98 protein-coding genes and 1 other RNA gene (1 of these 99 running past the window's edge) are annotated in these 105,344 nt (G+C 70.9%); 46 read left to right on the top strand and 53 right to left on the bottom strand.

Features of this window, described 5'->3' with window-relative positions:
• From MKK70_RS05785 to MKK70_RS05770, 4 genes are all read right to left on the bottom strand, one after another.
• Positions 1-2,259 (bottom strand): spermidine synthase (locus tag MKK70_RS05785; RefSeq protein WP_243946289.1); only part of this gene is annotated, 2,259 nt, incomplete at its 3' end.
• A gap of 161 nt (positions 2,260-2,420) precedes the next feature.
• A complete protein-coding gene (gene guaA, locus MKK70_RS05780; protein WP_147728849.1) occupies positions 2,421-3,977 on the bottom strand; it encodes a glutamine-hydrolyzing GMP synthase in 1,557 nt (518 codons plus the stop codon).
• 137 nt (positions 3,978-4,114) lie between these two features.
• Positions 4,115-5,113, bottom strand: coding sequence for an alpha/beta hydrolase (locus MKK70_RS05775; RefSeq protein ID WP_243946287.1), 999 nt, complete (start codon positions 5,111-5,113; stop codon positions 4,115-4,117).
• Between the two features lie 64 nt (positions 5,114-5,177).
• Entirely contained in the window at positions 5,178-6,479 is a 1,302-nt protein-coding gene (locus MKK70_RS05770; protein WP_243946313.1) for an RsmB/NOP family class I SAM-dependent RNA methyltransferase, read from the bottom strand.
• A 202-nt stretch (positions 6,480-6,681) separates the two neighbouring features.
• Here MKK70_RS05770 and MKK70_RS05765 point away from each other — a divergent pair, with 202 nt between their 5' ends.
• Positions 6,682-6,852, top strand: a complete 171-nt coding sequence (locus tag MKK70_RS05765) for a hypothetical protein (protein WP_243933395.1) — start codon at positions 6,682-6,684, stop codon at positions 6,850-6,852.
• 36 nt (positions 6,853-6,888) lie between these two features.
• On the opposite strand, the gene panE is transcribed toward MKK70_RS05765, so the two are convergent.
• From panE to MKK70_RS05750, 3 genes are all read right to left on the bottom strand, one after another.
• Complete coding sequence (gene panE, locus MKK70_RS05760; RefSeq protein ID WP_243946285.1) at positions 6,889-7,836, bottom strand: 2-dehydropantoate 2-reductase; 948 nt, start codon at positions 7,834-7,836, stop codon at positions 6,889-6,891.
• 55 nt (positions 7,837-7,891) lie between these two features.
• Positions 7,892-9,385, bottom strand: a complete 1,494-nt coding sequence (guaB, locus tag MKK70_RS05755; RefSeq protein ID WP_147728108.1) for an IMP dehydrogenase — start codon at positions 9,383-9,385, stop codon at positions 7,892-7,894.
• A 183-nt stretch (positions 9,386-9,568) separates the two neighbouring features.
• A complete protein-coding gene (locus MKK70_RS05750) occupies positions 9,569-10,450 on the bottom strand; it encodes a DUF3313 domain-containing protein (RefSeq protein WP_243946283.1) in 882 nt (293 codons plus the stop codon).
• A 265-nt stretch (positions 10,451-10,715) separates the two neighbouring features.
• On the opposite strand from MKK70_RS05750, the gene MKK70_RS05745 reads away from it, so the two are divergent.
• Entirely contained in the window at positions 10,716-12,137 is a 1,422-nt protein-coding gene (locus tag MKK70_RS05745; protein WP_243946281.1) for an MFS transporter, read from the top strand.
• A gap of 41 nt (positions 12,138-12,178) precedes the next feature.
• On the top strand, positions 12,179-12,595 hold the full coding sequence (locus MKK70_RS05740) for an MAPEG family protein (protein WP_243946279.1): 417 nt from the start codon (positions 12,179-12,181) through the stop codon (positions 12,593-12,595).
• A gap of 33 nt (positions 12,596-12,628) precedes the next feature.
• Here the strand turns inward: MKK70_RS05740 and MKK70_RS05735 are convergent, their stop codons facing one another.
• The gene (locus tag MKK70_RS05735; RefSeq protein WP_243946277.1) at positions 12,629-13,141 is read right to left on the bottom strand and encodes a DoxX family protein; all 513 of its coding nucleotides are present in this window, start codon (positions 13,139-13,141) and stop codon (positions 12,629-12,631) included.
• A gap of 78 nt (positions 13,142-13,219) precedes the next feature.
• Entirely contained in the window at positions 13,220-14,494 is a 1,275-nt protein-coding gene (locus MKK70_RS05730; protein ID WP_243946275.1) for a multidrug effflux MFS transporter, read from the bottom strand.
• 191 nt (positions 14,495-14,685) lie between these two features.
• Here MKK70_RS05730 and MKK70_RS05725 point away from each other — a divergent pair, with 191 nt between their 5' ends.
• On the top strand, positions 14,686-14,859 hold the full coding sequence (locus MKK70_RS05725; RefSeq protein WP_147728777.1) for a YqaE/Pmp3 family membrane protein: 174 nt from the start codon (positions 14,686-14,688) through the stop codon (positions 14,857-14,859).
• Positions 14,860-14,938: 79 nt separating this feature from the next.
• On the opposite strand, the gene MKK70_RS05720 is transcribed toward MKK70_RS05725, so the two are convergent.
• The 5 genes from MKK70_RS05720 to MKK70_RS05700 all read right to left on the bottom strand — a co-directional run bounded on the left by MKK70_RS05720 (position 14,939) and on the right by MKK70_RS05700 (position 20,280).
• Positions 14,939-16,432: a L,D-transpeptidase family protein gene (locus MKK70_RS05720; protein ID WP_409568246.1), complete on the bottom strand. Its 1,494-nt coding sequence runs from the start codon at positions 16,430-16,432 to the stop codon at positions 14,939-14,941.
• Between the two features lie 152 nt (positions 16,433-16,584).
• Complete coding sequence (locus MKK70_RS05715) at positions 16,585-17,334, bottom strand: DUF1796 family putative cysteine peptidase (protein WP_243946273.1); 750 nt, start codon at positions 17,332-17,334, stop codon at positions 16,585-16,587.
• Positions 17,331-18,284 carry an acetyl-CoA carboxylase carboxyltransferase subunit alpha gene (locus MKK70_RS05710; protein ID WP_243946311.1) on the bottom strand — a complete coding sequence of 318 codons (954 nt, stop codon included), beginning with the start codon at positions 18,282-18,284 and terminating at the stop codon, positions 17,331-17,333. Before MKK70_RS05710 ends, MKK70_RS05715 begins: the two co-directional genes overlap by 4 nt.
• A 189-nt stretch (positions 18,285-18,473) precedes the next feature.
• Positions 18,474-19,847, bottom strand: a complete 1,374-nt coding sequence (locus tag MKK70_RS05705) for a PleD family two-component system response regulator (RefSeq protein ID WP_147728255.1) — start codon at positions 19,845-19,847, stop codon at positions 18,474-18,476.
• A 61-nt stretch (positions 19,848-19,908) separates the two neighbouring features.
• Entirely contained in the window at positions 19,909-20,280 is a 372-nt protein-coding gene (locus tag MKK70_RS05700; protein ID WP_147728258.1) for a response regulator, read from the bottom strand.
• A 79-nt stretch (positions 20,281-20,359) separates the two neighbouring features.
• Here MKK70_RS05700 and MKK70_RS05695 point away from each other — a divergent pair, with 79 nt between their 5' ends.
• The gene (locus MKK70_RS05695; protein WP_147728254.1) at positions 20,360-20,671 is read left to right on the top strand and encodes a DUF3572 domain-containing protein; all 312 of its coding nucleotides are present in this window, start codon (positions 20,360-20,362) and stop codon (positions 20,669-20,671) included.
• A gap of 14 nt (positions 20,672-20,685) precedes the next feature.
• On the opposite strand, the gene MKK70_RS05690 is transcribed toward MKK70_RS05695, so the two are convergent.
• Together MKK70_RS05690 and MKK70_RS05685 are read right to left on the bottom strand one after the other, a co-directional pair.
• A complete protein-coding gene (locus MKK70_RS05690; protein ID WP_409568249.1) occupies positions 20,686-21,549 on the bottom strand; it encodes a cell envelope integrity EipB family protein in 864 nt (287 codons plus the stop codon).
• A gap of 152 nt (positions 21,550-21,701) precedes the next feature.
• Entirely contained in the window at positions 21,702-23,588 is a 1,887-nt protein-coding gene (locus MKK70_RS05685; RefSeq protein ID WP_147858146.1) for an ABC transporter ATP-binding protein, read from the bottom strand.
• A gap of 202 nt (positions 23,589-23,790) precedes the next feature.
• Between MKK70_RS05685 and MKK70_RS05680 the strand changes: the two genes are divergently transcribed.
• From MKK70_RS05680 to MKK70_RS05670, 3 genes are all read left to right on the top strand, one after another.
• The gene (locus MKK70_RS05680; protein WP_243936363.1) at positions 23,791-24,339 is read left to right on the top strand and encodes a ComEA family DNA-binding protein; all 549 of its coding nucleotides are present in this window, start codon (positions 23,791-23,793) and stop codon (positions 24,337-24,339) included.
• A gap of 147 nt (positions 24,340-24,486) precedes the next feature.
• Entirely contained in the window at positions 24,487-24,702 is a 216-nt protein-coding gene (locus MKK70_RS05675; RefSeq protein ID WP_147728766.1) for a hypothetical protein, read from the top strand.
• The gene (locus tag MKK70_RS05670; RefSeq protein ID WP_243946270.1) at positions 24,699-25,196 is read left to right on the top strand and encodes a DUF3016 domain-containing protein; all 498 of its coding nucleotides are present in this window, start codon (positions 24,699-24,701) and stop codon (positions 25,194-25,196) included. Before MKK70_RS05675 ends, MKK70_RS05670 begins: the two co-directional genes overlap by 4 nt.
• Before the next feature lie 40 nt (positions 25,197-25,236).
• Here the strand turns inward: MKK70_RS05670 and MKK70_RS05665 are convergent, their stop codons facing one another.
• Both MKK70_RS05665 and MKK70_RS05660 read right to left on the bottom strand, forming a co-directional pair.
• Positions 25,237-26,031, bottom strand: a complete 795-nt coding sequence (locus tag MKK70_RS05665) for an enoyl-CoA hydratase (protein WP_243946268.1) — start codon at positions 26,029-26,031, stop codon at positions 25,237-25,239.
• 64 nt (positions 26,032-26,095) lie between these two features.
• Positions 26,096-26,566: an AMP-binding protein gene (locus MKK70_RS05660; RefSeq protein ID WP_243946266.1), complete on the bottom strand. Its 471-nt coding sequence runs from the start codon at positions 26,564-26,566 to the stop codon at positions 26,096-26,098.
• Between the two features lie 350 nt (positions 26,567-26,916).
• On the opposite strand from MKK70_RS05660, the gene MKK70_RS05655 reads away from it, so the two are divergent.
• Positions 26,917-27,348 carry a hypothetical protein gene (locus MKK70_RS05655; protein ID WP_243936403.1) on the top strand — a complete coding sequence of 144 codons (432 nt, stop codon included), beginning with the start codon at positions 26,917-26,919 and terminating at the stop codon, positions 27,346-27,348.
• An 18-nt stretch (positions 27,349-27,366) separates the two neighbouring features.
• On the opposite strand, the gene MKK70_RS05650 is transcribed toward MKK70_RS05655, so the two are convergent.
• From MKK70_RS05650 to MKK70_RS05640, 3 genes are all read right to left on the bottom strand, one after another.
• Complete coding sequence (locus tag MKK70_RS05650; RefSeq protein ID WP_147726939.1) at positions 27,367-28,056, bottom strand: uracil-DNA glycosylase; 690 nt, start codon at positions 28,054-28,056, stop codon at positions 27,367-27,369.
• Positions 28,053-29,585 (bottom strand): bifunctional metallophosphatase/5'-nucleotidase, encoded by a 1,533-nt coding sequence (locus tag MKK70_RS05645; protein WP_243946264.1) that lies wholly within the window; start codon positions 29,583-29,585, stop codon positions 28,053-28,055. The genes MKK70_RS05650 and MKK70_RS05645 overlap by 4 nt, the downstream gene beginning before the upstream one ends.
• Before the next feature lie 114 nt (positions 29,586-29,699).
• A complete protein-coding gene (locus tag MKK70_RS05640) occupies positions 29,700-30,653 on the bottom strand; it encodes a class I SAM-dependent methyltransferase (protein ID WP_243933377.1) in 954 nt (317 codons plus the stop codon).
• A gap of 163 nt (positions 30,654-30,816) precedes the next feature.
• Here MKK70_RS05640 and hemH point away from each other — a divergent pair, with 163 nt between their 5' ends.
• A complete protein-coding gene (hemH, locus tag MKK70_RS05635) occupies positions 30,817-31,902 on the top strand; it encodes a ferrochelatase (protein ID WP_243933409.1) in 1,086 nt (361 codons plus the stop codon).
• 98 nt (positions 31,903-32,000) lie between these two features.
• The gene (locus tag MKK70_RS05630) at positions 32,001-32,156 is read left to right on the top strand and encodes a hypothetical protein (protein ID WP_243933375.1); all 156 of its coding nucleotides are present in this window, start codon (positions 32,001-32,003) and stop codon (positions 32,154-32,156) included.
• 48 nt (positions 32,157-32,204) lie between these two features.
• Here MKK70_RS05630 and MKK70_RS05625 read toward each other — a convergent pair whose 3' ends face one another.
• Positions 32,205-33,455: a GGDEF domain-containing protein gene (locus MKK70_RS05625; protein WP_243946263.1), complete on the bottom strand. Its 1,251-nt coding sequence runs from the start codon at positions 33,453-33,455 to the stop codon at positions 32,205-32,207.
• Positions 33,456-33,640: 185 nt separating this feature from the next.
• Positions 33,641-34,555, bottom strand: a complete 915-nt coding sequence (locus MKK70_RS05620; protein WP_243946261.1) for a peptidylprolyl isomerase — start codon at positions 34,553-34,555, stop codon at positions 33,641-33,643.
• A 325-nt stretch (positions 34,556-34,880) separates the two neighbouring features.
• Here MKK70_RS05620 and MKK70_RS05615 point away from each other — a divergent pair, with 325 nt between their 5' ends.
• The 7 genes from MKK70_RS05615 (at position 34,881) to MKK70_RS05585 (ending at position 43,592) form a co-directional block, all read left to right on the top strand.
• The gene (locus tag MKK70_RS05615) at positions 34,881-35,294 is read left to right on the top strand and encodes a hypothetical protein (protein WP_243946259.1); all 414 of its coding nucleotides are present in this window, start codon (positions 34,881-34,883) and stop codon (positions 35,292-35,294) included.
• A 205-nt stretch (positions 35,295-35,499) separates the two neighbouring features.
• Positions 35,500-38,397: a preprotein translocase subunit SecA gene (secA, locus tag MKK70_RS05610; protein ID WP_243946257.1), complete on the top strand. Its 2,898-nt coding sequence runs from the start codon at positions 35,500-35,502 to the stop codon at positions 38,395-38,397.
• A 201-nt stretch (positions 38,398-38,598) separates the two neighbouring features.
• Entirely contained in the window at positions 38,599-39,264 is a 666-nt protein-coding gene (bioD, locus tag MKK70_RS05605; RefSeq protein WP_243946255.1) for a dethiobiotin synthase, read from the top strand.
• Between the two features lie 181 nt (positions 39,265-39,445).
• Complete coding sequence (locus MKK70_RS05600; RefSeq protein ID WP_243946310.1) at positions 39,446-41,299, top strand: potassium transporter Kup; 1,854 nt, start codon at positions 39,446-39,448, stop codon at positions 41,297-41,299.
• 246 nt (positions 41,300-41,545) lie between these two features.
• Positions 41,546-41,758 carry a CsbD family protein gene (locus MKK70_RS05595; protein WP_147727207.1) on the top strand — a complete coding sequence of 71 codons (213 nt, stop codon included), beginning with the start codon at positions 41,546-41,548 and terminating at the stop codon, positions 41,756-41,758.
• Positions 41,759-41,861: 103 nt separating this feature from the next.
• Positions 41,862-42,245, top strand: coding sequence for a CsbD family protein (locus MKK70_RS05590; RefSeq protein WP_243946309.1), 384 nt, complete (start codon positions 41,862-41,864; stop codon positions 42,243-42,245).
• 162 nt (positions 42,246-42,407) lie between these two features.
• A complete protein-coding gene (locus tag MKK70_RS05585; protein ID WP_243946253.1) occupies positions 42,408-43,592 on the top strand; it encodes a complex I NDUFA9 subunit family protein in 1,185 nt (394 codons plus the stop codon).
• Between the two features lie 4 nt (positions 43,593-43,596).
• Here MKK70_RS05585 and MKK70_RS05580 read toward each other — a convergent pair whose 3' ends face one another.
• The gene (locus MKK70_RS05580) at positions 43,597-44,307 is read right to left on the bottom strand and encodes a sulfate transporter family protein (RefSeq protein ID WP_243946251.1); all 711 of its coding nucleotides are present in this window, start codon (positions 44,305-44,307) and stop codon (positions 43,597-43,599) included.
• Between the two features lie 166 nt (positions 44,308-44,473).
• On the opposite strand from MKK70_RS05580, the gene MKK70_RS05575 reads away from it, so the two are divergent.
• Together MKK70_RS05575 and MKK70_RS05570 are read left to right on the top strand one after the other, a co-directional pair.
• Positions 44,474-45,802: a flavin monoamine oxidase family protein gene (locus tag MKK70_RS05575; protein ID WP_243946249.1), complete on the top strand. Its 1,329-nt coding sequence runs from the start codon at positions 44,474-44,476 to the stop codon at positions 45,800-45,802.
• 95 nt (positions 45,803-45,897) lie between these two features.
• The gene (locus tag MKK70_RS05570) at positions 45,898-46,515 is read left to right on the top strand and encodes a Crp/Fnr family transcriptional regulator (protein WP_243946247.1); all 618 of its coding nucleotides are present in this window, start codon (positions 45,898-45,900) and stop codon (positions 46,513-46,515) included.
• Between the two features lie 46 nt (positions 46,516-46,561).
• Here the strand turns inward: MKK70_RS05570 and MKK70_RS05565 are convergent, their stop codons facing one another.
• The 3 genes from MKK70_RS05565 to MKK70_RS05555 all read right to left on the bottom strand — a co-directional run bounded on the left by MKK70_RS05565 (position 46,562) and on the right by MKK70_RS05555 (position 48,722).
• Positions 46,562-46,993, bottom strand: a complete 432-nt coding sequence (locus MKK70_RS05565; protein ID WP_243946245.1) for a hypothetical protein — start codon at positions 46,991-46,993, stop codon at positions 46,562-46,564.
• Positions 46,994-47,095: 102 nt separating this feature from the next.
• A complete protein-coding gene (locus MKK70_RS05560; protein WP_243946243.1) occupies positions 47,096-47,695 on the bottom strand; it encodes a hypothetical protein in 600 nt (199 codons plus the stop codon).
• A 25-nt stretch (positions 47,696-47,720) separates the two neighbouring features.
• Positions 47,721-48,722: a 2-hydroxyacid dehydrogenase gene (locus MKK70_RS05555; protein WP_243946307.1), complete on the bottom strand. Its 1,002-nt coding sequence runs from the start codon at positions 48,720-48,722 to the stop codon at positions 47,721-47,723.
• A 240-nt stretch (positions 48,723-48,962) separates the two neighbouring features.
• On the opposite strand from MKK70_RS05555, the gene MKK70_RS05550 reads away from it, so the two are divergent.
• Positions 48,963-49,538 carry an SH3 domain-containing protein gene (locus tag MKK70_RS05550; RefSeq protein WP_147727712.1) on the top strand — a complete coding sequence of 192 codons (576 nt, stop codon included), beginning with the start codon at positions 48,963-48,965 and terminating at the stop codon, positions 49,536-49,538.
• A gap of 59 nt (positions 49,539-49,597) precedes the next feature.
• On the opposite strand, the gene irr is transcribed toward MKK70_RS05550, so the two are convergent.
• The gene (gene irr / locus MKK70_RS05545; protein ID WP_147727713.1) at positions 49,598-50,110 is read right to left on the bottom strand and encodes a Fur family transcriptional regulator Irr; all 513 of its coding nucleotides are present in this window, start codon (positions 50,108-50,110) and stop codon (positions 49,598-49,600) included.
• Between the two features lie 264 nt (positions 50,111-50,374).
• On the opposite strand from irr, the gene fabA reads away from it, so the two are divergent.
• The 3 genes from fabA (at position 50,375) to fabI (ending at position 53,520) form a co-directional block, all read left to right on the top strand.
• Positions 50,375-50,902, top strand: a complete 528-nt coding sequence (fabA, locus tag MKK70_RS05540; RefSeq protein ID WP_147727714.1) for a 3-hydroxyacyl-[acyl-carrier-protein] dehydratase FabA — start codon at positions 50,375-50,377, stop codon at positions 50,900-50,902.
• A 140-nt stretch (positions 50,903-51,042) separates the two neighbouring features.
• Entirely contained in the window at positions 51,043-52,269 is a 1,227-nt protein-coding gene (gene fabB / locus MKK70_RS05535) for a beta-ketoacyl-ACP synthase I (RefSeq protein ID WP_243946241.1), read from the top strand.
• 420 nt (positions 52,270-52,689) lie between these two features.
• Entirely contained in the window at positions 52,690-53,520 is an 831-nt protein-coding gene (fabI, locus tag MKK70_RS05530) for an enoyl-ACP reductase FabI (RefSeq protein ID WP_147727716.1), read from the top strand.
• A 96-nt stretch (positions 53,521-53,616) separates the two neighbouring features.
• Here the strand turns inward: fabI and MKK70_RS05525 are convergent, their stop codons facing one another.
• Positions 53,617-53,865 (bottom strand): hypothetical protein, encoded by a 249-nt coding sequence (locus tag MKK70_RS05525; RefSeq protein WP_147841083.1) that lies wholly within the window; start codon positions 53,863-53,865, stop codon positions 53,617-53,619.
• Positions 53,866-53,933: 68 nt separating this feature from the next.
• Between MKK70_RS05525 and MKK70_RS05520 the strand changes: the two genes are divergently transcribed.
• From MKK70_RS05520 to MKK70_RS05510, 3 genes are all read left to right on the top strand, one after another.
• The gene (locus MKK70_RS05520) at positions 53,934-54,161 is read left to right on the top strand and encodes a hypothetical protein (RefSeq protein ID WP_243936341.1); all 228 of its coding nucleotides are present in this window, start codon (positions 53,934-53,936) and stop codon (positions 54,159-54,161) included.
• 77 nt (positions 54,162-54,238) lie between these two features.
• Positions 54,239-54,478: a DUF2188 domain-containing protein gene (locus tag MKK70_RS05515; RefSeq protein WP_147726267.1), complete on the top strand. Its 240-nt coding sequence runs from the start codon at positions 54,239-54,241 to the stop codon at positions 54,476-54,478.
• 24 nt (positions 54,479-54,502) lie between these two features.
• Entirely contained in the window at positions 54,503-56,038 is a 1,536-nt protein-coding gene (locus MKK70_RS05510; RefSeq protein ID WP_243946239.1) for a DUF6880 family protein, read from the top strand.
• 7 nt (positions 56,039-56,045) lie between these two features.
• On the opposite strand, the gene MKK70_RS05505 is transcribed toward MKK70_RS05510, so the two are convergent.
• Positions 56,046-56,405: a DUF427 domain-containing protein gene (locus tag MKK70_RS05505; protein ID WP_147726268.1), complete on the bottom strand. Its 360-nt coding sequence runs from the start codon at positions 56,403-56,405 to the stop codon at positions 56,046-56,048.
• Positions 56,402-57,301, bottom strand: a complete 900-nt coding sequence (locus MKK70_RS05500) for a methyltransferase domain-containing protein (protein ID WP_243946238.1) — start codon at positions 57,299-57,301, stop codon at positions 56,402-56,404. Before MKK70_RS05500 ends, MKK70_RS05505 begins: the two co-directional genes overlap by 4 nt.
• A gap of 166 nt (positions 57,302-57,467) precedes the next feature.
• On the opposite strand from MKK70_RS05500, the gene MKK70_RS05495 reads away from it, so the two are divergent.
• Together MKK70_RS05495 and MKK70_RS05490 are read left to right on the top strand one after the other, a co-directional pair.
• The gene (locus MKK70_RS05495) at positions 57,468-57,692 is read left to right on the top strand and encodes a hypothetical protein (RefSeq protein WP_243946237.1); all 225 of its coding nucleotides are present in this window, start codon (positions 57,468-57,470) and stop codon (positions 57,690-57,692) included.
• Positions 57,693-57,803: 111 nt separating this feature from the next.
• On the top strand, positions 57,804-58,535 hold the full coding sequence (locus tag MKK70_RS05490; protein WP_279603537.1) for a ComF family protein: 732 nt from the start codon (positions 57,804-57,806) through the stop codon (positions 58,533-58,535).
• A gap of 18 nt (positions 58,536-58,553) precedes the next feature.
• Here the strand turns inward: MKK70_RS05490 and MKK70_RS05485 are convergent, their stop codons facing one another.
• A complete protein-coding gene (locus tag MKK70_RS05485) occupies positions 58,554-59,144 on the bottom strand; it encodes a GNAT family N-acetyltransferase (protein ID WP_147841088.1) in 591 nt (196 codons plus the stop codon).
• Between the two features lie 286 nt (positions 59,145-59,430).
• Between MKK70_RS05485 and zapE the strand changes: the two genes are divergently transcribed.
• Positions 59,431-60,660 carry a cell division protein ZapE gene (gene zapE, locus MKK70_RS05480; protein WP_243946236.1) on the top strand — a complete coding sequence of 410 codons (1,230 nt, stop codon included), beginning with the start codon at positions 59,431-59,433 and terminating at the stop codon, positions 60,658-60,660.
• A 189-nt stretch (positions 60,661-60,849) separates the two neighbouring features.
• The gene (locus MKK70_RS05475; RefSeq protein ID WP_243946235.1) at positions 60,850-63,786 is read left to right on the top strand and encodes a response regulator; all 2,937 of its coding nucleotides are present in this window, start codon (positions 60,850-60,852) and stop codon (positions 63,784-63,786) included.
• 201 nt (positions 63,787-63,987) lie between these two features.
• Here MKK70_RS05475 and MKK70_RS05470 read toward each other — a convergent pair whose 3' ends face one another.
• From MKK70_RS05470 to ileS, 7 genes are all read right to left on the bottom strand, one after another.
• A complete protein-coding gene (locus tag MKK70_RS05470; RefSeq protein WP_147726273.1) occupies positions 63,988-64,761 on the bottom strand; it encodes a ferredoxin--NADP reductase in 774 nt (257 codons plus the stop codon).
• A gap of 137 nt (positions 64,762-64,898) precedes the next feature.
• A complete protein-coding gene (locus tag MKK70_RS05465; protein ID WP_243946303.1) occupies positions 64,899-65,831 on the bottom strand; it encodes a ring-cleaving dioxygenase in 933 nt (310 codons plus the stop codon).
• Between the two features lie 104 nt (positions 65,832-65,935).
• On the bottom strand, positions 65,936-67,234 hold the full coding sequence (locus MKK70_RS05460) for a M16 family metallopeptidase (RefSeq protein ID WP_147726274.1): 1,299 nt from the start codon (positions 67,232-67,234) through the stop codon (positions 65,936-65,938).
• A 60-nt stretch (positions 67,235-67,294) separates the two neighbouring features.
• Positions 67,295-68,695: a M16 family metallopeptidase gene (locus MKK70_RS05455; RefSeq protein ID WP_147841090.1), complete on the bottom strand. Its 1,401-nt coding sequence runs from the start codon at positions 68,693-68,695 to the stop codon at positions 67,295-67,297.
• Positions 68,696-68,873: 178 nt separating this feature from the next.
• Positions 68,874-69,545 carry a hypothetical protein gene (locus MKK70_RS05450; RefSeq protein WP_313899077.1) on the bottom strand — a complete coding sequence of 224 codons (672 nt, stop codon included), beginning with the start codon at positions 69,543-69,545 and terminating at the stop codon, positions 68,874-68,876.
• Between the two features lie 158 nt (positions 69,546-69,703).
• A complete protein-coding gene (lspA, locus tag MKK70_RS05445) occupies positions 69,704-70,204 on the bottom strand; it encodes a signal peptidase II (RefSeq protein ID WP_147728180.1) in 501 nt (166 codons plus the stop codon).
• 223 nt (positions 70,205-70,427) lie between these two features.
• Positions 70,428-73,403: an isoleucine--tRNA ligase gene (gene ileS, locus MKK70_RS05440; RefSeq protein ID WP_243946234.1), complete on the bottom strand. Its 2,976-nt coding sequence runs from the start codon at positions 73,401-73,403 to the stop codon at positions 70,428-70,430.
• A gap of 399 nt (positions 73,404-73,802) precedes the next feature.
• Between ileS and MKK70_RS05435 the strand changes: the two genes are divergently transcribed.
• On the top strand, positions 73,803-74,075 hold the full coding sequence (locus tag MKK70_RS05435) for a hypothetical protein (RefSeq protein WP_147728178.1): 273 nt from the start codon (positions 73,803-73,805) through the stop codon (positions 74,073-74,075).
• A gap of 186 nt (positions 74,076-74,261) precedes the next feature.
• Positions 74,262-74,534 carry a hypothetical protein gene (locus MKK70_RS05430; protein WP_147841094.1) on the top strand — a complete coding sequence of 91 codons (273 nt, stop codon included), beginning with the start codon at positions 74,262-74,264 and terminating at the stop codon, positions 74,532-74,534.
• A gap of 32 nt (positions 74,535-74,566) precedes the next feature.
• Here the strand turns inward: MKK70_RS05430 and MKK70_RS05425 are convergent, their stop codons facing one another.
• The 3 genes from MKK70_RS05425 to MKK70_RS05415 all read right to left on the bottom strand — a co-directional run bounded on the left by MKK70_RS05425 (position 74,567) and on the right by MKK70_RS05415 (position 77,415).
• Entirely contained in the window at positions 74,567-75,523 is a 957-nt protein-coding gene (locus tag MKK70_RS05425) for a DMT family transporter (RefSeq protein WP_409568248.1), read from the bottom strand.
• A gap of 128 nt (positions 75,524-75,651) precedes the next feature.
• A complete protein-coding gene (locus tag MKK70_RS05420) occupies positions 75,652-75,873 on the bottom strand; it encodes a hypothetical protein (protein WP_147729136.1) in 222 nt (73 codons plus the stop codon).
• Between the two features lie 234 nt (positions 75,874-76,107).
• Positions 76,108-77,415: a murein L,D-transpeptidase gene (locus MKK70_RS05415; RefSeq protein WP_243946233.1), complete on the bottom strand. Its 1,308-nt coding sequence runs from the start codon at positions 77,413-77,415 to the stop codon at positions 76,108-76,110.
• A 232-nt stretch (positions 77,416-77,647) separates the two neighbouring features.
• On the opposite strand from MKK70_RS05415, the gene MKK70_RS05410 reads away from it, so the two are divergent.
• From MKK70_RS05410 to MKK70_RS05395, 4 genes are all read left to right on the top strand, one after another.
• A complete protein-coding gene (locus MKK70_RS05410; RefSeq protein ID WP_147858157.1) occupies positions 77,648-78,016 on the top strand; it encodes a hypothetical protein in 369 nt (122 codons plus the stop codon).
• A 43-nt stretch (positions 78,017-78,059) separates the two neighbouring features.
• On the top strand, positions 78,060-79,028 hold the full coding sequence (locus MKK70_RS05405) for a DUF1775 domain-containing protein (RefSeq protein ID WP_147858158.1): 969 nt from the start codon (positions 78,060-78,062) through the stop codon (positions 79,026-79,028).
• A 118-nt stretch (positions 79,029-79,146) separates the two neighbouring features.
• Positions 79,147-81,249 carry a TonB-dependent receptor family protein gene (locus MKK70_RS05400; protein WP_243946232.1) on the top strand — a complete coding sequence of 701 codons (2,103 nt, stop codon included), beginning with the start codon at positions 79,147-79,149 and terminating at the stop codon, positions 81,247-81,249.
• Positions 81,250-81,520: 271 nt separating this feature from the next.
• On the top strand, positions 81,521-82,051 hold the full coding sequence (locus tag MKK70_RS05395; RefSeq protein ID WP_147728573.1) for a DUF1465 family protein: 531 nt from the start codon (positions 81,521-81,523) through the stop codon (positions 82,049-82,051).
• A gap of 96 nt (positions 82,052-82,147) precedes the next feature.
• On the opposite strand, the gene rpmE is transcribed toward MKK70_RS05395, so the two are convergent.
• Positions 82,148-82,399, bottom strand: a complete 252-nt coding sequence (gene rpmE / locus MKK70_RS05390; RefSeq protein WP_147728574.1) for a 50S ribosomal protein L31 — start codon at positions 82,397-82,399, stop codon at positions 82,148-82,150.
• Positions 82,400-82,660: 261 nt separating this feature from the next.
• Between rpmE and MKK70_RS05385 the strand changes: the two genes are divergently transcribed.
• Both MKK70_RS05385 and MKK70_RS05380 read left to right on the top strand, forming a co-directional pair.
• The gene (locus MKK70_RS05385; RefSeq protein WP_243946230.1) at positions 82,661-84,505 is read left to right on the top strand and encodes an ABC transporter transmembrane domain-containing protein; all 1,845 of its coding nucleotides are present in this window, start codon (positions 82,661-82,663) and stop codon (positions 84,503-84,505) included.
• A 65-nt stretch (positions 84,506-84,570) separates the two neighbouring features.
• Positions 84,571-85,596: a D-cysteine desulfhydrase family protein gene (locus MKK70_RS05380; protein ID WP_147858161.1), complete on the top strand. Its 1,026-nt coding sequence runs from the start codon at positions 84,571-84,573 to the stop codon at positions 85,594-85,596.
• Between the two features lie 107 nt (positions 85,597-85,703).
• Here the strand turns inward: MKK70_RS05380 and MKK70_RS05375 are convergent, their stop codons facing one another.
• The 6 genes from MKK70_RS05375 to MKK70_RS05350 all read right to left on the bottom strand — a co-directional run bounded on the left by MKK70_RS05375 (position 85,704) and on the right by MKK70_RS05350 (position 90,987).
• Positions 85,704-86,717: a peptidoglycan -binding protein gene (locus tag MKK70_RS05375; protein ID WP_147729081.1), complete on the bottom strand. Its 1,014-nt coding sequence runs from the start codon at positions 86,715-86,717 to the stop codon at positions 85,704-85,706.
• Positions 86,717-87,625 carry a MotA/TolQ/ExbB proton channel family protein gene (locus tag MKK70_RS05370; protein ID WP_243946301.1) on the bottom strand — a complete coding sequence of 303 codons (909 nt, stop codon included), beginning with the start codon at positions 87,623-87,625 and terminating at the stop codon, positions 86,717-86,719. The genes MKK70_RS05375 and MKK70_RS05370 overlap by 1 nt, the downstream gene beginning before the upstream one ends.
• 268 nt (positions 87,626-87,893) lie before the next feature.
• A complete protein-coding gene (locus MKK70_RS05365) occupies positions 87,894-88,712 on the bottom strand; it encodes a TIGR00282 family metallophosphoesterase (RefSeq protein ID WP_147727811.1) in 819 nt (272 codons plus the stop codon).
• A 2-nt stretch (positions 88,713-88,714) separates the two neighbouring features.
• Positions 88,715-89,302, bottom strand: a complete 588-nt coding sequence (locus MKK70_RS05360; RefSeq protein WP_147727810.1) for a 5-formyltetrahydrofolate cyclo-ligase — start codon at positions 89,300-89,302, stop codon at positions 88,715-88,717.
• Positions 89,292-89,448, bottom strand: a non-coding RNA gene (gene ssrS, locus MKK70_RS05355) — 6S RNA. Before ssrS ends, MKK70_RS05360 begins: the two co-directional genes overlap by 11 nt.
• A 63-nt stretch (positions 89,449-89,511) precedes the next feature.
• Positions 89,512-90,987, bottom strand: a complete 1,476-nt coding sequence (locus MKK70_RS05350) for a formyl transferase (RefSeq protein ID WP_313899076.1) — start codon at positions 90,985-90,987, stop codon at positions 89,512-89,514.
• 353 nt (positions 90,988-91,340) lie between these two features.
• On the opposite strand from MKK70_RS05350, the gene MKK70_RS05345 reads away from it, so the two are divergent.
• Both MKK70_RS05345 and MKK70_RS05340 read left to right on the top strand, forming a co-directional pair.
• Entirely contained in the window at positions 91,341-93,443 is a 2,103-nt protein-coding gene (locus MKK70_RS05345) for a GumC family protein (RefSeq protein WP_243946229.1), read from the top strand.
• A 10-nt stretch (positions 93,444-93,453) separates the two neighbouring features.
• Positions 93,454-94,788: a VpsF family polysaccharide biosynthesis protein gene (locus tag MKK70_RS05340; RefSeq protein WP_243946228.1), complete on the top strand. Its 1,335-nt coding sequence runs from the start codon at positions 93,454-93,456 to the stop codon at positions 94,786-94,788.
• Here MKK70_RS05340 and MKK70_RS05335 read toward each other — a convergent pair.
• Together MKK70_RS05335 and MKK70_RS05330 are read right to left on the bottom strand one after the other, a co-directional pair.
• Positions 94,742-95,995 (bottom strand): glycoside hydrolase family 5 protein, encoded by a 1,254-nt coding sequence (locus tag MKK70_RS05335; RefSeq protein WP_243946227.1) that lies wholly within the window; start codon positions 95,993-95,995, stop codon positions 94,742-94,744. The two genes, MKK70_RS05340 and MKK70_RS05335, sit on opposite strands and share 47 nt — an antisense overlap.
• Before the next feature lie 2 nt (positions 95,996-95,997).
• Complete coding sequence (locus MKK70_RS05330; protein WP_243946226.1) at positions 95,998-97,221, bottom strand: DUF1972 domain-containing protein; 1,224 nt, start codon at positions 97,219-97,221, stop codon at positions 95,998-96,000.
• A 223-nt stretch (positions 97,222-97,444) separates the two neighbouring features.
• On the opposite strand from MKK70_RS05330, the gene MKK70_RS05325 reads away from it, so the two are divergent.
• The 3 genes from MKK70_RS05325 to MKK70_RS05315 all read left to right on the top strand — a co-directional run bounded on the left by MKK70_RS05325 (position 97,445) and on the right by MKK70_RS05315 (position 101,113).
• Positions 97,445-98,605 (top strand): glycosyltransferase family 4 protein, encoded by a 1,161-nt coding sequence (locus tag MKK70_RS05325; RefSeq protein ID WP_409568245.1) that lies wholly within the window; start codon positions 97,445-97,447, stop codon positions 98,603-98,605.
• A 388-nt stretch (positions 98,606-98,993) separates the two neighbouring features.
• Positions 98,994-99,989, top strand: coding sequence for a sterol desaturase family protein (locus MKK70_RS05320; RefSeq protein ID WP_147841108.1), 996 nt, complete (start codon positions 98,994-98,996; stop codon positions 99,987-99,989).
• A complete protein-coding gene (locus tag MKK70_RS05315; RefSeq protein ID WP_243946225.1) occupies positions 99,986-101,113 on the top strand; it encodes a GNAT family N-acetyltransferase in 1,128 nt (375 codons plus the stop codon). The genes MKK70_RS05320 and MKK70_RS05315 overlap by 4 nt, the downstream gene beginning before the upstream one ends.
• Before the next feature lie 21 nt (positions 101,114-101,134).
• On the opposite strand, the gene MKK70_RS05310 is transcribed toward MKK70_RS05315, so the two are convergent.
• Positions 101,135-102,445 carry a hypothetical protein gene (locus tag MKK70_RS05310; RefSeq protein WP_243946224.1) on the bottom strand — a complete coding sequence of 437 codons (1,311 nt, stop codon included), beginning with the start codon at positions 102,443-102,445 and terminating at the stop codon, positions 101,135-101,137.
• Positions 102,446-102,698: 253 nt separating this feature from the next.
• Positions 102,699-102,872: a hypothetical protein gene (locus MKK70_RS05305; protein ID WP_243946223.1), complete on the bottom strand. Its 174-nt coding sequence runs from the start codon at positions 102,870-102,872 to the stop codon at positions 102,699-102,701.
• Positions 102,873-102,924: 52 nt separating this feature from the next.
• Here MKK70_RS05305 and glp point away from each other — a divergent pair, with 52 nt between their 5' ends.
• Positions 102,925-104,175, top strand: coding sequence for a gephyrin-like molybdotransferase Glp (gene glp, locus MKK70_RS05300; RefSeq protein WP_243946222.1), 1,251 nt, complete (start codon positions 102,925-102,927; stop codon positions 104,173-104,175).
• Positions 104,176-104,285: 110 nt separating this feature from the next.
• A protein-coding gene (locus tag MKK70_RS05295) for an efflux RND transporter periplasmic adaptor subunit (protein ID WP_243946220.1) crosses the window boundary here: on the top strand, positions 104,286-105,344 show its 5' portion. The gene runs 216 nt beyond the window's last position; the window shows 1,059 of its 1,275 coding nt (coding positions 1-1,059); the start codon lies at positions 104,286-104,288; its stop codon lies off the right edge, out of view.

Raw genomic sequence — 105,344 nt, 5'->3', positions numbered from 1 at the left:
CATGTCGAGGAAGGCCTCCAGCACGTTGGCGTAGTCGTCCGTCCAGGGCCGCCGCGTCATGTCGGGGACGACGGGCGTCCAGCCGAGCCGCGCGGCCTCCCGCCGGATCGCCGCATCGCGCGTCGCGATCACCACCATCGCCGGAGCGCGGAAACGCCGTTCGATCGGCTCGACGATCGGGTCGATGCGCTGGAGAAGCGCGAGGCCCTGTTCCGCCGCGGCACGGGCGAGCGCCGGCCGCAGGTCGAAATGCTGGTTGGAGATGTGGAGCGCCAGCACCCCCTGCGCGTCGAGGCGGTCGCGGTAGAGCGCCACGGCCTCGCCGGTGAGCAGGTGCATCGGGATCGCGTCCGAGGAGAACGCGTCGACGATCAGCACGCGGGCCGGCTCGGTCGCGCGGGCCAGGGTCAGGCGTGCGTCGCCCTGGACGATGCGGGCCGACGGCGCGCAGGCGGAGAGGAAGCGGAACAGGCTCGGATCGCGCGCGATCGCGACGACCACCGGATCGATCTCGTAGAACGTCCAGGCTTCCCCGGCCCGCGCCTGGCAGGCGAGGCTGCCGGCCCCGAGCCCGACCACCGAGACCCGCGGCACCGGCCCGTAGGCGCGGCGGGCGACCTCGAGGACGTCGGCGATGGCGTTGCCGGTGGCGTAGTAGGTCGTCGGCTCCGGCGGCCCGACAACCGGGCTGCCGTCGTCCTCGCGGATGCGCATGGCGCCGTGCAGGGTCGTGCCGTGCGAGAGCAGGCGGAAGCGTCCCTGCGGATCGGTCTCGATGCGGTGGACCCCGAAGAAGCTGCGGCGGCTCTCGATGTCCTGGATCGTCAGATGCGGCATCGCCAGCACCAGCCCGCAGAACAGGGCGGCAAAGCCGAAGGCTGCCTGCGGCGCGCGCCAGTTCAGCAGCAGGACCGTCATCATCACGCCCGCTGCGGCGCGCGGCGCCGCGTCGGGAGCGTAGCGGACGAGGATGGCGAGCCCGACCAGCCCGGCAAGCGTCCCGACAAGGCGACGCATCGCCACGATGCCGACGGGGCGGGCGCGGACGAAGACGCCGGGACGGCAGGCGAGCGCCGCCACCAGCAGGATCGGATATTCGGCGATCGTCGCAAACAGCCGCGGCGCGATCAGGGCCGCGAACAGGCCGCCGAGCATCCCGCCGAGCGAGGTGCAGAGATAGAACTCGGTCAGCCGGCCCGGCTCGGGGCGCAGGCAGAAGACGGCGCGGTGGGCAACGAGGCCGGCGACGAAGCAGAGGCCGAGGCTCAGCGGCAGGTCGACGGCGAAGGGCAGCCGGCCGACCACGGCCGCGCCGAGGACGATCGCGGTCCCCCAAGCCTGCGCGGCGGCCAGGGGACGGTCCGGCCAGGATGCGAGCGGGCGGAAGGCGATGACGAAGGTCAGGAGGTAGAGCGCCAGCGGCAGCACCCACATCAGCGGGATGGCGGCCACATCCATGGTGATGTGCGCCGTCACGGCGACGAGCAGGCCGGAGGGGACGGCCGACAGGCCGATCCAGGCGCCGCGCCGCGCCAGGCTCGGAGCCGCGTGCGCCGTGCCGGTCGTCCGCGCCGGCGCGACGATCCCGTGCGCGCCGCCTCGGCCGACGACCGTGAGCGCGCAGGCCGCGACCGCGGCCGCGGCCGCGGCATAGCCGGCGGACCACAGCCTGGTCTGCTCGGCGAGCCCGAGGATCGGCTCGATCGCCAGCGGATAGGCGATCAGGGCGGAGAACGAGCCGAGATTGGAGGCGCGGTAGAGGAAGTACGGATCCTGTGCCCGATCGTTGCCGGACCGGGCGAACCACGCCTGCAGCAGTGGAGCGCTCGCCGACAGGGCGAAGAACGGCGCGCCGATCGAGGCCAGGAACAGGCCGACGAGCCAGACGGCCTCGTCGCCGCCTTGCGCCGCGGCGTCCAGCGAGACCGTGATCGGCAGGAACGCCGCCCCGGCGAGCAGCACGAGACCGTGCAGCGCGACCGAGGCACGCAGCGACAGCCAGCGCGTCGTCGCATGCGCGTAGGCGTAGCCCGCGAGCAGCAGCCCCTGGAACACCACCGTCCCGACCGACCACACCGCGGGCGTGCCGCCGAGGACGGGAAGGACGCGCTTGGTGAAGATCGGCTGCAGGACGAAGAGCAGGAACGCCGCCAGGAGCAGCGTACCTGCGAATACGAGGGTCTGGACGAGGTCGCGGCCGATCGCTGCCGTCCGGCCGGACGGGTCGACGCCGATCGGTTCGGCTTTGCTGGCGGTCATGGTTCGCAATCCCCCACCCGAGGCGGCGAGGCGCGAAGGTTAGCCGAGCGGCATTAACTGTCCCTCATCGACCAGTCACCATCTTCATGACTCAAGAGAAATAATGTGCGGGTCCGTAGCCCTGATCGGCCGTGCCGCGATGCAAGCAGCAAAAACCCGGGTCATTCCCACTCGATCGTGCCGGGCGGCTTCGAGGTGATGTCGTAGGTGACGCGGTTGATGCCCTTGACCTCGTTGATGATCCGGGTCGCGACCCGGCCGAGGAAGGCCATGTCGAACGGGTAGAAGTCGGCCGTCATGCCGTCGACCGAGGTGACGGCGCGCAGCGCGCAGACGTGGTCGTAGGTGCGCCCGTCGCCCATCACGCCGACGGTCTTGACCGGCAGGATCACCGCGAAGGCCTGCCAGATCGTGTCGTAGAGGCCGGCGCGGCGGATCTCGTCGAGGTAGATCGCGTCGGCCTTGCGCAGGGCCTCCAGCTTCTCCGGCGTGATCGTGCCGGGACAGCGGATCGCGAGCCCGGGCCCCGGGAACGGATGGCGGCCGACGAAGGCGTCGGGCAGGCCGAGCTCGCGCCCGAGCACGCGGACCTCGTCCTTGAACAGCTCGCGCAGCGGCTCGACGAGCTTCATGTTCATGCGCGCCGGCAGGCCGCCGACGTTGTGGTGGCTCTTGATCGTCACCGAGGGGCCGCCGGAGAACGACACGCTCTCGATCACGTCCGGGTAGAGCGTGCCCTGGGCCAGGAACGCCGCGCCGCCGATCTTCTTCGATTCCGCGTCGAACACGTCGATGAACAGGCGGCCGATGGTCTTGCGCTTCTCCTCGGGGTCGCTGACGCCGGTGAGGGCGTCGAGGAACAGGTCCTGCGCCTGCACGTGGACGAGCGGGATGTTGTAATGGTCGCGGAACAGCCGCACGACCTCCTCGGCCTCGCCCATGCGCAGCAGCCCGTGGTCGACGAAGACGCAGGTGAGCTGATCGCCGATCGCCTCGTGCAGCAGCACGGCCGCCACCGACGAATCGACGCCGCCCGAGAGGCCGCAGATCACCTTCTCGGATCCGACCTGCTCGCGGATCTTGGCGATCGCCTCGGCGCGGTAGGCGCCCATGGTCCAATCGCCCGAGCAGCCGGCGATGTCGCGCACGAAGTTGCGGATCAGCAGGGCGCCGTGCGGCGTGTGCGCCACCTCCGGGTGGAACTGCACCGCGTAGTAGTTGCGGGCCTCGTCGGCCACCGCCGCGAAGGGGGCGTTCTTCGAGATCGCCACGGTGGTGAAGCCGTCGGGCAGCTTGGTGACCCGGTCGCCGTGGCTCATCCAGACGGGGTAATGCTCGCCGACGTGCCAGACGCCCTTGAACAGGGGGCATTCCGAGATGATCTCGATCTCGGCGCGGCCGAACTCGGCATGGTGGCCACCCTCGACCTCGCCGCCGAGCTGGGCCGCCATCGTCTGCTGGCCGTAGCAGATGCCGAAGACCGGGACGCCCGAATCGAACACCACCTGCGGGGTTCGCGGCGAGGCGTCGCTCGTCACCGATTCGGGGCCGCCCGACAGGATCACGCCCTTCGGCCGCGTTTCGGCGAAGGCCTCCGCCGCCTTGGTGAACGGCACGATCTCGCAATAGACCCCCTCCTCCCGGACGCGCCGGGCGATGAGCTGGGTCACCTGCGAGCCGAAATCGACGATCAGGATCTTGTCGTGGTCGGTGTTCATGCTTCTCGCGTTAGACGAGGCGATTGCGCCGTGCAACGCAGCCGTCGCATGCGGGCCGCGCGAGCCTGTTCACGACGCGCATGGGCACGGGATTCCCCCTGGGCGCCCGGGCGGAGGCGCGGGCGTCGCGGTGTCCATCACGTCGCCAGGAACCCGCGCACGCGAAGCCAGGCGAGGAACAGGTTCGGCCACGCCGCCACCGGCGTGCCGGGCGGCCCGAGCCCGAAACCGTGGCCGCCGCGCTCGAACAGGTGCATCTCGGCCGGTATCTTCGCCTTGCGCAGGGCGGTGAACATCAGGAGCACGTGGTCGCAGACCGCGATCGGATCGTCCATCGCCTGCGCCATGAACATCGGCGGCGTGTCGGCGCGGACCTGCACGTCGACCGAGTAGGTCCGCATCTCGACCTCGGTGACCTCGTCGCCGACGAGCACGCGGCGGGTGGAGGTGCCGTCGAAAGGCGCCTTCATGGTGATGACGGGATAGAGCAGCCCGGCGAGCGCCGGGCGGTACGGCAGGGCGTCGTGCGCGTCGACCGGCGGGTAGAGGTTCTGGTTGCCGACCGCGGTCTCGCCCATCAGGTGCCCGCCGGCCGAGAAGCCCAGCACCCCGACGCGGGCGGGATCGATGCCGAGCTCGGTCGATTGCGCCCGCACCAGCCGCACCGAGCGCTGCGCGTCCTGCCGCGGTGCATCGGGGCCGTTGTCCCAGCCCTCGCCGGGCAGCCGGTAGATCAGCAGGAACACGGTGATGCCGGCCGCCGTCAGCATCTGGCCGACGGGCACGCCCTCGTTGCCGATGTCGATGAAGCGGTAGCCGCCGCCGGCCGCGACGATCATCGCCGATCCGTTCGGCTTGTCCGGCCGGATCACCAGCAGGCAGGGGCGCTCGACCTTGGTGATGACGCCGCGCACCGTCTCGTCGAAGCGGTAGCCGTTCGGATCCGGACCCTCGCCGCCGCCCGGCGGATCGCCCGGCCAGAGATCGATGACCTGGAGCTGCGCGCCGGGTGCCGTCCGCGGCAGGGCCGGGACCAGCTCGCCCGGCGGGTTGAGCGGGGCTTGGGCATGTGCGGCGCCCTGCCCCGCCATCGCGGCCGCGGTCGCAGCCAGGAGCGTTCTCCGGTCCAGGCCCATCGGTCTCCTGCGGTGTCTTCGGAATCGCTCGGACAACGCCGGCTGGACGGAGCGGTTGCGATCCTCAGCGGGCTCGCGCCAGGGTCGCGACGTAGAACCCGTCCGTGCCGGTTCGCGCCGGGCTCATCTGCAGCCCATGCGCGGTGAAGCGCAGCGTCTCCGCCAAGCCCGGGGCATGGGCCTCGGCGACGTCGCGTGCCGGCACGACCGCGAAGGCCCCGGCGCCGCGCGCGAGGAAGCCGGCCACCGCGTCGTCGTTCTCCGCCGGCAGGAGCGAGCAGGTGACGTAGGTGATGCGGCCGCCGGGCCGCACCAGCCGGCCGGCGCGGTCGAGCACCGTCGCCTGCTCGGCGACCCGCGCGGCAAGGTTGTTCGGGCGCAGGCGCCACTTCGCGTCGGGGTTGCGGCGCCAGGTGCCGGTGCCGGTGCAGGGCGCGTCCACCAGCACGCGGTCGGCCTGTCCGTCGAGGTCGGCGAGCACGTCCGTGCGCACCCGGCCGCCGCGGGGCGTGCGCACCTCCGCGTTCGCGCCGGAGCGCCTCAGGCGCTCGTGGATCGGCGCGAGGCGGCGCGGATCGTCGTCGGTGGCGATCAGGCGACCGCCGTTCCCGGTCAATGCCGCCAGCGCCAGGGTCTTGCCGCCGCCGCCGGCGCAAAGGTCGACGATCGTCTCAGCCTCGCCGGCGCCGGTCAGCATGGCGGCGAGCTGCGAGCCCTCGTCCTGGATCTCGTACCAGCCGTCGAGGAATTCCGGCTCGACATGCAGCGCCGGCCCGCGCCCGTCCGCGCCGATCGGGACGCGCAGGCCCATCGGCGCGTGCGGCGTCGGCGCGGCCGCATGGTGGGCGAGGCCCGGCATCGCCGCCGCGCGGTCGCCCTTGAGGGCGTTGACGCGGATGTCGAGGGGCGCACGCCGGGCGAGCGCCTTCAGCTCCGGCAGGAGATCGGCGCCGAGGATCGCCTCCAGCTGCGGCAGCACCCATTCGGGGACGTCGCCCGCGACGTGTGGCGGCGCGTCGGCTAGGTTTCCCTCGGCCAGGCGCCGTGCCTCGTCGTCGTTGAGCTTCTCCGGCGCGAAACCCTCGCCGCTGAACAGCGCCGCGATCGAGGGGGCGGCGAGACCCTGCTGCAGCCGCAGCGACCCGAGCAGCACCGCGCGCGGGCCGTCGTCGCCCATGATCCAGGCGGCCGAGGACCGCCGCCGCAGGGCGTCGTAGACGAGGCTGGCGATGCCGCCGCGGTCGCCCGATCCAGCGAAGCGGTGGCTCAGGCCCCAATCCTTGAGGGCGTCGGCGGCCGGTCGGCGACGACCGGCGATGTCGGCGAGCACCTCGATGGCGGCGGCGCAGCGGGCGGCTGGAGTCAGGACGGTCTCCTTTGTCGGATGAAGGCGTGTCGCGAGCGCGATAGACCCGCAGCGCCCCGCCTGTCGAAGGAAATCCGCGCGGCCACGATACGGCCACGCTTAACCCGCGCCGCGGACACGATACGGCCGAGCTTCCGGCACGATCGGCGCTCAGACCTGCAGGCTCCGACGGAACCCGCCGTCGCGAAGGCCGGAAGAACCCATGTCGCCCGTGATCCACCTCAGCCTCGCCGGCATCCTGATGCTGGCGGTCGCCGCCTGCTCCACCGCACCGGCCGCTCCCGACCTGACGCCGCCGCCGCGGCGCCCGCTCGATGCCAAGACGCAGCTCGAATACGGCAACCCGCCCCCGCCTCCCGGCCCGCGCTACTGAAGGATCTCCGGACCCCGGCCCGCGCGGGCCGAGATCTCAGGCCGCCTGTTCGCGGGCGCGGCGGCGCTCATAGGTCTTGAGGCCGGTGAAGACCCGCTCGAGATGCGGCAGCGCGGTGTCCGGCGTGGCCGAGCGCCCGCGGGCGATCAGGTCGCCGACGACATGGTCGGCCTCGATCCGGCCCCTGCCCTCGATGTCGCGCAGCATAGAGGCGGTGAGCGGCGAGTCTTCCGTGGTCAGCGTGGTCCGGGCCTGGGCCGCCACCTTCTCGCGCGGCGCGAATCCGTTCGCCGCGGCGATGGCGAGGCATTCGTCGTGCAGGCCGGCTATGAAGTCGCGGCCGCCCTCGGCCCCGACGATGTCGCCGACGGTGCCGCGCATCAGGGTGGTCGCGCCGGCCAGCGTGGCGAGGAACACCCACTTCTCCCACATCTCCAGCACGATCCTGTCGGACAGGCGCGGCTGGAACTTCACGTCCCGCATCAGCGTCTCGATCGCGTCGCAGCGCTTGGATCGGGAGCCGTCGCGCTCGCCGAAGGTCAGCGTGCAGAAGTCGCTCATGTGGCGGATTGCGCCCTCAGGCCCCAGCGTCGCCGCGATGGCGCAGGAGCCGCCGAGCACGCTGGCCGCGCCGAAGCGCGCGTCCAGCGCGTCGAGATGCGCCATCCCGTTGAGGATCGGCAGGATGGCGGTGCCGTCCCCCACCGCCGGCCCGAGGTCGTCGAGGGCGCCGGCGAGGTCGTAGGCCTTGCACGAGAGCAGGACGAGGTCGAAGCCGCCGGCCGCGGGCAGCGCGGCCGCCGTGACGGTCTTGGGCGCGGCGAGATGCAGGTCGCCGAGCTTGCTTTCCACGACGAGCCCGTTCGCCGCGAGCTTGTCCGCCCGCGCCGGGCGGACGAGGAAGGTCACGTCGCGCCCGGCCTCCGCGAGCCGCGCCCCGTAATAGCCGCCGGTCGCCCCGGCCCCGACCACCAGCACCCGCATCGTCGCTCTCCGAAACACCGTTTCCCGCCGGACCCGCCCGTGACGCCGCCCCGCCTCAGGTGCGCGAGGGGTAGTTCGGGCTCTCGCGGGTGATCGTCACGTCATGGACGTGGCTCTCGCGCAGGCCGGCATTGGTGATGCGGATGAACTGCGCGCGCTCCTGGAACTCCGGCACGCTCGGGGCGCCGACATAGCCCATGGCGGCGCGCAGGCCGCCGGCGAGCTGGTGCAGGACGGCCGCCACGGGGCCCTTGTACGGCACCTGCCCCTCGATGCCCTCGGGCACGAGCTTGTGAGTGTCGTTGACCTCGGCCTGGAAGTAGCGGTCGGCCGAGCCGCGGGCCATCGCGCCGACCGAGCCCATGCCGCGGTAGCTCTTGTAGGAGCGGCCCTGGTACAGGAACACCTCGCCGGGGGCCTCGTCCGTGCCGGCGAGCAGCGAGCCGAGCATCGCCACCGAGGCGCCGGCGGCGATCGCCTTGGCGAGGTCGCCGGAATACTTGATGCCGCCGTCGGCGATCACCGGGATGCCGGCGTCGTGAGCGGCCTCGACCGCCTCCATGATCGCGGTGAGCTGCGGCACGCCGACGCCGGCGACGATGCGGGTGGTGCAGATCGAGCCCGGCCCGATGCCGACCTTCACCGCGTCCGCGCCCGCGTCGATCAGCGCCTGCGTGCCCTCGCGGGTCGCGACGTTGCCGGCGATGACCTGCACGGCGTTGGAGAGCTGCTTCACCCGGCGCACGCTGTCGAGCACCTTGATCGAGTGGCCGTGCGCGGTGTCGACCACGATCACGTCGCAGCCGGCATCGATCAGGCGCTCGGCCCGCTCGAAGCCCTGGTCGCCGGTGGTGGTGGCCGCCGCGACCCGCAGCCGGCCCTGCTCGTCCTTGACCGCCTTCGGGTAGGTGACCTGCTTCTCGATGTCCTTGACCGTGATCAGGCCGATGCAGCGGAAGTGGTCGTCGACCACGAGCAGCTTCTCGATCCGGAACTGGTGCAGGAGGTGCTTGGCCTCGTCCTGCGTCACGCCCTCGCGCACCGTGATCAGCCGGTCGCGGGTCATCAGCTCGGAGACGGGCTGGGCCGGATGCGTCGCGAAGCGCACGTCGCGGTTGGTGAGGATGCCGACGAGCTTGCCGCGCGAGCCGTTCGGGCCGCGCTCGACCACCGGGATGCCGGAGATGCGGTTGGCCTTCATCACCTCGAAGGCGTCGGCCAGTGTCTCGTCGGGATGGATGGTGATCGGGTTGAGCACCATGCCCGACTCGTACTTCTTGACGAGGCGGACCTGCTCGGCCTGCTCCGCCGGCTCGAGGTTGCGGTGGATGACGCCGAGGCCGCCGTTCTGGGCCATGGCGATCGCCATCGGCGCCTCGGTGACGGTGTCCATCGCCGAGGCGACGATCGGCAGGTTCAGGCTGATGGTGCGCGTCAGCTGCGTCGCCACGTTGACCTCGGTCGGCATCACCGACGAGGCGGCCGGACGCAGGAGGACGTCGTCGAAGGTCAGGCCCTCGATGATCGAAGCGGAGCTGATACGGGCCATGAGCCAACGGTCCTGAAGGGCTGCCGAGCCGACGCGAGGTCGGGTTCGGCATGGAGCGGGTTGGCACGGGCCAGTATCATGCGGTGGGGTGCCCGCAAAGGCGGCAACCCGGCGCGGCACGGGATAAACCCCGCGTGGGCCGGTTGCGTTCGCCGCATGGCGCCCGCGACCGCCCTCCCCGCCTCAGCGGACGCGCGGCCCCTTGTCGGAATAGTCCGGCGGCAGGCCGATGTAGTCGGTGAGGATCCCATCGAGGCCGGGCGCCCGGCCGAACGCCTCGCAATCGGGGTCGAGGGGCGCCTCGCCGAGCGTGGTCACCCGGATGCGGTTCCAGTTCGGCAGGGTCAGCGGCGCCTTGAACGGGTCCTCGCCGGTGGCGAGGTAGAACCCGAAATCCTGGCCGAAATCGCCGGCGAGATCGTAGGCGTCGCTGATGTGCGAGTAGCGCGGCTGGCTCGTGAACGAGTTGGCCGCTCCGCCCCAGACCATCGCCGCCCGCTGCTCGTGGCGGCGGTCGAGCGCCTCGGCCTCGACGGTGAGGCTTCCGAGACCGATCGGCACCCGCGGGATCGGGATGCGCCCGAGGCCCTCGGCGAAGCCGATGCCGACCTGGCCGGCGACGGTGACGGCGGCGGAGGTGCCGATGGTGGCGCCGGCGCCGATCAGGTCGGTCGGGTCGACGCGGGTCACCTGGGCGCGCACGGTCAGGTCGGCGTTGCGGCTCGACACCACGTCGTAGCGCAGCGACAGCTCGTAGCAGAGCGCGCGGTCGGCGTTGTTGGCGACCAGCCGGCGCTCCGCCTCGCTGATGCCGACCGCACCGGAGACGTTGGCCGGGAATTGCGTCGGGATGATCCGGACGGTCCTGGTCCGGGCGAGCGCGTCGGCGTCGGCGTAGAGGCGCGCCGTGGTCGAGGCCTCGGTGCTGGCCCGGAGCCGGTCGTAGCGGCTGAGCGAGCCGACATCGTTGAGGAGCACGGTGCCGCAGGCGCCGAGGACGAACATCACCGCGGACGCGGCGACGAGCCGCGGCAGCGATCGGGGCAGTGTCGGCGGACGAAGCATCCTGTCACTTTCGCGGGTGTCGCCGCGTCGTCCCGGGCTCCGCCGCCGTGGAGCGGGGCGCCGCGCGGGGACACGGCATCGTTACCGTAAAGCTTAAGGCCGATCCGGCCTGCTCGGAAGGGTTGCGGCGCGGTTCAGCCATGTTCGGAAACAAAGCGTGGCCGATCCGCCACGGATCGACCGGGCGCACATCCCGTGTCAAGCGCTGCGCCGCACGCCCGGCCGTCGCCACGATGCCGGGTGCCCCGAACGCTTGCCCGGCCCGATGCGCGCATCCCAGATCGTCCCCCTCGTCGTCGCCACCGCCCTGTTCATGGAGAACACCGACTCGACGGTGATCGCCACGGCGCTGCCGACCATCGCTCAGAGCCTCGGCGAGGATCCGATCGCCCTGAAGCTCGCACTGACCGCCTATCTCGTCAGCCTGGCGATCTTCATCCCCATCAGCGGCTGGATGGCCGACCGCTACGGATCGCGCACGGTGTTCCGCGCGGCAATCGCGGTGTTCATGGCGGGCTCCGTCGCCTGCGCCGTCTCGAGCGGGCTCGCCGGCTTCGTCGGCGCCCGGTTCCTGCAGGGCTTGGGGGGCGCGATGATGGTGCCCGTCGGCCGCCTGGTGATCCTGCGCAGCGTGCCGAAGGCCGAGCTCGTCTCGGCGCTGGCCTACCTGACGATCCCGGCGCTGATCGGCCCGATCATGGGGCCGCCGCTCGGCGGCCTGATCACCACCTATCTCGACTGGCGCTGGATCTTCTTCATCAACATTCCGATCGGCATCGTCGGGATCGTGCTCGCGACCCTGTTCTTCGAGGACGTGCGCGAGCCCGAGCGCCCGCCGCTCGATCTCGTCGGCTTCGCCATGCTCGGGCCGGGGCTCGCCGCGCTGATGCTGGGGCTGGCCTCGACCGGCCGCCACCTGCTGCCGGCCTGGATGTCCTGGGCGAGCCTCGGCGGCGGCGCGGTGCTGCTCGCGCTCTACTTCCGGCACTCGCGGCGGATGGCGCATCCGATCCTGCGCCTCGACCTCATGCGTCATCCGACCTTCCGCATCGCGGTGGTCGGCGGCAGCCTGTTCCGCATCGGTACCGGCGCGATCCCGTTCCTGCTGCCGCTGATGCTCCAGGTCGGCTTCGGGCTCGATCCGCTGCAATCGGGACTGATCACCTTCGCCGCGGCGGCCGGCGCGATGTTCGTGAAGACGATCGGCCCGCGGATCCTGCGCCGCTACGGCTTCCGTCCGGTGATGGTGGCGAACGCCGTCCTCGCCGCGCTCTTCCTCGCGGTGAACGGCCTCTACACCGCCGACACCCCGCATTGGCTGATGCTCGGGATCCTGTTCCTCGGCGGCTGCCTGCGCTCGATCCAGTTCACCTGCGTGAACGCCATCGCCTACGCCGACCTCGAGAAGTCCGAGATGAGCGCGGGCACGAGCCTCGCCAGCGTCGCGCAGCAGATCTCCTTGAGCCTCGGCGTGACGCTCGGCGCCCTGGCGCTCGAAGGCGCCGCCGAATGGCATGGCCGCAGCGCGATCATGGCGGCGGATTTCGGCCCGGCCTTCTTCGCCGTCGCGCTGATCTCGGCGGTCTCGGTCTTCGCCTTCCGCCAGCTCGCGCCGGATGCCGGCGCCGAGGTCTCGGGCCGGATGATCGCGCGTGCCGCGCCCGCCGCCGCACCGGGCCGGCCATAGGTGCTCGCTCCCCTCCCACGGTCCGCTCGCGGAGGCTGCGCGTGAACGTCTCGATCCTGCAACCGCTGATCGTTCAGATCGGGCTGATCGTGGCGCTCTACGTCTGGCTGTCCGTGGCGCGCCTGCGCGCCGTGAGCCGCGGCGAGGTCGCGTACGACGCCTTCGTCCTCGGTCGCGACGAGCCGCGGCCGATCGCGCGGATCACCCGCAACCTGGCCAACCAGTTCGAGCTGCCGGTGCTGATGGTCGGCTGCGTCGCGGTTCTGGCGGCTTTCGGCGAGGTCGGGCGGTTCGACGTCGCCTGCGCCTGGCTGTTCGTCGCCGGCCGGGTCGTGCACACGGCGGTGCAGACCCTGACCGACGACGTGAAGCTGCGCGGACGCGTCTTCGGGATCAATTTCGTGGCGTTCCTCGGGATCGCCGGGCATCTCGGCCTGATCGCCCTGGGGTCGCGGTAGGCCGCTCGGAGCGCATGCTCCGGCGCGGCCACCTCAGGCGGCCTTGGCCCGGCGCGGCCGGTTCGCGTTGGCGCTCGCCTTCGGGGCGCCCCTGGCGGCGGGCTTCGCTGCGGGCTTCGCCGCCGGGCGGCCGGTCGCGCCGGCGCGCCAGCCCTGCCAGCTCCAGGCGCCGGGTCCGGCGAGCGCGTAGATCAGGAAGCCGCCGGCGAGCCCGAGGTCGGCGAGCAGGAGCGTGCGCTCGGCCGCGGCCGCTGGGCCGGAGAACTGCCAGAAGGCGTGGAGCAGCATCGCCGTGAGGCCGGCGAACCCGGCGAGCGCGACGCCGGTGATCCGCGGCAGCACGCCGACGATCAGCGCGAGCGGCCCGAACACCTGCACGACGACGGCGAGCGTCGCCACCGCGTTCGGGGCCGGCACGCCGGCGCCGGCCAGCGTCAGCGCGAAACCGGAGACGTTGAGGGCGCGGGCGATGCCGGTCGGCAGCAGCGCGGCCGCCAGCAGAAGGCGTGCGGCGAGAAGCAGTCCGTCCTGGGCTCGGGCGATCACGCGTGGTCTCCGGTGGTCTGAGGCGAGGACGGCATCGTCGTCCGCACCGCTGAAGACCGGGTTAAGTCGCCCCCGCGCTCAACCGGAAACCCCGCCGCGGAACAGCTTTCCGCGCTCGGTCCACGCCACCACGAAGAGCGCGGCCGCGCCGAGCCCGGCATAGCCGAAGGCGATCGGAAGGGTCGTGCCGTCGAAGCACTGGCCGATCGCGAAGCCGCAGAGCGCGCCGAGGATCGTCGTGTAGAACCCGAGGAACGAGGAGGCCGTGCCGGCGATCGCGCCGAGCGGCTGCAGGGCGAGCGCGTTGAAGTTCGGCATCGCGAAGCTGATCAGGAACTGGTTGCCGGCGAGCACCGCGAGGAACAGCGCCAGCGGCGGGTGCCCGCCATAGGCGAGCCCGATCGCGACCTGCCCGAGCGCCACCGCGACGAAGGCCGTCAGCCCCGCATGCGACAGCGCCCGCATACCGAGGCGTCCGACGACCCGGGCGTTGACCAGGGTCGCCGCGCCCATGGCGCCCGCGACCAGCCCGAAGGCCAGGGGGAACAGCGCGCCGAGGTGGTAGAGCCCGGTGTCGAACACCTGCTGGGCCGAGCCGACATAGCCCATGATGCAGCCGGTGAGCAGGCCGAGGGCGGTGGCGTAGCCGATCGCGACGCGACAGCCGAGCGTGGTCCGCAGGGCCTGCCCCGTCGCGGCGAAGGAGAGCGGCCGGCGGTATTCCGGATGCAGCGTCTCGGGCATGCGCGCTAGGAACCAGAGCGCGAGCAGCCCCGCGAGCGCGAGCATCGAGACGAAGACGTAGGTCCAGGAGCCGAGCGCGAGCATCGCCCCGCCGATCGCCGGCGCGATCATCGGCACGATCAGGAACACCATCATGGTGAAGGACATCACGCTCGCCATCTCGCGCCCGGCGAAGCGGTCGCGCACGATCGCGGTCGAGAGCACCCGGCCGCCGGCCGCGCCGAGCCCCTGGATCACGCGGGCGGCGAGCAGCCATCCGAACGACGGCGCGACCATCGCGAGCAGGGTTCCGGCGACGTAGACCAGCAGGCTGCCGATCAGCACGGGACGTCGCCCGAGGGCGTCGGAGACCGGGCCGTAGACGATCTGGGCCGAGCCGAAGCCGATCATGTAGACGTAGATCAGCCATTGCAGGTGGTTCGGGTCGAAGACGCCGAAACGGGCCTGGATCGCCGGAAAGGCCGGCAGCAGGTTGTCGATCGAGATCGCGGTGACCGCCATCATCAGCGCGACGATGGCCACGAACTCGACGAAGCCCGGCCCGGTCCAGGGACGCGCGCGCGGGATCGCCTGGCCTTCGGGCGGATGGGGCCGGATCGGTGCTGTCACGGGAACGCCCTTGGCGGCGCGGGAACACCTCCGACGGGAAGGGCCGCACGGGCCGCCTCATCGGGGCGGTTCGCGGCGGGGATGTGGCCGGCGCATGCACGGGACGCCGAGGAGATCCCCCGCCGGCTGCTGGAACGGAAACGGCCTAGCTTCGTTGCATCGCCAACACTCGCTGCATACCCGGAGTTCCCGTGTCGACGCTCGTCCGCATCCTTCTCGCGATCTTCCTGCCGCCGATCGCCGTGCTCGTGACCAACGGTATCGGCCTGCAGTTCCTCCTCAACATCGTCCTGACGCTGATGTTCGGCCTGCCCGGCATGATCCACGCGCTCTGGCTGATGAACCGCGACCGCCCTCTGCTCTGAGCGGCATCGCCGAAACGAAGACAGCCGCCGGTCGCGCGACCGGCGACTGTCTTCGTTCGACCGAGCGCGTCGCGATCGGTCAGGGCTTCTCGGGCTTGTCCGTCCGAAGCGCGGTCGTCGTCACCTTGCGCACCGGGCGCGGCGCGGCGTGAGCCACCTTGACGGTCTGCGCGGCGACCTTCACCGGCTCGGCAACGACCGCGTCCGCCGTCGGCGTCGCGGGTGTCGGCGTCGCGTCCTTGTCGAAGACCTTGCCGAGCAGCGTCCGGTAGGTGCTCGGATCGTCATCAGCGCCGGCGACCGTGATTCGCGCCGGCTTGGCCTTCGCGGCTTCCTTGACGCCATCGTCGCTGGGGTCGGGCTGCTTGGCCATCAGCGTCCGCGTGCCGGGCTTCATCGCGTCGGGCTTGGCCGTGCCGGGCTTGCCCGCATCCGCCTTGCCGCCCTTGGCGAGGGCTGACGCCGCGGCCTTGGTCGGGATCGGCGCCTCGGGCGCGGCGGCGAGCATCACCGGACGGCCCTTGGCGTCGACCTCGATCTCGCGCGGGCCGGCAGCCAGGCTCTCCGGCCGGCTGACGTCGCCGAGGTTGTGTCGGCCGTAATCCTTGGCGCTGTAGGGCAGCTCGGTCTCGGTGCCGCCGAGGTTGGCGAAGGCGGTGGTCTGCTCGGCGCGGAACACCGGGTTGCCGCCACCGTCGTCGTAGACCACCCGCGTCGCCGGCGTGCCCTTGGCGACGAGCTCGGCGATCTCCTGGTTGTCGTGGGTGCGCTTCTCGGCGACGAGCGGATCGACCTTCGGCGTGCACGAGCCGGCGGCGGCATCCGCGCCGCCGAATACGTACTTGGTGCCGCAGACCCCGACCTTCGGCTCGTCGCGCAGGGCTTCGAAATAGTCGGCGCCTTCCTTGAGGTTGCGCCAAAACGGGGCGTTCGGGTCGTTCCGGTACTTGGCCATGTTTTGTGCCGTCATCCGGAACGGATACGACTGGAACTGGAACGCGCGCTGGCCGCCGGCGAAGGCCTCGCGCGCGACCGCGTAGATCTCCGACATCGACGCGTCTGTCATCGCGAAGCACCCGGCCGACGAGCAGGTGCCGTGGACCATCAGGTAGTTGCCGGTGCTGCCGTTCGCCCGGTCGTAGGCGTTCGGGAAACCGGTGTCGAAGGAAAGGTAGTAGGACGAGTTCGGGTTCATCTGGCCCGGGGTGATCGTGTAGAATCCCTCCGGCGCCTGGCGATCGCCCTGCTTGCGCTTGGGCCCGAGCTGGCCCGACCAACGGCAGATCGGGTAGATCTTCAGGAGCGCGTAGCGACCGTCGGTCCCGCGCTTCCACACCTCCATCTCCGCTTCCTTCTTGTAGGCGCGGATCAGGATCGGGTCGCTCTGCTGCATCCCCTTGGTCTGCATCAGGGACAGGGTCTGGGGCGGAATCGGCGTGAGCGAGCGCGTCGAGGCGCCGTTGATCATCCCGTCCTGGCAGCCGCCGAGGGACAGGGCGGCCGCGACGGCCACGGGCGCGATCAGGCGGGACGCTCTGTGGAGACTTGCAACGGCGAACCGGCGCACAGCCATGGGGGAACCTCGTCCTCGAACACACCGCGCGCGGGCCTTGTCGGCAGCCGTCGTGCGTCACTCCCCCACTCTCTAGCTTTGGTAAGCTTACGCCTCCGTTACCGCAAGGATCCGCCCCCCGCCGGCCTCGGCGCCACCGGCCCCGATGTGGATCACGGGGACGGGCGCAGGGTGCGCCGCGACTCCGCCGCGATCAGGTCGACGAGGAACGCGTCGTCGACCGGGTCGGCCAGGCGCAAACCGACTGATGCGGAAGGGGTTTCCACCGTCAGCCAGCGCAGGTCGGGGCGCGTCGGCTCGGCCGCCACGACGCGCCTCGCGGGGCCTCCCGGCACGTGCTGCAGAAAGGTTAAATGGTTCCCCGATCCCCGCTGTGCCAAAACGTCACAGATGCCGTAGGCGACCTCGGGCGGCGTGTGGAGGTGGGTCAACAGCCAGAATCGGTTCTCGGCGACGGGGTTCGACAGGGCGATCCGCAGACGGCGGACCCCTTCGGCGAGGAAGCGGTAGTCGGCCTCGTCCGAGGCCGGATCGTGGTGGTTGAAGACGCATGCGAGCCCGTAGCGCTCGCGATACAGCCGGTGGCGCCCGCGCCAGATGCCCTCGCCCTGCCGCTCGTCCAGGGGGATGGTCTCGAGCTGCGATCGATCCAGGAGCGCGGCGAAGTCTTCGGCGAGGCAGTCGCGAACCATCCCCGGCATGGTGAAGATCCAGTCGAACGGCCCCGACCAGGTACGCAACCCGAGCGTCTTCAGCACGTGCGCCATCTGGCAATGGGCGCCCAAGGAGACGTGGTTGACCGGGCCGGGCTCGCGCTCGCTGCCGAGCAGGCCGCCGAGCCTGCGTCCGAGCCCGCGCAGGAAGCCGGTGCCGTAGGGGCCGCCGGGTTCCGGCCGGCTCACAGGCGCCGGCCGATCTCGAGGAACTTGCGGACGCGGCGGTCGCGGATCTCGTCGGGGGCCACGCCGTCGAACTCGGCCAGCGCGCCGGCCAGGGCGTCGCCCGCCGCGGCGATGGCGCCGGCGCGGTCGCGGTGGGCGCCGCCGGTCGCCTCGGGGACGATGGTGTCGATGATGCCGAGCCGCATCAGGTCCTGCGCGGTGATCTTCATGGCGGTGGCGGCGTCGGGCGCACGGCCCTGGTCGCGCCACAGGATCGAGGCGGCGCCCTCGGGCGAGATCACGCCGTAGATCGCGTGCTCCATCATCAGGACGCGGTTGGCGGTGGCGAGCGCGATGGCGCCGCCCGACCCGCCCTCCCCGATCACCAGCGCGACGTTCGCCACGCCGAGGCCGAGGCAGGCCTCCGTCGAGCGGGCGATGGCCTCGGCTTGGCCGCGCTCCTCGGCCTCGATGCCGGGGAAGGCGCCGGCGGTGTCGACGAAGGCCAGAACCGGCAGCCCGAAGCGGTCGGCGAGCTCCATCAGGCGCACCGCCTTGCGGTAGCCTTCCGGGCGGGCCATCCCGAAATTGTGACGCAGGCGCGTCTCGGTGGTCGCGCCCTTCTCCTGGCCGAGCACGCAGACCGGCCGGCCGCGGAAGCGCCCCATGCCGCCGACGATCGCCGCGTCCTCGCCGAAGCCGCGGTCGCCGGCCATCGGCGTGAAATCCTCGATCAGCCCGGTGCAGTAGTCGACGAAGTGCGGCCGCTGCGGATGCCGGGCGACCTGGGTCTTCTGCCAGGGGGTGAGGTTGGCGTAGATCTCGGCCAGCGCCTGCGCCGCCTTCGCTTCCAGCCGCCCGACCTCCTCGCTGATCGCGACGGCGCCGTCGCGGGCGCCGACGGCGCGGAGTTCCTCGAGCTTCGCCTCAAGCTCGGCCACGGGCTTCTCGAAATCGAGGTAGGAGCGCATCGCCGCCATCGTCGTCACAGTACTCCCATCCGAAGGCCGGTGCGGCTGCGGCGCTGGTGCCGAAGGCCCCGGCCGCGAACGGCGCAGGGTGTTGGCGAAGCGCGGACGGGTGTCAACCGGCGGACCTTCGCCGCAGGGATGCGCGTCCGTTCCAAGCGTGCGCGCCGGATCCGGCGACGATCGGACGGGTCAGGCCGCCTGCGCCTCGACGCGGTTCCGCCCCAGCGCCTTGGCGCGGTAGAGCGCGAGGTCGGCGCGCTTCAGCATCTCGCCGGGGCCGACATCCTCGGGCTGACGGGTCGCCACGCCGATCGACACGGTGACGGGGACGCTGCGGGTGTCCCGATGGATCGAGAACGGCATGCCCTCGATCCGCTCGCGGATGCGCTCGGCGATGGCGTGGGCCTCGGCGAGGCCGGCGTCGGGCAGGATGATGACCACCTCCTCGCCGCCGTAGCGGGCGACGATGTCGATGGTGCGGGTGTGCAGGCGGACGCGGTCGGCGAAGGTGCGCAGCACCTCGTCGCCGGCTTCGTGGCCGTGGGTGTCGTTGATCGCCTTGAAGTGATCGATGTCGAGGATCAGCCCGGCGACCGGGCGCTCGCGCAGCCGCGGATCGGAGAACAGGCCGGCGAGGTGGTTGTCGAGGTAGCGCCGGTTGTGCAGTCCGGTGAGCCCGTCGGTGACGGCCATCTCCATCGACGCCTGCACCGCGCTGCGCAGAACCTCGGAGAATCGCTTGCGGCGGATCTGGGTGCGGACCCGCGCGACCAGCTCGTTGCGATCGATCGGGCGGAGCAGGTAGTCGTGGACACCGAAATCGAGGCCGCGCACGATGCGGGCGCGGTCATGCGCCTCGGCCAGCATGATCAGCGGCACCTGCCGGGTCCGCTCCAGGTTGCGCAGCTGGCTGCACAGGCGCAGCCCGTCGAAGCCCTCGAGGTCGAGGCTGACCAGGACGAGGTCGAAGCCGCCCTCGGCCGCCACGTGGATCGCCGCCTGCGGATCGGTCTCGAGCGTGACCGCGTGGAACTGGCCGAGCGCCGCCGCCATCCGCTCGGCCGAGCCGCGCCGATCCTCGACCAGCAGCAGGCTGGCGTTGAGGCCGGTCTCGGCGGTGGCGAGCGCCAGCGGGTCGCCCATGCCGAACTCGCGCGAGGCGAGCGCGCGGCTGCGCAGCTCGTCGGTCACGGCCTTCAGGCGCACGAGGCTGCGGACGCGGCTGAACAGCGCGGTGTCATCGATCGGCTTGGTCAGGAAATCGTCGGCGCCGGCGTCGAGGCCCTTCAGGCGGTCCGAGGGTTGGTCGAGGGCCGTGACCATCACCACCGGCAGGTGCGCGGTGAGCGGGTTGTTCTTGAGGATGCGGCAGACCTCGAACCCGTCCATGCCGGGCATCATCACGTCGAGGAGGACGAGGTCGCACAGGCCCTTCTCGCAGATCGCGATCGCGTCCGGGCCGTTCATGGCCGCGACGGTGTCGAAGTATTCCAGCGCGAGCTTCGTTTCGAGAAGCTTCACGTTCGGGAAGAGGTCGTCGACGATCAGGACGCGGGCCGACATCGTTCCTCGCACAAGGTTTCAGCGGGCGATCGCAGGCGCCGTCGAGGGCTCGATCCGGACCCTACTTGTCGGCAAGATACGTGCGAACCGTTGCCAAAAACTTCGCGACGGAGATCGGTTTGGACAAATATGCCTCGCAACCGCCCTCGAGAATGCGTTCCTCGTCCCCCTTCATGGCGAAGGCGGTGATGGCGACGACGGGAATGTGCTTGAGGTCGTCGTCCTCCTTGAGCCACTTGGTCACCTCGAGCCCCGAAACCTCGGGAAGCTGGATGTCCATCAGGATCAGGTCGGGATGGTGGGCACGCGCGAGCTCGATCGCCTCGATGCCGTTGGCCGTCTTGAGGGTCGCGTAACCGTGGGCCTCCAACAAGTCGTTGAAGAGCTTCATGTTCAGTTCGTTGTCCTCGACGATCAACACCGTTTTCGTCATCACGCTTCGATCCCGGTGCCGCCGCGCGTCCTTTACGGGACGTTACCCGACCTCACGCCTTTGTAAGCGACAGATGTTGATGAATCGCAAATCACTTCAAGACGATGGGTCGACGCGAGCCACCGCCGCCGACCACAACCTGGCCGTCGACGTGCTCGGCTGGATGGTCGCCGACGAGGACCGCCTGTTCCCGTTCCTCAACGCGACCGGGCTGTCGCCCGAGGACGTCCGCGCGTCGCTGTCCGACCCGGCCTTCCTCGTCGGCGTGCTCGACCATGTCATGGGCGACGAGCCGGTGCTGCTCGCCTGCGCGCAGGGGCTCGACATCAAGCCCGAGCGCATCGCGGCGGCGTGGCGACGGCTCTCGCCGCAACAATCCGACGAGTTCTAAGGGCCGCGTGCCGGCTACGGGGCGCACGGCTTGTCCGGCGCCTTGTCGAGCTCGAGGCGGGTCATGTCGCCGAGGATCGCGAAGTCGCCGTAGTCGAGCTTGAGCGCGCCGCTGACCCCGTTCTCGTAGAGGTCGAAGGTGAGGGTGTAGATCGGCGTGCGCTCGCCCTCCCCTTGCGTGAAGTAGCTCAGCGTCACCGGCCAGTGCGGCACGGCGGCCATCGCACCCTCGTGCAGCGGCTTGTCGCGGTCCGACGCGGCGGCGTTCGCCGGCGCCGACGCACGGCGGCCGATCACGGCCAGGGTGTCGTAGACCTTGCGGCCGTCGTCCGACCCGTCGAACACCTTGGCCGACATCGTGGTCTCGCCAGCCCGCGCGGCCTGGACGAGGCGGCGCATGTGCAGGCTCGGGAACAGCACCGGGCCGGCGGCGGTGAACTGGTCCTTCTTCGGCTCCTTGAGCCGGACCTTGAACGCGTCGCCGCTCGCATCCGCGGTGCCGTCGACGGCCGGGCTCGGCTGTCCGTTCAGCACCGTCACCGTGCGGAAGCGGAAATCGCGGGCCTCGCCGCCCTCGAAGGTGGTGTTGCGCAGGTCCGAGGTCCGGCTGCCGCTCTCGCCGGATTCGAGCACCGTCACCTGGCGGGTCTGCATGGTGTAGCCGCGGCAGGCGTCGCCCTTGAACTCGATCACGATGCGCCCGCGCGCGCTCTCGACCGCCCGGGTCCCGCCGGTGGAGGCGAGCGACAGGTCGTAGACCGCCTTGTGGTTGGCGAGGATCACCGGCTCGGGCTTCCCGGGCTTCGAATCCTCGGGCTTGGCCGCCTCGGGCGCCGGCTTGGCCGAGGCGTCGGGCGTGGCCGGCGCCGCATGGGCCATGCCGCCGAAGCAGGCCGCGCCGGCGAGGAACGCGGCGACGAGGGCGGTGGCGTGGCGTGGCATCGTGGAAACTCCCGAGGCGGTGACGGCCGAAGTTGAGGCGCAGGCTGCAGGTAGTGGGTGCCGGGCCCGGAGCAATGCCGGGCGCCGCATCAGCGGTAGCCGGCCGCCTGAAGCTCGAACAGCTCGGCGTAGCGTCCGCCGAGGGCGACGAGCGCGTCGTGCGTGCCGGCTTCGAGCACCTTTCCGTCCTCCAGCACCAGGATGCGATCGGCCATCCGAACGGTGGAGAAGCGGTGCGAGATCAGCACCGCGGCCCGCCCGGCGCTGAGGTCGCGGAAGCGGCGGAACACGTCGTACTCGGCGCGCGCGTCGAGCGCGGCCGTCGGCTCGTCGAGGATCAGGATCTCGGCGTCGCGCATGTAGGCCCGGGACAGGGCGATCTTCTGCCACTGGCCCCCGGACAGGTCGACGCCGCCGTCGAAGCGCTTGCCGAGGGGCTGGTCGTATCCGGCCGGCAGGCGCGCGATCACCGCGTCGGCGAGGCCACGCACAGCCGCACGGCCGATGCGCTCGGCATCGTCCCGGGCCTCGATCCGCCCGACGGCGACGTTCTCGCCGGCGGTGAGGTCGAAGCGGACGAAATCCTGGAAGATCGCACCGATGCGGCCGCGGAGCGCGTCGAGGTCGTAGGCCTGCAGCGGCAGGCCGTCGAGCAGGATGCGCCCTTCGGTCGGGTCGTAGAGCCGGGTCATCAGCTTGACGATGGTGGTCTTGCCGGCCCCGTTCTCGCCGACGAGCGCCAGGGTCTCGCCCGCCGCGAGGGTGAAGCTCAGGTGCCGCACCGCCCACGCGTCGACGCCGGGATAGCGGAAGCCGACATCCTCGAAGGCGAGGCCCTGCCGGATCGTCGCCGGCAGGGGTGCCGGGGTCTCGGGCGAGCGGATCGACGGCGCGATCGCGAAGAACGAGAACAGGTCCTCGAGGTACTGCGTCTGCCCGGCGATCTGGGTGAACCCGAGCAGCAGGCCCTCGATCAGCCCGCGCAAGCGCTGGAAGGCGCCGGCAAGGAAGGCGAGATCGCCGATCGAGAAGCCGCCCGCCACGGTGCGCCAGACGATGACGGCGTAGGCGGCGTAGTAGGCCAGCGTGCCGAGCGCCGCGAAGGCGCCGCCCCAGCCGGCGCGGCGGATCGCCAGCGCGCGGTTGTCGGCCACCACCTTGTCGGCGAGGCCGGCATAGAGGTCGGTGATGTAGCCGTTCAGGCCGAACAGCTTGACCTCCTTGGCCGATTCGACGCTGGCGCCGAGGTAGCGCAGGTAGTCGATCCGCCGCCGTTCCGGGGTGCGGATCCAGGCGAGGCGGTAACCGGCTCGGGTGAAGTGCGCCTCGTTGAGGAAGGCCGGCACCAGCGCCGCCGCGATCAGCACGATCAGCCACGGGGTGTAGACCGCGACGCCCGCGGCGAACGAGAGCAAAGTCACCAGGGCCTGCCCCTGCCCGAACACCTGGGCGATCAGGCTGGTGCGCCCGGTGACCTGCCGGCGCGCCCGCTCAAGCCGGTCCTGCTGTGCGCTGTCCTCGAACTGCGCGAGGTCGAGGGCCGCCGCATGGCGCATCAGCCGGAGCGAGGCGGCGTTGGAATAGAGGTCGGCGACCAACCCGTCGACCAACGTGCTGAGGCGTCCGATCAGGTCGGAGAGGATCGCCAGGGCAAGTTCGGCCGCGACCAAGGCCGCGAGCCGCGACAGGTGCGGGTCCGAGAGCCACGCATCGACGCTCATCGGCGTCGCCCGCGGCCGGGCATGTTCCGCGACGATCGCGTCGAGGATCAGCTTCGCGAGCCACAGGGTCGCCACCGGCAGCCCGGCGCCGACGAGGCGCAGGGCGAGGCTGGCGGCGAACAGGCGCGGGCTCGCGGCGCGGACCTGCGCGAACAGGGCCGGCAGGTAGCGCAGCGATCCGAAGCGTTCGGAGATGTGTCGCCTGGCGGCGGCGAGCGGAGCGGCCAGGGCGGGGTCGAGGCGGGCGGTCGGCATCCCGGCGGGTATGGGCCGGCGCGGAGCCGGCGTCGATGCCGAAGGCCCCGCAAGCCGTCCGAAGGTCTTCCGCGCCGACGCTTGTTGACGGCCGGCCCGATCGTCTACGCCGTGCTTTGCTCCGGCAGCGCAACGTCTCTATCTTGCCAAGCGTTTGCAAAACTTGCCAAGCGTTTGCCAAACAACACGGATGGGAGGGGCGATGCTGAGCGGTTCGACGATTCTGCGGATCTCGCTTCTGCTGGTCGTCGCGGGCTGCCTCGCCGCCCTGATCCAGTATTTTCTGCCGCACGCACCGTCGCCGGCGCAGGCGCCGCCTGTCGCCGTGCCGCCGGCATCCGTCGCCCCGGCGCCGCGAAAGGTCGGGACGCCGACGCTGGTCCCGTCCCCCGCAGCGCCTCGAGCGGGCATCGCCGCGCCGCCGGTATCGCCGGATCCCGCGCCCACACCCGCTCCGGCACCCCAGCCGACCGCGGAAGCCCCGGTTCTCTCGCAATCCGTGCCGGAGCCGCAACCGACCGGTCAGGCGGAGGTGAACGAGGCCGGCGACAGCGCCGGACCGCGCGCGCTGGCGCTGGTCGACCTCAACACCGCATCGCTGGCGGAGCTGAACGGGTTGCGCGGCGGCGGCAGCATCGGGCGGGCGATCATCCAGCGCCGGCCCTACACGACGATCGACCAGTTGCTGTCGAAGCGCGTGCTCAGCCGCGCGACCTACGACAAGATCAAGGATCAGATCACGATCCGCTGAGATGCCCGCGACCGCGAAGCCGAGCTGTCCTTGTCGGGGGTCGGAGCGGTGCCGCAACTGGCGCAGCCTGCGCCGGTTGCCTATTGTGGACCCTACGGACGGATCGTCTGCGCGGGCGATCCCCGATCAAGGTGCGAGGAGCTGCGCATGTTCACCCAGACCGGCAGCGCGATCCTTCGGGACGACCTCGGCGTCGAGGAGACGACCGAGACCGACAACATCGTGCGGTGGGACGGCGAGCGGCTCTACGTCGAGCACGACGTCTACCACAACGGGCAACTGGTCCACCGCAAGTACCGCCGCAACGTGACCGAGCCGGTCGCCCGCGCGCTGCTCGCCGTGATCAACCGCGCCAAGCAATGAGGCGCGTCGTCCTGGCAGCCCTGACGGGTCTCGCGCTCGGCGGTCCCGCCGTCGCGCAGGTCGGCGTGCGCTACGTCGCGCCGGAGCGCTTCACCGACGCGGAGGACCGTTGGGCGTCCTCCGGCCGGAGCCTGCGGCTGACGCTGGCGGAGATGACGCGGATCTTCCAGGACCTCGGCAGCCGTCGCCTCGGCCCCGACGAGAGCCTCGACATCACCGTCCTCGACATCGATCTCGCCGGGTACGAGCGGCCGGGCTTCGGCACGCCGAGCGGCCTGCGGATCGTCCAGGACTTCACGCCGCCGCGGATCCGGCTCGCCTACGCACTGCGGCGTGGCAAGCGGGTGGTCGCCAGCGGCGAGGATACGGTCACCGACCCCAACTTTATGCTGACGGCCAACCCACGCTTCTCGACCGGCAGCCTGTATTACGAGCGCGCGGTGCTGCGCGACTGGTTCGCGCGCCGCTTCCCGGTTCCGGCCGGCCGCGGCTGACGGACGTTTCGCGCGCCGAACCGCGCGGCTCGACCGCGGCTCACGCCGGCCAGCGCGGCGTGCGCTTCTGAAGGAAGGCGTCGATGCCCTCGTCGGCGTCGGCGAGCATCATGTTCCGGGTCATGACCTCGGCGGCGTAGGCGTAGGCCTCCTCAAGGCCGAGCTCCGCCTGGCGGCCGAAGGCTTCCTTGCCGATCGCCACCACCCGCGCCGACTTGCCCGCGATGCGCATCGCCATCGCCTGCACCGTCGCATCGAGGTCGGCGGTCGGTACCGCACGGTTGACGAGGCCGATGCGCAACGCCTCCGCGGCGTCGATCGGCTCGCCGAGCAGCAGCATCTCCATCGCCGCCTTGCGCGGCACCGCGCGGGAGAGCGCGACCATCGGGGTCGAGCAGAACAGGCCGATGTTGACGCCGGGCGTCGCGAAGCGGGCGTCGTCGGCGCAGACCGCGAGATCGCAGGTCGCGACCAGCTGGCAGCCGGCGGCGGTGGCGATGCCGTGAACCTGCGCGATCACCGGCCGCGGCAGCCGGGTGATCGCCAGCATCAGCCGGGAGCAGGCGCGGAACACCTCGGCAGCGGCCTCGCGCCCGGGATGCGCGCGCATCTCCTTGAGATCGTGACCGGCGCAGAAGGCCGGCCCGGCGCCGCGCAGCACGACGACGCGCACGGCTCGATCCTCGGCGATCGCGTCGAGCGCATCCTGCAAGGCCGCCATCAGCCCGAGGGACAGCGCGTTGCGGGCCGGACCGCGGTTCAGCGTCAGCGTGGCGATGCCTTGAGCATCCGCGCGAAGCAGCAGCGGCGCGTCGGTCTGCGCGGTCGAGGACATGCCCTGGCTCCCGTGTCGATGGCCGGTCGAGCCTATCACGGACGCGTCGGGTTTCGAGGATGGCTCAGGCCCGGCGCGCCGGCAGCGCCTGCGGGGCGAGCGGGGCGTCGTCGTACTCGGCGATCTCGAGGTCGATGCGGGCGAAGTCGGCGCCGCCGTGCCACCACACCAGCGGCTGGACCGAGACGAGGCCCTGGACGCTGCACAGCGTCTCCGCGAGGCCGGCATCGACGAACAGGTGGCGCGGGCCGATCGCGTCGAGGTTCCGGGCGAGCGCGGTCCCGCGCAGGGTGAGGTCGAGCGGCATCACGGTGACGCCGACGGAGCCGAGGCCCTGCCAGATCGCGAGCACGTCGGGCTGGTTGCGCATCAGCAGGGCGACGACGTCGCCCTCCCCCAGCCGCTCGTGCAGGGCCCAGCGGGCGTAGCGGTTGCGGCGCTCGCCCGAGGGTGCGTCGCTCGGTTCGGCGAGGCGCAGCGACGGCGGCACGAAGGCGGGATCTGGCTCTGCGCGGTGGTCGAGGGCGAAGTGCATGCGGCGTCCAGTCCGGCTCATTGCGGAAGATGTCGGACTCCGATCTGCTCGCCACCGGTTAATAGCAGGCTTCGAACCCCCGCGTAGGGCAGGATCAAGTCGAAACAAGTTCCGCGGTTCCGCAAGGCAGACGAGGGACCGGGACGGCCAGTGACGCGGTAGAAACGCCGCTATCGATTGCAACGCAGGTAATGCTTAACCACGAACGTCCTTCGCCTTTGTCCTGCGCGGCCTGAGGCAATCCGTCGGGCCGCTCCCCCTGGGCGGCGTTCACCGTTCGGCGTATCTCGCCCGTCTCAACGACTCGCAAGAAGTCGTCGATGACGATGAGGAAACTTTCGCCCATGCGCATGTTCGCCACGCCGGCCGCCGCGGCCGCCCTCCTGAGCCTCGGTCTCGCCGCGCAGCCCGCCGCGGCGCAGATCCGCAACGCCCCGGCCCCGCGGGCGCTGGAATTCGCAGCCTACATCTTCGCGGCGTCGAACGTCTGCGGCTATCGGATCGGGACCGACACCTTCGAGGCGCTGCTGGTCAAGCAGGGCACCCGATCGGCCGACGTCAGCCCGCGCGGCCCGTTCGGCGGCCGGGTGCAGTCGATGTTCGCGCTGATGTCGAACGACATGGCCCAGCATCGCGAGAAGGCGTGCCTCGCCGTCGCCGGCGAATACGGCCCCGAAGGCACGGTCGCGAAGGACGTGCTGCTGCCGGCCGCAGCCGACGCGCCGCCCGCCGGCGCCGACACGCCCGCGCAACCGGCACCGGCGCCGAAGCCCGCCCAGTAACGCTGCGGGACGGAGCCGTCAGGGAAGGCGCCACGCGATCGGCGCCGACCCGTGCTCGGCGAGCCACGCGTTGGCCCGGCCGAAGGGGTCCGAGCCGGGGAAGTCGCGCGCCCGGTTCAGCGGCGACGGATGGCCGCATTCGAGCACGCCGTGTCGCGATCGGTCGATCAGCGCGGCCCGCGCCCGCGCCTGTGCCCCCCACAGGAGGAACACGGCGGGCTCGGCGCGCGCCGAGACGGCCGCGACCGCCTCGTCGGCGAGCCTCGCCCAGCCGAACCGAAGATGCGCCCCGGCCTGGCCCGCCTCGACGGTGAGTGCGCTGTTGAGGAGCAGCACCCCCTGGTGCGCCCAGGCCGTGAGGTCGCCGCGCGTCGCCTTGCCCGGCTCGACCTCGGCCAGGATCACCTTGAGCGAGGCCGGCAGGCGCCGGGAGCCGACATAGGAGAAGGCGAGCCCGTTGGCGTCGCCCGGCGTCGGATACGGATCCTGCCCGAGGATCACGACCTTCACCGCGGGCAGCGGCGTCAGCGCCAGGGCGGCGAAGATGTTGCCGGGCGCGGGCAAGACCTGCGCGCCGGCTGCGATCCGTTCGTCGACCCGTGCCGCCACGATATCCGCCGCGCCCTCCGTGAAGAACGGCAAGGCGAGCCACGGGGATGCGCTTTGCCGGAACGCGGCGAGCGCTGCGGAGACGGTCGGTTCGGTCATCGGCCGATCAGGATGCGTTCGCCCTCGGTCACGGTGATCGGGGCGTGGCGGGCGACATAATCGATCACCGCGGTGGCGACGAGCCCGCCATCCGTCGCGCCGATCAAGGTCCGCCCCCGAGCCAGCAAGCCGTAGCCGTTTCCCCCCTCGTAGAGGAAGTTGTTGGCGGCGACCCGGTAGGTCCGGGCCGGGTCCAGCGGCGCATCGCCGACGCGGACGGAGACGATCCTGTCGCCCGCCGGCGCATCGGGATCGACGCGGACGGTCAGGCCCGAGACCTGCGCGAAGCGGCCGGCCGGGCGGCCGAGCTCGCGAAATCCCGCCTCCAGCAGCGCGCGGACCTGGGCGCCGGTGATCGCCACCGACACGATGGTGTTGCCGAACGGAAGCTCGGTGAGGATGTCGCGCCGCGTCAGCATCGTGCCGGCCGGGTACAGGCGGTCGCCGCGCACGCCGCCGCCGTTCATCACCGCGATGTCGGCGCCCGTCGCCTCCCGCAGCGCGTCGGCGACGAGGCTCCCGAAGCTCGCCTCGCGGGCGCGCACGGAGACGATGCGGCTGTCGAGCGGATAGGCGGTCTCGCCGACCGGCACGTCGAGCCGGTGCGACAGGTCGCCCTCGAGCTTGCGCACGAGGGTCAGCGTATCCGGATCGGGTGCGACGGTCGCCGAATCGTGGATTCGGAAGCTCGGCCGCCACGTCACGCGCCGCGTGCCGCCCGCCGTCGAGACGCTGGCGTGGATGTCGATGGCGGTGACGTAATGCGCGTCGCTGCTCGACTCCGCGAGCACGCGGCGCCCGTCGTACTGCACCACGAGGTCGTGGTCGTGCCCCGACAAAAGGATGTCGGCATGGCCCGCCGCCAGCATCGCGAGATCGGTCGCGCGCGCGGTGTGGACGATCGCCACGACGAGATCCGCGCCGTCGGCGCGCAGCGCCTCGGCCTGCGCGGCCAGCGTCTCCAGCTCGGGCCCGAAGCGTAGATCGCCGCTCTGGGATTTCTCCGGCGTCGCGGCCAACGCGATGCCGGTGACGCCGACGTGCAGGCCGCCGAGGGTGAGCATATGCCGATCGCGCAGGCTCGGCAACGGCCGGCCGGACCCGTCCCGCAGGTTGGCGGCGAAGCACGGGAAGGCGGCGGCGGCCATGCGCTCGCGGAAGACGGCGGGCCCGAAATCGAATTCGTGGTTGCCGGGGACGAACACGTCCGGCGGGGCGAGGTTCAGCAGGTCGACGATGTGGGCGCCCTTGTCGAACCCCGACATCAGCGAGGGCGACAGGGTGTCGCCGGCATGGGCGTAGAGCACCGGGACACCGCGGTCGCGCTCGGCCTTCACGATCGCATTGAGCCGCGCGAACCCGCCGCGCCCGTCGACCTCGCCCATCAGGTAGACGTCGTTGACGAGGAGCAGCGTCAGCGTCGGCTCGGGCGCCGTTGGCTCGGTCGCGTTCGCGATGGCGGGCAGGCCGGCCGAAAGGCCGGCGCCGATGCCGAGACCGAAGGTCTGGCGGCGATTGGGGCGAGGCATGGCGTTGCGTCTTGGCGGAAAAGCCCAGCCTACCCCCGCCGACGTGACGCGCGCACGACGGTCCTTGGAGCATCTTCGCGCGCGTTGAAGCCCGGCCCGCCCGCAGACGATGTCCTAGCGGGCCGAGAAGGTCTCGCGCACCGCCTTGGCGTTGCGGCGGACCATCGGCCAGATCCAGGCGCCGGAAGCGAGGTAGGCCGCGGCCGGCATCGGCTTCAGCTCCTCGGCGAGGCGCTGGGCGAGGCCGGGCGCGCGGATCGGCACCGGCGGCGCATCGGTCTTGCGGTAGACCACCGTCGTGTCCTCGCGCCAGTAATTGGTGTCGGGCACGAGGCCGGCGCGGCGTGCGGTGAGGTCGAAGGTGTCGCGCACGAAGCCGTGGACGTGGGCGAAGTGGAATCGCTCGTGCGGCGGCTTGCCGGTGGCGGCCATGTTCGGCACCGCGGCGTAGAGCACGCCGTCGGGCTTCAGCCAGCGTGCCAGCCGCTCCATCACGTCGGCCGGGTCGCGCAGGTGCTCCATGACGTGGTGCGTGGTGATCACGTCGAACGTGCCTGGTGCGAACTGGTCGTCGGCGGCGTCGTCCAGCACCTCGACGCCGTGCGTCGCGCGGGCATAGGCGGAATAGTCGCGGCCCGGCTCGACGCCGATCGCCTCGCAGCCGCGAGCCCGGGCGGCGGCCAGGAACTCGCCTGATCCGGAGCCGAAATCGAGCAGGCGGGCGCCCGGCACCAGCTTCGGCGCGAGCAGTTCCGCCCGGAACGCCGCCTCGCGCGCCGAGCGCTTGAGATGGACCCGGGGCGGGCCGCCCGCGAAGGCGAGCTGGTAGTCGGCGCGGTAGGCGTGGGCGTAGTAATCCGCCAGCTCGGCCGGCGTCGGCATCGGATCGGTGCGGATCAGGCCGCATTCGGCGCAGGCGATCGACTTCAGCGTCTTCAGGCGTCGATCGGTCTCCGCCACGGTGACGCTCTCCGTCGAGCCGCACAGATTGCAGGCCGTGGGCGCCCCCGTGTAGGGGTAGCCGGTGAACGGCATGAAGTGGTTCAGGAAGTAGCGGGGAGACTGCATGTCGCGCTCTCGTCGGCCGGACCTTCGCTGGCGGGCTTCGTGCTCTAGTTAGATATCCGATCCCGCACAACAGCACCGCCGTCATGCGGGCGCGCGGCCTCACCGTCGCCGCGCGCCCGGCGGCCCAGGACAGGAAGCGGCCGCCATGGCCGAGAACCTCACCATGAACGAACGCGTCGAACCGGCGTCCCTGTCGGCCGTCTCCACCGTCGAGCCGAGCCGTGCGGCCGGCGCGGGCACCCTTCCGGCCGATCACCCCCCGGTCCGCTGGGGCCGTGTCGGCGTGCTGCTGATGAACCTCGGCACGCCGGAGGGCACGAGCTACTGGCCGATGCGCCGCTACCTCAAGGAGTTCCTGTCCGACCGCCGGGTGATCGAGGTGCCGCGCCTGATCTGGTGGCCGCTGCTCAACCTGATCATCCTGACCAAGCGTCCCGGCCCGAAGGGCAAGGACTACGCGAGCGTGTGGAACAACGAGCGCGACGAGGGCCCGCTCAAGACCATCACCCGCGGCCAGGCCGAGCGCCTGCAGGCGATGATGGGCGACAAGGTCGTGGTCGACTGGGCGATGCGCTACGGCAAGCCCGAGGTCGCCCTGCGGATCCAGGCCCTGCTCGATCAGGGCTGCGACCGCATTTTGCTGGTGCCGCTCTACCCGCAATACGCCGCCGCGACCTCGGCCACCGCCTGCGACCAGGCGTTCAAGGCGCTGATGCAGATGCGCTGGCAGCCGACCGTGCGGGTCTCGGCGCCGTACCACGACGACCCCGTCTACATCCGTGCGATGGCCGATTCGATCCGCGAGGGGCTGGCCAAGCTCGATTTCGAGCCGGAGGTGATCCTCACCTCGTTCCACGGCGTGCCGAAGAGCTACCTGCTCAAGGGCGACCCGTATCACTGCCAGTGCGTGAAGACCGGCCGCCTGATCCGCGAAGAGCTCGGCTTCTCGACCGAGCGGATGCGGACGACCTTCCAGTCGCGCTTCGGCAACGAGGAATGGCTCAAGCCCTACACCGACGAGACCGTGCAGACGCTCGCGAAATCCGGTGTGAAGCGCATGGCGATCGTCGCGCCGGGCTTCACCGCCGACTGCCTGGAGACGCTGGAAGAGCTCGACGGCGAAAACCGGCACTACTTCGAGGACAACGGCGGCGAGCGCTTCGCCTACATCCCCTGCCTCAACGACAGCGACCTCGGCATGAAGGTGATCGAGACCGTGGTGCGGCGGGAGCTGCAGGGCTGGGTCTGATCACCCGTATCGACCCGCACGACATCTTGCGAAGCCCCGGCGCCGGGCTATCATCCAGATCTCGATGCCAGGCGGCCCGGATCAGCAAGGGTGATGAGATGGCGTTCTTCATCGGGATCGCGTGTCCCTGGCTGGTCGTCGCGGTGCTCGACATCCTGGCGTCGCGCCGGCGCACCGACGAGCTGGCTGCACTCGGGATCGTCGGCGCCGCCCGCCCGGCGACCTCCTCCTACCTGACGCCCGACGTGAAGTGAGGCCGCGCTCGGTTCGGCGTCGACCGGGGGGCCGGCGCGCGTCGCCCCCTAGGCGCGCGTGACCGAGAGACCGGCCTCGAAGCCGTGCTCGCGGACGGTCTGCGCCTTCGGGAGCATGTCGCGAAGCTCTCGCACTTGGCTGGAGAGGTCGGCGTCGTTCGCCGGCTGGAACCAGCGATAGGTGCCCTTGCCGGCCCGCTTCGCCTCGTAGAGGGCCTGATCGGCTTCCGGCAGGAGGAGCATCGGGTCGGTGTCCGCGTCGCGCCGGGTCGCGATGCCGATGCTGAGGCCGACCCGGACGACCAACCCCGTCGGCAAGGCGTAGGGTCGTGCCACCTCCGCGATCAGGCGGGTCGCGATCGCCGCGATCGTGCGCTCGTCGTCGGCATGGACCAGGATCGCGAACTCGTCGCCGCCGAGCCGCGCGACGTCGGCGGGATCCGGCACGCAGCCGCGGATCCGTTCGCCGACGGCCGTCAGGAGCGCATCGCCCGCCGGATGCCCGTGCTGGTCGTTCACCGCCTTGAAGCCGTCGAGGTCGAGGAAGAGCACCGAAGCGTTCCGCTCGGCCGCCTTGAGGCGCGTTTTGAAGAAGTTGCGGTTCGGCAGGCCGGTCAGGCTGCAGTGAAGGGCGAGGTGGCTGCTTTCCTGCTGGGCCATCAGCATCTTGAGGTAATCGATGTGGAGTTCCCGGTTGATGCTGATCGTTCCCCATAGATAGAGCGGGGCGATGAGCGCGATCGGCCACAGCCACGGCTCCGGCCCCATCGCAGCGCCGGCCGCATAGGGCACGATGATCAGGACCATCTGCAGCTTGACCATGCGCGGCGAGCCGGGATTGCGCGCGCACATCGCCCCGACGATCCCGGTCGACAGCATGGTGCCGAACACCGCCAGGACGGGATCGCCCAAGCTCATGCAGAGGAAGGCGCCGACGCCGATCTGCGCGCACCACAGTACGCTGCCGGCGACGAAGGCATCGACGACGAGGGTGTCCCTCGGACGGCGGAGCGAGGGATCTCGGAGGATCCGCATTAACCGGCCGATGACGGCGAAACGGAACAGGACCAGGATCGTATCGACGGCCGCCCAGGCGAAGAATGCCGGGATCGGGTTCCGGTACAGCGGGATCGCGATGATGATCAGCCCGACGAGGGAGCCGGAGATCAGCGAGGACATTCGCCGGAACAACGTCCGCCGCAGCCCGTCGCTGATCTCGACGCAGACCGGCGCCGCGGTCTCGGTGAGCCAGATCATGGGTGCCAGGCGGGGCTTCAGCAGAACGTGCTCCGACGGCATCGCGATGATTTTCCTGCCGCCCCGCTCGTTGGGCACTCTTTCACACGATCCTTGCGCAAATGTTGATCCTTAGGCGCAAATTCCGTGCATGAGCGGTCCGCCATCACATCTCAGACGCGGCGAGCCGCGCCGAAGCTCGCGGCTGCCACGCTTCGGCCCGAGCGAACGTCGGGCGGCCGCCGCGGTCAGGGCTTCTTCGGCTCCTCGGCAGCCGGGGCCGGCGCGGCGATCGGCTTGCCGTTCTCGTCGAAGCGCTCGACCTTGGCGTCGGCGCGGAGCTTCAGGATCAGATCCTGCTGCGCCTTGCGGATCAGCGCCTGATCGATCTGCTCCTTCAGCTCGTCGAAGGTCGGCACGGGCTTGTTGCGCTTCTCCTCGACCTTGATCACGTGCCAGCCGAACTGGGACTTGACCGGATCGGAAACCTGCCCGGGCTGCAGCTTGAAGGCAGCGTCGGCGAATTCCTTCACCATCCGGTCCTTCGAGAACCAGCCGAGGTCGCCGCCCTCGGCCTTCGAGCCGGCATCCTTGGTGGTCTCGGCGGCGACCTTGGCGAAGTCCTCGCCGCCCTTGATCCGTGCGGCGATCTTCTTCGCCTCGGCCTCGTTCTCCACGAGGATGTGGCGGGCGTGGATCTCCTCCTCCGGCTTCATCAGCTTGGCGGACTGGTCGTAGAGCGCGTGGGCCGCCTCGGGCGTCGCCGCCTTCTTGGCCTCGCGCTCCAGGTACTCGTCGAGGAGGAGCTTGTCGCGGAAGTAGGCGAGCTTGCGCTTGAAGTCCGGCGTGTCGCCGATCTTGGTGGCGTCCGCCGCCTGCGCGCCGACCTTGAGGTCGAGCATGTAGTCGACCAGCAGGCCCTTCTTCTGCGCATCGTCGACGCCCGGCAGCGACAGGGCCGGATCCTCGGCCGCCACCGCGATGTCGCCGGCGGTGACCGGGATCCCGTTCACCTTGGCGACGACGCTGTCGGGCGAGGGCAGCACCGCGGCGGCGACGGAGGGCTGCGCCGCCGGGGTCGGCGTCTGCGCGGAGGCGGTACCGCCGAGCGCGAGTGCCAGGGCGAGCGCGCTCGCGCCGCGGAGGGTCTGGGTCTTCGACATGGCGTTGGCGTTCCTGGACGGTTTCGCCCCGACCCGTCGCGGCACGGCGCCGGACGGTCTCGCACGGGGCTTCGAGGAAGCGGCATCGCAGCCGCGGGAATCGGCGAGACAGGTGGCTCGCGTCGCACGCAAAGGCAAGGCGCAAGGGATGACGGAAATGAGGTCGCAGGAGCACGGCTCAGATGAGGAAAGGATGCACGCACGTTCCATCGCCGTCGCGTCCGCCCGTCCTCGCCCGTCACGGGGAAAGCATTCCGTTGACTCCGTTTCTTGAGCCTTCGTGAACGCGCGCCGGCACAGGCTTGCCGGATCGACGGAGGGGCGGATGCGCAGGATCTCGCAGATTGGATGGATCGTGCTCGCGGCTTCGACCGCTTTCGCGTTCGCGGCGACGCCGTCCTCCGCCGAGGCACGCGGGTTCCGCCTGCGCCTGGGAATCGGCAGCGCGTCCGCCGCGGCTCCGGTCCCGCCGCGCGCGACCGAGCGCATCGCGAGCGCTGGCGTTCCCCTGCCGATCGCACCGCCTCGCGCAACGGAGCCGGCGTCGCCACGGACGGAGCCAGGGACGCAGGCACGGGAGACGGTGCGCGGGCTGACGCCCATCGCCGTCGCGCCCGTCGCCGTCGCGCCGATCGCGGAGCGTGCGAAGCCGTCGCCGCATCCGGTGCGGGTCGCTGGCCCGTGGTGCCCGTCGGACCGCATCGTCGGCGCCGGCGTGGGGTTCTGCGAAGTCAACTGACGCCGCGGGCGACGGCCGCCCGCGAACGGGCCGCGCGAGGCGGCACCGATTCGGATCCGGGCCGAAGCGCCTCTGCGCAGCCCATCGCGCGCCGGCCTCTTTTAGATGCGGCCCGCGATATTTACCTCTATAAGCCCGGCCAACTCAGCCAAGGCCAGCCGTCTGCGGGAGACCGCCGACGGGCTTTCCCGTTTGCAGGTTCACGATGCTCGGTGCCCTCGCCAAGAAGATTTTCGGCTCGTCGAACGACCGGCGCGTGAAGGGCTATCGTCCCCGCGTCGCGGCGATCAACGAGCTCGAAGCCGAGATCCTGGTGCTGTCGGACGACGCCCTGCGCGCCCGCACCGACATGCTGAAGGCCGAGCTCGCGGCCGGCAAGAGCCTCGACGACATCCTCGTTCCCGCCTTCGCCACCGTGCGCGAGGCGGCCAAGCGCGTGTTCGGCCAGCGCCACTTCGACGTGCAGTTGATCGGCGGCATGGTGCTGCACGAGGGCGGCATCGCCGAGATGAAGACCGGCGAGGGCAAGACGCTGGTGGCGACGCTGCCGGTCTACCTCAACGCGCTGTCGGGCAAGGGCGTCCACGTCGTGACCGTCAACGACTACCTCGCCGCCCGCGACGCGGAGTGGATGGGGCAGGTCTACCGCTTCCTCGGGCTGACCGTCGGCACGATCGTGCACGGCCTCGACGACGAGCAGCGCAAGGAAGCCTACGCCTGCGACATCACCTACGGGACGAACAACGAGTACGGCTTCGACTACCTGCGCGACAACATGAAGTACGAGATGTCCCAGCTGGCGCAGCGGGGGCACAACTTCGCGATCGTCGACGAGGTCGACTCGATCCTGATCGACGAGGCGCGCACGCCGCTGATCATCTCCGGCCCCGTCGACGACCGCTCAGAGCTCTACGTCACCGTCGACGCGCTGATGCCGATGCTGGTGCCCTCGCACTACGACCTCGACGAGAAGCAGCGCACCGTCTCGCTGACCGAGGAGGGCAACGAGTTCATCGAGGACGCGCTGCGCGACGCCGGCATCCTCAAGGACGGCGACCTCTACGACGGCCACAACGTCACCATCGTCCACCACGTGAACCAGGCGCTGCGCGCCCACACGCTGTTCACCCGGGACAAGGACTACATCGTCAAGAACGACGAGGTGGTGATCATCGACGAGTTCACCGGCCGCATGATGCAGGGCCGGCGCTACTCGGAGGGCCTGCACCAGGCTCTCGAGGCGAAGGAGCGGGTGACGATCCAGCCCGAGAACCAGACGCTGGCCTCGATCACCTTCCAGAACTTCTTCCGCCTCTACGACAAGCTCGCGGGCATGACCGGCACGGCCTCGACCGAGGCCGACGAGTTCGCCGAGATCTACAAGCTCGAGGTCGTCGACATCCCGACCAACAAGGAGGTCGAGCGCGTCGACGAGGACGACCAGGTCTACCGCACCGTCGAGGAGAAGTACGCCGGCATCATCGAGGAGATCGAGACGGCGCATGCGCGCCACCAGCCGATCCTGGTCGGCACCGGCTCGATCGAGAAGTCCGAGCTGATCGCCGAGCTGCTCAAGAAGGCCGGCTTCACCCTGCTCGACTATTCCGATCCGAATGCGCTCACCGACGTCTACGCCGCCGCGCGCGAGGGCCGCGTCACCAAGCGCTTCGCGGTGCTGAACGCCCGCTTCCACGAGCAGGAGGCCTACATCGTCGCCGAGGCCGGCGTGCCCGGCGCGATCACCATCGCCACCAACATGGCCGGTCGCGGAACCGACATCAAGCTCGGCGGCAACGTCGAGATGCGCGTCGAGAAGGAGCTCGCCGGCCTCGAGGACGGCCCCGAGCGCGACGCCAAGGTCGCCGCGATCAAGGCCGAGATCGCCGAGAACCGCACCAAGGTGCTGGCGTCGGGCGAGCCGGCCGATCCGGAAGCCGGCCGCAAGAAGGCGCTGCCGGGCGGCCTCTACATCATCGGCACCGAGCGCCACGAATCGCGCCGCATCGACAACCAGCTCCGCGGCCGCTCGGGCCGCCAGGGCGATCCCGGCCGCTCGAAGTTCTTCCTGTCGCTGCAGGACGACCTGATGCGCATCTTCGGCTCCGACCGCATGGACGGGATGCTGCAGAAGCTCGGCCTCGAGCAGGGCGAGGCGATCATCCACCCGTGGATCAACAAGGCGATCGAGAAGGCGCAGCAGAAGGTCGAGGCGCGCAACTTCGACATGCGCAAGAACGTGCTCAAGTACGACAACGTCATGAACGACCAGCGCAAGGTCGTGTTCGAGCAGCGCCGCGACTTCATGGGCCAGGACAGCGTGTCCGAGACCGTCGAGGAGATGCGCCAGGCCACGATCGACGACCTCGTCGCGACCCATATTCCCGAGAACGCCTACGCCGAGCAGTGGGACGTCGCCGGCCTCCGCGAGCGCGTGACGGAGATCCTCAACCTCGACGAGCCGATCGAGGATTGGGCCAAGGAAGAGGGCATCGCCGACGAGGAGATGCGCGAGCGCCTGAAGAAGGCCGCCGACACCGCCTACGCCGCCCGCGCCGAGAAGAACGGTGCCGAGGTGACGACCTACATCGAGAAGCAGGTGCTCCTGCAGACCCTCGATCACCTCTGGCGCGAGCACCTCGTGACGCTCGACCACCTGCGCCAGGTGATCGGCTGGCGCGGCTTCGCCCAGCGCGACCCGCTGAACGAGTACAAGTCCGAGGCCTTCGACCTGTTCAACGGCCTCGTCACGCAGCTGCGCGAGCAGGTCACCAGCCAGCTCTCGCGCGTCGAGATCATGTTCCAGGAGCCGGAAGCCCAGGCGAACCCGTTCGGGCCATCCCCCGGCCTGCCGCAGATGTTCGCCCAGCACCTCGATCCGGTCACCGGCGAGAACGAGATGGACTATGCCGGCCGCGGCACCGGGAGCGACGGCGGCGGCGGGCCGGCCTACGGCTACGCCGCCCAGGGGCTGTCGGCCGACGGGGCCGTGCTGGAGCGCGACCCCGACGACGCGACCACCTGGGGCCGGGTCGGCCGCAACGAGCCCTGCCCCTGCGGCTCGGGCAAGAAGTTCAAGCACTGCCACGGCAGCTTCACGGCCTGAGCGCCTGCTCTCGTCACGGCGCTCCCGTCCGTTGGGTTCTCGTTCAGGGGCGCTCCACCCGCCCCGTCATCCCGGGGCGCTGAAAGGCGGGCCCGGGATGACTTGGGATGGGATGTGCGGGCGACGTTTCGTTCGGCCTCGATCGATGGTCGGCGGACGGTCGCCATCGCGAGAACCGGTGCGCCGCGGGATCCATCATCCATGACGACCGTCTTCATCGCGGGCGCCGGCACCGAGATCGGCAAGACCTACGTCACCGCGGCGATCGTGCGGCGCCTGCGCGCCGACGGACGCGACGTGCGGGCGCTGAAGCCCGTCGCGAGCGGCGTGCCGCCGATGGGCGACCCGGATTTTGCCGGCAGCGATACGGCGCAGCTTCTGGCGGCCCAGGGGATCGCGGTCACGGCCGCCGCCGTCGCGGCCTGCTCGCCGTGGCGCTTCGCGGCGCCGCTCGCCCCCGACCAGGCGGCGGCTCTCGAGGGCCAAGCGCCCGTCCTCGAGGACATCGTCACGTGGTGCCTGGAGCGGATGGAGGCCGCGACGGGCACGCTGATCGTCGAGGGCGTCGGCGGCCTGATGAGCCCGGTGACCCAGGAGGCGACCGGCCTCGGCTGGCTGTGGTCGCTCGCCTGCCCGGCGATCCTCGTCTCGGGCAGCTATCTGGGGGCGATCAGCCACGCCCTGACGGCCTACGAGACCTGCCGGGCGGCCGACATCCCGGTCCTCGCCATCGTCGTCAACGAGAGCACCGGCGCGCCGACGCCGCCCGAGACGGTCGCCGAGGCGATCGCGCGCCACGCCGAGGTGCCGGTGATCGTCATCGCCCGGGATGCGCCCTGCCCGGATGCGCTCGCCGCCCTGATCTGACGTCGGGCCGACACACATTGACGCGATCGTCGGCGGCGATGCACGGTTCCGATGGACGGGCGCCGGGCGCCTGCTAGCGTCGCGCCGCGAAACGACGAGGGCGGGGCGTTCTGTGAGTGAAAGTCATGTCCGTGCGGAGGGGGGCGCCGAGCCCGCCGCCGCACGAAGGTTCCGCCCGGCCCTGCTGCTTGGGGCGCTCGGGGTCGTCTACGGCGACATCGGCACCAGCCCGCTCTACGCCTACAAGGAGGCGGTGCGGGCCGCCAGCGGCGGCGGCAACGCCGACCCCATCGCGGTGGTCGGCGCGGTCTCGCTGATCCTGTGGGCGCTGATCCTGATCGTCTCGCTGAAATACGCGGTGCTGATCCTGCGCGCCGACAATGCCGGCGAGGGCGGCATCGTCGCGATGCTGGCGCTGCTGGGCGCGCGCCATGCGAAGCCGCGCTCGTGGAAGGCGCTGCTGCTCGTCGTCGGGCTGATCGGCGCGGCGCTTCTCTACGGCGACGGCGCGATCACCCCGGCGATCTCGGTGCTCTCGGCGATCGAGGGCCTGAAGGTCGATGCGCCGGCGCTCGGCCGCTACGTCGTGCCGATCACGATCGCGATCCTCGTCGCCCTGTTCCTGGTGCAGAGCAAGGGCGTCGCCTTCATCGGGCGGATCTTCGGGCCGGTAATGCTGCTGTGGTTCGTCGTCCTCACGCTGATGGGGATCGGCGGCATTCTGCACAAGCCGGAGATCCTGCAGGCGGCGAACCCCCTGAAGGCGGTGGAATTCCTGCTCCATGCCGGCTGGCACGTGAGCTTCGCGATGCTGGGCGCGGCCTTCCTCGCGGTCACCGGCGGCGAGGCGATGTATGCAGACCTCGGGCATTTCGGCGCCCGGCCGATCCGCGTGGCGTGGTTCGCCCTGGTGCTGCCGGCCCTGGTGATCAACTATTTCGGCCAGGGCGCGCTGCTGCTGGCCTCGCCGGACGCGATCGAGAACCCGTTCTACCGGCTCGCGCCGGGCTGGGCGCATTACCCGCTGATCGGGCTGGCGACGATGGCGACGGTGATCGCCTCGCAGGCGATCATCTCGGGTGTGTTCTCGCTGACCCAGCAATCGGTCCAGCTCGGCTTCCTGCCGCCGATGCACATCGTCCAGACCGCCTCGGAGGAGCGTGGGCAGATCTACGTGCCGGCAGTGAACTGGCTCCTCGCCGCCGCCACCATCGCCGCCGTCGTGATTTTCGAATCGTCCGACGCGCTCGCCGGCGCCTACGGCATTGCCGTGTCGCTGCTGATGGCGATCACCACGCTGCTCGCCGCGCTGATCGCCCACCGATGGGGCTACAACCTCGTGGCGATCCTGGCGGTGAACGGCTTCTTCCTGCTGATCGACCTCGTCTTCCTTGGGGCCAACAGCGTGAAGCTGTTCGAGGGCGGCTGGTTTCCGCTGGTGCTCGCCGGCTTCGTCGCGCTGATGATGCTGACGTGGCGCAGGGGCAACCAGCTGGTCGAGGAGGCGCGGGTCGGCCTGCGCCAGCCGGAGGACGTGTTCCTGGCCTCGCTCCAGCACCAGGACCTGGTGCGGGTCCGCGGAACCGGCGTGTTCCTGTCGGCGGCGATGCACGGCATCCCGATGCACCTGTCGCGGTTCGTCGAGCGCAGCCACGCCCTGCCGGAGCGGGTGATGATCGTCTCCGCCCAGTACGAGGAGACCCCGACCGTGCCGCGCGAGGAGCGCAGCCACGTCACGATCCTCGCGCCCGACTTCTACCGGGTGACCCTGCGCTACGGCTTCATGGAGGAGGCCTCGATCCCCGATGGGCTGGCCTGCGCCGTCGAGCACCGCCGCCTGCCGCCGCAGATGCTCGACGACCTCACGGTCTTCATCGGCCACGAGACCATCATCCCGAAGAACGACAACCGCGGGATGCAGCCCTGGCGCGAGAGCCTCTACGCCTTCATGCAGCGCAACGCCGAGCGCACCGGCGCCTTCTTCGGCGTGCCGACGCGGCAGGTGGTGGAGGTGGGGACCGAGATCGAGATCTAGAAGCAGCTCCGCGCGCCGGTGCCGAAGCGTCCCGCCGGGCGGCCTCATCCCCCCCGCCGGATCGAGACGTCGGGCCGCGTATCGGGCCCGACCCGAGCGTCGGGCGATCACGCTTTCGCGCGTGGCGGGGGCATTTGGAACCATCATGGGCGCTTGCCGTTCGGACATCCCGACAGCGTTCGGTCACGCTTCGCGGCGTCGTCGCGAGGCCGGGCCGGGATCGCTGAGCACACAGGGAGCGTCCCGATGAGCAGCACCACGGACAAGATCAAGGGCCTCGCCAACGAGGCGGTCGGCAACGTCAAGCAGGGTGTCGGCAACGTCACCGGCAACGAGAAGCTGCAGGCCGAGGGCAAGGCGCAGGAGCTGAAGGGCGAAGCCCAGAAGACCGTCGGCGACGCCAAGGACGGCGTGAAGGGCGCGGCCCAGAAGGCCGCCGACGCCGTCAAGAAGATCTGATCCGTCCAGCGCTCGGCACTGGGGCGGCTGCGAGCCGGCCCCGGTGCCCATCCGCGAAGGCCGGCGCTGCCGGCCTTCGGATCACGATGCGAGGGACGAGATCATGAACCGGGATCGATTCGAAGGCGGCGTGCGCAACCTGCGCGGCCGCGCCAAGACCGCGATGGGTGCAGTCGGCGGGGATGCCGGACGCCAGCTCGACGGTGCCGTCGACCAGGCCGCGGGCGTTGCGCAGAACGCCTACGGCCATGCGCGCGAGACCGCGCGGGACTGGCGTCGCGACGGTGAGCATTTCATCGACGAAGCGAGCGAGCGCGGCCGCGCCATCGCCGACGAGGCCGTGAGCCGCGGACGTCATTACCGCGGCCGGGCGGAGCACCATGGCCGCCACGTCGCGAAGCGCGCCGAGGAGAACAAGGGCGCTACCCTGGCGATCGTCGCAGCCGCTGCATTCGGCCTTGGTTGGCTCCTGCGGAGCGATCGCTGATCCATTCGGCCACGGGCGGTACGCGCCTGCAGGATGCGACGTTCAAGATCGTCGTTTCGTCGCCCGCCCGGCGCGTGCGACCGGTAAAAATGGTCTAAGGAACGGCGGACCGGGGGTGGCGATGCCCCCGAGCCCGCAGGCCCCACAGACCGAGACGAGGCGATGACCGGCTCCAGCATTCCGAACACCGTCCTGCTGACCCCGTCCCTGACGCGGCCCGCTTCGCAGTTGGTCACCATCTTCGGCGGCTCGGGCTTCCTCGGCCGGCACGTGGTTCGGGCGCTGGCCAAGCGCGGCTACCGCATCCGGGTCGCCATCCGCCGTCCCGATCTCGCCATGTTCCTGCAGCCGCTCGGGAAGGTCGGCCAGATCATCGCCGTGCAGGCGAACCTGCGATACCCCGATTCGGTCGTGCGGGCGGTCGAGGGTGCGGACGTGGTGATCAACCTCGTCGGCATCCTTCAGGAAACCGGCGCCCAAAGCTTCTCGCGCCTCCAGGCCGAAGGCCCCGGCTTGATCGCGCGGGCGGCGGCCAAGGTCGGCGCCGCGATGATCCACGTGTCCGCGATCGGCGCCGACCCGAACTCCGAATCGCGCTATGCCCGCACCAAGGCCGAGGGCGAGGCCGCGGTGTTCGCCGCACGTCCCGACGCCGTCGTGTTCCGGCCCTCCCTGGTCTTCGGGCCGGGCGACAGCTTCTTCAACCGCTTCGCCAGCCTCGCCCGGTTCCTGCCGGTGCTGCCGCTGGCCGGGGCCGAGTCGCGCTTCCAGCCCGTCTTCGTCGGCGACGTCGCCGAGGCGATCGCGCTGGCCGCCGACGGACGCGTGCCCGGCGGCAAGGTCTACGAGCTCGGCGGACCCGAGGTCGCGACGCTGGATCACCTCGTGCGCTACATGCTCGACACGACGATGCGCAAGCGCATGGTGGTGTCGCTGCCGCTGCCGATCGCCAAGATCCAGGCCCGTGCCATGGAGATCGCCGACACCCTGACCTTCGGGCTGCTGCCGGCCGACCTTAAGCTCACCCGCGATCAGGTCGTTCTGCTGCAGAGCGACAACGTCGTCTCGGAGGCCGCCAAGGCGGAGGGCCGCAGCTTCGAGGGGCTCGGCATCCAGCCGACCGCCGCCGAGGCGGTGGTGCCAGGCTATCTCTGGCGCTTCCGAGCCGCCGGGCAGTTCGCCAAGGGCCGCGGCACCGAGGAGCAGGCCGAGATACCCGACTCGATCGCGCCGACCCCGATGGGCGAGGGCTCGCAGCACCGTCCGATGCGGGCGTCCGGTCCGGCGATCGGGGCCGACGCCGGCGGCTCGCCCGGCATGGGCCGGCGCTGGGGCAGCCGGAGCTAGGCCGCTACCGGAGCCGTCCCTGCAGGGCGGGGGCCGGCAGGCGGTGCGCCAGCCGCTTGTGGACGTGGACCATCAGCGCGATGCCGAACAGCGGCGTCAGCAGGTTGAGCACCGGGACAACCATCATCCCGGCCAGCAGGCAGCCCGCCGCGATCGTCGTGCCCGAGAACGTCCGGCGCATCGCGCCGGCCTCCGCCAGCGGTCGGTAGCGGGCCGCGGCCATCTCGAAGTACTCGCGCGACAGCAGGTAGGCGTTGGCGGCGAAGAAGGCCGCCAGCCCGATCACCGGCACGAAGAAGATGATCAGCGCAGCAAGGTTCACCAGCAGGGTCAGGCCGGCGAAGCGCAGGGCGTAGAGCATCGCTGCGCCCCACGGCATCGGGCGGCCGGGCGGGTCGTCGGGGAAGTCGGTGCGCTCGACGATCTCGGCGGCGTCGTCGAGGAAGAACCCCGCCACCAGGATCGAGACCGCGGGCATCAGGTAGGCCAGCGCGACGAACAGCCCGAACCCGGCCAGGAAGTAGGCGAGGCTGTCGAGGATGGGGTAGGATTGCGAGATGTGGTGGCTCGCCTGGAACCACTGGATCAACCGCGTCAGCCCGAACCAGGCCAGCGCCAGGATGCCGAGCGTCAACCCGAGCGACTTCCACAGGATCGCACGGAGCGGCGGGGAGAAGGTCTGGCGCAGGGCCGCGAGCGCCGCCTGGATGAGCATGCCGTGATCCCGTCTCCCGCCGCCGATCGGCGCATCGCGGTTGTGGTGTCCCGATCCGTCCGCCGCAAGAGCACCGCTTGCGTCTCGTCTGCCTCGGGCCGGCGGGTTGGCCGAAACGCGCGACGGACCCGGAATGCAAACGACGAGAAGGATCGCGATCCGCGCAATGACCTCGATGCACGAGACGACACCCCCGCATGCCCGGTTCCGGCCGAGCGTCGCGCCCAGGCTCGCCCCGCTGCCCGCGGACCCGGACGTGATCGTGGTCGGCGCGGGCGCTGCCGGGATCGCCGCCGCGCGGACGCTGGTCGCCGCCGGCCTGTCCGTCGCGGTGCTCGAGGCGCGCGACCGCGTCGGCGGGCGCACGGTCGCGACGATGCTGCGCGGCCATGCGGTCGACCTCGGGGCGCACTGGCTTCACGCGGGCCCGATCAACCCCCTCGTCCAATTGGGCTTCGAGCGCGGCGAGCCCCTGCGCCGGGCAGCCCAGGAAGGCCACGTCTGGGTCGGGCGTCGCCCCGGGCGCCCGTCCGAGGTCGCGGCCTCCGCCCGGGCCTTCGACCGCGCCGACCGGGCGATGCATGCAGGCGCCGCCGCGGGCGGGCCGGACCGCGCGGCGGCGAGCGCCCTGCCCCGCGGCCTCGGCCCCTGGGGCGCCCGCGTCGCGCTGGTCCACGGTCTGGTGTCCGGACGGCCGCTGGAGGAGGTCTCGCTCCAGGATTTCCCGAGCATGGAATACGGCGACAACTACTTCGTCGCCGGCGGCTACGGCGGCTACCTCGGGCGGCTGGCCCAGGGGCTGCCGATCGCGCTCGACTGCCCCGTCGCCGGTATCGACTGGACGGGAGCCGGCGTTCGCGTCGCCACCGCGGACGGGCGGACGCTGAAGGCCCGCGCCGTGATCGTGACGGTGCCGATGATGGTGCTGCGCGACAGCGTCGCCTTCTCGCCGGCCCTGCCCGCGCCGATCCGTGCCGCGATCGACGGGTTCCGGGTCGGCATCTACGAGCACGCGGTGCTGCACTGGCCGTCGAGCCCGTTTCGCGGGCGGGACCGTCTCGCAAGCCTCGTCGGCGGACGCTTCAGCCCGCCGGGCCTGCTCACCCGCATCGACGGGACGCCGTTCCACTATTTCGAGCTCGACTCGGTCGGGGCCGCCGAGATCGATGCCGCCGGCGCCGGCGAGGACGGTCTGCGCCGCCGCGTGCGCGCGACGCTGGCCGATCATTTCGGCGCCCGCCGCCTCCACGACCTGTCGATCCCCGCCGTGAGCGAATGGCGCCGCGATCCCTGGTCGCGCGGCTCCTGGGCGTCGGTGCCGCCGGGCCACGCCGGCGCGCGCCGAACGCTGCACGCGGCGGTCGGCGAGCGGATCTGGTTCGCCGGCGAGGCGCTGTCGCGCGAGCAGTGGGGCACGACCGGGGGCGCCTATGCCGAGGGTGTGCGGGCGGCCGACGCCGTGGCGGAGCGTATCCGGATGGGCACAGCCGCGTGACGGGATGAGGCGGCGACGCCGGATCGTCTTGCGGTCGAGCCTGAAACGCGATGCATCAGGGGACGGATGATCGCGATGCGGGAAGAGGCCGTCTGATGAATTGGGTCGAGGGCATCGGCTATCTCGGGACGGCGCTGACCATTTTGGCCTCGGCGATGAGCACGATGATCCCGCTGCGGATCATCTCGCTCGTGGCGAGCGCCGCGGTCATCACCTACGGCCTGCTGATCGGCAGCATGCCGGTGGTGCTGACGGAGGCGATCCAGATCCCGTTCAACGCCTGGCGGCTCTGGCAGATGGTCCGACTGGTGCGCGACGTGGAGAAGGCCGCCGACGGCGACCTCTCCCTCGACTGGCTGAAGCCCTACGGCACCGAGCGGGCCTTCGCGGCGGGGGCATCGCTGTTCGCCAAGGGCGAGGCGGCGACGACGATGTACTACGTCGAGGCCGGCTGCTTCCGCATCCCGGAATACGGGATCGAGGTGCGGACCGGCGGCATCGTCGGCGAGCTCGGCCTGCTCTCGCCGGGCAACCGGCGCACGGCCTCGCTGGTCTGCACCGAGGCCGGCCGGGCGCTGGAAGTGCCCTATTCCGCGGTCAAGCAGCTCTACTACCAGAACCCGGAATTCGGCTTCAGCTTCCTGAAGCTCACCAGCGAAAGGCTGTTCCAGAGCGCCGATGCGCGGGTCGCGGTGAGCGGCGACGTGGCCTGATCCGCGTCCGACCTGAGCGATCTTCGAGGATTCCGCGAAGCCGCCTCTAGGTGCGTCGTCCGAGAAGGCCGTGCAGGACCGCCCGCACGGCCGATTCCGCGGGCGGCGGGGCGGCCCAATCGGGGACCGGCCCCTCGTGAAGGTGCCAGTCGCGGGACTGGAACCGGTCGCCGGCTCCTCCGATCAGGCCGAGCCCGACGCACGGACGATGCTGCCCGGTGCCGATGCGGCCGGCGGCCCAGACGCGCTGCCACCGATCGCGGACCGTCAGGTCGGCATTGCACCAGCCGAGGCGCTCGCGGCCCATCACGGCGAAGATGCGCTCGGGCGACGCTCCCGCCGGGATCCGGACCCAGGCGGAGAAGACGTAGGGTGTTGCCGGATCGAAGCGAGCGGGGTCGAGCAGCTTGGTGAAGGCGCTCAGGCCCGGTTCCCGATGGAGGCCCTTGTGCCGCGTCGTCCCACGCGGAAGCCGCATCGCATCGGCGGAGGGCGCGGGCGCGAGCCAGGCCAGCGGTACGCCGGCATGCTCGGCATAGGCGGCATCGCACAGGGCGACCCAGGATTCGAGGTCGACGTCCTAGGCCTGCTCCCCGGGCGCGAACCGCCGGACGCCGCCTTCCAGCACTCTCGGCCCGGTGCGCCTGAAAGGCGGCACCACCCCGTCGTCATCCGCCTCGTGCACACGAAGCAGCGTCGACGGGCCATGGCGCCACACGGCTTCGGCCAGTGGTGCGAAGGCGGAATCGGGCTCGCCCGGCTCGACCTTCCTCACGAGGATCTTCGCGCCGGTCGCCAGGTCGGCGAGCATCTTGGCCTTCAGGTGCGCCACCCGGCCGTATTCGCGCTCGAGCAGCGCGTCGTGATCGGTACCTTCGACCTGTCGTTGAGTGTTCGACCAGATGTTGTAGGTCTGGCTCCGGCAATAATACACGTCGGTCTCGGTCGCCTCCAGGATCAGGTCTCCGGGGGCGCCGTACCTAGAAAAATCGGTCGTCAGTGCATCGATGAGGTCGTCGAGGGGCGTGTACGCGAAGCGCAACAGGCCCGACGGCTCGGCGCCGCCGTAGCGCTGCACGAAGCCGAACTCGCAATTGCCGCCGAGGCTGCGGAACGCGTGCATCCGACCGGCCAAAGGCGGAACCGGGGTCCCGGTCGCTTCCGTCGAGGCGCTCACCATCCCCATGCCGTGTCCCGATCCCGGCTCAGAGCATGCTGGGCAGGATCCGATCCGGCGGGCGGTGGCCGTCCATGAAGGTCTTGATGTTGATGATGACCTTCTCGCCCATGTCGATCCGGCTCTCGAACGTGGCCGAGCCCATATGCGGCAGCAGCACGACCTTGCCGGACTTGGCGAGCTTGATCAGGCGCGGGCTCACCGCGGGCTCCTGCTCGAACACGTCGAGGCCGGCCGCCGAGATCTCGCCGGCCTCGATCAGGCGGGCGAGCGCGTTCTCGTCGATCACCTCGCCGCGGGCCGTGTTCACGACGATCGCCTCGGGCTTGAGCAGCTTAAGGCGGCGGGCCGAAAGCAGATGGTAGGTGGCGGGCGTGTGCGGGCAATTCACCGACACGATGTCGACGCGCGCCAGCATCTGGTCGAGCGATTCCCAGTAGGTCGCCTCCAGCCCGGCCTCGATCGCGGCCGGGACCCGGCGGCGGTTGTGGTAGTGGATCTGCAGGCCGAACGCCTTGGCGCGGCGGGCGAGCGCCTGCCCGATCCGGCCCATGCCGACGATGCCGAGGCGCTTGCCGGTGATGCGGCGCCCGAGCATCCAGGTCGGCGACCAGCCCGTGGTCCAGTCGTCGTCCGGAATGATGCGCGCGCCCTCAGGCACCCGCCGCGCGACGGCGAGGATCAGCGCCATGGTCATGTCGGCGGTATCCTCGGTCAGGACGCCGGGCGTGTTGGTGACGGTGATGCCGCGCTCCAGCGCCCCGCCCACGTCGATGTGGTCGACGCCGTTGCCGAAATTGGCGATCAATCGCAGGTTCGGCCCGGCCTGGGCGAGGAGGCCGGCGTCGATCTTGTCGGTAACGGTCGGGACCAGCACGTCCGCCTCGCGCATCGCGTCGGCGATCCGATCGGACGAGAGCGGGGCGTCGTCGTGGTTCAGCCGCGCATCGAACAGCTCGCGCATCCGCGTCTCGACCGCGTCCGGCAGGCGTCGCGTCACGACGACGAGCGGCTTGCGCTTCAACGACATCTTCTCTCCCATCACCGGTTCGGGCAGGCCCGACACGAACGCCTCGCGCGGCGTCGACGCATCGTGGACCGGTCCCGTTCCCGGTTTCAAGCTCCGTTAACCGAGCTCCGCCAGACAGGAGCGGACGGCTTCCGGCCTCTCTACCAGAGGCAGGCCGGAACACAATCCGAAGTGCCGCGGCGGCACCAGCCCGCGGCGCGGGCGTTCTGTCGCCGACGCGCGAAGATCAGGAGATGGACGATGCGGCTGGCTCGGCTCTTCTTCGTGGGCGCCGCCCTCCTGGCGTCGCCCACCCTCACCCTGCCGGCTTCGATCGGGACGGCATCGGCCGCAGCGAGCGGCGGTCCCGAATCCGGAATCGGGCCCGTCACCAAGTTGCCGCTGCCGCGCTATGCCAGCCTGAAGACCGATCGCGTCAACCTGCGTGAGGGGCCCTCGAAGGATCACCGCACCCTGTGGGTGTTCCAGCGCGCCGGCATGCCGGTCGAGATCGTCGCCGAGTTCGAGACCTGGCGCCGCATCCGTGATTCGGAGGGGACCGAGGGTTGGGTCCTGCACTCGCTGCTCTCCGGCCGCCGGACCGCGATCGTCACCGCGTCCAAGGGCGCCGACAAGGCCGCGATCCCGCTGCGCGCGCGTGCCGACGACGGTGCCGAGGACGAGGCCCGCCTGGAGGCGGGCGTGATCGGCAGCGTGAAGACCTGCACCGGATCGTGGTGCCGCCTCGTCGTCGCCCTGCCCTCGAAGCACGACGTGGACGGCTACATTCACCAGGACCGCCTCTGGGGCGTCTACCCGAACGAGAAGGTCGACTAGAAAAAAGGGCCCGGTTCGCACCGGGCCCTTTTCTTGAGTCTGGAAGGTTCGGCGGCTGCTCAGCTCTGGCGGCGCGTGCCGGGCCGGCGGCGCAGGCGGACGATCACCTCGACGCCGGCGATCTCCATGCCTTCCGGCGCGTCGGGCAGCGATTCGACGGTGATGCCGCAATCGGGCATGTCCAGCACCTGCCCCTCGTCCTCGAGGAAGAAGTGGTGGTGCTCCGACGGGTTGGTGTCGAAGTAGGCCTTCGACCCGTCGAGGGCGAGCTGACGCAGCAGGCCCGCCTCGGTGAACTGGTGAAGGGTGTTGTAGACCGTCGCCAGCGACACCGGCACCTTGGCGCGCATCGCCTCGTCGTAGAGCATTTCCGCCGTCAGGTGGCGGTCGCCGCGCCCGAACAGCAGCCAGCCGAGCGACAGGCGCTGGCGCGTCGGGCGCAGGCCGGCGCGCCGCAGGCGGTCGCGCAGGTCCGAGAGCGGACAGCCACGGCGGGCGGCACCCGATGCATCCCCCGAGAGGGCCGGGATCCGGGCGTTGAGCGCGGCCTGTAGGGACAGCAGTTCGGACATCGGAGGGACTGAACGCTCGCGAGGGATGAAGAATTTCGCTTCCGTGTATATGGGAACGGTCGCCGGCTCGCAACACGCCGCGGTCGGCCCTCCCCCGCTCCGCGTGACGGCCGCATCGTTCGCACAAGCTTGGAACCGGCTCCGCGCCTATGCTAACGAGGCCGCCGAGTGCGCGGTTCGCCCCGTGTACGGCACGCGTGCCGGCGCCGAAGCCGGCCCGGGCCCGCCGACCGAAGCTCGCGACACGAGGACCGACCCGCCTTCATGACGTCCGACACCGAACAGACCGCCCCCCGCGCCTCGCAGTATTCCTACGAGGACCTGCTCGCCTGCGGGCGCGGCGAACTCTTTGGCGCGGGCAACGCCCAGCTGCCGCTGCCGCCGATGCTGATGTTCGACCGCATCACCGAGATCGGTGCCGAGGGCGGCGCCCACGGCAAGGGCCTGGTGCGCGCCGAGTTCGACATCCGGCCCGACCTCTGGTTCTTCTCCTGCCACTTCAAGGGCGACCCGGTGATGCCGGGCTGCCTCGGGCTCGACGCCCTCTGGCAGCTTGTCGGCTTCCATCTCGGCTGGCTCGGTTCGCCCGGCCGCGGCCGGGCGCTCGGCGTCGGCGAGGTCAAGTTCACGGACCAGGTCCTGCCGACGGTCAAGCAGGTGGTCTACGGCGTCGACCTGCGTCGGGTCCGGACCGGCAAGCTCGTCCTCGGCATCGCTGACGGATGGCTGGAAGCCGACGGCAAGCGGATCTACGAGGCCAAGGACCTGCGCGTCGCGTTGTTCCAGAGCTGAGCGGCGGACCTGATTCCGACGCGTCTCGCGCAACGAGGCGCGTCCTCGCCGGTTGGAAACAGGCCGGCGGCATCCTAGCTGACGAGGAAGCGTGACGCTCGCCCCATCCGGGGGGCGTCGCCGTGGAGACGAGTTCTTTCATGCGCCGTGTCGTCGTCACCGGGATGGGCATCGTCTCATCCATCGGAAACAACACCCAGGAAGTGCTCGCCTCGCTCCGCGAAGGGCGGTCCGGGATCACGCGCGATGGGTCCCACGCCGAGCACGGCTTCCGCAGCCAGGTCTCCGGCCGGCCCGACCTCGACCCTGAGGGCATCGTCGACCGCCGCGCCATGCGCTTCCACGGCGGCGGCAGCGCGTGGAACCACGTCGCGATGGATCAGGCGATCCGCGATTCGGGTCTCGAAGCCGGCGACGTCTCGAACGAGCGTACCGGCATCATCATGGGCTCGGGCGGCCCCTCGACCCGCGTGATCGTCGAATCGGCGGCGATCGCCCGTGAGAAGGGCCCCAAGCGGGTCGGCCCGTTTGCGGTGCCGAAGGCGATGTCCTCGACAGCGTCGGCGACGCTGGCGACTTGGTTCAAGATCAAGGGCGTCAACTACTCGATCGCCTCCGCCTGCGCGACGTCGAACCATTGCATCGGCAACGCCGCCGAGATCATCCAGGGCGGCCGCCAGGACATCATCTTCGCCGGCGGCTGCGAGGATCTCGACTGGACGCTCTCCGTCCTGTTCGACGCGATGGGCGCGATGTCCTCGAAGTTCAACGCGACGCCCGAGCGGGCCTCGCGCGCCTACGACGCGAACCGCGACGGCTTCGTCATCGCGGGCGGCGCCGGCGTGCTCGTGCTCGAGGAATACGAGCACGCCAAGGCGCGCGGCGCGCGGATCTACGGCGAGATCGCCGGCTACGGCGCGACCTCGGACGGGTACGACATGGTGGCGCCGTCCGGCGAGGGCGCGGTGCGCTGCATGCGCCAGGCGATGGAAGGCCTGAAGGGCGCACCGATCGACTACATCAACCCGCACGCCACCTCGACGCCGGTGGGCGACGAGAAGGAGATTGAGGCGATCCGCGAGGTCTTCGGCCGCGGCGAGGCCTGCCCGCCGATCGCGGCGACGAAGTCCCTCACCGGCCACTCGCTCGGCGCCACCGGCGTCCAGGAAGCGATCTACGCCCTGCTGATGATGAACGACGGCTTCATCAGCGCGAGCGCGCACATCGACGAGCTCGATCCCGCCTTCGCCGATATGCCGATCCTGCGCGAGCGCCGGGACGGGGCCAAGCTCGGGCACGTGCTGTCGAACTCGTTCGGTTTCGGCGGCACCAACGCGACCCTGGTGCTGAAGAACGTCGACGCCTGACGCGTCGAGCAAGACCTGCGATCCTCCCCCGGCGGCGACCGAGGCGGCATTCGGGAACGATCCGCGGCGAAAGGGATCGTTAACCACCGGAACCCATGCTCGGGGTTCCGGTTTCGTCGGAAAGCCATGCCTGGGAGCGGCGCGCGCATGACCTTCGTCCTGATCGGATTCGTGCTGGCTGCGGTGATCGTCGGCTCGGCCGGCATCTACGCCAAGCAGGCGCTGATCGACGACGCCAAGGCCCGGACGCGCGGCTATTTCTAGCGCGAACGCCCTCTTCGGCCGTCATCGAGCCCCGCCGGATGGCGGGGCTTTCGTTTTTTCCTCGTTGCCGATTGGACAGCGCCGTCCCCCGCGCCTAAGCGTCGGTCCCTGTCTACTGCGCCCGGAGAGGCGCATCGCTCGGGAGTGACGGATCGGATGACGGGTTTGATGGCGGGCAAGCGCGGCCTGATCATGGGCGTGGCCAACGACCACTCGATCGGCTGGGGCATCGCCAGAACCCTGCATCAGCACGGTGCGAAGCTTGCCTTCACCTATCAGGGCGATGCCCTCGGCAAGCGCGTCACGCCGCTCGCCGCCCGGCTCGATTCCGATATCGTCCTGCCCTGCGACGTGGAAGACCTTGCCTCCGTGGACGCGACCTTCGCGGCCCTGGACGAGCGCTTCGACGGCACCCTCGATTTCGTCGTCCACGCCATCGGCTTTTCCGACAAGGCGCAGCTCAAGGGTCGCTACGTCGACGTGACCACCCGCGAGAACTTCTCGCGGACCATGACGATCTCGTGCTTCTCGTTCACCGAGATCGCGCAGCGGGCGGCCAAGCGCATGCGCGAGGGCGGCTCGCTCCTGACGCTGACCTACGGCGGCTCCACCCGCGTGATGCCGAATTACAACGTGATGGGCGTGGCCAAGGCCGCGCTCGAGGCGTCCGTGCGTTATCTCGCCACCGATCTCGGCCCGGACGGCATCCGGGTGAACGCCCTGTCGGCCGGGCCGATGCGGACGCTGGCCGGCGCCGGAATCGCGGACGCGCGGCTGATGTTCAACCACCAGAGGGCACATGCGCCGCTGCGGCGCACCGTGACGCTCGACGATGTCGGCGGCTCGGCGCTCTACCTGCTGTCCGACCTCTCCGGCGGCGTCACCGGCGAGATCCACTTCGTCGATTCCGGCTACAACATCATCTCGATGCCGCGGCCCGACGTGCTGCAGGCGCAGGACGAGGCCGGCGTCGTCGGCGACGCCTGAGACGCCTTCGTCAGCGTGTCACGGCGATCAGGCCGATCACCAGGCTCGCCAGCAGCAGGATCAGGTGGATTCCGACGCCGTCGGCGAGCCACGCGCTCATTCCGGGATACGGCCCGGGGGCAGCAACCCAGGCTCGCGCACGGGGCGGCGGACCGCGCGGCGCTCGCGCCGCTCGATGACCGCCCGCGGCGGCGGGGCGGACGGGTAGTTCGACGCGAACGGATTCGACGGGACGCCCGATCCGGTGAGCCCCAGCGTGCTTCCGGCGTAGCCCGTGCCCTGCGCCAGGGCCGGAAGCGAACCGGCCGCGAGGATCGCGGCGGCGAGCGTTGTGCGGTAGGGCATCGATATCCTTCGTCCTGTGGCTCTCGTCAGATAGGGCTGCGGCGGCGCGGGCGGGAACGGAAAACGTCATGGAACCGCATCGGATCGAGCGCGACGGCACGACCTACGACGTCACCTTCGAGCGTGCGCCCGAAGGCTGGGTCGCCCGCATCCGCCGGACGAGCGACGGCGCGGTGCACGTCGTCGCCTTCGCCGACGGCGTGGGCTACGCGGCGGACGATCCACGCGGCTCGCTGATCGCCGGTTGCGAGGCGGCGATCGAACGGCTGCCGTGGGGCGTCCCGACCAGGCACTGATCGCCCGGCCGGCGGAACCTGCGCGTCGCCCCCGTGTTCGCGCTGGACAGATCCTGTTCTCAAGACCGGAGTTTTCGATGTCCGAAGTCACCTATCACGTCGTCGAGCATGATGGCGGATACGCCTACAAGGTCGGCGACGTCTTCTCGGAGACCTTTCCGAGCCGCGACGAGGCCCTCCAGGCGGCACAGGCCGCCGCGGCCGAGCAGCAGGTGCCGGGCTCGACCGAGGGCATCCGCTATCAGGACGGTGCCGGCGCGTGGCACGACGAGACCGCGCGCGGCGACGACCGCCCGACCGCGAAGGTCGCGGACTGATCGAGACCCGTCCCGCGTCGAACGATGGCACGCAAGGCGGCCTCGGTGCCGCGGAAGCCGAAGACCGAACCGGAACCGGACGTCGTGCCGGTTCTGGCGAAGCTGCCGAAGGGTGCACGCCGCACGACGCCGTCTCGTGAGACGCTCGCCGCCCTCGCCCCCGATCGGCTCATCGGCCTGATCCTCGCCGAGACTGCCCGCAACGCCGCGTTCAAGAAGCTCGTGAGCGCGGCGCTCGCCTCCCTGCAGGGGCCGGAAGCGGTCGCGGCGATCGTCGACCGGCGGCTGACCGCCCTGGAGGGCGCCCGCGGCTTCATCGACTGGCAGAAGCGCCGGGCGTTCACCACGGATCTCGGCGCGATGGTCACGGTGATCCTCACCGAGCTCGCGCCGCTCGATCGCATGGCGGCTCTCGAACGCCTGGTGCGCTTCCTCGGCGGCGCCGACGCGGTGCTTAACCGCGTGGACGACGGTTCGGGCGCGATCCAGGCGATCTACGAGCGCGCTTCGGATGCCGTGGTCGAGATTGCCGCAGAGCTTGAGCCGGACGAGGCCGGGCGGTTCGCGCTGACGCTGATCCCGCGCTTCGTCGCCGACCCCTACGGGCCGTTCGGCGTGCTGATCCGCGATCTGGTCCCGCGCCTCCCCGCTGCCGCCCTCGCCTCGCTCGATGCGAAGCTCGCCGAGGCGGCGGACACGAAGCATCGGGCCGCGGATGCACCGAACGGGCCCGCGGCCTCGCGAGCCGATCTCCGCCACGGGAACATCCTGCGCGTCCGTCAGGACATCGCCGACCGGCGCGGCGACGTCGCGGCCTACATCGCGCTCGAGCAAGCGATCATGCCCGGCCGTCCCGACGGGACCGAGATCGCAGGGCGCCTGCTCGCGGCCGGGCGGGCCGCCGAGGCGCTGGATTGGATCCGTCGCCCGAAATCATCGCGGAGCGGCGTGATCACCCGCGCGATGCTCGCGACCGGAGATGCGGCGCTCGACGGCCCGGACCGCGAGCGGATCGGGCTGGAGATCCGCATCCTCGATGCGCTCGACCGACGCGAGGAGGCTCAGGCTCTGCGCTGGCAGGGGTTCGAAGCGACGCTCGACGCCGACATGCTCCGCGCGCACATCGCCAAACTTCCGGATTTCGAGGACGAGGAGGTGCTGGAGCGCGCCCTCGACCACGTCGCCCGGCACGACGATGCCCATCGCGCGCTGGCCTTCCTGGTGGCGTGGCCGAGCCTCGACCGCGCGGCGCGCCTCGTCTTCGATCGCCGCGCGGAGTGGCGGAGCGAGGCCTATCGCCTGCTCGGTCTGGCGGCGGAGGCGCTGGAGCCCGATCATCCGGCCGCGGCGACGCTGCTGCTGCGCCGGATGATCGACGACATCCTCCGGGACGGACGCAGCAGCGCCTACCCCTATGCCGCCCGCCACCTCGCCGCCCTCGACGGAATGGCGCCGCGCCTGGCGCCGGGATCGATCGATCCGCCGCCCGAGGCTTACCGCACCGGCCTGCGGACGGCGCATGGACGCAAGCACGGGTTCTGGTCGCTCGTGCCGGTGTGAGGCCGAATCACACCGTCTCGATCGCGTCGACGCGGTCCGGGTAGAAGGCAAGATGCCCTGCGATCTCGGCGACCGCCGGAAACGGCGCCTCGTAGCTCCAGACCGCGTCGGGGCGCGATGCGTCGCCGACCGCGAGGCTGAAGTAGCTCGCATCGCCCTTGTACGGGCAGTGGCTGGTTCGCGCCGACTTCGTGAAACGCGAGAGGTCGGCATCGCTGCGCGGAATGTAGAGAACCGGAGGGTACGACGCTTCCTTGAGGGAAAGCACCCGCTCGCTCTCGGCGACGGCGACGCCGTCGAGCATCACCCGGACGCGGCCCGGATGCGGCGTGATGGTGATCGGATGGTCGGGGCCGGGTTGCTTCATCGCGGAATCCTCTCGGTCGGGTTCAACTCGATGGTGCCGAGGGCGTCGGCGAGCCGTGCCTTCGCGCTGCCGGGCTTCAGCGGGACCTGCTGACTCGCATGCGGCGCCCAGCCGGTGAGCCACAGGATCTCGAAGCTGGCGCGAAGCCGCCCGTCCGCGTCGGCGAAGCGCGACGCGTAGATGTCCGCCATCCGCATCAGCGTCGCCCGCCGCAGGGGCGTGCGGCGGCGCTCGACCAGCGCGTTGGTCAGGCCCATGGCGCGCAGGTCCCGCATCAGGGAAAACGGGTCTGCGTAGCGCACCGTCACGGTCTCGGTGTCGGCGACCGGCAGGGCGAAGCCGGCGCGCTGCAGCAGGGCGCCGGCCTCGCGCACCTCGGCGAACGGCGCGACCCGCGGGCTGACGCCGCCCTCGACCTCGCTCTCGGCCTGGGCGAAGCTCGCCCGCAGCTCGTTCAAGGTGGCGCCGCCGAGCAGGCAGCCGAGGAACAGCCCGTCGGGGCGAAGCGAACGGCGGAGCTGCACCAGCGTCCCGGGAAGATCGTTGACGCCCTGGAGCGCCAGCAGCGACACGGCGAGGTCGAAACCCTCGGGCGCGGCCGGCAGCGCCTCGGGGTCGGCGACCGCCTGCCGGACGCCGGGCACGGCCTGGTCCAGGATCGGCGCGAGGCGCAGGACCGTCGCGTCGGGGTAACGCGCCGACAGGACGCGCGCGGCCGCCGCAGTCGGCGTCGCGAGATCGAGGCTTCGGGTGAAGTCACGCAGCACCGCGCCGAGGCGATCGTCGAGATCCTCCGCGACACGGGCGATCAGGAAATCGGCAAAGTCCGCACGCTGCGCCCGCGCCAGGCGTCGGCGGGCGAGGACGGTGTCGAACAGGGGCGAAGGCGCTGTCATCTGCCCCATCACATGGCGCTCGGATCGCTGTCTTGCCAGCGGCGCGACCGACGGGTGGCGAGGGCCGGACGACGATCACACTTCTGAGAGGGTGGAACGGGAACGGGGCGTCGCCGTTCCTGGTCAGTTCCATCGGCCGCTCGGCCGCGTACCGGAGTCCCATCCCATGATCCGCTTCCTGTCCGGGGCCGCGCTGGCCCTCTCGATCATCGCTTTCGGCTCGGCCGCCGATGCCAAGGGTTGCATCAAGGGCGCCATCGTCGGCGGGATCGCCGGGCACTATGCCGGCCATCATGGGCTCGCCGGTGCTGCGGCCGGCTGCGCCATCGGCCGCCATCGCGCGAATGCCGAGGCCCGCCGCAACGATCAGACCGCGCCGACGACGCGCTGAGGCGCGCTCCCGATCGCGTCGGCGCGGCGGACGGATCGGGCCGTGCAGGCGCCTGAGACGTCGAGCATCGAGATCGGCCGTGCGTCGCAGGGCGCGCGGCCTTTCGCCGTTCTGAGTCGCGCTGTCCGCGCCCTGGTTGGTCTCGTCTACCCGCCGTCCTGCGCCGGCTGCGGCGCGGCGACCGCCGATCCCGGCGCGCTCTGCCCGTCCTGCTGGGCCGGCCTGCGCTTCATCGAGGAGCCGTGCTGCGCGCGGTACGGCACCCCGTTCGCCGTCGATCTCGGAATCGGTCCCCTGCTGTCGCCGCGGGCGATCAGCGAGCCGCCGGTCTTCGCGCGGGTCCGCGCCGTGGCGCTCTACGACGACACCGCCCGCAGCCTCGTCCATCGCCTGAAGTACCAGGACCGCCTCGACCTCGCCAAGGCGATGGCCGCGATGATGGCGGCGTCCGGCGCGGCGCTGATCGCGGAGGCCGACTGCGTCGTGCCGGTGCCGCTGCATCGCTGGCGCCTGTGGCGGCGGCGGTTCAACCAGGCGGCGCTGCTGGCGCGGCCGGTCGCCCGGGCCGGCAGCCTGCCGTTCCTGCCGCGGGCCCTGGCGCGGGTGAAGGCGACGCGCTCGCAGGTCGGGCTGACTCGCGCCGGGCGTGCCGAGAACCTTCAGGGCGCCTTCCGGGTGCCGGCGGCGCATCGGGCCGGCATCCAGGGACGGCGCGTCCTCCTCGTCGACGACGTCACCACCACCTGCGCGACCGCCAACGCCGCCGCCCGCGCCCTGCTGCGCGGCGGGGCCGCTTCGGTCGACCTGCTCACCTTCGCCCTGGTGGCCGACCCGATCGGTTGAGCGGGGGCGCGATCATTCTCACGCGGGCGGCGGGTTTCGCGACTGAAGCGCCGCGATCGTCAGGTCGAACGCCTCGGCGATGCTCTCGTGCCAGAGCGAGAACGGGGTGGGCCGTTCGAGGTGCACGGCGGCCTCGGCCTCCGTCCCGCTGGCCTGCAGGTCGGCGCCGTGCCGGATCGCGAGGCGGCGCATCGGTCCGTTCATGGCCAAGCACCGCACGTGCAAATCGCCGACGCCACGATTGCGCGCCGCTTCCGTGATCCGCGCGAACAGCGCGCCACCGATGCCGCGACGCCGGTAGGCGCGCTCCACCGCGAAGGCCGCCTCGGCCTGCCTGCCGAGATCGAGCGGCGTCGCACCCGGGCCGGACGGTCGCAGCTCCGCGACCCCGCGCAGGGTACCGGACACAAAGGCACCGAAGATCAAACCGTCGGCCGTGACGGCGCGCTCGGCATAGGCACGGATCCCGGCCTCGCCGACGCTTCCCATGAACCGGTTCGCGCGGGTTTCGGGGTCCAGGCGCAGGAAGTAGGCGAGGATCTGCGCGCGGTCGCTCGCGCGCAGGCGTCGGATCGTGTGTCCCGCCGGTTTCGGCTCGGGCAATGCCATGTGCAGGTCTCCGGTATCGGCGCGCTGGGTGCGCGCATCCGGGCGTGCCCTCCCTCAAGGCAGGCAGGGTCTCGCACCGCCAAGCCGATTGTGCAATGCAACAATTCGTCGTCGCATCGCGTCGCCAGGGCTGACATGCATGCAGGGGATGGAACCACTTCTGTTGCATCGCGGTGCGACGCGGGGTTGATCGACCCGCCCGCGCGCGGCAGACGGTTGGGACGGGTCCCGCGTTGCAGCACCGCGCGGATGCCGAGCAGGATCCCGTGGTCGTGAGCCGGAAGCCGTGAGCCCAACCTCGCCGAGCCATGCGCCCTCCGCCGATGCGCGCAGCGGTGCGCTTTCTCCCGGCCCCGTCCACGATCGCTACGAGGCGCTGATCGCCTCCGGCGCGATCGAGCGCGACCCGGCCCAGGCGCGGCTGGTGCGCGCCCTCGACCGCCTGGTCCTCGACCTCGAGCGGAGGCGTCGCGCCAAGAAGGGCAGCGCGCTCGGCTGGCTGTTCTCGCGGAAGGACAGCGTCGGGCCGCCGAAGGGCCTCTACATCTGGGGCTCGGTCGGGCGCGGCAAGACCATGCTCATGGACCTGTTCCACGAGGCCGCCCCCGGGCCGAAGCGCCGCGTCCACTTCCACGGCTTCCTCGCCGACGCGCACGAGCGCATCCACGCCTACCGCCAGGCGCTGAAGCGCGGCGAGGTGAAGGGCGACGACCCGATCGGCCCCGTCGCCGACGCGCTCGCCGACGAGGCGACGCTGCTGTGCTTCGACGAGTTCACGGTCACCGACATCGCCGACGCGATGATCCTCGGCCGCCTGTTCGGCGCGCTGTTCAGGCGCGGCGTGACGGTGGTCGCGACCTCGAACGTCGAGCCGGACCGCCTCTACGAGGGCGGCCTCAACCGCGCGCTGTTCCTGCCCTTCGTCGAGGAGCTGAAGGACCGGGTCGAGGTGCTGCGCCTGGATTCGCGCACGGATTTCCGCCTGGAGAAGCTCGGCGGCGCACCGGTCTACCATGTGCCCGCGGACGCGGAGGCCCGAGCCGCGATCGATGCCGCGTTCAAGGGGCTGACCGGGAAGGCCAAGGGCCGGTCGGCGACGATCACCGTGCACGGCCGCGCCGTGCCGGTGCCGCAGGAGGCGGCCGGCGTCGCCCGGTTCTCCTTCGCCGACCTCTGCGCCCAGCCGCTCGGCGCCTCCGACTACATGGCGATCGCCCGGGCCTTCCACACGGTGATCGTCGAGGACATCCCGGTGATGGGCGAGCAGAACCGCAACGAGTGCAAGCGCTTCATCACCCTGATCGACACCCTGTACGACCGCCACGTGAAGCTCGTCGCCTCGGCCGCGGCGGAAGCGCAGGACCTCTACACGGTCCGCGAGGGCCGCGAGGCCTTCGAGTTCGACCGCACCGTGTCCCGCCTGATCGAGATGCGATCGACCGAATACCTCGCCCTGCCGCATGGACGGGCGGATTCGGAAGCCTCCGGCGCCACGACCGGCCTCGTCGAGACCTGATGCGGCTTCGCGGCCGCCCGAGCTTCGACGGGTAAGGCTTCGACAACCGCCCCGTCCCGTCTATGTCTGCGCAGGTCGCCTCGGCACGTCGCCGGGCCGATCCGAGGCGCCCGAGATGATCACCGATACGAAACACCCGCTCGCCGCGGGTGGTGCTGCGATGCGGGGCGGGTTCGGGATGGTCGTCGCGTGGTGAGCCCCCGATCGATCTCGTTCCTGCGTCGGTCGAACTGGCGCAGCGCACGGCCCTTCGCCGGGCTGCTCGGCTCGCCGGTCGCCTTCGGCCTCCTGATCGTCGCCCTGGTGGCGGGTGGCTGGAACTACGTCGGCGGCGAGGCGAGCCGCGCGGCGGTCGCGGCCGGAAACACCCGGATCTCGGGGCTCGAGCGGCTGCTCTCGGCGGTGAAGGACCTCGAGACCGGCGAGCGCGGCTACGTCCTCGTCGGCGGCGACGTCTACCTCGAGCCCTACCAGAAGGCGCTCGGCGCGATCGACACCGGTCTCGCCGGGCTCGGCAGCCTCGCCCAGGTGCCGCTGCGCCAGGGCGGGACGTCCCTTGCCGCTCTCATCGCGGACAAGCGCGACTTCGCGGCCCGGGTCGTCGCCGCGCGGCGGGACGCGAGCTTCGATGCGGCGACCGAGATCGTCCGCACCGGCGTCGGCAAGCAGCAGATGGACGCGATCCGCGCCGAGACCGCAGGATTGCAGGCCTCGATCGCCCGGCGAATGGAGGCCGATCGCAGCCGCGACGCCGCGCGTTCCTTGCTGCTGTCGATCCTCACGGCAGTCTGCGCGGTCGTGGCGATCGTGCTCCTCGCCCGCCTCGCCCTCGTCCGCCGCCGGGAGGCGATGCGGATGTCGGGCCTGCTCGACGGGGTGCTCGCCAATGCCCCCGTCGGCCTCGGCTTCCTCGACCGCGATCTCAAGATCCGCCACATGAACCGGGCGCTGGCGGTGATGAGCGAGCGCGGCTTCGGCGCCGACCTCGGCGCCCCGATCTGGGCGATGCTGCCGACCCTCGCCGACGCCCTTGGTCCGAAGCTCGCCGCGGCCCTCCACGAAGGGCTGGTGACGCCCGACGTACCGGTCGCCGTCCCGACGCCCTCGGCACCCGGCGGCGTGCGCCGCTTCTCGATGAGCTTCTATCCCCTCCGCGGCACCTCCTCTGAGGTCGAGCCGGCGATCGAGGGCGTCGGCATCGTCGTTCTCGACGAGACCCTGCGCTGGATGGTCGAGGAGCGCATGCGCCGCAGCGAGGAGCGCTTCCGCTCGCTGATCGAGGCGAGCGCGTCGATCGTCTGGACCGCGACGGCCGAGGGTACCCTGCACCCGCGGCAGGCCTCCTGGACGCGCTTCACCGGCCAGGACGACGCGGCCTATGGCGGCGAGGGCTTCCTAGACGCGATCCACGTGGACGACCGGGCGCATACGGCCGAGGCCTGGACCGTGGCGGTCTCGACACTGCAGCCCTACGAGACCGAGCACCGCCTGCGCCGGGCCGACGGCGAGTACCGCCACATGGCGGTGCGCGCCGTGCCGATCCTCGCCGAGGACGGGCGCCTGCGGGAATGGGTCGGCACGCATACCGACATCACCGAGCGCAAGGCGGCCGAGGCCGCCGTCGAGGCGGCTCGTCAGGCGGCGGAGGACGCCAACCGCGCCAAGAGCCAGTTCCTGGCCAACATGAGCCACGAGCTGCGCACGCCGCTTTCCGCGGTGATCGGCTATTCCGAGATGCTGCAGGAGGAGCTGGAAGACCTCGGCGAGCCCTCGCTGATCGCCGACATGAAGAAGATCGAGTCGAACGCCCGCCACCTTCTCGGGCTGATCAACGACGTCCTCGACCTGTCGAAGATCGAGGCCGAGCGCGTGGAGATCTACGCCGAGGACTTCTCCGTCGCCGAGGTCGTGGCCGAGGTCGCCGCCACGGTCGAGGGTCTGATCGCCAAGAAGGAGAACGCTCTCGACCTGACGATCGCCGAGGACGTCGGCACGGCGCATACCGATGTGACCAAGCTGCGCCAGTGCCTGATCAACCTTCTGAGCAACGCGGCGAAGTTCACCGAGAACGGCCGCATCGGCCTTACCGTGACGCGCGATGCGGAGGCCAGGCTCTGCTTCGCGGTCAGCGATACCGGGATCGGGATGACCGACGAGCAGGTCGGGCGGCTGTTCGAGCGCTTCACCCAGGCCGACGCCTCCACGACCCGACGCTTCGGCGGCACCGGGCTCGGCCTCTCGATCACCCGCGCCTTCGCCGAGCTGCTGGGCGGCACCGTCGAGGTCGCGAGCCGGGAGGGCGCAGGCAGCACCTTCACGCTGATCCTGCCGGCGCAGTTCTCCGGCCCCGACGCCGGAGCGGCAAACGGGGAGGATACGGCGGTGGGAAACCGCATCCTCGTCATCGACGACGATGCGGCGACGCGCGACCTGCTCGCGCGCTTCCTCGAGAAGGAGGGCTTCGTGGTCTCCACGGCGGAGGACGGGCGCCAGGGCCTGGAACGGGCCAGGGCCCTGCGTCCCCGCGCGATCCTCCTCGACGTGACCATGCCGCGGATGGACGGCTGGTCGGTGCTGCGCGCGCTCCGGGCCGACCCCGAGCTCGGCGCGACGCCGATCATCATGGTGACGGTGCTCGACGAGCAGAACCTCGCCTTCTCGCTCGGCGCCACCGACTACCTGCACAAGCCGATCGAGTGGGGGCACCTCAAGGCCGTCACCGACCGGTTCCGTCCCGGCAATGCCGAGGGACCGATCCTCGTCGTCGAGGACGATCCCGACGCCCGCGAGCGCGTGACGACCTTCCTGGAACGCGAGGGCTTTCCGGTGCGCTCGGCCGAGCACGGCAAAATCGCGCTGGAGGAGGTGGCGCGGGAGAAGCCCGCCCTCGTTCTCCTCGACCTGATGATGCCGGAGATGGACGGCTTCGGCTTCCTGCGCGCCCTGCGGACGCGGGCGGAGTGGCGCGACATCCCCGTGGTAGTGCTCACCGCCAAGGACATCACGGCCGAGGACCGACGCCGGCTCGCCGGGCAGGCGGACCGGGTGATCAGCAAGGGCTCGGTCAGCCTGTCGGATCTGGCTCAGGAGGTGCGGGGTCTGGTGGGGATTCCGGCGCGAGATTGAGAAGGGCGCAGCTGCCCGAAACGATCGCGCGAGCGATCACGGTGGCCATGCCCTCCCCGTCATCCCGGGGCGCCGAAGGCGAACCCGCGCTCCGGAACCGCAGGTCGTGCTCCAGCTTGCGCCTTCGACGGTTCTGGATCCCGGGCCCCGCTGCGCCGACCCGGGACGACGACGGTGGTTCTCGGCGGGTCCCGGAAGACCCTACTTCTCGACGAAGGCCTTCTCGATCACGTAGTGACCGGCCTCGCCGTGGTTGCCCTCCTCGTAGCCGCCGTTGGTCAGCAGCTCGCGGGTGTCGCGGATCATGTCGGGGCTGCCGCAGAGCATGAAGCGGTCGTTCTCGACCGACATGTTCGGCAGGCCGATATCCTCGAACAGCTTGCCCGAGGTCATCAGGTCGGTGATGCGGCCGCGGTTGCGGAACGGCTCGCGGGTCACGGTCGGGTAGTAGATCAGCTGCGCGCTGATCATCTCGCCGAGGAACTCGTGCTTCGGCAGACTTTCGGTGATGGTCTCGCCGTAGGCGAGCTCCTGCACCTGCCGGCAGCCGTGGACGAGCACGACCTTCTCGAAGCGCTCGTAGGTCTCCGGGTCCTTGATGATCGACATGAAGGGCGCGAGCCCGGTGCCGGTGCCGAGGAGGTAGAGGTTCTTGCCCGGAAGCAGGTTGTCGAGCACCAGCGTGCCGGTGGGCTTCTTGCCGACGATGATCGGGTCGCCGACCTTGAGGTGCTGCAGCTTCGAGGTGAGCGGGCCGGCCTCGACCTTGATCGAGAAGAATTCCAGCTCCTCCTCGTAGTTGGCCGAGACGACGCTGTAGGCGCGCAGCAGCGGCCGGCCTTCAACCTCGATGCCGATCATCGTGAACTCGCCGTTCCGGAAGCGGAAGGCCGGATCGCGGGTCGTGCGGAAGGAGAAGAGCGTGTCGGTCCAGTGGTGGACCGACAGAACGCGCTCCTCGTAGAACTTGCTCATCGACTGAGGTGTCCCGAATCCCGATGGGTTTGGCGGTCTTTTCGCAGGTGCGGAACGCAGGTCAAGACGCGCCGACGACACACAGCCATGCAACCGCAACTGATTGGAATCGCTCTTAATACCCGCGGCGATCCGACCTAGAGCGGCTTCAGCCCGGCCTGAATCTCGGCGCGCCGCGGCTCGAGGAACGGCGGCAGGGCGAGGCCCTGACCGAGCCGGTCGAGCGGCTCGTCGGCGGTGAAGCCGGGGCCGTCGGTGGCGATCTCGAACAGGATGCCGTTCGGCTCGCGGAAATACAGGCTGCGGAAGTAGTAGCGGTCGACCGGACCGCTCGACGGCATCCGCCGCACCTTGAGCCGGTCGGCCCAGGCTGCGTAATCCGCATCGGGGATGCGGAAGGCGACGTGGTGCACCGCGCCGGCGCCCTGGCGGGCGGGGGCGGAGGCGTCGCCGACGAGCTGCACCTCGGCGGCCGACCCGCCCTCCCCCATGGCGAAGACGTGGACCGTTCCCTCAGGCGCCTCGAAGCTGCGGTCATGCCGCATCCCGAGGACGTCCACGAGCACCGAGCCGGTCCGCTCCGGCTGAGCGACGGCGAGGCGGATCGGGCCGAGCCCGCGGATCTGGTGCTCGGGCATCACCGGGCTGCCGACCCAGGGGTGCGCATCGCCCGCGCCGCCGTCGTCGACGAGGCTCAGGCGCTGGCCTTCCGGATCCTCGAAATCCAGGGTCAGGCGTCCGTCGCGCTCGACCGGCTCGGAGTGGGCCACGCCCTCCCGCGCGAGGCGCTCGCGCCAAGCGTCGATCGCCGCCGGGCCGGCGACGCGCAGGTGCGTGCGGGTGATGCTGTTCGTCCCGCGCCGCTCGGGCGGCGCCGGCCAGTCGAAGAAGGTCACGTCGGTGCCGGGCGAGGCCAGCCCGTCGGCGTAGAACAGGTGGTAGGCCGAGACGTCGTCCTGGTTCACCGTCTTCTTGACGAGCCGCAGGCCGAGCACGCGGGTGTAGAACGCGTGGTTCTCCGCGGCCCGCGCGGTGATGGCGGTGAGATGGTGGATCCCGGTGAGCTGCATCGGCGAGAGCATCTTCCGTCGAAGCGGTCGCCGGTCCGGCGAAAGAACGTGCGGCACCGCGAAGAGATGGAACAGTCCCCACGACGGGGGTCATCGAGCCTGTGTCAGAGGCCGACCGGCCGCCCCGCGGCGACGACCAGCATCCGGCCGTCGGCGAAGGTCCGCGCGCCGGCGCGGCGGATGTCGTCCTGCGTGACCGAGGATACCAGGGCGTTGCGGCGCTCGATGTAGTCCATCCCGAGGCCTTCGAACGCGATCTGCACCAGCTGGTGGGCGATCTTGGTCGAGGTGTCGAAGCCGAGTGCGTAGGAGCCGGTCAGGTAGTCCTTGGCCTTCTGCAACTCCTCGTCGTCCGGGCCGTCGGCGATCAGGCGGTTGATCTCGTCGCCGATGACCGACAGCGCCTCGCCGACGCGCTCGTTCTTGGTCGCGGTGTAGCCCCAGGTCATCGCCGCCGAGCGGTGGCTGACCAGCGAGGTCCCGACCGAGTAGGCGAGGCCGCGCTTCTCGCGGACCTCTTGGAACAGCCGTGAGGTGAAGGCGCCGCCGCCGAGGATGTGGTTGAGCACGTAGGCGGGAATGAAGTCGGGGTCGCGCCAGGCGACGCCAGCCATGCCGAAGCGGATCACCGATTGCGGCACGTCGAGATCGACGACGACGCGCTTGCCGAGGTCGCCCACCGTGGTCCGCTCGATCGCGCGCAGGCCGCCGGCCTCGGGCAGCGCACCGAAGGCGCGGTCGAGGCTCGCGGCGAGCTGCTCGGCGCCGATCGCGCCGACGGCTGCGACCTTCACCGCGCCGCGACCGAGCAGCCGGGCATGCATCGCCACGAGGTCGTCGCGGGTGATCGCCGAGACCGCCTCGATCGTGCCCGAGGACGGGCGTCCGTAGGCGTGCCCGGCGAACGCTTCGGCGAAGAAGCGGCGCGAGGCCATCACGCCCGGATCGTTCTGCTGGTAGCGCAGGCCGGCGATCACCTGGCCGCGGACCCGCTCGATCGCGTCGGCGTCGAAGCGCGGCTTTGCGAGCGCCAGGGCCAGCAGCTCGATTGCTTCGTCGGCGTGCTTGACCAGCATCTTCAGCGAGCCGCCGATCGCGTCGGGGCCGGCATGGAACGACAGCTCGATGGCGCGCGCCGCGAGCCGCTCCTGGAAGGCGTCGGAGCCGAGATCGCCCGCGCCCTCGTCGAGGAGGCGTGCCAGCATCTGGGCGCAGCCCGACTTGCCCTCGGGGTCCTGCGCCGCGCCGCCCTCGAAGGTGAAGGCCAGGGCGATCATCGGCACCACCGGCGATTCGACGTGCCACGCCTCGATGCCGGCGGCGGTCTGGATCGGCAGCGCCTTGGCCGGACTCGCCTTGGAGCGGACCGGGGTCTCGGCCAGGTCGGTGTCGGCGAAGTTCATGGACGACCTCGTTGTTCTTGATGTCTGGGTGCGGCGCCGGGCGCCGCAGGCCGAACGTCCCTACTCGGCGGCGATGGCCATCGGTGCGTCCGGGTCGCTGGACTTGACGAGGTAGCCGGTGACCGAGCGCGACGGCGTCAGCCAGCGCTCGCTCGCCTCGGCCAGGCGCTCCCGGGTGACGCCCTCGATGTCGGACGGCCAGCGCCGCACTTCCTCGATGGTCTCGCCGATGGCGAGCGCGGAACCGTAGATGCGGGCGAGCGAGGACTGGCTGTCGGAGGAATACACCGTCTCGGCCACGAGGCGGGTCTTGGCCCGCTCGATCGCCTCGGCGTTCAGCGCATCCGACGGCACGCGCCGCAGCACGCGGTCGACCTCGGCCTCCAGCTTCTCCAGGCTGACGCCCTCGGCGGGCACCGCGTAGACGGAGAAGCGGGTGTCGTCGATCGCCGAGCCCATGTACCAGGCGCCCGCGTTGACCGCGAGGCCGCTCTCCATCACCAGCTTGCGGTAGAGATAGGAGGTCGAGCCGCCGCCGAGCACCTCGGCGAGCAGCTCGAGATCGTGGCAGCCGCCGTCGCGGGCGGTGATGCAGGACGGGGTGAGATAGAGCCGCTGCAGCGTCGGCTGCTCGACCTTCGGATCGGCCACCGCGAGGCGGCGCAGCGCCTTCGGCTCCGGCTCGCGGGCTCGGACGCGGATCGGGCGGGCGCCCTGCGGCGCGACGCGCCCGTAGGTCGCCTCGGCCAGGCGCCGAACCTCGTCGGGCGTCACGTCGCCGGCGACCACCAGGATCGCGTTCTCGGGGGTGTAGAAGCGCTTGTAGTAGTCGAGGGCGTGGCCGCGGTTCAGCTCCTCGATCTCGTGCATCCAGCCGATGATCGGGATGCCGTAGGGATGGTGCACGAAGAGCGAGGCGGCCATCGCCTCCGAGAGCTGGGCCGACGGGTCGGTCTCGACCCGCATGCGGCGCTCCTCGAGCACCACGTCGCGCTCCGGCGCCACCACCGCGTCGTCGAGGACGAGGCCTGTCATGCGGTCGGCCTCGAACGCCATCATCGTGTCGAGGTTGTCGCGGGCGACGCGCTGGAAATAGGCGGTGTAGTCGTAGGAGGTGAAGGCGTTCTCCTGGCCGCCGAGGCCGGAGACGGCCTTGGAGAAGGCGCCGACCGGGTGCTTCTCGGTGCCCTTGAACATCAGGTGCTCGAGGAAGTGGGCGATGCCCGACTGGCCGAGCGGATCGTCGGCCGAGCCGTTGCGATACCAGATCATGTGGGTGACGACGGGCGCGCGGTGATCGGGCACCACCACCACGTCAAGGCCGTTGTCGAGGGTGAAGGCCGACACCTCCGGCCCGCCGGCTTCCGAGCGCCCGAACGGCGCCGCCTCGGCGCGTCCCGCATTCGCGAAACGGCCGCCGGCCGGGAACAGGGTGGGCGTCGCCTTCCTGAGCAGATGCATTCCGTCTTCCCTCGTGCGGCCCCGAGGGACCGTCCGTTTCTGGTTCGATGCGGGGCTCCGAGCGCGCCGGCATCGTCTTAAATGGCACGTCCCGTATCTAAATTGGCAAGTCCCGTACCGGATTTGCCAGTCCCGGTCCCGTGCGGAACCGAGACGCGCCGTGTGTCACATCCGCACCTCAGCGCGCCCGCTGCTCACGCAGATAGACACCCGGATCGGCTTCGTCGCGCTCGCGGGTCGGGTTGTTGATCGGGTCGGTGGTGTTGCGGACGATCTTCCGCGGCGGCTGGCGATAGCCCTTGGGCGGGTCGGTGAGCACGTCGCGCGACGGCTCGGCCGCCGCCGGCTCCGTCTTCTCGTTGCCGATCCCCCGGATCAGGTCGAGCGGGTTGACCCAAGAATCCTCGCGGCTGTTCTCGCCGGGCTTGCGCTCGATCTCGCGGGTCAGGTTGGCGTCGGCGCGCCGGCCGGACCGCATCTCGTCGATCGAGAGCGTCGCGTTGTTGTCCTCGTAGCGACCCTGCGCCTGGCTGCCCTTGGGCAGACGGCGCTCGGCGGCGGCGCGCTCGCGCTCGACCACCTCGGGTTCCTTGGGCCATTGCGCCGAGGCGGCGCCGGCGCGGGGCGCCGGAAGGGACTTCCCGTCGAGCTTGGGCGGCATCACCAGCGGCGCGCGCTCGCGATACTCGATCGGCGCCTGCGGCTTCTCGAGAAGGCCGATGCCGCTCAAGGTGTTGCGCAGCAATTCGCCCGTTTCCTGGGCCTGGACCGCCGACGGCAGGGCGATCGCCGCCGCCGCCATGAGAATGAGCTCCCGATACCCGATCATGATGCCCCGCAGCTTGCCCACCGATGCCCGATCCCCGTTCCGGGGTTCTCGAAGCGGCCGCACGGTTGACGGCCTGATCCGGCGCTTCGGGTCTGGGACCGGTTTCCGGCGATCGTATGGCGCCTTGACCGCTCCCGGCCAGCCGCCGGCGACAGGTGGCTGTGGATGTGGTCTCCCGGTCACGCCGGCGGCGGCTCGCCCGGCAGGCCGGGGCGCCGCTCCGGCAGCACGCTGTCGAGGATCAGCCCGACGACGCCCGCCACGATCGCCGCGTCGGCGATGTTGAACACGTACCAGGACCAGGCCCCGGCATGCAGGTGGACGAAGTCGAACACCGCGCCGTAGGCCGCCCGGTCGATCGCGTTGCCGAGCGCGCCCCCGGCGATCAGCCCGAGCGCGGTCGCGAGCAGGCGCGAACCGGTGCGGGTCATCCACACGCTGAGGCCGAGGGCCGCCGCGAGCGACAGCGCCACCAGCAGCCAGCGGCCGATGCCGCCCTCTTGCTGGAACAGGCCGTAGGACACGCCCCTGTTCCAGACCACGACGAACTCGGCGTAGGGGCCGAAGCGCCAGGGCTGGGTCAGCACCAGGTCGGTACCGAAGTAGAGCCCCAGCTTCGAGGCCTGATCGAGGATCAGCGTCGTGAGCAGGGCGAGGAGTCCGAGGCGCACGGGCGTCATCGGGTAGCCCCATCTTCCGTCGCGACGGCGACGGAACGCGGACGGGTCGCGAACGGGGTTCCCCCACCCTCCCCGTCATCCCGGGGCGCTGTTGCGCAGATCCGGGAAGACCGGATCGGATCCGCGGCGGTGCGCGCCGCGCCGGCCACGCGCTCCCCTGTCCCGACCCGCTTCGCGGGCCACCCTCCCCCGCAGAGGGGGGAGAGAGACGGTTCCGATCCGCTCACGCCGCGCTCGCGGCCGCGTGCGCCGCGTCCCACTCCCGCAGGGCGCGGGCGTCGCGGGGCGTGACGTCGGGATAGTCCGGATCGTTGCCGACCTCCGGCGTGACGCGCCAGGATCGCGCGCATTTCCGGCCCTCGGCGCGCGCCGGCACCACGGCGACGCCCTTGACCTCGTCGAGGCGGAACGCGTCGGCCGGTCCCTCCCCGGCCTCGACCCGGATCGCGGAGGTGATGCAGACGTCGGCGAAGTCGACGCCGTCGAGGGCGGCCAGAAGCTCGGGATCGGCGATGGAGACCACGGGGGCCGCCTCCAGGCTCGCGCCGATGCGCTTGGCGGCCCGCTCGATCTCCAGCGCGCCGGTCACGACCCGGCGGACGCGACGGATCTTCTGCCAGCGCGCGGCCAGCCCGTCGTCGCGCCAAGCCTCGGGCGTCTCCGGCAGGGTCTGCAGGTGGACCGACCCGGTCTCCGACGGGAACCGGTCGAGCCAGGCCTCCTCGGCGGTGAAGGCGAGGACCGGGCTCAGCCAGATCACGACGCGGCGGAAGGCCTCGTCGATCACCTGAAGCGCGGCCCGGCGGGCGACCGACGAGGCCGGGTCGCAGTACAGGGCGTCCTTGCGCACGTCGAAGTAGAACGACGACAGGTCGCCGGTCAGGAAGTTGTTCAGGAGCGCGACCACCCGCTTGGTGTCGAAGGTGCGGTAGGCCTCGCGGATTTCGCCGTCGAGCTCGAGCAGCCGATGCAGCACGAAGCGCTCGAGTTCCGGCATCTCCGCCACCGGCACGTTGTCGCCCGCCACGCGGTGGGCGAGCGAGCCGAGCATCCAGCGCAGGCTGTTGCGCAGCTTCCGGTAGGTCTCGGCGAAGGTCTTGATGATCTCCGGGCCGATGCGCAGGTCGTCGGTGTAGTCCGACGCCGCGACCCACAGGCGCAGGATGTCGGCGCCGGAATCCTTGATGATGCTCTGCGGCGCGACGACGTTGCCCTTCGACTTCGACATCTTCAGGCCCTTGGCGTCGAGGACGAAGCCGTGGGTCAGCACCGTGTCGTAGGGCGCGCGGCCGCGCGTGCCGGCCGATTCGAGCAGCGAGGACTGGAACCAGCCGCGGTGCTGGTCCGACCCCTCCAGGTACATCACCGTGTCCTGCCCGCCGTCACGCCGGCGCACGACGTTGGCGAGACCCGGGAACGCCTCCGGGTCGTCGAGGACGAAGGCGTGGGTCGAGCCGGAGTCGAACCACACATCGAGGACGTCGGTGACCTTCTCGTACGCCGCCGGGTCGTGGTCGGGAGCGAGGAAGCGGGCACCGTCGGCATCGGTGAACCACGCGTCCGCGCCTTCCGCCGCGAAGGCGGCGACGATGCGGGCGTTCACGCCCGCGTCGCGCAGCACCTCGCCGGTGCCCTTTCTCACGAACACGGTGATCGGCACGCCCCAGGCGCGCTGGCGGGAAACCACCCAGTCCGGCCGGTTGCCGACCATGCCGTTGATCCGGTTCTTGCCCTGCGGCGGCACCCACTGGGTGTCCTCGATCGCCTGCAGGGCGACCTCGCGCAGCGTCCTGTCGCCGAGCGACTCCACCGCCTTGTCCATGGCGATGAACCATTGCGGCGTGTTGCGGAAGATCACCGGCTTCTTCGAGCGCCAGGAATGCGGGTAGCTGTGCTTGAGCCGGCCCGACGCCACCAGCGTCCCCGCTTCCTGGAGCGCGGCCATCACGGCCCTGTTGGCGTCGCCCTTCTCGCCCTTGTCGGTGAGGACGCGCTTCCCCTCGAAACCCGGCGCATCCTTGGTCAGCGCGCCGTCGGCATCGACCGTGTAGGGGATCCGGGTCTCGATGCCGCGCTCGGCGAGCGCGCGGCCGTTGGCCATCCAGACCTCGAAATCCTCGCGGCCGTGGCCCGGCGCGGTGTGGACGAAACCGGTGCCGGCCTCGTCGGTGACGTGGTCGCCGTCGAGCATCGGCACGGCGAAGTCGTAGCCGCGGCCGGCGAGCGGGTGGGACAGGGTGAGGCCGGCGAGCTCGGCCGGGCTCACGTCGCGCAGGCGCTCGTGTCCTGCGACGCGCGCGGCCTCGAAGACGCCCGCGGCAAGACCGTCCGCCAGCAGGTAGGTCTGGCCGACCTTGGCCCAGTTGTCCTCGGCGCCCTCGGTGACGCGATAGAGGCCGTAGGCAACGCGCTTGGAGTAGGCGACCGCTCGGTTGCCGGGCATGGTCCAGGGCGTCGTGGTCCAGATGACGACGCGGGCGTCGGTCAGGTCGGCGACGGCGCCTTCGCGCACCGGGAAGGCGGCGAAGATGGTGTCGCTGACGTGGTCCTCGTACTCGACCTCGGCCTCGGCGAGCGCGGTCTTCTCGACCACCGACCACATCACCGGCTTCGAGCCGCGATAGAGCTGCCCGCTCATCGAGAACTTGATCAGCTCGGCGGCGATCGCCGCTTCCGCCGGATAGGCCATGGTGGCGTAGGGATGGTCCCAATCGCCGGTGACGCCGAGGCGCTTGAACTCCGCGCGCTGCACGTCGAGCCAGTGGCCGGCGAACGTTCGGCATTCCTGGCGGAACTCGATGACCGGCACGTCGTCCTTGTTGCGGCCCTTGGCGCGGTACTGCTCCTCGATCTTCCACTCGATCGGCAGGCCGTGGCAGTCCCAGCCCGGCACGTAGTTCGCGTCGAAGCCGAGGCCGCCCATGGAGCGGACGATCACGTCCTTGAGGATCTTGTTCAGCGCTGTGCCGATGTGGATGTTGCCGTTGGCGTAGGGCGGCCCGTCGTGCAGCACGAATTTCGGCCGTCCGGCGGCCTGCGCGCGAAGCTGGCCGTAGAGGTCGGTCGTGCTCCAGCGCTCCAGCAGCAGCGGCTCGCGGGTCGGCAGGCCCGCCCGCATCGGAAAATCGGTCTGCGGCAGGTAGAGGGTCTTCGAATAGTCGCGGCCGGCCGGGGCTTCGGCTTGGGTCTCGTCGGTCATGGGGTCGGGCGTCCTGGATACGGGCGGCGCGCGTGCGGGCTCTGCGGAGGCCCGCGCCTGTCACGGCGCTAGGGGCGAAGGAAGCGGTGGCTCCCGTGACGATCCCGGCCTCCGCGCAGCCGCGCGGGCGCGGCGCTCACGCGGCGGCCGGGCCCATAATTCGAAGACGGAGACAGGCGTCGGCGCTGCGCATGGGCGGCGTTCTAGCAGCGGGCGCGAGCGGAGGCCAGCGGATGCGCGTGTGCCGCGAAGCGATGCCGATTCACCACATCGCCACGCCGCATCCCGAGCCGCTGCCACCAAATCGCGGCGCGTTCGTTGCCATCCCACGCGATCCGCCGCGCCGGCCTGCCCGGGCGGGTCCGAGACGCGACGGATTATCAAGACAGGGTGCACGCCATGAGACATCTCCTAATCGCCGCGACGCTCGCCGTTTCCGCCTTCGCCATCGCCGGCCCCGCGCAGGCGCAGGGCCTCGTCGGCGGCGTGCAGCGCGGCTCGGCCGAGGGCAACCGCGTCGGCGGGCCGGTGGGCGGCGTGGTCGGCGGAGCGGTCGGCGGTGCCGTCGGAACGGTCAACGGCGCGCTCGGGATCGATCCCGGCCGGCGCGCCTACCGCACCGACCTGCGCTCGCGCCGCGCCGTCCGGCATCATCGCCGCCACCACCGCTGAGACGTCGGGGTCCGGCCCGGACTGAAAGCGTCCGGCCCGGATTGAAAGCCGTTTCCGCCTCGATCCGGAGCCGGATCTAGGAAAATTGCGACCTTTCGCGGTTTCGCCCGTTGACCCGTCACGGACCCGGAGCCAGCCGATCGCGCGGCCGGGACATTCTCGAAACTCGATCAAGGATCCGACACCATGAAGACATTGCTGATCGCCACGACCCTCGTGCTCTCGCCGCTGGCCCTCTCCGCCACGGCGCAGGCCCAGGGCACCGTCCGCGGCGCCGAGCGCGGCGTCGAGGACGGCAACCGCGCGGCCGGCCCGATCGGCGGCGTGGTCGGCGGCGCCGTCGGTGCGGCCACCGGCACCGTGGGCGGCGTCCTCGGCGTCGATCCGGAGGCGGATCGCCGCGATCGCGAGGACCGCCGCGAGGAGCGGATGGAGCGTCGCGAGCGCATGGGCCGCTAAGCCCGACACAGCGTCGTCTTAGAACGGGCCGGTCACCCTCGGGTGGCCGGCCCTTTTCGTTGCGCCATCGCGTCGTGGGCGAGCAGGTAGAGGCCCGAGCCGACGATGACCGCCGCGCCGAGCACGGTCCAGCGGTTCGGAACGTCGCCGAACAGCAGGTAGCCGAGCGTCAGCGACCAGAGCAGCTGCGTGTACAGGAACGGCGCGAGCACGTTGGCCGGCGCCCGCGCATGCGCCAGAATCAGCAGCCAGTGCCCCATCGTCCCGAACAGGCCGATGCCGACCAGCAGCGCCCACACCGTGAGGGAGGCCGGGCTGGTCCAGATCCACGGCAGCAGCGGCGTCATCAGCCCGAGGCCGGCCAAGCCGGAATAGACCATCGTCGTCGCGGTCGAATCATGCGCAGCGAGCTTGCGCGTCGCGAGGATGTAGAGCGCATAGCAGAGCATGTTGCCGAGGCTGAGCAGGACCGCCGGGTGAACCTGGCCGAGGCCGGGCCGCACGATCACCAGCACGCCGAGGAAGCCGACCGCAATCGCCGCCATGCGCCTGGGCGACGACCATTCGCCGAGCAGCGGGCCGGCGAGCAGCGCGACGGTGAGCGGTGCCGCGAACTGGATCGACAGGGTCTCGGCGAGCTGCAGGTGGCGGAGCGCGAAGAAGTTCAGCGCCGTCGATCCGAACAGCAACAGCGAGCGCACCACCTGCAGGCCGAGGCGGCGGCTGCGCATGACGGCCGGGGTCGTCACCGGGTTGAGGAACACCGAGATCAGCGCCACGCTCACGCCGTAGCGCATGAAGGTGGTGAGCAGCGGGTCGACGCCGGAACGGGCCAGCACCTTCGCCGATGCGTCGAGGCAGGCGAAGAACGCCAGCGTTCCGCACATCAGCGCGATGCCGACGAGGCGCCGCCTGTCGGGCCGCGTCCCGCGTTCGCCGTCGGGGCCGGCCGCCGCCTCGCGCGACGCGCAGACCGCGTCGGCTCGTATCGCCTTGCTGGAGGAAATCGCCTTGGACCTTCGGGCCGCCGAGTTCGCTGGACCTTAGCCGGTCGCCGCGACGGCGGGCACCCGTCCGTCCGCACCCGCGCCGTGTCGCCGACGCGGGGCCGCCGGCGTCACCTGTCTTGCGCCCGCTGCCGACGCGGGGTCGGCTCGGTTCGATTCTGCTCGCGCGTGAACGGCAGGATCGTCGCGCTCGCGACCTGAGGTTCGGTCGGCTCGGCGGCCGAGCGGTTGCCCTTGGGCTTGCGATCGAGCCACAGGCGGACCCAGACCCGGTTTCTCCGGCTCCAGCCGCGACGGGCGACCCAGGCCGGAATCGATGCCGTATGCTGCATTCGACGTCTTCTCACTCATCATGCGGACGTAGCGCCTGATGAAAGTCCTAGAGTGAGCGTGGGCCTGCCCGCGATGGCTGTGCGTCCCGAATTTTTGTCTCTGCGTCCAGGCTCTCAGAATCAGCGACCTACGTGGCAAACGAGAACGGCCCGCATCCGGTGGGATACGGGCCGCGCGTCGGTCATGTTTTGGGGGCTCGTCCGCGGGTCTTGCCGGCGCCCGAAGCGTCGGGGCTAGTTCTCCTCGTCGCCCGGCTCGAAGCTCTGCGGAGCGGTCGATTCGGCGCTGGCGACCGGCGTCGGCGCGCCGATCGTCGAGGGCACGTTCACGCCGTCGCGCTTGTAGATGTCGTCGCGGAACTGCACGAGGCCGTCCGGCGTCGCCCAGGCGGTGATGTAGGTCCAGTAGACCGGCACCGGCGAGGACAGCGTGGCGTCGACGCGCTTGCCGCTCTCGATCGCCTGCTCGACCTGCTCGCGGCCCCAGCCGGGCGTGTCCTTCAACAGCCAGGTGATGTACTCGCGCACGTTCTGAACGCGGACGCATCCTGAGGAGATGAAGCGGAAGTCGTCGCCGAACACGCCCTTGGTGTTCGTGTCGTGCATGAACACGCCGTACGGGTTCGGGATGTTGATGCGCACGATGCCCATCGAGTTGAAGTCGGCGCCCGAGTCCTGGCGGTAGCGGTAGCGCGTGCCCTCGTCCGAGTTCCAGCTGACCTGGCTCGGCTGGATCTCGGCCTCGCCGGAGAAGATGCGGATCTTGTTGTCGGTGAGGTAGTTCGGATCCTTCTGCATCTTGGGGATGAGGTCCTTCTTCACGATGGAAGCCGGGACCGTCCAGAAGGGGTTGAAGTTGATCTGCGTCGCCTTGGTGTTCATGATCGGCGACTGGCGGTCGATCTTGCCGACGCCGGCGGCGTGCAGCGTCACGACCTGACCGTTCTCGACCGTCTGAACCAGGGCGGCCGGGATGTTGGTGATGACGAAGCGCTGCCCGAGGTTGCCCGAGTAGGAGCGCAGGCGCACCGCGTTGATCTCGAGCTGGCGCAGGCGGATGTCGGCCGGCACGTTCATGGCCTGCTGCGTCGCCATGCTCATCGTGCCGGTCTGGCTCAGGCCGTGGCGGGCCTGGAAGCGCTTCACGCCGGCGGCGACGTAGGAATCGTACACGCCGGAATTGCCGGCCACCGGGTCGATGTCGCCGGTCACGATCAGGCGCTGGCGCACGGCCCCGACCACCGCGCCGCGGGCGCCGATGCGCAGGCGGTCGGCACCGGAGACCGGCTTCCAGCCGCCGCGGGAGACGATCTCCTTGTAGCGCTCGACCATCTGCTCGGTGGCCGCCACCGTCTGCGGCGACAGGATCGGCGTCGACGAGCGCTGGACCTGCATCGCGGCGGGCGAGGCGTAGTCCTGCGCCCACTCGGCCTGGGCATAGCCGGCGCCGGCCTGCTCGCGCGCCGAAGCCGGGGCGACGAGGGCGACGGTTCCGAGGAGCGCGAGGCTCAGGGTCGCGCGGGTGGTAGCCTGAATGAGCATCGTGGTGGCTCTGGTCCATGGATGGGCGAAGTGGAGCGGGCGCTGTGCCGCCGTTTCCCCTGGGCCCAAGGTGTCCGGGTACGGTTAAGACTCCATGGCGACCGGGCTTTATTGTGGCGTGCCGGTGCGTGCCCGCACATCACGGGTGCGTGCGTCCTCCGTGCCACAGCGGAATCGGCCCAGCCGTGCCAAGGAATCGGAAGACGCGACGCGGTCGCCGGACAGGGTCGGCATGACGCCCGGGAGCCACAGGACGAGACCTCTGCGCGCGATCACCGCCGTGATCGCGCTCTACGCGTTCGTCCTGCAGGGCTTCCTCAGCGGCCTGATGCCGGCTCCGATGGCCGGAGACGTCCATGCCCTGTGCCTGTCGGGCGCTGCCGCCGCCGGCGATCCCTCGCCGGACACGCCTCACGTCCACGCCGATTGCTGCACCGCCGCCCACCACGTGGCCGACGCGTTGGCGCCTCGCGACACCGCCGCGACGATCATCTGGCCGCAAGGCCGCGTCGTCACCACCGCGTTCTGGCGGGCCGCCGCGAACGGCCCGCGCGCGCCGCCCCGCGCCATCGCCCATCCGCGAGGTCCGCCCGTCGCCTGAACCGATCGCCGCCCGATCCCTTCAGCCAGACGGTAGCTTTGCCATGTCCCGTATCACGCGTGCCGGCCTCTGCGTCGCGCTCGGCTTCGTCCTGCCCGGCCCGGGCGCCTTCGCCCACGCCACCCTCGACCGCAAGGAGGCCAGCCCCAACGCGGCCTATCGCGGCGTCGTGCAGATCAACCACGGCTGCGACGGCCGGCCCACCATAAGGGTCAGGGTCACCATCCCTGAGGGCATGGTCGGCGCCAAGCCGATGCCGAAGCCCGGCTGGCAGGTGACGACGACGCGAGGCGCCTACGCCAGGCCCTACCAGTCCTTCCACGGAATGGTGTCCGAGGGCGTCACGGCGATCACCTGGACCGGCGGCGCCCTGCCGGACGACCAGATCGACGAGTTCACCTTCTTCGCCCGGGTCTCCGACGCCTTCGCGCCGGGCGCGACCGTGTACTTTCCGGTCGAGCAGGATTGCGACGGCGGCGGCTACCGCTGGAGCGAGATCCCCGGCCCCGGCCAGACCGCCCGGGACCTGAAGTCGCCGGCCCCGTCGGTGCGGATCGTCGCGGCGGCCCAGCCCGACGCGGCGCCGGCCGCGATCAAGGCCGGCGACCTCACCATCGCCACGCCCTGGCTGCGCGCGACGCCCGCCGGCGCCACCGTCGCCGGCGGCTACGTCAGCATCACCAACGCCGGCACCGTGCCCGACACCCTGACGGCGGCCGCGATCCCTCTCGCGGGTCGCGGCACGATCCACAGCATGTCGATGGACGGCGGCGTGATGCGGATGGCGCCCGTCGAGGGCGGCCTGACGATCAGGCCCGGCGAGACCGTGACGCTGGCCCCCGGCGGCCTGCACCTGATGTTCGAAGATCTGACCGCGAGCCCGAAGGTCGGCGAGACGGTCGCCGGCACGTTGACCTTCGCGCGCGCCGGCACCGTGCCGGTGACGTTCACGGTCGCGCCGATCGGCGCCCAGGCGCCCGCCGCACCGCCGGCGGGTCACGCCCACCACTGATCCGCGCCGACGCCGCGCGCATCCGCTCGGGATCCGCGTCGGCGTCGCCCTCTCCATCCAGTCCGGACGTGCCTGCCCGCGCCGACGCGCGCCCGGCGGCCGTCGGAAGGTGTCTCGCATGTCCCGTCCCTTCGAAACGGGCGCCCTGGCGCTCGCCGTCCTGCTGTCCGCCGCCCTGCCCTCCCGGGGGCAGGAGCCGTCGGATGCCGTCGTGCTGCCCGAGCTTTCGGTCAGCGGTGCCGCGGCGGGTTCGGTCACCGTCCCGAGCGTCGCCGAGCAGCGCGCGGCTCTGAACGCGACGGTCGGGTCGGTGGCCTTCGTCGACGCGGCGAGCTTCCAGGACCGCTACGCCAACACCCTGCGCGACGTGCTCAAGGACACGCCCGGCGTCGCGGTCCAGGAGCGCTACGGGCAGGAACTTCGTCTGTCGGTACGCGGATCGGGCATCGCGCGCGGGTTCCACCTGCGCGGCATCGAGCTTCTGCAGGACGGCATCCCGTTCAACCTCGCCGACGGAAGCGGCGACTTCTACCAGATCGATCCGTTGGCGCTGCGTTCGGTCGAGGTCTACAAGGGCGGAAACGCCCTCACCTTCGGCGCGACAACGCTGGGCGGCGCGATCAACGCCGTGACGCCGACCGCCTACACCGCATTCGCGCCCGACATCGTCCGGATCGACGGCGGCAGCTTCGGCACGATCCGCGAGAACTTCCAGGCCTCGCGGATCTCGGGCCCGGTCGATGTGCTGGTGAACGGCACCATCACCAATGCTGACGGCTTCCGCGACCACGAGACCCAGCGGACGCAGAACTTCAACGCCAACCTCGGCTACCAGCTGGCGCCGGGCGTCGAGACGCGGTTCTACGCCGGCATCTACCTGACCGACCAGAAGCTGCCCGGCACGCTGAGCCTGTCCGACGCGCTGAGCAACCCGACGCTGGCCAACGCCGCCGCGATCGCCGGAAACCAGTCGCGCAAGGTCGAGACCGAGCGCATCTCCAACCGCACCAGCTTCGTCCTCGACGTGGGAAAGCTCGACGTCGACACCTGGGCGATCCACAAATCGCTCTACCATCCGATCTTCCAGGCGATCGACCAGGACGGCTGGACCTACGGCATCAGCCCGCACTGGGCCGGCACGTTCGACCTCGGCGGCTTCCGCAACGACACGATCCTGGGCCTGCGGGCCTTCGCCGGGCAGAACTCGGCGCTGCAATTCGTCAACGTCCAGGGCCAGCGCGGCGCGCAGACCCTCAACGCCCTGCAGAGCGCCTCGAACCTCGAGGCCTATGGCGAGAACCGGTTCTGGTTCCTGCCGGACGTAGCCCTGATGACCGGCGCCAAGGCGTTCTCGTCCAACCGCACCTACAGCAACAAGGGCGGCCTGGCGGCGAGCCCGAACGTGCAGTTCGCCGACGAGACCTACGAGGGGGTGAACCCGAAGCTCGGCCTGCTGTGGCAGCCGTTGCCCGAGATCCAGGTGTTCGGCGACGTCACGCGCTCGCGCGACGTGCCGGATTTCGGCGACCTCGTGCAGACCAACATCTTGCGCACCACCTTCGTCCCGCTCCAGGCCCAGCGCGCCTGGACCTACGAGGCCGGCTCTCGCGGACGGATCGACCGCCTGACCTGGGACGTGACCCTGTACCGTGCCGACATCCGGGACGAGCTGATCAACTTCAACACCGCGCTCGGCGCAGCGATCAACCTGCCGGCGGCGACCTTCAACGCGCCACGCACCCGGCACCAGGGTGTCGAGGCCGCCTTCGGCCTCGACCTCGCCCGCGACCTGTCGGGCGTCGGCGACCGGCTGAGCCTGTCCCAGATCTGGACGCACAACGACTTCCGCTTCGTCGGCGATCCCGTCTACGGCAACAACCGCATCGCCGGCCTTCCCCAGGACGTGCTGCGCACGGTGGTGAGCTACGTCCACCCGAGCGGCTTCCACATCGCCCCGTCGGTCGACTGGGTGCCTCAGGGCGCGTTCGCCGACCACGCCAACACCTTGAAGGTGCCGGGATACGCCCTGCTCAACGTGCAGGCCGGGATCGACTTCGCGAACGGCGTCTCGCTGTTCGTCGACGCCCGCAACCTGCTCGATGCCCGCTACGTCTCCGACATCACCGTGGTCGCGAACGCCGGTGCCGTGGCCGGCGGCCCGGTGGCGTTCTATCCGGGGGCCGGGCGGTCGGTGTTCGGCGGCGTGCGCGCGGCGTTCTGACGAGCCGGCATAATGCGGCACGTCGACTTACAGCCTCAATGTTGTCCCATATCGTATCCGCCATTCGTCATCGCGCATCGATGGCGCGGTACTGCCTCGCCGCCCGATCTCGACATTCCGGTGGAACGTGCGCGGACGCGATTAAGGTTACCTTTCGGTTGTCGCGGCGGGACCTCCGTTCGGCGCTAGGATTGCGGCAAGGGTCGCGGACAGGCCGGGAGCGTTCCAAGACGGAACGACGACAGGCCCCGGCAGCGACGCAGGAGGCAGGATGAACGGGTACGACGTCACGTTCCGGGACGAACGGGATTGGGTCGATTTCGGGCGGACCTACGTCACGTCCGACGCCTTCCGGACGCTCTTCCACGACGGCATGGCGCTGGTGGAGGAGACCGCGGCGTATCTCGACGGCGAGGGCCGCGACGAGTCGCGCCTGATCTCGCGGGACGCAACCCTGTCCTACGCCTCGGAGAGCATGCGGCTCACCACCCTGCTGATGCAGATCGCGTCCTGGCTGCTGGTGCAGCGCGCGGTGTCCGAGGGCGAGCTCACCGCGAGCCAGGCCTTGCAGGAGAAGAACCGCGTGCGGCTCGCCGCGACCGAGGCGCCGAAGGCCGAGAGCTTCACGCTCCTGCCGGTCCGGCTGCAGAACCTGATCCTGCGCGCCCGCCGGCTGCACGCCCGCATCCTGCACCTCGACGGCCTGATCTCCGACGACCGCCCGACGCCGGCCGCCGTCGAGAGCCCGGTCGCCGTCCAGCAGAACCGCCTGCGCTCGGCCTTTCCCGGTCTGCAGGCCTGAGCGGAACGCCCAGAACGCAAGAAGGGCGGCACCGCGGTGCCGCCCTTCTTGCGTTGATCCGGCCCCGGCAGCACGCCGAGGCCGGGATCGAAACCCTTACTTGCGGCCGACGAGGTTGCCGAAGCGCGAGGTGAAGCGCGAGACGCGGCCGCCGCGATCGAGCATCTTCTGCTCGCCGCCGGTCCAGGCCGGGTGGGTCAGCGGATCGATGTCGAGGTTCAGGGTGTCGCCTTCGCTGCCGTAGGTCGAGCGCGTCCGGTACTCGGTGCCGTCGGTCATCACGACCTTGATGAAGTGGTATTCGGGGTGCTCGGTCCCCTTGGCCTTGTCGGCCGCGCTCTTTGCCATGACGTCTCGTCCTCGACGGTGCACGAACTCCGGGAGCGCGGAGGGCGCGGCCCGTAAGATCCGTGGGTTGAAACTCTGTGATCGGACCGTTGCCACGAACCTCACGTTCGTGCGAACCGCTCATGCGAAGCCGACGGCCCGTCTTGGCGGCCCGCGGCCATTGCACACGCGCAATCGGAAGAAGGCGCGCGTATACCGCAGGCTCCGGCCGCTCACAAGCATGCTTGTCGCGCGGACGAGGGACGAAACACCAGAGGCGTGATGGCCCGCAAGAAGAACCCGCCCGCCGAAGGTCGCGACAAGGCCCCGCTGAGCTCGCTGCGGCCGCTGATCCCCTTCGCGGCGGCCTATCGCGGGCGGATCGTCGCCGCCTTCCTGTCGCTGCTGGCGGCCTCGGCGGCCACGCTGACGGTGCCGATCGCCATGCGCCGGGTGATCGATCACGGCTTCTCGCCCGAGGGCGAGAGCATGATCAACGCCTACTTCCTGGCGCTGCTCGGGGTCGTCGCGGTGCTCGCCCTGTCGAGCGCCGCCCGGTACTACACGGTGGTGACGCTGGGCGAGCGCGTGGTGGCCAACCTCCGCAGCGCCGTCTTCCGGCAGCTGACGCTGCTCGATCCCGCCTTCTTCGACAAGACGCAGTCGGGCGAGATCGTCTCGCGGCTCACCGCCGACGCGACCCAGGTCAAGGCGGTGTTCGGCGTCTCGATCTCGATCCTGCTGCGCAACCTGTTCCTGTTCGTCGGCGCCGTCGCGATGATGGTGATCACCAGCCCGAGGCTGTCGGTGCTGGTGCTGGTCGCGATCCCGCTGATCGTGTTCCCGCTGATCGTCTCCGGCCGCGGCGTCCGACGCCGCTCGCGCGCGGCGCAGGACCGCCTCGCCGACGCCTCCGCTTACGCGGCGGAAGCGGTCGGCGCGGTCCGCACGATGCAGGCCTTCGGCATGGGCCGGGCCACCGCCGACCGCTTCGCGCAGGCCTCCGAGAGCGCCTATTCGGCCGCCGGCGAATCGATCCGCGCCCGCGCGCTGCTCACCGGCGTGGCGATCTTCCTGATCTCGGCCTCCGTCGTCGGGGTGATGTGGTACGGCGCGCAAGGGGTGCTCGCCCACACCATGAGCGCCGGGCAGCTGTCGCAGTTCGTGCTCTACGCCGTCTTCGGCGCGAGCGCGCTCGGGCAGCTCTCGGAGGTCTACGGCGAGCTCGCCCAGGCCGCGGGCGCGGCCGAGCGCCTCGGCGAGATCCTGGCCGCCGTGCCCGCGATCAAGCCGCCGGCCGATCCGGTGCCGATGCCGGTGCCGGCCCGCGGCGCCGTCGCGTTCGAGGTGGTGCGCTTCGCCTACCCGACCCGCGACATGACAACCGCCCTCGACGGCATCGCCTTCACCGCGGCGCCCGGCGAGCGCATCGCCATCGTCGGCCCCTCGGGCGCCGGCAAGAGCACGGTGCTGCAGCTGCTGCTGCGCTTCTACGATCCGCGATCGGGCCGGGTGCTCGTCGACGGGGTCGACGTCGCGCGCGTCGACCCGGAGGCCCTGCGCGCCCGCATGTCGCTGGTGCCGCAGGACCCGACCGTGTTCTCGGGCTCGGTCGCCGAGAACATCCGCTACGGCCGGCCGCAGGCGAGCGACGCGGAGGTGCAGCGCGCGGCCGAGCTTGCCCATGCCGACGGCTTCATCCGCGCCCTGCCCCAGGGCTACGCCACGCCGGTGGGCGAGCGCGGCGTCACCCTGTCCGGCGGCCAGCGCCAGCGCGTCGCCATCGCCCGCGCGATCCTGAAGGACGCGCCGATCCTGCTCCTCGACGAGGCGACCTCGGCGCTCGATGCCGAGAGCGAGCGCGCGGTGCAGTCGGCGCTCGACGGGCTGATGCGCGGGCGCACGACCCTGGTCATCGCCCATCGCCTCGCTACCATCCGCGCCGCCGACCGCATCCTCGTCCTCGACGACGGCCGCATCGTCGAGGAAGGCACCCACGAGAGCCTGCTGGCACAGGGCGCGCTTTACGCGCAGCTCGCCGCCCTGCAGTTCACCGATGCCCTCGACGAGACCGCGCGGGGCAAGGAGCCGCGCCTGCGCGGGGTGAGCGTCTCCGCCGCGGAGTAGCGTCGCGATCGTGCAATCGGAGGTTGCCGGTTCAACCCGGCCGCGCGACGCGGTAGACCCGTGGCATGAGCCGTCTCGACCTTGCCCGCTTCCCCCGTCTCGCGCTCCTCGAGCGTCCGACGCCGATCCAGCCGCTCGACCGGTTCTCGGCGGCCCTGGGCCCGGCGCTAAACGGGGTCCGCCTGTTCGTGAAGCGCGACGACCTCGCGCCGATCGGCGGGGGCGGCAACAAGCTCAGGAAGCTCGAGTTCCTGCTCGGGGCGGCCCGCGCCGAGAACGCCGATACCGTGATCACGGTCGGCGCGCTGCAATCGAACCATGCGCGCCTCACCGCCGCTGCCGCCGCGCGCGAGAACTTCGCTTGCGAACTCTTCCTGAGCCGGAGCGTGCCGCGCACCGACCCGGACTACGTCGGCAACGGCAACCGCTTCCTCGACGACCTGTTCGGCGCCCGCGTCCACGAATTGCCGGCCGACGCCGACTCGCTCGCCGCCGCCGAGGTCCGCGCGAACGCGCTGCGGGCCGAGGGGCGGCGGGTCTACGTGTTCCCGTCCGGCGGTTCGAGCGCGGTGGGCAGCCTCGGCTACGCCGCCTGCGCCGAGGAGATCGCCGGGCAGGCCGAGGCGATGGGCGTGACCTTCGCCCACATCCTCACCGCCAACGGCAGCGCCGGCACCCATGCCGGCCTCGCCGCCGGGCTATTCGCGATGGGTCGCGATCCGAGGCTCGCGAAGTCCTACGCGGTGCTCGCGGCGCAAGACCATGCCGAGGCCGAGACGCTGGCCAAGGCCAACGCGACCCTGGGGCTGCTGAAGCCCGGCGCGGCGCTGTCCGCTTCCGACATCGTGATCGACGGAAGCCATCGCGGCCCGGGCTACGGCATCCCGACCGATGCGATGCGGGAGGCCGTGCGCCTGATGGCCCGCAGCGAAGGCGTGCTGCTCGATCCGGTCTACAGCGGCAAGGCCTTCGCCGGCCTGCTGCACGACGTCCGCGCCGGCCGCTACCGGCCGGGCGAGGCGGTGCTGTTTCTGATGACCGGCGGGGTGCCGGGGCTGTTCGCGTATCGAAGCGCGTTCGCCGAAGCGTAAGCCCCTGGAGCATTTCCCCTGATCCCCGGGTCATGGAAAATGCTCTATCGTGTCGTGGGATCACATTAACTTCCCGCGAGTCGGGATCCACCTCGCTCGACAATGCTCTAGCGCTCGGTCAGCTTCAGCTCGATCCGGCGGTTCTTCGCGTAGGCCTCGTCGGTGGTGCCGGCGTCGAGCGGCTGGAACTCGCCGAAGGCGCCGGCGAGCAGCCGCTGCGGCGGCAGGCCCTTGCTCGCGAGGTACTGTACGACGGCGATGGCGCGCGCCGCCGAGAGCGACCAGTTCGACGGGAACTGCGCGCTGGCGATCGGGCGCGAATCGGTATGGCCGTCGACCCGCAGCACCCAGGGCAGGTCCGCCGGGATCTGCTTGGCGAGGTCGAGGATCGCCCCCGCGATCCGGTCGAGCTCCGGGCCGGCCTCGGCCTTCAGCGAGGCGGAGCCTGCCGGGAACAGCACCTCGGATTGCAGCACGAAGCGGTCGCCGACGACGCGGATGTCGGTGCGATTGCCGAGGATCTGCCGCAGCCGGCCGAAGAAGTCGGAGCGGTATCGGGCAAGCTCCTGCACCTTCTGCGCAAGCGCGACGTTGAGGCGGCTGCCGAGGTCGGCGATGCGGGCCTGGCTCTCGCGGTCGCGGCTCTCGGAAGCCGCGAGCGCATCCTCAAGCGCCGCGAGCTGGCGCCGCATCGCGCCGATCTGGTCATTGAGCATGTCGATCTGCGACTGCGCCCGGCCGGCCGCGCCGCGCTCGGCCTGGAGCTGCCTGTCGAGGTCGCTTGCCTGGCCCTTGCTTGAGGCCGTCGCCGCGGCCTCGGCGCGGGCCCGGTCGCGCTCGGCCTCGGTCGCGAGCAGGGTGTTGCGGAGCGCCTGCGCCGTCTCCTCCTGCCCGCGCCGGTTCGAGCGCTCGAGCGCCAGCAGGTCGGTGAGGTCGACGATCTGGCGGTTGAGCTTGGCCAGCACCGTGTCGCGCCCGGTCAGCTCCTGCGACAGGAAGAACTGGCCGACGACGAAGATCGTCAGCAGGAACACCACCGACAGGAGCAGCGTCGCCAGCGCGTCGACGTAGCCCGGCCAGACGTTGACGCCGCGGTCGCGGCGGACGAGGCGGGAGGCCATCAGACCCGCTCGCGGCCGAGCCGGTCGAGCACCTGCTTCATCTCGCGCTCGCGGCCGGCTTGGGCCTCGACCCAGTCGCGGATCATCTGCTGCTCGGCGCGCATGTGCTGGACGAGCCCCTGGATGCCCTCGGCGAGGTTGGTCATCGCCAGCGTCGCCGCCCGCCCGTTGGCGCCTTCCGACACGACGGTGGTCAGGCGGTCGACGGCTTCCTGCAGCGCCTCGACCGCGACCGGCTCCTGCCGCGCCTGAACCGGCGCGGGCGCGGCCGCCTCCTCGCCCGAGACCAGCCAGTCCTCCAGCTCGTTGTGGAAGCGGGCATGGGCCTGGCTCGCCTGCAGGTCGAGGAAGCCGGTGATGAGCGAGCTCGCCAAGCCGAACAGCGACGCCGAGAACGCCAGGCCGATGCCGCCGAGCGGCACGGCCAGCCCGTTCTTCAGCTCGTCGAACATCACGCTGGCCTCGCCGCCGCCGCGCATCGACTTGATCACCGAGCCGACCGCCGAGAGCGTGTCGATGAGGCCCCAGAACGTGCCGAGCAGGCCGAGCAGGATCAGGATGCCGGCGATGTAGCGCAGGGTGTCGCGGCCCTCGTCGAGGCGCGCGGCGACGGTGTCGAGGAAGGCCCGCACCCCCGGCAGCGTCGCGCCGTCGCGCCGGGCCTGGATCGCCGGCACCAGCGGGACGACGAGGCGCGGCGGGCGCTTGGCCGCCTCCCCCGAGGCGACCGCGTTGACGTAGGACGCCTCGCGGTAGAGCCGGATCACCTGCCCGAAGGCCAGCAGCACCGCGATGAGGAGTACGCCGAGGATCAGGCCGTTGAGCCCCGGATTGGCCTGGAAGGCGGGCGTGATCTGGCGAAACAGGATGAAGGCGAGGAACCCGACCAGGATCAGGAAGACCAGCATCCGGACGAGGTAGATGCCCGGCTTCGCGATCGGTCTCCTGGCCGCCGGAATCTTGCCCGCCGGACTCTTGCCGATCGGCCTGTCCGCACTCGGCTGTGCGGGAAACGCGGTGTCGGAACGGGCGGCCATCGGTCGCGACTCTTCGGAAGGTGGCGCGAGGTCGTCTCCCGAAGATGATCGGCGGCCTCGATCGAGCAGGCCGGCACTGTGGCGTCAGCCTACGATGCGATCAAGCCGCACAGCGCGCGTTCACATCGTTCAGTGCGGACTAATCCCAATCCCGCGGCCAGGTCTCCTCGAGATGAGGCCCGAGGCGAACCGCCGAGACCGTGACGGCGAGGCCGTCCGCATTGGTCTCGACGGCGATGCCGCACAGGGTGCCCTCCCCTTGCGCCGCTTCGAGGCGGGCGCCCGGCGTCTTCTGCAGGAAGCGCCGCAGCGGCTCCTCCTTCTGCATGCCGAGCACCGAGTCGTAATCGCCGCACATCCCGGCATCCGTCAGGTAGGCCGTGCCGCCGGGCAGGATGCGGTGGTCGCCGGTCGGGACGTGGGTGTGGGTGCCGACGACGAGGCTGGCTCGGCCGTCGAGGAACACGCCGAAGGCCTGCTTCTCGCTGGTCGCCTCGGCATGGACGTCGATGACGACCGCATCGGCGGCCTCGCCCAGCGGGCAGGCGGACAGCTCGCGCTCGACCGCGGCGAAGGGGTCGTCCAGCGCGTCGATGAACAGCCGGCCCATCACGTTGACGACGAGGACGCGGGCGCCGGCCCGGGTCTCGACGATGGTGGCGCCCCGGCCCGGCGTGCCGGGCGGGTAGTTCGCCGGCCGGACCAGCTTCGGCTGGCGGGCGATGAAGACCAGCGCCTCGCGCTGATCGAAGGAGTGGTTGCCGAGCGTCACCGCGTCGGCGCCGGCCCCGAGGATCTCGTCGCAGATCGACTCGGTGATGCCGAACCCGCCGGCCGCGTTCTCGCCGTTCACGACCACGCAATCGAGCCGCCAGCGCTCGCGCAAGGCGGGAAGCCGGTCGGTGACGGCCTTTCGGCCGGGACGCCCGACCACGTCGCCGAGAAAGAGAAGCCGCATCGTCAGAGGTCTTTGGTGAGGGGAACGAACCCGGCCTCGGTCACGAGGTGGTCGAGGGGGCGATCGTGCGGCTCGGCCGGGACCCGCTGGATCTCCTGGACCGAGAAGGCGATGCCGATGGTCAGCACCGGGCCGCTGCGCGACAGTCGGCTGATCGCCTGGTCGTAGTAGCCGCGGCCGTAGCCGATGCGCTGGCCGCGCCGGTCGAAGGCGGCGAGCGGCACGATCAGGGCGGTCGGGTCGAGGGCCGGCAGGTCGTCGCGCGGCTCGCTGAGGCCGAAGCGGCCGGCGACCAGCGTCTCGCCCGCGCGCCACTCGCGGAACACCAGGCCGTCCGGCGTGACCTTCGGCAGCGCGACGCGCTGGCCGCGGGCGAACAAGCACTCGATCAGCGGGCGCGGGTCGGCCTCGCTGCGGATCGGCCAGAAGGCGCCGACGAGGGTGGCCTCGGCGAGGCCCGCGACCGTGAGGGCATGCTCGGCGATCGCGAGCGATCCGGCGCGCCTGGTCTCCGGGTCGAGGGCGTCGCGCCGTGCGAGCGCGTCGCTTCGCAGGGCGGCCTTGTCGGAGGAGGTCGAGTGCGGAGCCACGTGAGCCGTTGGAGGATCGATCCCGGGAAACCTACAGTGTAGGTGGGCGCCGTGTTGGCCAAGTCCAGGGACGAGGCCAGGGACAGCTCCCGGGGGAGTCGATAAGGCCCCGGGGAAAGTGCTCCTGACGGACTCTGCAGCCCCGCCCAACACATGTAGCGGTGCGCCCCCGTCCGCGCCAGGGGGCGCGAGCGCCGAGCGTCGTGAAATCAGCGGCCGAGCAGGGTGCGCAGGCGGGGCGAGCGCGCCGACCCGTCGATGCATTCGAGCGTCGCCGACCGGTTGAGGGTGTGGAGGCGGGTGCCGGGCCAGGACGGCCCGGCGGTCAGCCTCGTCTCGACGGTCTGCGCGTAGCCCTCCGCGTCGAGGCGGTCGATCCGGGCGAGCGCCAGCGCCCGGCCGTAGCCCTCGGTGCAATCCTGGATCGGGCGGATCAGGGCTCCGTCGCGCGCGACGATGCGTCCGGCCGGCCGCGCCGAGGCGACGTCGACCAGCACCGGGTTGTGGGCATGCGGCGTCCAGGGCCCGCGGAAATCCGGTGCCGACCAGAGATGGAGCGCATCCGAGTACGAGCCGCTGCCGAGCGCCGCGCCGAGCGGCGCATCGCGGACGGTCGCGAACATCCACCACAGGCCGCCATGCTCGACCAGGGTCGCGTCGCTGGCGACGACGCCGGAGACCAGCGTCGCCTCCTTCACCCAGCCGCCCGGAAAGGCGGTGGCGCGGTAGAGGTCGATCGTGCCGGCGCTGCCGGTCTCGGGCACCATCCAGGCCTCGCCCGCGCGCTCGAACACGAACGGATAGGAGAGGTGATGGGCCTCCTCCAGCACCGGAACCGGTACGCCGATCGGGCCGTCGGTCGAGAACCGTACCGCCGAGACGATGCCCTTGGCCGTCGCGTGGACGAAATCCTCGACGAACAGCCAGGTCTCGCCGCGATGATCGAGGGGGAACGGGTCGGCGTAGAAGCGCCGGCCGTCGTCGGGCAGGGTGGTCCAGCCGGTGTCGGGGTGCCGGCGAAGGTCGATCACGTCCGGCCCGTCGAGCCGGCGCCAGCCGACCCGCCAGTGCGGGGCATGGTAGCACAGGTGGTAGAGCCGCTGCGCGACGGCGTGGGCGAGGATGCGCCCGGTGCGTGACAGGATCTGGGGGGCCGTGAGCTCGGCCGGTGGTGCCGCGATCCCGGGGCGTCCCGTCGCGGGGCCGCCCTCGTGGCGCCCGGCGAGCGCCGCCGCCAGCAGGGACACCGTGCGGATCAGCGCGTCGTCGAAGGAGGTCAGCATCACCCCGCGGCGTTCGGTGCCCGCGCGACCCGATGCGACGAGCCGGCTCCCGTCGGCGAGCGCCATCATCGGGGCCCGCCCCGCCAGGAGGCTCGCGAGCAGACCGGCCTCGCCCGGCCGGCCGTCGTAGGACAACCGCCAGATCGAGCCGGCCTCCGCGGCGGCGACGTCGCCGCAGAGGTCGACGATCAGATCCGGCCGCGCATGCCCGGTCGGCCGCCACGCGGACAGGTCGCGATCCTGCGCCGGCGACGAGGCGCCCGATCGCGGCAGGCGGTGGATCAGCGTCTCGAGCGAGAACAGCAGGTCGGCGTTGGCCGGCCACGCGTCCGGCCCGGGGCGCGCATCGATCTCGATCGCGTCGACGCCCGGCAGGACGGCGATCCGACGGAGCAGGTGCACGTGCCAAAGGCGCGGCCTCCGACCATCGAGACGCAACCTGAGACGCATGCCGCCGACCGATCCCTCTCGAACGTCCCGGCGAACGCCGCGTCCCCGCCCGTCGCGTTCGGCGCCAGGAACCGGGATACCCGGTGCAATCCGTCGTTGCGATCTATCACCAATTTCGTGACCGAGAAGATAACCTTGAAGACAGAGGCCGCCGACCGATCGACATTAACCCTTACCCGAAGAAGCGATGTCCGAACCCGGGGTGCTACGCAGTCTTGAGGGATTTTCATTCAGTTGCGCGCACCTTGCAGTATCCGGTCAGGCGTCCGTAAAACTGACCCAATTTGACACGACGGTGGCCCACGGTGGCGCAGCTGAACAGAAACCTTGCCGTTTCGGCCTGGATCGAGCCGGTCGCGCCCGAGCGCGTGGTCACATCCAAGCCCGAGACCACGGCCGAGCTCGGCGACCTGTGGCGCATCCTGTTCCGGCGCTGGAAGCTGATCCTCGGCACGGCGAGCGTGCTGGGCTTGGCGGCCCTGGCCTACGCCGTCCTCACGCCGTCCCTCTTCACGGCGACCGCGCAACTCCTGATCGATCCGCGCGACCGCGTCGTCGTGAACAACGACGTCAATCCCGGAGCGCTGTCGCCCGACGGCGGCGTGACGCAGGTCGAGAGCCAGGTCCGCGTGATCGAATCGGACACCGTGCTGTCGCGCGCCATCGCCGAGACCGGGCTCGACAAGGATCCCGAGTTCGGTGCGGCGAGCACCGGCATCGTCGGGCGCGCCGTGCGCTCCCTCCGCGAGATGATCGCCGGGCCGCAGCCGGACAAGGTCGTCGACGCTCGTGGGCAGTCCCTCGACCGGCTTCGGCGCAAGCTCGCGGTGAAGCGTGCCGACAAGGTCTTCGTCGTCGACGTGATCGTCACCACCACCGATCCGGACAAGTCGGCGCGGATCGTCAACGCCATCGCCAAATCCTACCTGTCCGACCAGACCGAGGCCCGGGCCGAGGGCGCCAAGCGCGCATCGGGCGAGCTGCGCGCCCGCCTCGACGACCTGCGCAACGCCGTGAACCAGGCCGACCTGCGGCTGGAGGACTACAAGGCGAAGAACGGCCTGATCGCGTCCAGCGGGCGCCTCGTCGGCGAGCAGCAGCTCACCGACAGCAACGCCCGCGTGGTCGCGGCCCGAACCCGCACGGCCGAGGCGCGCGCCCGCCTCCAGGGCGTCAAGGACGCGCGCGGCCGGCCCTTCGCCGCCGGCGCGACGCCCGAGGCGATCCAATCCTCGGTGATCGACCGCCTGCGCGGCCAGTACGCCGAGCTGGCGAGCAAGGAGGCGGACCTGCGCACCAATCTCGGCGAGCGGCACCCGTTCATCGCCGCGACGCGGGCGCAGATGCAGGACGTGAAGCAGCTGATCGACGGCGAGCTCGGCCGCATCGCCCAGGCCGCGGAGTCTGAATATCAGCGGGCGCAGGCCAACGAGCGCACGCTCACCGCCGACCTCGAGAAGCTCCAGAAGCAATCCGCGGTCAGCGCCCAGTCGAGCATCCGCCTGCGCGAGCTGGAGCGCGACGTCGACGCGAGCCGCACCGTCTACAACAACTTCCTCGTGCGCTCGCGCGAGCTGAAGGAGCAGACCGGGATCGACAGCACGAACGCCCGCGTCATCACCTGGGCGCGCCCGCCGGCGGACGCCTCCTGGCCGCCGCGGCTGTTCCTGGTGCTTGCGGCCTCGCTCGCCGGCCTCGGCCTCGGCACCGGCTTCGCCCTGGTTCGGGAATATGCCGAGCCGACGGTGCTGTCGCAGCGCCAGCTCGAGCGCCTGTCGAACGCGCCGGTCGTCGCGACCCTGCCGCGCCTCCGCCGCCGGAGCGACGGCGCCAGCGCGTCGGCGGCGGGCTTCACCCTCGACCACCTCCACGAATCGACCGATGGCGGCCGCTCGATCAGCATCCTCGTCACCTCCGGCGAGGCGGACGACGCCGACCGCAAGGCGGTGATCGACCTGCTCGCCTCCGTCGCGGTGGCGCGCGGCGAGCGGGTGCTGATCGTCGACGCCGACATGCGGATCGACGATTCGAGCGTCGGCGGCCTCCTCGACGTGCTCCGCGGCGAGCAGAGCCTGAACGCCGTCACCCGCCTCGATCCTGCGACCGGCGCGCGTCGGATGGGCATGGGCGACGCGCAGAAGCCGGTGCGCGACGCGTTCCTGCGCACCAACGTCGAGCGCTTCCTCGTCGGGGTGAAGGGGCGCTACGAGCTGGTCATCCTCGACGGCGGCGTCTTGTCCGAGAACCTGCGGATCGGGCCGGTCGCGGCGGCCGCCGACCGCCTGCTGCTGATCGTGCGCAACGGCGCCACCCGCCAGCGCGACCTCCTCAGCCTCGTCGGCACCTCGGAGGCCCTGGGCCGGCCGGTCTCCGGCTCGCTGCTGCTCGACGCGCGCGCGGCGAGCTGAGGAACCGATCGTGACGCAGGCGTACCGCCCGACGACGCCGGCGCACGCGGCCCGGCGGCAGCCGCAGGCGTTCCCGCTGCCCTCCCTCGCGCGGTTCGAGTCCTGGGCCCTGGTCGTGCTCGCCCTGGTCACCTGCGGCCTGTCGGGCGGCATGCTCTGGGCCGTGGGCATCAACTACGACGGCATCACCGGCTCGGCGGCGCAGAAGGTCCATCCCGCGACCTACCTCGCGGTGTTCCTGTTCGGCTGGACGATGCTGCGGGCCGGCAACCCGGTGATCCCGATGGCGGCGGCGGCCGAGCGGCGTCCCGCGAGCGTGCTGCTCTGCCTCGTCGGCTTCGGGCTGCTCGCCTTCATCGCCTCGCGGAACGGGACCGGGCTTGCCGGCTCGCTCGACACCTACGTGCTCACCGGCCTCGTCGTGATCCTGATGGCCGACCGGGACACGATCACCATGCGGCACGTGGAGATCGTGGTGCACGCGGTCATGGTCGCCAACGCCGCGCTCGGCCTCGTCGAGTTCGTGAGCGGCCAGCGCTTCTTTCCGTTCCGCATGGACGGGCAGGCCTTCGACACCGACACGCGCTCCGCGGCGCTGCAGGGCCATCCGCTGGCCAACGCGACGTTGACCGCCTGCTACATCCTCGCCCTGTTCAACGGCGGCGGCCAGCTCCGTCCGATCACCCGCGCCGGCTTCATCACCCTGCAGCTGGTGGCGCTGATCACCTTCGGCGGACGCTCGGCGACGGTGGTGACGCTGTGCTTCGGCAGCGTCTTCGCGGTGGTCGCCCTCAACCGGGCGCTCCGCACCGGGCGCGTGCCGCTGCTCGGGGCGGCGATCGCCGTGCTGATGCTGACGATGGTGCCGATCGTCGTCGGCGGGCTCGCCGTCGGCGGCTTCTTCGACGCGCTGCTCGAGCGCTTCGTCTCGGACGGCGGCAGCGCCAATGCCCGCGTCGAGATGCTGGCGATCTTTGATGCGATCCCGTTCCGCGATCTCCTGGTCGGGCCCGATCCGTCGATCGTCGACACCCTGCGTCGGATGTACGGCCTCGAATGGGGCATCGAGAACCCGATCGTGCGCAGCCTCCTCTACAACGGCGTCGCGATGACGGTGCTGCTGATCGTCGCGATCGCGCTGTTCCTCTACGAGGTGGCGCGGCAGTGCCGGCACGGCGTGTTCCTGCCGATCCTCGCCTTCGTCGTGCTGATCAACACCTTCGAGAGCATCGGCGGGAAGACGACCCTTCTCGCCAAGTTCGCGCTGATGCTGCTGGTGCTGTACCCGCGCCGCCCGCTCAGCGCCTCGCCGTCCCCGGCATCGTCAGGCCCAGCGCGGCGATGATCGCGGGATCGATGCGGTGGGCGTCGTCCATCAGGCCGAGCCCGTCGAACAGGTTCCAGAACGCCCAGGCGAAGCCCGCGGCCTCCGCCGCCTCGCGGACGTCGCGGATGTAGCGGGCGCGATCGGGAGCGCGCGACGCGACGTAGCGCGCATCGCTCCTCAGGGCGCCGAACTCCCCCATCAGGATCCGTCGCGGCGCGACGCCGTAGAGGTCGGCCCAGGTTCGGATGTCGGCGAGATTGCGATCGAGGTAGCCGCGGTCCGGGGCGGCGGCGAAGTACTCCTTCATCTTCGTCTCGGTGACGGCGTAGGCCGCCGCCTTGTCCGCGTCGGAGGTCGCGGTGTCGGCGCGCATGCGGGCGCGGACCGCCGCCAGCGTCGCGTCGAGCGTGCCCGCGCGCGCCGGCCACGGCACGTCGTTGAGCGCCCGATAGATCGGCTCGTCCTTCATCCAGGGCGCGCCCTGGTGCGAGAACAGGTAGGGCTCGTAGAAGTGGAAGGTGAAGAGCACCGGAGCGAGGGCGGCGAAGGAGGCGGGGTCGAGGGCGGTGAGGCCCGAGCCCATGCCGCCGCAGGCGCCGGTCGCGACCAGCGTCATGGCAGGCGCCGCCTTCCGCACCGCGCCGAGGAGCGCCGCCTGCACCCGGTTCCAGGCCACCGCCCCGCAGGCCTGCGGCGGCTCGTTGACCGGTTCCAGGGCGATGCGGCCGGGCGCCCGCCCGCCGAAGCGCCCGGCGAGCTCGACGACGACGTCGCGGTAGGCGGGAAGCAGCGGCGCCGTCGCCGTCCCGTAGAACCGATCGGGGTTGTAGTAATGGGTCGCGGCGTTGGCCTGGACGTTCAGCACCAACGACAGCCGGCTCGCGAGGATCAGGTCGACCGCCTCGGACAGCATTGCGAACAGCCGCTCCCGCTGCGCGCCGGCGAAGGCGGCGAACGGGCCGGGATCGATCGGCAGGCGCACGAAATCGAATCCGGCCTCCGCCAGCTGCCGCAGGTCGCCGGCATTCGGCACCGGGCGGTCGGGCTGGAACGGCGGCCAGGCGTAGTCGGTGCGCGGCGCAGGGTATTCCCGGGTCAGCGAGAACCACGGCCACAGGCTGATGCCACGGCGCAGCACCGCCGGCTCGGGCGTCGCGGCTGCGACCGGCCCGGCGAGCGTCATGGCGAGCGCGCCGCCGATCATCGTACGGCGGTCCGTCGCCATCGTCAGGCGACCGGATCCGCCGCGGCGCCGGCCGTCCGGCGGAGCGGCAGGCCGCCCGCACCCGGGCGCATCGCCGGCGCATCGTCCGTGATCGGCTCGGACATCGGCGGATATCCGCCGAGCCGGCGCGCCTCGCGCTCGTAGGCGGCCAGGATGTCGTTCCACGAAAAGGCGGCGGACCTCCGCCGGGCCGCCGCACGGGCGGCCGCGACGGCCGCGTCGTCGCCGAGAACGGTCTCGATCGCCCGCTCGCATCCGTCCACGTCGGAGAAGTAGAACTGGCCGTCGCCCGCAGTGCCGCGATTGAAGGCGTTGTCGTGCGCGATCACCGCATTGCCGGCCCACAGGGCCTCGACCAGCGAAGGGTTGGTGCCGCCGACCGTGTGCCCATGCAGGTAGGCGCGGGCATGGTGGCGCAGCGCCTGGACCGTCTCGGCCTCGTAGATCGCGCCTGGGAACACCACGCCCTCCCTTGCCGCTCGCCGCAACGCCCGGTGGTAGGCGTTGCTCGGGTCGAACGTGCCGAGCACCACCAGCTTGGTAGAGCGCGGCTTCCTTGAGAACGCCTCGACGAAGGCCAGCACGTTGTTGTCGGGCTCGATCCGCGCGATCGAGACGAGGAATCGATCGGGTTCGAGCCCGAGCGTCCGGATCGGCGCTTCCTTCGGCGCGCGGATCGGGTCGCCGCCATAGGGGATCGTCGCGATCGCCCGGCGCGGACGGCGGGTCGCGAGATGGTCGGCGATCGCCGGGTGGTCGGCGATCAGCCGGTGCGAGCTCCAGGCCGCGATCCACTCGCTCACCCAGAAGAACGCCCGCACCGCCAAGGACCATTTCGGGCGCCGCCACTCGATGCCGTCCATGTTGGTCAGGATCGTGGCGCCGCGCAGCCTGAGATACGGCAGGAAGATCGCCCCGTTGTAGCCGAGCACGAGGCAGACGCCGCCGCGCGTCACGGCGTCGTGCGCGCAGAACGCGTCGAAGGCCAACGTCGCCGCCGGGCCGGTCGCGGCGACCTCCACGGTGATCAGCTCGATCCCCCGCCACATCGTGGTGGAGACGCGCCGCCCGACCCGCTCGACATCCCGCTCGCAGTAGACGCCGACGCGCCAGCCGCGCGCGGCGAGATGCAGCGCGAGCCGTTCCGCGAACGTCTCGAACCCGCCATGCGACGCAGGGATGCCGCGCGTCCCAAGAATTAGGAGCGCCGGCGCAAGATCCCGCATACGCGAACCCCTTCCGATTTCAGTCAACTTCCGGTATGCGAGAAGGCTTACTAACGAAGCGTCTCCGGAATACAACCATTAGTTGTTGTATCGGTGGTTAATTCAACTTATGCGTGCTGATCCAATACTTCGGACCGGGTATTCTTTCACGGACGGGAATGTTCGGGCGCCGGGCGGGTTCCTCGCTGCGCGGGACGGACGCGCCGTCCGCCGCATCACCTGCGTGCATCAGGGCTACGAGCTCTACGGATCGGATCGCAGCTTCTGCGAGACGGTGCGGACGATCCGCGAGGCCTATCCGCAGGCCTGGATCGACGTGGTGCTGCCCAAGGCCGGCCCGATCGTCGCGATGCTGGAGGACGCCGCGTCGCGGATCGTGATCGAGCCGATCTGGGTGCTGCGCCGGCGCAACCTGCTGCGGCTGGCGACGCTCGGCATGGCGGCCCTGCCCTTCGCCGTCGCCCGCGCGCTCCGGCGCATCCGGGCCAGCGATCTCGTCTACGTGAACACCACCGTCGTGGCGGACTACCTGCTGGCCGCGCGGCTCCTGCCCGGCCGAACCGTCGTCCATGTCCATGAGATTCCGGAGGGGGCGACCCTGACGGTGCTGCGCAACCTGATCCGCTGGAGCCGGGCGAACATCATCTTCAACTCGCGGGCGACGCAGGCCGCCTTCGCGATGCCGAAGGATGCGACCGCGCGCGTGGTCTACAACGGCATCGCCGGCCCGGCCCGGCCCAACACCGCGCGCTACGACGGCAGCCGTCCGCTGCGCCTGCTGATGCTCGGGCGGATCAGCCGCATCAAGGGCCAGGAAGTCCTGGTCGAGGCGATCCGGCGGCTGCCGGAGGCGATCCGGTCGCGCATCGAGCTGAAGATCGTCGGCAGCGCCTTCGAGGACGACGCCCGCGAGGCGGCGCTCGCCGCGCAGGTCGCCGAGGCCGGACTGTCGGGGCAGGTCACCTGCTCGCCGTTCGTCGCCGACCCCGCTTCGCTCTACCGCTGGGCGGACGTGGTCACGGTGCCGTCGCAGCTGCCCGAGTCGCTCGGACGCGTCGCGATCGAGGCGCTGGCCTACGGCATCCCGCCGTTGGTCTCCGGCATCGGCGGTCTCACCGAGATCGTCGAGGATCGCGCGACCGGATGGGTCGTGCCCCCCGGCAACGTCGAGGCCTTGTCGCAGGCGCTCGCCGAGATCGTCACCCGCCCGGACCTGTGGACGGGGTATCCGGCGGCGGCGCGCGCCCGCTACGAGCGCATCTTCGACGAGAAGCTCGCGGCCGAGGGGATCGCAGCGATGCTGCGCCTGACCTTCCAGGGCGAGCCCGCCCGTGCGCCCGGCACCCGCACGCCGGCGAACGCCCCGTCGAACTCCGCCGGCTGACGGGGGCGGTCCGCCCGACCGCCGGACCTGCGAAGCCCGCCGGCATCGGCCCTCTTGTGCGTGCTCTGCGCAACCCTCCGTTAGCCAAGACCGAAGCCGGTCGCCGGCATGCTCGACCCGGCCCGGAACCGGTTTCGAAACGAAGTCTTGACGATACGGTCGAGCTTACAGCCTCCGGTGATCGCTTCGTAAGTATTCTCCTGCGATCGTTTCGGCGGACGTTGTTCCATCGTTCGACCGCACGCGGTATTGCTGTTTCTCATCCACTGCACATCGCGCCTGCGGTTGCGACACTCACACGATCTCGCCGGATCGCGTTCGCGCTCCGGTCTTCCGTGCTTCGACCCGCTTTCGGCCCCATGGCCGGCACGGGCATGAGAGATGGGATATGATCAGCACCTTCATCGAGCAGATCCTCGATCGGATCTCGGCCGCCAACCTCCTCGCCGCCGGCCTCCTGCTCGCGACCGCCCTCGGTTGCGCCGTGATCGCCTATTGGCGGACCGTCGAGGAGAAGTCCTTCGCAGAGTTCTTCGAGTTTCTGCTGCCGCACGAGGTGATCACCCACCCGTCCGCGCGCGCCGACCTGCTGTTCTACATCACCCGCAAGGCGATCATGCCGTTCCTGCTGATCCCGGCGGGCGTGACCTTCGTCGTCGCGGTCGGCTACGCGACCAACAAGATCGTCGGCACGATGTTCGGCATCGATGCGCCGCTGATGGGCGGGTCGCCGGGCCCGATCACGGTGATCGTCTTCACCGTGACCATGCTGCTCGCCTACGACATCTCCTACTACCTCTATCACACCGCCCAGCACCGGTTCCCGTTCCTGTGGGAACTGCACAAGGTCCACCACTCGGCCGAGGTGATGGTCGGCATCACCAAGGATCGCGTCCACCCGCTCGACGAGCTGATGAACCGCGCCTGGGACGGCGTCATCCCCGGCATCTGCTTCGGGTTGTGGACCTTGATCGCACTCAACCCGGTGGAGGTCACGGTGTTCGGCGTCAACGTCTACATCATGCGCAACATCCTGATGATGGACTTCGTCCGGCACACGCACTTCAAGATCTCGTTCGGCAAGCTCAACAACCTGATCCTGTGCCCGCACTGGCACCAGCTGCACCACAGCACCAATCCGCGCCACTACGACAAGAACTTCGGGCTGCTGTTCTCGTTCTGGGATCGGGTCTTCGGAACCCTGTGCGTTCCCGAGCCGAACGAGAGCTTCAAGTTCGGCCTCGTCGACCGCGACGTGCGCGACTACCAGTCGCTGAACGGCCTCTACATCCTGCCGCTCAAGAAGATGTGGCGGGTCGTCAAGCGCCGCTTGAAGCCGCGTCGCGCCGCTCCGATCCAGGCCCGGGAAGGGTCGCAGCCGTGAGCGCGGAGCGTTTCGAGATCGTCCGCACGGGCGAGCGGCTCGCCGAGGTCGGCCCGGCCTGGACCGCCCTGTGGCGTGAATCCGGTGCGCTGGTGTTCCAGAGCCAGGCCTGGATCGCCGCATGGTGGGCGACGGTGCCGGATCGGGAGCGGCGCGCCTTGCAGATCGTGCTGGCCTGGCGCGGCGACGCCCTGGTCGCGGTGCTGCCGATGGCGACCTGCCGGCGGAAGGGGCTGCGCCTGCTCGAATGGGCGGCCAAGGACCACACCGATTACGGCGACGCCCTCCTGGCCGGCGACGATCCCGGGCTCGTGCGGCGAATGTGGGCGCATCTCTCGGCCGCCGGCGGGTTCGACCTGGTCTACCTGAACCGCCTGCTTCCGGGTGCGAAGGCACGGGCGCTGCTCGATCCGAGCCAGGCGGCCGGCGTGCGCCTGCGACCGAACCATCGCAGCGAGGTCAGCTTCCGCGTCGCCGGCGATTGGCCGGCGGGCGAGGCCTGGGTCGCGGCGCAATCGAAGAAGACCCGCCAGAATTATCGCCGCGGCCAGAAGTTCATCGGCGAATCCGGCCCGTTGCGCTTCCGCCTGCTGCCGCCCGACGCGCCGATGGAGCCGGTGCTGCTGCGGCTCGCCGACCTGAAGCGCAAGTGGCTCGCGGGCAACCAGCTCGAATCGAACCTCTACGACGAGGGGTCGCCGGCGCTCTCCGCCCTGGTGCGGGTGCTGGCCGAGACCGGCCTGCTGCGCGCCTTCGTGCTCGAATGCGACGGCGTCATCGTCGCGGTGTCGATCAACTTCGTCCAGGCCGGCACGATGATGGCCTTCGTCACCACCTACGATCCGGCGTTCGAGCGCGGCTCGCCCGGCATGGTGCTGATGATGGACTACATCCAGTGGTCGATCGACCAGGGGCTGCACACCGTCGACTTCCTGTGCGGGGCCGAGGCGTTCAAGAGCCGCTTCGCCACCACCAGCGTCACGCTCGACGCCTTCATGGGCCGCAGGACGCTGCCGGGCGCCGCCGCGATGATGCTCGATTCCTGGAACCTCGTGGTCCGCGAGATGCGCCGCCGCAGCGGCACGCCGCCGCCGCAGGTTGCAGCGGCGAGCGAAGCCGCCTGAACCCGGAACGCCGGCGTCCGTTCAGGCGGCGGCCGCCGGTGCCGACGTGCCGGCCGCGAAGCGGTCGGCGGCCTCGCGCACCCGCCCGTCGGGATGGCGGGACCGGTCGCGGAACGCCTTCGCCGACCACAACGCGGTGACGCATTCCGACACCGCGAGGCCGATCAGCGCGAAGGGCGGCGCCAGGGTGAGCAGCAGCGGCACCATGATCAGGAAGCCGATGCCGGCGCTGACCAGGGCGCCTGCGGCGATCACTCGGAACGCGGCCGACGCTTCGAGGAACGCCCGCGGGATGGCGTAGAGCAGCGCGATCGTCACCACGCACCAGACGCCGAAACCGATCGCGGCCATCGGCTCGCTTGCGAAGCGCCCGTTGAACAGGTGCCGCTCGATGATCGGCAGCGCCGTCCACATCGCGACCCCGTAGGCGAGGCAGGCGAGGCCGATCAGGGCCGTGCTGCGCACGACGAGGCGCCGCGCCTCGCGCCGGCGGCCCGCGGCGAGCAACGCCGAGATCTCCGGCAGGACCATGTTGTTGAGGGCGTTGGTCGGGATCCGCAGCGGCGCGAACAGCACCAAAGTCGCGGCGATCGGCGCATAGGCCGCGGGCCCGGCCAGCAGCGCGAACAGCAGCGTCAGCCCCTGGCCCTGGACGGTCGTGCCGGTGACGCCCAGCAGCGACCAGGCCAGCGTGCGCCAGATCTCCAGGTAGCGCAGCCGCACGCTGGCACGGAACGAGACCCGGACCGGTCGCCCGATCGCCGCCAACGCCACGGCGATCCCGGCCGCGTGCGCGGCCGCGATGCCGAGGAAGGCGTGCTCGAGCAGGGCGTCGTCGCCGGCATGGAGGAAGACGACGAGCGCCAGCCCGCAGGCCGAATAGACCATGTCGCTCGCGCCCGCGACCCAGGGCGCGCGGCGCGCCAGCAGCACGATCCGCAGGTAGCTGCGGAAGGCGTAGAGCCCGACAAAGGCGCCGCCGGCGAGCGCCGTGACCCCGAGCACCGGCGCGAGCCCGACCGACACAGCGGCGGCCATCAGCAGCGCGACGGCGGTCGCTCCGGAGCCGAACACCATGTCGTGGCCGCGTTCCGCCGGGCGGCCGAAACTGCGCGCGAGAAAGAGCGTCGCCGGCACTGCGACGAGGGCCCGGATATACGTGACGCCGACGGCGCCGATCGTGAACACGATCGCGAACAGGCCGTACCCGTGGGCGCCGAGCTCCCGCACGAGCACGATGTTCAGGACGAAGTGGAACAGGCTCTGGATCAGTTCGCCGGACAGGATCACGGCGAAGCGCCGACCGAAGCGTCCGATCTTCGGAAGCCTCATGCGCCGCGTCCCCGACGGTCGGAGAGCGCGCGGCACCGTGCAGCAATCACGCGCGCGACGCCAGTCCGTGTCTGAATGTTTCCGTGTCCGGCCATGATATCGATCTGACGAGGTGAAGGTGTCTTCGAGACGAACGACCGCCCGGTGCGATATCCGAATCGACGAATGATCACGCGTTTGCCTAGGACGAATCTCGCATATCTTTTTGCAACGCACCATGCGGTCGCGGGTTACGTAGATCGTCGCCGGCCGACTACGCATGCGGATCGTTCTGCCCGCGAAACGTCATGCGCCCGGCTCGCGGTTCCCCTACGTCGGGAACGCCGTTTGGTTTCAGCGGGGCTTGATCGGCCGGCCGCGATGCCGCAAGCCCGACACCCATCGATCCATCGGCCGCCCGTGACGCCTCGCGCAGCACCTGCTTCATCCGCACGATCCGGTTCGGCACCGCCAGAGGGGCGGCACGGGCGCGGCGCACGATGACGCGCCTCAGCGACGACTGCTTCGATCCGTCGGTGCCGGTGATGACCGTCGCCGAGGCGACGGCGATGATCCTGTCGCGGCTCCCCGTGGTGGCCGGCGTGGAATCCGTTCCGCTGTCGCAGGCCGACGGCCGCATCGCCGCCGAGGATGTTTCGGCGGCGATCGACGTCCCGCCCTTCGACAATTCGGCGGTCGACGGTTACGCGGTGCGCTTCTCCGACCTGTCCGAGACCGGATCGACGCTGCTGCCGGTCCGCGGGCGCCTGCCGGCCGGCGCCGCGCCGTCGGCGCTTTCCGCGCGCGCCGCCGACCGGATCTTCACCGGCGCGGCGATGCCGGATGGTGCCGACACGGTGGTCATGCAGGAGGACGTCGAGGTCACGCCCGCGGGCGTCGTGCTGCCGTCCGGCATCGTCCGCGGCGCCAATCGTCGCCCGGCGGGCGAGGACATCGCGCGAGGCAGCGTCGCGATCCCCGCCGGCCGTCGGCTGCGACCGCAGGATCTGGCGCTCGCCGCCGCGATCGGACGCGACGCCATTCCCGTGCGGCGGGCGTTGCGCGTCGCGGTGTTCTCCACGGGAAACGAGCTGACGGAGCCCGGCGGCGCGCGCGCGGCGTCCGGCATCCACGACAGCAACCGCGTGATGCTGATCGCGCTGCTGCGGCGGCTCGGGGCCGATGCCCGCGACCTCGGCATCCTGCGCGACGACCCGGATGTGCTCGCCGCACGCCTGCGCGAGGCGGCGCAGGGGCACGACCTGATCCTCACCTCGGGCGGCGTCTCGGTCGGCGAGGAGGATCACGTGAAGAACGCGGTCGCCGCCGCGGGATCGCTCGCGTTCTGGCGGCTGGCGATCAAGCCCGGACGCCCGGTCGCCATGGGGGTGGTCGCCGGCACGCCGTTCGTCGGGTTGCCCGGCAATCCGGTCGCGGCCTTCGTCACCCTCGCCTTCGTCGTCCGGCCGCTTCTCGATCGCCTCGGCGGCGCGGTCCATACGGAGCCCAGGGGCATGCCCGTGCGGGCCGCCTTCGCGCTGTTGCGAAAGCCGGGCCGGCGCGAGTTCCTGCGCGTCTGCGTGCATCGAGCCGCCGACGGGGCCTGCGAGGCGACGCTGTTCCCGCGACGCGGCTCGGGCACCATCACCTCGCTCACCGGCAGCGACGGCTTCGCCGACGTGCCCGACCATCTCGACCGGATCGATCCGGGAGACGTTCTGGCATTCCACGCCTTTGCCGCGATGTGGTGACGGCGTGATCGTCGGCGATGCGGCACCGCAACCGCTAGGCTCCAAGCGCGATGCCGGCTATCGTCGAGGTCGCATCGGCATCGTTGCTGCCGGTTGAAGGCGAGCGCATCATGAAGCCCCACGCCGCGGTCAGCGACGTTCCCCCGCCGCCGGGCAAGCGCCCGTTCGTCCTCGTCGGCCTGGTGGCGGCCGGCCTGTTCGGTTGGGGCGGCTACGGGCACTGGAAGCAGTCCGCCGCCGCCACGGAGACGCAGCGCAAGGTGCGGGATACCGTGCCGGCCGTGCGCGTCGCCGCGGTCGAGCGCAGCGACAAGCCGGTCGACCTGACCCTGCCCGGCGATACCCAGGCCTTCGCCCGCGCCGCGATCTTCGCCCGCGCGACCGGCTACATCGCCGAGCGCCGCGTCGACATCGGGTCGCGGGTCAAGGCCGGCGACATCCTGCTGCGGATCGCGGCGCCCGAGCTGGACCAGCAGCTCGCTCAGGCCGAGGCGCAGGCCGGGCAGATGCGGGCGCAATTGCTTCAGGCGAAGGCGCAGGTCGACCAGGCGCGCGCCAACGTCAATCTCGCCAACCTCACCAACAACCGCACCTCGACGCTGGCGACGCAGGGCTGGGCCTCGCGCCAGAACGCGGACAACTCGCAGGCGGGCGTGCTGAGCCAGGGCGCCTCCCTCGCGGCCGCGGAAGCCGGGGTGAAGGTCGCCGAGGCCAACATCAAGGCGCAGGACGCGACCGTCGATCGCCTCAAGGCGCTCACCAGCTTCAAGGACGTGGTCGCCCCCTTCGACGGGGTCGTCACGACCCGCAGCGTCGACGTCGGCGACCTGGTCAAGGCCGACGGCAGCGGCACGGCGCTGCTCGGCATGGATCGCGACGACATCCTGCGCATCAGCGTGAACGTGCCGCAGAACGCGGCGATCGGCGTCAGGAAGGACGTCGTCGCCACGATCAAGGTGCCGCAGATTCCGGACCGCACCTTCTCGGGCCGGGTCGAGCGCAGCTCGGTGGCGCTGCTGACCGCGTCGCGCACCCTGACGACGGAAGTCGACGTGCCGAACCCCGACGGGACGCTGCGCGCCGGCCTCTACGTCTACGTGACCCTGCAGATTCCGCGTCCTGAGCCGGCGGTGATCGTTCCCGCCGAGGGCCTGGTGTTCAACCAGGGG

The sequence above is a fragment of the Methylobacterium sp. E-041 genome (genome assembly GCF_022829665.1).
Taxonomy (GTDB): domain Bacteria; phylum Pseudomonadota; class Alphaproteobacteria; order Rhizobiales; family Beijerinckiaceae; genus Methylobacterium.
This window is presented reverse-complemented; position numbering and strand designations above follow the sequence as displayed.

Excerpts from the sequence above, each read along its gene's own strand:
- guaA (WP_147728849.1), bottom strand. The coding sequence starts at position 3,977 with ATGAACACCGACCACGACAAGATCCTGATCGTCGATTTCGGCTCGCAG.
- MKK70_RS05775 (WP_243946287.1), bottom strand. The coding sequence starts at position 5,113 with ATGGGCCTGGACCGGAGAACGCTCCTGGCTGCGACCGCGGCCGCGATG.
- MKK70_RS05765 (WP_243933395.1), top strand. The coding sequence starts at position 6,682 with ATGTCGCCCGTGATCCACCTCAGCCTCGCCGGCATCCTGATGCTGGCG.
- panE (WP_243946285.1), bottom strand. The coding sequence starts at position 7,836 with ATGCGGGTGCTGGTGGTCGGGGCCGGGGCGACCGGCGGCTATTACGGG.
- guaB (WP_147728108.1), bottom strand. The coding sequence starts at position 9,385 with ATGGCCCGTATCAGCTCCGCTTCGATCATCGAGGGCCTGACCTTCGAC.
- MKK70_RS05750 (WP_243946283.1), bottom strand. The coding sequence starts at position 10,450 with ATGCTTCGTCCGCCGACACTGCCCCGATCGCTGCCGCGGCTCGTCGCC.
- MKK70_RS05745 (WP_243946281.1), top strand. The coding sequence starts at position 10,716 with ATGCGCGCATCCCAGATCGTCCCCCTCGTCGTCGCCACCGCCCTGTTC.
- MKK70_RS05720 (WP_409568246.1), bottom strand. The coding sequence starts at position 16,432 with ATGGCTGTGCGCCGGTTCGCCGTTGCAAGTCTCCACAGAGCGTCCCGC.
- MKK70_RS05710 (WP_243946311.1), bottom strand. The coding sequence starts at position 18,284 with ATGCGCTCCTACCTCGATTTCGAGAAGCCCGTGGCCGAGCTTGAGGCG.
- MKK70_RS05705 (WP_147728255.1), bottom strand. The coding sequence starts at position 19,847 with ATGTCGGCCCGCGTCCTGATCGTCGACGACCTCTTCCCGAACGTGAAG.
- MKK70_RS05700 (WP_147728258.1), bottom strand. The coding sequence starts at position 20,280 with ATGACGAAAACGGTGTTGATCGTCGAGGACAACGAACTGAACATGAAG.
- MKK70_RS05695 (WP_147728254.1), top strand. The coding sequence starts at position 20,360 with ATGAATCGCAAATCACTTCAAGACGATGGGTCGACGCGAGCCACCGCC.
- MKK70_RS05690 (WP_409568249.1), bottom strand. The coding sequence starts at position 21,549 with ATGGCCCATGCGGCGCCGGCCACGCCCGACGCCTCGGCCAAGCCGGCG.
- MKK70_RS05685 (WP_147858146.1), bottom strand. The coding sequence starts at position 23,588 with ATGCCGACCGCCCGCCTCGACCCCGCCCTGGCCGCTCCGCTCGCCGCC.
- MKK70_RS05680 (WP_243936363.1), top strand. The coding sequence starts at position 23,791 with ATGCTGAGCGGTTCGACGATTCTGCGGATCTCGCTTCTGCTGGTCGTC.
- MKK70_RS05675 (WP_147728766.1), top strand. The coding sequence starts at position 24,487 with ATGTTCACCCAGACCGGCAGCGCGATCCTTCGGGACGACCTCGGCGTC.
- MKK70_RS05670 (WP_243946270.1), top strand. The coding sequence starts at position 24,699 with ATGAGGCGCGTCGTCCTGGCAGCCCTGACGGGTCTCGCGCTCGGCGGT.
- MKK70_RS05665 (WP_243946268.1), bottom strand. The coding sequence starts at position 26,031 with ATGTCCTCGACCGCGCAGACCGACGCGCCGCTGCTGCTTCGCGCGGAT.
- MKK70_RS05660 (WP_243946266.1), bottom strand. The coding sequence starts at position 26,566 with ATGCACTTCGCCCTCGACCACCGCGCAGAGCCAGATCCCGCCTTCGTG.
- MKK70_RS05655 (WP_243936403.1), top strand. The coding sequence starts at position 26,917 with ATGTTCGCCACGCCGGCCGCCGCGGCCGCCCTCCTGAGCCTCGGTCTC.
- MKK70_RS05650 (WP_147726939.1), bottom strand. The coding sequence starts at position 28,056 with ATGACCGAACCGACCGTCTCCGCAGCGCTCGCCGCGTTCCGGCAAAGC.
- MKK70_RS05645 (WP_243946264.1), bottom strand. The coding sequence starts at position 29,585 with ATGCCTCGCCCCAATCGCCGCCAGACCTTCGGTCTCGGCATCGGCGCC.
- MKK70_RS05640 (WP_243933377.1), bottom strand. The coding sequence starts at position 30,653 with ATGCAGTCTCCCCGCTACTTCCTGAACCACTTCATGCCGTTCACCGGC.
- hemH (WP_243933409.1), top strand. The coding sequence starts at position 30,817 with ATGAACGAACGCGTCGAACCGGCGTCCCTGTCGGCCGTCTCCACCGTC.
- MKK70_RS05630 (WP_243933375.1), top strand. The coding sequence starts at position 32,001 with ATGGCGTTCTTCATCGGGATCGCGTGTCCCTGGCTGGTCGTCGCGGTG.
- MKK70_RS05625 (WP_243946263.1), bottom strand. The coding sequence starts at position 33,455 with ATGCCGTCGGAGCACGTTCTGCTGAAGCCCCGCCTGGCACCCATGATC.
- MKK70_RS05620 (WP_243946261.1), bottom strand. The coding sequence starts at position 34,555 with ATGTCGAAGACCCAGACCCTCCGCGGCGCGAGCGCGCTCGCCCTGGCA.
- MKK70_RS05615 (WP_243946259.1), top strand. The coding sequence starts at position 34,881 with ATGCGCAGGATCTCGCAGATTGGATGGATCGTGCTCGCGGCTTCGACC.
- secA (WP_243946257.1), top strand. The coding sequence starts at position 35,500 with ATGCTCGGTGCCCTCGCCAAGAAGATTTTCGGCTCGTCGAACGACCGG.
- bioD (WP_243946255.1), top strand. The coding sequence starts at position 38,599 with ATGACGACCGTCTTCATCGCGGGCGCCGGCACCGAGATCGGCAAGACC.
- MKK70_RS05595 (WP_147727207.1), top strand. The coding sequence starts at position 41,546 with ATGAGCAGCACCACGGACAAGATCAAGGGCCTCGCCAACGAGGCGGTC.
- MKK70_RS05590 (WP_243946309.1), top strand. The coding sequence starts at position 41,862 with ATGAACCGGGATCGATTCGAAGGCGGCGTGCGCAACCTGCGCGGCCGC.
- MKK70_RS05585 (WP_243946253.1), top strand. The coding sequence starts at position 42,408 with ATGACCGGCTCCAGCATTCCGAACACCGTCCTGCTGACCCCGTCCCTG.
- MKK70_RS05580 (WP_243946251.1), bottom strand. The coding sequence starts at position 44,307 with ATGCTCATCCAGGCGGCGCTCGCGGCCCTGCGCCAGACCTTCTCCCCG.
- MKK70_RS05575 (WP_243946249.1), top strand. The coding sequence starts at position 44,474 with ATGACCTCGATGCACGAGACGACACCCCCGCATGCCCGGTTCCGGCCG.
- MKK70_RS05570 (WP_243946247.1), top strand. The coding sequence starts at position 45,898 with ATGAATTGGGTCGAGGGCATCGGCTATCTCGGGACGGCGCTGACCATT.
- MKK70_RS05565 (WP_243946245.1), bottom strand. The coding sequence starts at position 46,993 with ATGCGGCTTCCGCGTGGGACGACGCGGCACAAGGGCCTCCATCGGGAA.
- MKK70_RS05560 (WP_243946243.1), bottom strand. The coding sequence starts at position 47,695 with ATGGTGAGCGCCTCGACGGAAGCGACCGGGACCCCGGTTCCGCCTTTG.
- MKK70_RS05555 (WP_243946307.1), bottom strand. The coding sequence starts at position 48,722 with ATGTCGTTGAAGCGCAAGCCGCTCGTCGTCGTGACGCGACGCCTGCCG.
- MKK70_RS05550 (WP_147727712.1), top strand. The coding sequence starts at position 48,963 with ATGCGGCTGGCTCGGCTCTTCTTCGTGGGCGCCGCCCTCCTGGCGTCG.
- irr (WP_147727713.1), bottom strand. The coding sequence starts at position 50,110 with ATGTCCGAACTGCTGTCCCTACAGGCCGCGCTCAACGCCCGGATCCCG.
- fabA (WP_147727714.1), top strand. The coding sequence starts at position 50,375 with ATGACGTCCGACACCGAACAGACCGCCCCCCGCGCCTCGCAGTATTCC.
- fabB (WP_243946241.1), top strand. The coding sequence starts at position 51,043 with ATGCGCCGTGTCGTCGTCACCGGGATGGGCATCGTCTCATCCATCGGA.
- fabI (WP_147727716.1), top strand. The coding sequence starts at position 52,690 with ATGACGGGTTTGATGGCGGGCAAGCGCGGCCTGATCATGGGCGTGGCC.
- MKK70_RS05525 (WP_147841083.1), bottom strand. The coding sequence starts at position 53,865 with ATGCCCTACCGCACAACGCTCGCCGCCGCGATCCTCGCGGCCGGTTCG.
- MKK70_RS05520 (WP_243936341.1), top strand. The coding sequence starts at position 53,934 with ATGGAACCGCATCGGATCGAGCGCGACGGCACGACCTACGACGTCACC.
- MKK70_RS05515 (WP_147726267.1), top strand. The coding sequence starts at position 54,239 with ATGTCCGAAGTCACCTATCACGTCGTCGAGCATGATGGCGGATACGCC.
- MKK70_RS05510 (WP_243946239.1), top strand. The coding sequence starts at position 54,503 with ATGGCACGCAAGGCGGCCTCGGTGCCGCGGAAGCCGAAGACCGAACCG.
- MKK70_RS05505 (WP_147726268.1), bottom strand. The coding sequence starts at position 56,405 with ATGAAGCAACCCGGCCCCGACCATCCGATCACCATCACGCCGCATCCG.
- MKK70_RS05500 (WP_243946238.1), bottom strand. The coding sequence starts at position 57,301 with ATGACAGCGCCTTCGCCCCTGTTCGACACCGTCCTCGCCCGCCGACGC.
- MKK70_RS05495 (WP_243946237.1), top strand. The coding sequence starts at position 57,468 with ATGATCCGCTTCCTGTCCGGGGCCGCGCTGGCCCTCTCGATCATCGCT.
- MKK70_RS05485 (WP_147841088.1), bottom strand. The coding sequence starts at position 59,144 with ATGGCATTGCCCGAGCCGAAACCGGCGGGACACACGATCCGACGCCTG.
- MKK70_RS05470 (WP_147726273.1), bottom strand. The coding sequence starts at position 64,761 with ATGAGCAAGTTCTACGAGGAGCGCGTTCTGTCGGTCCACCACTGGACC.
- MKK70_RS05465 (WP_243946303.1), bottom strand. The coding sequence starts at position 65,831 with ATGCAGCTCACCGGGATCCACCATCTCACCGCCATCACCGCGCGGGCC.
- MKK70_RS05460 (WP_147726274.1), bottom strand. The coding sequence starts at position 67,234 with ATGAACTTCGCCGACACCGACCTGGCCGAGACCCCGGTCCGCTCCAAG.
- MKK70_RS05455 (WP_147841090.1), bottom strand. The coding sequence starts at position 68,695 with ATGCATCTGCTCAGGAAGGCGACGCCCACCCTGTTCCCGGCCGGCGGC.
- lspA (WP_147728180.1), bottom strand. The coding sequence starts at position 70,204 with ATGACGCCCGTGCGCCTCGGACTCCTCGCCCTGCTCACGACGCTGATC.
- ileS (WP_243946234.1), bottom strand. The coding sequence starts at position 73,403 with ATGACCGACGAGACCCAAGCCGAAGCCCCGGCCGGCCGCGACTATTCG.
- MKK70_RS05435 (WP_147728178.1), top strand. The coding sequence starts at position 73,803 with ATGAGACATCTCCTAATCGCCGCGACGCTCGCCGTTTCCGCCTTCGCC.
- MKK70_RS05430 (WP_147841094.1), top strand. The coding sequence starts at position 74,262 with ATGAAGACATTGCTGATCGCCACGACCCTCGTGCTCTCGCCGCTGGCC.
- MKK70_RS05420 (WP_147729136.1), bottom strand. The coding sequence starts at position 75,873 with ATGCAGCATACGGCATCGATTCCGGCCTGGGTCGCCCGTCGCGGCTGG.
- MKK70_RS05415 (WP_243946233.1), bottom strand. The coding sequence starts at position 77,415 with ATGCTCATTCAGGCTACCACCCGCGCGACCCTGAGCCTCGCGCTCCTC.
- MKK70_RS05410 (WP_147858157.1), top strand. The coding sequence starts at position 77,648 with ATGACGCCCGGGAGCCACAGGACGAGACCTCTGCGCGCGATCACCGCC.
- MKK70_RS05405 (WP_147858158.1), top strand. The coding sequence starts at position 78,060 with ATGTCCCGTATCACGCGTGCCGGCCTCTGCGTCGCGCTCGGCTTCGTC.
- MKK70_RS05400 (WP_243946232.1), top strand. The coding sequence starts at position 79,147 with ATGTCCCGTCCCTTCGAAACGGGCGCCCTGGCGCTCGCCGTCCTGCTG.
- MKK70_RS05395 (WP_147728573.1), top strand. The coding sequence starts at position 81,521 with ATGAACGGGTACGACGTCACGTTCCGGGACGAACGGGATTGGGTCGAT.
- rpmE (WP_147728574.1), bottom strand. The coding sequence starts at position 82,399 with ATGGCAAAGAGCGCGGCCGACAAGGCCAAGGGGACCGAGCACCCCGAA.
- MKK70_RS05385 (WP_243946230.1), top strand. The coding sequence starts at position 82,661 with ATGGCCCGCAAGAAGAACCCGCCCGCCGAAGGTCGCGACAAGGCCCCG.
- MKK70_RS05380 (WP_147858161.1), top strand. The coding sequence starts at position 84,571 with ATGAGCCGTCTCGACCTTGCCCGCTTCCCCCGTCTCGCGCTCCTCGAG.
- MKK70_RS05375 (WP_147729081.1), bottom strand. The coding sequence starts at position 86,717 with ATGGCCTCCCGCCTCGTCCGCCGCGACCGCGGCGTCAACGTCTGGCCG.
- MKK70_RS05370 (WP_243946301.1), bottom strand. The coding sequence starts at position 87,625 with ATGCTGGTCTTCCTGATCCTGGTCGGGTTCCTCGCCTTCATCCTGTTT.
- MKK70_RS05365 (WP_147727811.1), bottom strand. The coding sequence starts at position 88,712 with ATGCGGCTTCTCTTTCTCGGCGACGTGGTCGGGCGTCCCGGCCGAAAG.
- MKK70_RS05335 (WP_243946227.1), bottom strand. The coding sequence starts at position 95,995 with ATGGCGACGGACCGCCGTACGATGATCGGCGGCGCGCTCGCCATGACG.
- MKK70_RS05330 (WP_243946226.1), bottom strand. The coding sequence starts at position 97,221 with ATGCGGGATCTTGCGCCGGCGCTCCTAATTCTTGGGACGCGCGGCATC.
- MKK70_RS05320 (WP_147841108.1), top strand. The coding sequence starts at position 98,994 with ATGATCAGCACCTTCATCGAGCAGATCCTCGATCGGATCTCGGCCGCC.
- MKK70_RS05310 (WP_243946224.1), bottom strand. The coding sequence starts at position 102,445 with ATGAGGCTTCCGAAGATCGGACGCTTCGGTCGGCGCTTCGCCGTGATC.
- MKK70_RS05305 (WP_243946223.1), bottom strand. The coding sequence starts at position 102,872 with ATGAAGCAGGTGCTGCGCGAGGCGTCACGGGCGGCCGATGGATCGATG.
- glp (WP_243946222.1), top strand. The coding sequence starts at position 102,925 with ATGACGCGCCTCAGCGACGACTGCTTCGATCCGTCGGTGCCGGTGATG.